Below are 83,807 nucleotides of genomic sequence, written 5' to 3' on the forward strand. Positions count from 1 at the left end.
CCAAGGAAGTCATCAGGAAATACACCATCAGGCCGATGGCGGCATAAGCCACCAATGCGCCGCCCGGGCCTGCCATATGGATGGCGCTGCCGCTGGCCATAAACAGGCCGGTGCCGATGCTGCCGCCAATGGCGATCATCGAAAGATGGCGGGTTTTTAAATTGCGGCGGATTTTGTTTTTGTTGGCCTGCGTGGTAGCAGGGTTGGCCGCGGTTGAAGGGGTTAGATTCGGTGTGCTCATGCTCTATTTCTCCCGACGAGGCTGCCTGGCAGCAACTAAACCGAAACGGAAACCTTGCAAAACTGCAAATTGGCAAAGATTCCCACCTTAACTTTGGGGCATTATAGGAGCAATCACTACTTGGTAAAACCGCTTAAACCTGCAGTTAAATCAAATAAACGGCATATACTGCTATTTTTAATAGAAACATTACTCGAAACAAAGACTTTTGATTTGCCCGAGAGTAGCTTGATATCTAGCTTTGCGTGAATTTTTTACCTGCTGAACCCCGTTTCACAACGTGTCATAAACACCACATCCGCAAACTTGGGGCTACCTGAAAACTGTCTATTTTTGATATCTCGTTTTCAGGTAGCCTTTTGATCTAGCGATGGCGCCAATCCACGCCGCAGGCGGCGGCCATTTCGATGGCGGCTTCGGGGGCGTGGCTGCCGGCAGGGTAGGGCTGGGGTTCGGGTTGGCGTGCCGTCCAGTCGTCGAGCACGGGCTGGAGCCAGCGCCAGGCGGCTTCGAGTTCGTCGCTGCGCATAAAGAGGGCGAGTTTGCCGTTTATCGCGTCGAGCAGCAGGCGCTCATAAGCGTCGGCACGGCGTTCGGGGAAGATTTTGAGCAAGTCCAAATCCAGTGCGGCTTCGTGCACGCACAGGCTAGTGCCGGGGGCTTTCATTTGCAGGAACAGCTTCACGGATTCCTGCGGCTGCAGGCGCACGCTGATGCGGTTGGGCGAGCCGCCGCAGCCGAATACGGGGTGGGCTTCCGGCCAGAAGTGGAGCACGATTTCAGCCAGCCGCCCGGCCATGCGCTTGCCGCTGCGTAACAGGAAGGGCACGCCGCGCCAGCGCGGGTTGTCGATTTCGGCGCGTAGGGCGATGAAGGTTTCGGTGCGGCTTTGCGGGGCTACGTTGGCTTCTTCGCGGTAGCCGCACACGTTTTCGCCCCGGATTTGGCCGGCGGTGTATTGGCCGTGTACCACATCAGCACGCACGCTGTAGGCATTGAAGGGCTTGAGTGCACGCAAGACGTTGAGCTTTGCGTTGCGCACGTCGTTATCGCCGAGCGACAGTGGCGGTTCCATGGCGGTGAAGCACAAAAGCTGCAACAGGTGGTTTTGCAACATATCTCGCAGGGCGCCGGTTTGGTCGTAGAACTCGCCGCGTTTTTCCACACCGAGCTCTTCGGCAATGGTGATTTCCACGGCGCGGATTTGGGCGGCACACCACAGTGGCTCGAACAGGCGGTTGGCAAAGCGCAGGGCGAGCAGGTTTTGTACGGGCTCTTTGCCGAGATAATGGTCGATACGGTAGATCTGCTCTTCGCGGAAGAAGGCGGCCACGGCGGTGTTGATGCTTTGCGCGGAGGCAAGGTCGTGGCCGAGCGGTTTTTCCAGCACGATGCGGGTTGCGGGGCGGTTCAGCCCAGCGTCGGCCAGATTGCGGCAGATGGGCATGAAATAGTGCGGCGCGGTGGAAAGGTAAACCACCAGGGCGCGGCTGTTTTGCCCGGCTTCGGCGCCGAGCAGCGCGGCGAGGCGGTGGAATTGTTCGGCATTTTCGGCGTCTACGGGCAGATAGTTGATGCGTTGGCAGAAGGTATGCCACGTTTCGGCTTCGAGGTTGGGAATATGCGGTCGGGCAGATTCTTCTACTTTTTTCAGATAGCCTGCGCGCCCTAAATCGCGGCGGCCGAGGCCGATGATGCGGCCGCCCGGGTGCAGCGTGCTTGCGGCGTGGGCTTGATAGAGGGCGGGCAGCAGCTTGCGCATCACGAGGTCGCCAGTGCCGCCGAAAAAGACTATATCGAAAGGGGTAGGCATAGTTGGATAGGCCGTGAATAAAAAACAGGCGCATTATAGCCCCGCCGTCAGGCTACCTGAAAATTTAGCATCGGCTCAGGTACAATACGGCGTTTTCATTTGATACGGGTACACCACCATGTTCAACCACAGCGAGCAAACCCTGCGCGATGTTTGCACCCAAGTCCTCGAGCTGGCTAAAGCCGGCGGTGCCACCGCGGCCGAAGCCGACGTGAGCGAGTCCATCGGCCAATCCGTGCAGGTGCGGCTGCAGGAAATCGAGCACATCGAATACCAGCAAGACAAATCGCTCGATCTCACCGTATATGTAGGCCGGCGCAAAGGCCGCGCCAGCACCGCCGATTTCTCCCCCGCCGCCATTGCCGATACCGTGCGCGCCGCGCTCGATATTGCTCGCTACACCGCCGAAGACCCCTGCGCCGGCCTGGCCGAAGCCTCCCTGATGGCCACCGAATTTCCTGATTTGCAAAGCTACCACGAATGGCCGCTGAGCACCGCCGAAGCCGCCGAACTCGCCCGCCGTAGCGAAGCCGCCGCCCGCGCCGCCGATTCCCGCATCACCAATTCCGAAGGCGCCCACATCCAAACCGGCCATTATCAATATGTATACGGCAACAGCCACGGCTTTATGCAACACCAGCGCAGCAGCCGCCACAGCCTGTCTTGCAGCGTGGTGGCCGGCAGCGGCAGCGGCATGCAGCGCGATTATTGGTACGACCTCGCCCGCAGCAGCGCCGATTTGGACACGCCCGAACACATCGGCCAAACCGCCACCCGCCGAGCCGTGCGGCGCCTCGGTGCCAAAAGCCTGCCCACCGGCAGCTACCCTGTGCTATTCGATGCCACCGTTTCAGGTAGCCTCATCGGCCACCTCGCCGGCGCACTCAGCGGCGGCGCACTCTACCGCCAAACCAGCTTCCTGCAAGACAGCATCGGCCGCCAAATCCTCCCCGCCGCACTCAGCCTGCGCGAAGAGCCGCACCTGCCCAAAGCCCTGGCCAGCACCGCCTTCGATGCCGAAGGCGTCGCCACCCGCCCCCGCTTCGTGATTGAAAACGGCATCATCCAAGGCTACTTCCTCAGCAGCTACAGCGCCCGCAAACTCGGCCTGCCCACCACCGCCAACGCCGGCGGCGCCCACAACCTCATCCTCAGCCACACCCACCCAAGCCAGGCCGAGCTCCTGCGCGAAATGGGCAGCGGCCTGCTCGTTACCGAACTCATGGGCCAAGGCGTCAACACCCTCACCGGCGACTACTCGCGCGGCGCCGCCGGCTTTTGGGTGGAAAACGGCCAAATCGCCTACCCCGTGCAGGAGATCACCATCGCCAGCCGCCTGCAAGACATGCTGCCCAACATCGCCGGTGCCGCCAACGACGCCCTCAAACGCAGCGTCCACAAAACCGGCTCCCTGCTGCTCGAACAGATGACTGTGGCCGGGCATTGAGCGGGCGTGTGCCGGATGCAGTGAAAGAGGCTACCTGAAAACGCGGACTGCAACGAATTGAACCTGCCGCATTGCCGTTTTCAGGTAGCCTTTTCTATCCTTGCGGGCAGGCATGCTGGCGCAGTAAACTGCTTGCACAATGATTTTCGGCAGGGCATGCCTGAGGAGGTGCTGTGTTTTACCAAGTTATTGCACTGCTTTTATGGAGCAGTGCTTTCATTGCGGCCAAATATTCCTACACGATGATGGATCCGCTGATGATGCTGCTGTTCCGGCTGGGGATTGCGGCTTTGCTGGTGTTGCCACCTTGCCTGCGCTATTGGCGGACTATTGAACGGCGCTATTGGCCGGGGCTGTTATGGCTGTCGTTTTTAAATTATGTGGTGGTGCTGGCTTTGCAGTTCTGGGGGGCTGAAGTTTACTTCAGCAGCGAGCACGTCCACCATTGCGGGGCTGGAACCGCTGTTAACGGTGTTTATCGGCCATTTCTTTTTTCACGACCGTGCCGAGTGGTACCACTGGTTATGCGGACTGCTGGCCTTTATCGGCGTGGCGCTTTTGATTGCGGGTGGCGGCGAGGGCGGCGACATCAGTTTGCTGGGCTGCTTGATGGTGTTGGGCGGCGGGGTGGTGTTCTGTGCCACATTGCGTCCGACGCAGAAGATGATCGCGGCCATCGGTGCGCCGGCGTTTACGTCGTTATCGATGGGGTTGGCACCTTTGTTGTGTTTGCCGGTGAGCCTGCTGCTCGCGGATGATTTGCACATTGGCTGGAATTTGCCGGGCACGTTGGGGCTGCTGTATTTAGGGGTGTGTTGCAGTTGGTTGTCGTACACTTGTTGGAACAAGGGCATGACCAGTGTGTCGTCGAATGTGTCGGGTATGCTGACGGCCTCGGAGCCGATTTTCGGCACGCTGCTGGCCGTGTTGATTTTGGGTGAGCGTATTTCGGCCATGTCGCTGGCGGGCGTGGTACTGGTGATTTCTGCCACGGTAGGCTCGGTGGTGATGCCGAAATGGCTGGAGCGGCAGCGATCGTAGCTTGCATTGATAGGGGGTGTGTTCTGCACATGGCCTACGCGTTGATTTCAATTTTCAGGTAGCCTCCCGCAAAGCAAGCAGGCCGCCCCGTTTTGGGGCGCGGCCTGTTTGTTTACAGCCTAAGGTTTAGTGATGGCAACCGCAGGCTTTCATGTCGATAACCATACGGCCTTGGATTTTGCCGTCGCGCATTTCTTGGAAAATGGCATTGGCTTCGTCCAGCTGGCGCAGCTGCACCACGGGCACCACGATGCCTTCGGCGCCGAATTGGAAGGCTTCTTCCAAGTCTTTGCGCGTGCCCACCAGTGAGCCCACCACTTCGATGCCGTCCAGCACCAGGCGCGGAATCGACAAATCCATGGTTTCGGGCGGTAGCCCAACGGCCACCACGCGGCCGCAAGCGCGCACGCAATCCACAGCGGAATTGAATGCAGCGCGGGACACGGCAGTTACCACGGCGGAGTGGGCGCCGCCGGTTTTCTCTTGAATGAACTTGGCAGCGTCTTGTTTGGCCGGGTTCACAATCAAATCAGCGCCGGATTCTTTGGCCAGAGCCAGTTTGTCGTCGTTGATGTCCACGGCAATCACGTGTGCACCGAATACTTTCTTGGCGTATTGCACGGCCAGGTTACCCAAGCCACCGGCGCCGTAGATGGTAATCCACTGACCTGGCGCCGCGCCGGCCACTTTGATGGCTTTATAGGTGGTTACGCCGGCACAGGTGATACTGCTGGCCTGGGCAGGATCGAGGCCTTCGGGCACTTTCACCGCATAATCGGCTTTCACCACGCAGTGGGTGGCCATGCCGCCGTCGGCGGTGTAGCCGGCGTTCAGCACGCTGCGGCAGAAGGTTTCACGGCCGGTGATGCAGTATTCGCAGTGGCCGCAGCTGGCAAACAGCCAAGCAATGCTCACGCGGTCGCCTACTTTCAGGGTGGTTACGTCGGGCGCAATCTGCTTCACGATACCGATGCCTTCGTGGCCGAGCACACGGCCGGGTTTTTTACCGTAGTCGCCGGCAGCCACGTGCAAGTCGGTGTGGCAAACGCCGCAGTATTCCACTTCCACCAGCGCTTCGCCCGCGCCCACGGCAGGGATGTCGCGCTCAACGATTTCTACGTTACCGTCGCATTGGGGGGTAACAACTGCTGCTTTCATTTTCATGGCTATGATCCTTGTGCTGATTGGTTGATTAGGGGGACTACTCGATCGGAAGTATGCACTTTTTCCAAGCTGGCAGTCAAGGCTTATTAACAAAATAACTTATTGATTTAAATCATGTTATATTATAACTTTCGCTTGAATTGGGTCGCTTAAATAGAGGCTACCTGAAAGCAGCGCGGGCAGGGCGGCTGGCGCAGTTTGGTGGCGCCGGGTTTAGCTCGTTTTACGGCTGGCGGCTGGAAATTATTGCGATATTATTTTTGCCGAGGCATACGGTTTCTGATGGATGCTGAAGCTTGCGCTTTCAGATAGCCTGCCTGCTGTTTCATTTGCTAGAATGCCTATTCCTCAACCACTTTGCCGCGATGCCCGCCATGTCTGTTTACACCAGCGTTTCCGATCAAGAAATCCGCCAGTTTTTAGAAGACTACGACTTAGGGGGCTTCGTGTCGTTGCAAGGCATTGCCCAAGGCGTGACCAACAGCAACTATTTCCTCGACACCGACTGCGGCCGCTATGTGCTCACCATCTTCGAGGTGCTCACCCGCGAAGAGCTGCCCTTTTTCATGGATCTCAGCCAGCACCTTAGCCGCAACGGCGTAGCCTGCCCCGCGCCCATTCCTCGGCGCGACGGGCGCTTCGACAGCACGCTCGCCGGCAAACCCGCCTGCCTCGCCACTTTTCTCAATGGCCGTGACATCGCCGTACCCGATGCCGCCCAATGCTTCCACACCGGCGCCATGCTCGCCAAAATGCATATCGCCGGTCGAAGCTTCGGCCAAAGCATGCCCAACCCGCGCCACGCCGCCTGGTGGGAAGCCGAAAGCCGCCTGCTGCCCTGCCTGAGCAGTGAAGATGCCGCGCTGCTGCAAGACGAAATCGCCTTTCTCGCCGCCCACCCCGACAGCCACCTGCCCCACGGCATCATCCATGCCGACCTGTTCAAAGACAACGTGCTGCTCGACGGCATTCAGGTAGCCGGCTTCATCGATTTCTACTACGCCTGCAACGGCAGCTTCATGTACGACCTCGCCATCGCCGTAAACGACTGGGCGCGCCTGGCCGACAACCGCATCGACCCGCAGTTACAGAAAGCCTTTATGCGTGGCTATCAAAGCGTGCGCCCCCTCACTCCCGCCGAACAGGCCTACCTGCCCATTGCCCACCGTGCCGGCTGCATCCGTTTCTGGGTATCCCGCCTGCTCGACTACCACTTCCCGCAGGGCGGCGAAATGACCTTCGTGAAAGACCCTGACGTTTTCCGCGACCTGCTGCTCTATTTCCGCCAACGCCCCGCTCCCGCCGCAACCGACCAAGCCCTGTTCAACCTCGAAGGCAAAGTGTTCCAACCCGCCGAAGCAGGCCATGCAGGCGAAACACCCGAACGCTGCCACTTCCACCAAGACGGCGACACCGTGTGGGCGGAATACCAAGGCGGCGGCATCCGCAAAGGCTTCCTGCTCGGCCGCTACACCGAACGCAGCAGCATTGCCTACGCCCGCCAACACCTCACCCTCGCCGGAGCCGCCCACAGCAGCAGCGGCCGCCTGCGCATCGAAACCCTGCCCGACAGCCGCCTGCGACTGCATTTGTTTAGCGAAGACGGCGAAGCGGTGTGGGACGAGTGCGTGCCATAGGACTGTTGGAGTAGGGATGTGAAAAGGCTACCTGAAACTTTCAGGTAGCCTCTTGTTTGATTGCTGCCGATACTACACCGCCACTTGCGCTTTGATATGCGGGTGCGGGTCGTAGTTTTGCAGCTCGAAGTCTTCAAAGCGGAAGTCGAACAGGTTTCGCACTTCGGGGTTGAGCTGCATTTGCGGCAGGGCTCGCGGCTCGCGGGTCAGCTGGAGTTTGGCTTGCTCGAAGTGGTTGCTGTAGAGGTGGGCGTCGCCGAAGGTGTGGATGAACTCGCCGGGTGCGAGGCCGCACACTTGCGCCATCATCATGGTAAGCAGGGAATAGCTGGCGATGTTGAAGGGCACGCCGAGGAAGACGTCGGCGCTGCGTTGGTAGAGCTGGCAGGAGAGGCGGCCTTCGGCTACGTAAAATTGAAACAGGGCGTGGCAGGGGGGCAGCGCCATTTCGTCAACGAGGGCGGGGTTCCAGGCGGATACGATAAGACGGCGGCTGTCGGGGTTGCGTTTGATTTGTTCGACAACGTTGGCGATTTGGTCGATATGCCGGCCGTCGGGGGCGGGCCAGGAGCGCCATTGGTAGCCGTATACGGGGCCGAGGTCGCCGTTTTCGTCGGCCCATTCGTCCCAGATGGAGACGTTGTTTTCTTTCAGGTAGCGGATGTTGGTGTCGCCTTTGAGAAACCAAAGGAGCTCGTGGATGATGGAGCGCAGGTGGAGCTTTTTGGTGGTGAGCAGGGGAAAGCCTTGGGCGAGGTCGAAGCGCATTTGGTGGCCGAATATGGAACGGGTACCGGTGCCGGTGCGGTCGGATTTGTTGGTGCCGTGGCTGAGGATGTGCTGCATGAGGTGGAGATAGGGTTGCATGGTGTGATTGGGTTGGGTGTCGAAATGGGGGTATTGTACACGTTTGAGGGTGTGGGGAGGAAAGGGAAAGGCTACCTGAAAACGTAGCGCAGCAAAGTTTCTGCGTTGCTAAAGTTTCAGGTAGCCTTTTTATGGCGAATGATCAGAATGCTGGTGCGTTGGCTCGCTGCCTTGCTTTATGAGCATTTTAGTCTGCTATAGCGGGCATGGAGGCTATTCCAAATCGAAGCAGCCGACGGTTTCAACGTGGGCGGTTTGGGGGAACATGTTGACGATGCCGGCATTGCGGAAGCGGTAGCCTTTGCCTACGAGTACGGCGGCATCGCGGGCGAAGGTGGCGGGGTTGCAGGAAACGTACACGATGCGATGGGGGAGGTAGGGGGCGTGCAGGGCTTGGACGAGGGCGTAGGCGCCGCTGCGGGGCGGATCGAGCAGGATTTTGTCGAAATAGCCCCAGCCGGCGACGGTGTGTTCGGTGGTTTGGAAGAGGTCGGCGCTGTGGAACTGGGCGCGTTCGGCGAGGTGGTTGAGGCGGGCGTTTTGGCTGGCACGCTCGGTGAGCGCGGGCGAGCCTTCGATGCCGATGACTTGTGCGCCGGCGGCGGCGATGGGGAGGCTGAAGTTGCCGAGACCGCAGAAAAGGTCGGCGATGCGTTCGCCGCTTTGGGGCCGCAACAGCTGCATGGCGCGGGCAACGAGCAGGGCGTTGGCGGCGGGGTTGACTTGGGTGAAGTCGCCGGGGCGGTAGGGGAGGGTGAGGGCGTATTCGGGCAGGCTGTAGCTGAGTTGGGGGCTGTCTGGCAGAAGGGGTTGGGCGGGCTGGTGTGGGGTTTGCAGCCAGATGTGCCAGTTGGCGGGCAGGCTTTGGGCGTGCTGGATGAGGTGGGCGCGGGCGGCTTTGGGGAGGTGTTCGGTGTGTAGGGTGAGGCTGTTGGCGGTGGGGCTGTGGTGTAGTTCGATGGTGTGGACAGGGGCGTGCAGGCGGTTGAGCTGCTGGAGCAGGGCACGGGTGTTGCCCAGTTGGCTGGCAAGCTGGGGGGCGAGGATGGGGCATTGTCGGATATCGACAATGCGGTGGCTGCTGTGGCTTTGGAAGCCGAGGATGGTGCGGCCTTGGCTGTGGTGGGCGCTGAGGCGGGCGCGGTGGCGGTAGCCCCAGGCTTGGCCGTAGACGGGGGGCAGGAGGTATTGGGGGCGGATTTTGCCGAGGCGTTGGAGTTGGTCTTCGAGGATGCGTTGTTTGTAGGCTACCTGAACGTTGCTGTGGACGTGTTGGAGGGTGCAGCCGCCGCATTGGTTGTAGTGGGGGCAGGCGGGGGCGGTGCGGTAGGGGGAGGGGGTGAGGATGCGGGCGGTTTGGGCTTCGTCGTGGTGTTTCTTGCTGCGGGGGATTTGGTAGACAACGGTTTCTTGGGGCAGGGCGCCGGTGATGAAGGTGGTTTTGCCGTGGATGCGGGCTACGCCGCGGCCTTCGTGGTCGATGCTGTGGATGGTGGCGGTGTTCATGGTGTGGATAGATTGAGGCTACCTGAAAGCGGGATTGGGGTTTCAGGTAGCCTCTGTCGACTATTCGTGGTCGCCAATCTGGGGAGGGGCCTCTTCCTGGTTGGGGATGCGGTAGCTTTCGTCTGCCCAGGTGCCTAGATCGATCATTTTGCAGCGTTGGCTGCAGAAGGGGCGGCAGGGACTGCTCTCGCTCCAGAGTACAGGCTTTTGGCAGGTGGGGCAGGATACGGTGCGCTGGGTCATGGTTTGTCGGTGATGGGGTCGAAGCTGCACATTTTGAGCTGGAAGGGGATGTCGGTGTCGATCTGTTTTCCGCGCGGACTGTCTTGGGTGGCTTGGGTGAAGCGGATATGGGTGAAGTATTTGTTGGCAGAAATCTCGGGCAGGGTGTGGTGGGATTGGGCCACATCTACGGTGAGCATGTGGATGTTGCTGCCGAGCTTGGTGTTTTGATAGTTGCCTTGACGGGCGAGGCATTCGAGGCGGATGCTGTTGCGGCGCAGGATGCGCAGCAGCAGGGAGATGGCATCACCGGTGGGGGTGAGGGAGCGAATCCAGCAGCCGAGGTCGGCCACGCGCTGCTCAAAGGGCAGTTGCAGCCAGTAGTGATAAGAGGGAAGGTCGAAGGGGCTGGTGCCGCCGGATACGAGCATACGCTGCTTTACGCCCATGAGCCATTCGTTTTCGCGCAGATGTTGGCCGAATTTTTGTTGGACTTCTTGCAGATTCTGGGTGGCCTGGTAGAGGTCGTCTTGCTCGGGGGTGGAGTCGTATTGCTCGCGTTCGGCTTGGGAAATTTGCTGGCGTTGGCGTTCGAGCTCTTGCAGGATGTCGAGCTTGAGTTCGGCGCGGGAAGCGCAATCCATGATTTCGAACAGGGTACCGAGGGCGGCATGGTGTGCCCAAGGGTCTGGATGGCTGACGGTGGCGTTGAAGCGGGAAAAGAGATGCTCGAGGCGCAGGAAGTTGCGGATGCGTTCGGACAGAGGGTGTTCGAAGGTAATGATGGCGGACATGGTTCAACTACCGAATAATTGTTGGTAAATAAGGTGTTGCCGCTTCACGGCGGCAGCAAACTCGGGCAGGCCGGCTTCATTGCTGATGAGGTCGTCGGCAATGCGGCGGCGCTGTTGACGGCTGACCTGGGCGGTGAGAATGCCGTTAATCATATCACGGGTAAGGCCGCTGCGTTCAATGGTGCGGCGGATTTGTGTTTCTTCGCTGCAATCGATAACGAGAATGCGCTGGAGAATGCTTTGAAAAACAGGCTGCTCGGTAAGCAGGGGGATTTCGATGATGCCGTAGGTGGCTTGGGGATATTGCTGCTGTTGCATCCGGATTTCGGCGAGAATCAGTGGGTGGAGGATGTTTTCGAGCTTGGATTTGGCTTCGGGGGATTGAAAAACGAGTTGGCGCAGGGTGGCGCGGTTGAGGCTACCTGAAAAATCGAATACGGCCTCGCCAAAGGCAGCACGGATGGCGGGCAGGGCAGCTCCGCCATCTGCGGTGAGGGCGCGGGAGACAGCATCGGCATCAATCAGCGGCACGCCGTGTTGGGCAAACAGGCGGGCAGCGGTAGATTTGCCGCTGCCGATGCCGCCGGTGAGGCCGACCCAGGCGGTCATATCAGATGAATCCGGATTTGTGCAGCCACCATTGGATGCCTTGCAGGATATAGCTGTTGGCAGCAAAAACCAGCCAGCCGGCAATGGCGAGCGCGGGGCCAAAGGCAATGGGCTGGCCTTTAGCAGCACGCATCACTAAGGCAGCAACGAGACCAACCAAAGCGGCCACGAAAACAATAACGGGCAGGGTGCTAACGCCGAGCCAGGCGCCAAGTGCGGCGAGCAGTTTGAAGTCACCATAGCCCATGCCCTCTTTACCGGTGATGAGTTTGAATAGGTGGAACAGCAGCCAGAGGCTCAAATAGCCGACCACAGCACCGAGCAGTGCTGAAGGCAGACTAACAAAGCCTACCTGCCAGTTGAACAGCAGGCCGAGCCAAATCAGGGGCAGGGTGAGCTGGTCTGGTAAGAGTTGGGTATCGGCATCGATAAAGGTGAGGGCAACCAGCATGGCGGTGAACACGAGGCCGCCAAGGGTGAGCCAAGTGTAGCCGTAGCGCCAGACGACGATGCCAAATAGGATGCCGGTGAGCAGCTCGACGGCGGGGTAACGCCAGCCGATGGGGGTGTGGCAGCTATGGCAGCGGCCGCGTAGCAGCAGGTAGCTGATGATGGGGATATTTTGCCACGGTTTCACCGGGCTGCCGCATTTGGGGCAGCGCGAGGGCGGGGTGCTGATGTTGAACGGTTTTTGGTCTTCTTCGTCCAGCGGCAGTTCAAGATGCTGTTTGGCAGCGATACGCCATTGTTTCTCTAGCATGACCGGCAGGCGGTAGATAACCACGTTGAGAAAGCTGCCCACCAGCAGGCCAAGCAGGACGGCGAAGGGGATGTAGATTTCGGGATCAAGATTGGTCATGGGCGTGGTGCGGGTATATTTTCAGGTAGCCCGTGGGAGGCTACCTGAAAGGCTAAGATGATTAAGATGGAATGGGTTGACTGAATAGATTAGCCAACTACGCTGCCCAGGTTGAACAGTGGCAGGTACATGGCAACTAGAATCACACCAATAATGCTGCCTAATACCACCATAATAATCGGTTCCATCAGGGACGATAGAGTAGAAACGGCAATATCTACTTCTTCCTCATAAAATTCCGCAGCTTTGTTCAGCATATCGTCCAGCGAGCCAGATTCTTCACCGATAGAGGCCATTTGAAGAACCATATTGGGGAACAGGTCGGTTGATCCCATTGCGGTAGTTAAAGAAGTACCTTGATTTACTTGGTTACGGATACTTCTAGTAGCTTCCTCATAAATAATATTACCTGATGCGCCGCCTACGGATTCTAGTGCCTCCACCAGCGGTACACCAGCGGTAAATAGGGTGGCGGTTGTACGAGCCCAGCGGGCAATCGTACCTTTTTCTACTATGTCGCCGAAAATAGGCATTTTGAGCAATAGGGCATCAATACGTTTTTGCAGTTCAAATGAGCGTTTATGCCATTGAATAAAGGCTACTACAGAGCCAATCATTACAATGATGACGATCCAGCCGTAAGCTACCATGAAATCGGAAATACCCATCATAAATTGAGTAAGTGCCGGCATTTCTGCATTCATACCGTCATATACTTTCTTAAACTCGGGCAATACGAACATCATCATGATGATAACTAAAACGATGGCTACTACCACTACTGCAATCGGGTAAGTCAGTGCGCTCTTGATTTTCTTTTTGATGGCTTGGGTTTTTTCTTTATATACGGCCAGTTTGTCCAGTAGAGTTTCTAGTACACCGCCTGCCTCACCGGCATCCACTAGGTTGCAATAGAAATCATCAAAATATTTAGGATGCCTGCGGAATGCATTGGCCATAGACGTCCCTTGCTCGATGTCGTTGCGTACTTCCATCAAAAGCTTGGTCATAGAGGCATTGGAGTGACCTTTTGCCACAATATCAAATGCTTGCATAACCGGCAGGCCGGCTTTCATCATAGTAGCTAGTTGGCGGGTAAAAACGGTAATGTCGCTCTGGGTAATTTTCTTTTCGCGAACTTTTTTCTTTTTATGTAGGCTGATAACCTTGATGCGGCGGCGAGCGAGTTTGGCACGGGCATCCTGTTCGTCTTTGGCAACTACTTCGCCACGGACAATTTGTTCGGACTCCATGTGTCGGCCTTCAAATTCGTAGCTGGTTCCCGCCACTTTTTTGGGGTGGTTGTTTCGTTTGTTTGTAGCCATGATGATTCCCTTTAAAATGAAACGAACTTTGAATTAATCATTGGTGCTGGCAAGAATTTCTTCTAAGGTGGTAATACCTTGCATTGCTTTTAAAATACCGGCTCGGCGCAAGTCCACCAGTCCGTCGGCATAGGCTTGTTCGGCAATATCCACCTCGGTGCCGTTATTGATGATGATTTTCTGCATGGCATCAGTAACCGGCATGATTTCATATACACCGGCACGGCCTTTGAAGCCTTTGCCTTTGCAACGGTCGCAACCCACTTGACGGTATAGCTGCCAGTCATCCTTGGTCAAATCTTCTTCAGTGAAGCCGACTTTCAGTAAAGCCTCGGCAGGCGGACGTTCGATTGGTTGCTTGCAGGTGCAGAGTCGGCGCACCAAACGCTGTGCCATAATCAGATTAACCGAGCTGGCGATATTGAACGGTGCTACCCCCATGTTCAGCATACGGGATAGAGTGGCCGGGGCGTTGTTGGTGTGCAGGGTGGAGAACACCATGTGGCCGGTTTGTGCCGCTTTAATGGCAATATCGGCGGTTTCCAAATCACGAATCTCACCCACCATGATGATGTCTGGATCCTGGCGCAGGAAAGCCTTCAGTGCTGCGGCAAATGTCAAGCCTTGTTTATCGTTCACATTTACTTGATTGATACCAGGCAGGTTAATCTCGGCCGGATCTTCGGCAGTGGAAATGTTTACACTGTCGGTATTTAAAATGTTCAAGCAGGTATACAGTGACACGGTTTTACCGGAACCGGTCGGGCCAGTAACCAGTACCATTCCATAGGGGCGGTGGATGGCTTCCAGCAGCAATTCTTTTTGGAAAGGTTCGAAACCCAGTTGGTTGATGTTCAGCGTGGCAGCATCCGAATTCAAAATACGCATTACGATTTTTTCGCCGAATAGGGTGGGCAGCGTATTCACACGGAAGTCGATGGGCTTTTGGTTTTTATTGAACTGAATCTGAATACGGCCGTCTTGTGGAACGCGTTTTTCAGAAATATCCATTTTGGACATTACTTTTATACGTGAAGCAATCTGCCCGCGGATATTCAGAGGTGGTTGTACCACTTCACGCAGCTGACCGTCAGTACGGAAGCGGATGCGTGCCATTTCTTCGTAGAACTCAAAGTGAATATCAGATGCGCCAGTGTTGAGGGCATCAGACAGCACTTTGTGGATGAATTTGGCAATCGGGCCGTCTTCTTCTTCGTCATCCACCTTGAGTGCTGGTGCGGCCACGCCTGTGGGATCGGCAGAAATTTCATCCAAAATGGCTGTGGATGTTTGGCTGGCGAATTCCAGCAGACGATCTAGTTGCTCGTCGTTTACCAGAATCAGGTCGACAATTAGGCCGCTAGGGAAAACGAGCTTTTGGTATGTTTGCAACAAAGTGGGATCGGAGACACCCAAAAACAGTTTTTGCCCGCGTTTGAACAAAGGTACACAGCGGTACTCCATCATCTGGCTGTCGTTGAGCACATCCTGCACCATCATGCTGCGGGAGTAGAGGGACAAATCTAAAATCGGATAGTGGAACAACTTGGCCAAAAGTTGTGCCAAATCTGTCTGCTTGATGATGCCGGCTTCGGCCAGAATTGGAATTATATTTTTGTTTTGATTAACCTTTTCTCGGTATTTTTCAACCTGATCCTGTTCAATCAGCTTGGTTTGAAATAGGATGCGCAATAGTCCGACGCTCATAGTATTTGCCTGAGTAAAGTAGAATGGATTTCGAAATTTCGAGCGGATATTTGCTTTTTAGGATACCGCCCCCAATGTCCACATTTAGTAAGAATGCTTTTACAGTATTATAGTTAAGGTGCGATTATAAGTTAAATCATGGTAAGAATGCACCGTTTATGGAAAAAGTGATTATTCCCTGCAGCCAGATATGTTGGTGTACCATGAGGACAATGATAAGAGTTTTGGCTGTGTATTGCACATCAGCCTGCCTCCCAGTGGTCGATATGCAGTTGTAATTCGTATTGATTGCGCCATTGATTGGCGATGGGGCGGTATACGGTGTGAATTTTGGCCGGGAGTTCTTCGGTGCAACGGAAAAACATGGCTTCTACAGTGTGTCCGCCGCAGTTTAGACCAGCTTTTTTATGGCCGTTGCCAACTACCCGCTGCCACAATACTTCAAACTGGTTATAGAAACATGGGGGTTGAAAGCCTTGCCCCCATACTTGGTTGGACAGCGTTTCGGCAGTGTGCAGGGAAATTTCTTCTGGGTTCAGGCTGCCGTCGGTGAGGAAGGTGCTGGTAAGTGAGTCTCGATCTAGTAGTTCGGACAGCACGTTTTCGAAAGCCTGTTGGAATCGGGGAAAATCCTGTTCGCGGATGCTGAGGCCGGCAGCCATGGCGTGGCCACCGAATTTTAGAATTAGCTCGGGATGGCGTTTGGCCACCAAATCGATGGCATCACGCAGATGTAATGAGGGGATAGAACGGCCAGAGCCACGCAGTTCGCCATTGCCTGTGGGGGCGAACACGATTGAGGGGCGATGGAGGCGGTCTTTTAGCCGGCTGGCCACAATACCGACCACGCCTTGGTGCCAATCGGGATGGAAGGCGGTAATGCCCAGGTTGCTGCCAACGATGATTTGATCAGCCAGGGCAAGGGCTTCTTGTAGCATGTTTTGCTCGATTTCTTGCCGTGTACGGTTAAGTTCATTTAGCTGTTCGGCTAGTTCGGCGGCGGTGGCTGGGTCTTCGGTTAGTAAGCAGGCAATGCCGATTTCCATGTTTTCCAAACGGCCGGCAGCATTAATGCGCGGACCGATGGCAAAGCCCAAGTCAAATGGCTTGGCTTGCCGAATATCGCGCTGGGCTACCTGAAAAAGCGCCTGAATGCCGGGGCGGGTTTTGCCAATCTGCATTCGTTTGAGCCCTTGGCTAACCAAGATTCGGTTGTTGTAATCCAATGTCACCACATCGGCCACGGTGCCCAAAGCAACCAAGTCTAAAAGCTCGGCCAAATTAGGTTCAGGTAGCCTTTGTGGGTTGAACCATTGCTGTGTACGCAGCAGGGCGCGTAGGGCAGTTAATACATAGAAGATTACGCCCACTCCGGCCAGATTCTTGCTGGCAAACGTGCATCCCGGTTGATTGGGGTTAACGATGATACATTCAGGTAGCGTGTCGCCCGGCAAGTGGTGGTCGGTGATAATCACATCCATGCCCAATGCTTGGGCGTGTGCTACACCAGCGGTGCTGGAAATACCGTTATCTACGGTTAATAGCAGCTGAGTACCTCGTTTGGCAGCCAGCTCGGCTAATTGCGGGGTGAGGCCGTAGCCATGTTTGAAACGGTCCGGCACTAAAAACTCCACCCATGCCCCCATGCGGCGCAAGCCTAAAATGCCTGCCGCGCAGGCGGTAGCACCGTCGGCATCGTAGTCGGCCACAATTAAAATTCGCTCTTGCTCCCGGATGGCGCGAGCCAACCGTTCGGCGGCAGCATCAATATTTTTCAGTGATTGATAGGGTAGCAGGCTGGTTAAATGGTTATGCAGTTCGGCGGGGGAGCGGACATTGCGGGCTGCAAGCAGGCGTGCCAACAAGGGCGGAGTGCCGGCGGCCAGCAGGGCTTGTTCGGCTTCGGGGTCGGCTTGGCGGGTACGGATAACGGCGTTCATAAAGCCATAGTGCGTGGTATTAATTAAACGGCACATTATAGCGCAAACGGGTGGGCTGAGAGATTATCGACAGGTTGACGGGTGAAATGTTGAAAAAGTTTTTTCACTTTTATAACAGTGTGTTGCTATTTTATAGCAAGTTTTTTGTAAGAAATACTTGCAATGGCGCGGATAGTTTGGTGTAATGCTCCTCTTCTAGTGCTGTGCACGGAAACACGGGTGATTAGCTCAGTTGGTAGAGCGTCTGCCTTACAAGCAGAATGTCGGCGGTTCGACTCCGTCATCACCCACCATTTTGCGCGCGCGGTGGTAGCTCAGTTGGTTAGAGTACCGGCCTGTCACGCCGGTGGTCGCGGGTTCGAGTCCCGTCCACCGCGCCATTTCAATATAAAAACCCCGCTGCTTAAAGGCAGCGGGGTTTTGGCATTTCCAGTTTTAATATTTTCCATATCCCACCGTGAAAAGCCGCTTGGTTTTATGATATATTCCCCTTGGCTAGGAATAAGTTGGATATGTCTTAATATAGTTATTTAGAATCAGTATGATGCAGATAGTGCCCGCTTAGTTGTGCCATAATTGGAAGCCGCTATAATTGAAGCATATTTTTCATGCAAGGCGATAATCCGCAGACAGTATGAGCAATATGGCAAGGTGAGCCAACGCGGTAATTAAGTGTTTTATCTACCCAGTTGGTTTTTGAATTTAGAAATCTAACAAACTTCAGGAGCTGTGTGATGGAATTTCGCATTGAAAAAGATACCATGGGAGAAGTAAGGGTGCCGGCCAACCGGTATTGGGGCGCGCAGACCGAGCGCTCCCGCAACAACTTCAAAATCGACCCGGCCGCTTCTATGCCGCATGAAATCATTGAAGCCTTTGCCTATTTGAAAAAAGCCGCCGCGTTTGCCAATGCCGATTTGGGTGTATTGCCTGCTGAGAAGCGTGACCTGATTGCCACCGCCTGCGATGAAATTTTGGCACACAAGCTGGACGAAGAGTTTCCGCTGGTGATTTGGCAAACCGGCTCCGGTACACAGTCCAATATGAATTTGAACGAAGTGATTTCCAACCGCGCCCATGTGTTGAATGGCGGTAAGCTGGGCGATAAAAGTGTTATCCATCCTAATGATGACGTAAACAAATCCCAGTCTTCCAACGATACCTACCCTACTGCCATGCACATTGCCGCCTACCAAAAGGTAGTGCAGCACACCCTACCCGCCGTTAAGCGCCTGCAAAAAACCTTGGCTGCCAAAGCCGAGGCATTTGCCGACGTGGTGAAAATCGGCCGTACCCATCTGATGGATGCCACTCCGCTCACCCTCGGTCAAGAATTTTCTGCCTATGCCGCCCAGCTTGCCTACGGCATCCGTGCCTTGGAAAACACCCTACCGCACTTGGCCGAACTTGCCTTAGGCGGCACTGCCGTGGGCACCGGCTTGAACACGCCCAAAGGCTATGATGTTCAGGTAGCTTTCTATATCGCCAAATTCACCGGCCTGCCCTTTGTTACCGCGCCGAACAAATTCGAAGCATTGGCCACGCACGACGCTATTGTGGAAACCCACGGTGCATTGAAGCAGCTGGCTGTGTCGCTGTATAAAATTGCCAACGATATCCGTTTGTTGGCTTCCGGCCCGCGTTCCGGTATTGGTGAAATCCTGATTCCCGAGAATGAGCCCGGCTCCTCCATCATGCCCGGCAAAGTGAACCCCACCCAGTGCGAAGCCCTCGCCATGGTGTGCGCCCAAGTGTTGGGCAACGACACCGCCATTTCTTTCTCCGGCACTCAGGGGCAGTTCCAGCTCAACGTGTTCAAACCCGTGATGGCCGCCAACTTCCTGCAATCGGCACAGCTTTTGGCTGATGCTTGCATCTCGTTTGACGAACATTGTGCAGCCGGCATTGAGCCCAACCTGCCTCGTATCAAACAGCAGCTCGATAACTCCCTGATGCTGGTTACCGCGTTGAACACCAAAATCGGCTACGAAAACGCTGCCAAAATCGCCAAAGCCGCTCACAAAAACGGCACCACCCTGCGCGAAGAAGCCGTTAAATCCGGCCTCTTGAGCGCCGAGCAGTTTGACGACTGGGTACGTCCTGCCGATATGGTAGGCAGTTTGAAATAAGTTCAGTTAGGAAGGAAGAAGCGCATATTGGAAGCAGTATGCGCTTTATTTCGTTTATTGTTTGCACGGTAGGAAGGCTACCTGAAAAGTGTTTGTTTGGATTTTCAGGTAGCCTTTCGATGATATTTGTATCGGTATGGCCATAGTTAAAGCACTTATTTCTGCCTACTGTATCGGCAAGCTTTGCCGTACTGCGGCGGCTTGTTGCCCGGTATGAAGACATAAGTGCTTTGGCTATTGTTGCCTGCGTGCAATCTAAAGGCTACCTGAAAGTTTGGCTCCGCAGAAACTTCGCTGCGTTGCGCTTTCAGGTAGCCTTTGCTTGTGATTACTGACGGCTCAGTTTGTTAGCGGTTGCGGCCGTTGTTGTCGTACACCATTTTGGTGCCTTCAAAGATGTGGATGCTGGCGGCGCAGGTGGCGGCGGAGCATGTTTTCATCGGCAGGGTTACGCTGTAGCGGCCGCTGCGGGCGGGGCGGTAGCTGAACAGGGGCACGCTGTCGCCCAATACGTCTTGTTTCACCACGCGGCCATTGAGGCGTACGGTGAGGTCGATGTCGGAGCAGTTGTCGTCGCAGTCGCCGTAGAAGGTGTAGGCTTTGCCGGCGGTGAGGTTAACTTGCTCGGTGTGGCTCTGGCCGGCAGCAAGGCGTTGCTGGCGTAGTAGGAACACACGGGCGGCCGGGTCGTGGTTTTTCACGATGTTCACGTTGCTTTGCTGGGCATGCAGCAGGGAGGGGTCGGTGTCGGTGCTGCTTTCAAACACTTGCACGGAGTAGGCGCAGGAGTCGTTGTCGCAGTCTTCCATGCTGATGTTGAGCTGATGGCGGCCGCCTTGTTCGGCTTTGAAGCTCAATTGGGGTGCATCGTTGCCTTCGGTGTCGGAGGCGATTGTTTTGCCATTGGCGCCGAGGGAGAGGTCGAGGTCTTCGCAGGATTGGTCGCAGCGGCCGAACACGCTGTAATACTTGCCGGCGGTGAGCTCGATTTCCACACTGCGGTTTTGGCTGTCGGTGAGCTGGCCGCTAATCAGGGGCAGTTCGTGGACGTTTTTGTCGAGAGCTTGCTGTGCTTCGCGGGTGGTTTTTTGGGCGGCTTCCAAGGAGGCACCTGCGCTGTCACTGTTGCTTACTTTGCCGCCGCTAAACACGTGCAGCATGGAACGGCAACGGCTACGGGAGCAAGCGACCATTTCGGTGTTGAGTTCCACGCGGCCGTCGCGTTCGGCTTGCCAGGTGAAGCGGGAGCCGTCGCCACGGTTTTTACGGAATAGGGTGGTGCGGCCTTGGGTAACGCTGAATTTGATGTTGGAGCAGTTCACGGAGCAGTCGGCAAACACGGTATATACCTGGCCGGCTTTTACATCCAGTGTGGTGGTGTTGCTTTGGCCTTCTTCCAGGCGGAAGCTGCGCTGGAACAGCTGCTGTGCGGCAGGGTCTTCGCCTTTGATGGTTTCGGTGTGGTTGGATGCTTGGCTGGTGAGGTAATTGTCGGCAGCAAAGGCGGGTAGGGAGAGGGCGGCCAAAATTGGCAGCAGGGCGAGTTTTTTCATGGGTTGTTTCCTTTTGTTGGAGGAGAAATAAATTTTGCCAAGAGGGTTATAGCAAAGGAATGCGTTTTCGATACAAGGCATGCTAACGTCGCAGTGGAAGCGTGTTCATCCGCTATATGCAAAATTTTGCAGCATTATGCATGATTGCGTTAAATTTTCCAACTAATTTGCTCGGGTATGTATGTTTTGGCTGATACGTTGAAGGCTGCCTGAAGTTTTCCCTGCAGAAACTGCGTTGCGTTTTAATTGTGTTGAAGCTTCGCCTCCATGTAACCATTCCCCTGTCTGCCACAAGCTTCGTGCACTTTTGAGCTAAGTCAAATTCTGTGTCTGTCGAAGAGAGATAGGGATTCAGTTTTCCCTGCATGATGGATGGGTACAAACTCTTGTCTGCACAAAAATCTTCCTGCCCTTCAGAGGCTGTTCTCATTTAAAAGCATTCGTAATTAACCCGATTTAACGGCGCAGCCGCTTGCGTTTTTCCTGCGGAAGCAGGACAATTCACCACAACATATAGTGTTTTAAAAAATTTATTGCACTATATGTTGTATTTTTAAGGATAGGGCTATGGAAACGCTGAATTTTACCCGTGAGCAAATCGTTTGGCAGGAAGTGCCGGGCGAAGTGTCGCTGGCATTTCTGTTTTCCGGCTGCCCGCTGCGCTGCAAAGGCTGCCACAGCGCCGACAGTTGGAAGGGCAGTTTGGGCGCCGAACTGACTGCCGAATACCTGCAAAGCCGCCTGGCACGCTATCGCGGGCTGATTACCTGCGTATTGTTTATGGGCGGCGAGTGGCTACCTGAAAAACTGCTGCCGCTCTTGGAAACCGTGCGTGCAGCCGGCCTGCACACCTGCCTCTACACCGGCCTGGAGCAAGACGAGCTGGAACGCACCTCCATCGCCATCATCCCGCAGCTCACCTATCTCAAAACCGGCCGCTGGAAAATGGAACTCGGCGGCCTGGAAAGCCCGCACACCAATCAGCGTTTCATCGATTTGCGCACCGGCGAGGTGCTCAACCATCTGTTTATCGACGAGCAGGCCGCGCCCCGCCGCCCCGTCATCCCCTTGGTGCAACAACCGCCGCTGGCGGCGGCCGGTAGTCTGCATTTTCAATCGGCCTAACGGCTGAATATTCGCCCCTTTCGCCCCCACTAACACTGTCAATGAGGAGAGTAAACCCATGATCCGGCTAGATTCCGAACGGCTAAACGGCAAACTGCAGTTCATGCACGACTACATCAGCGCGCAAAACGCGGCGGACGGCTCGAAAATGGACGCCAACGCCAACGTAACGCAGAAGAACATCGCCACGATGGAAGCCGAGCTGATGAAAGACTTTTTCGTGCAGATTAACCGCGCCCAGGTGTCGCGCAAAATTGCCGAAATTTTCGACCAATCCGTGGCAAACGAATATCTGCGCCAAATAGAAGCACACGAAATCTATGTGCACGACGAAACCAGCCTGAAGCCCTATTGCGTGTCGGCTACGCTGTATCCCTTCCTGCTGGATGGTTTAAGCAAACTCGGTGGCGAATCCAAAGCGCCGCAACATCTGGCATCGTTTTGCGGTTCATTTATCAACCTCGTGTTTGCCATCAGTGCGCAGTTTGCCGGCGCGGTAGCGACAGTGGAATTTTTGACCTATTTCGACCACTTTGCCCGCAAAGACTACGGCGACAATTATTTGGAAACCCACGGCAAAGAAATCGCCAACCACATGCAGCAGGTGGTGTACAGCATCAACCAGCCCGCCGCAGCGCGTGGTTATCAGAGCGTGTTCTGGAATATTTCCGTTTACGACCAATACTATTTCGACGCGATGTTCGGCGATTTCGTCTTCCCCGATTTCAGCAAACCGGTGTGGGCGAGCGTGGCGAAGCTGCAAAACTTCTTCCTCAAATGGTTCAATCAGGAGCGCAGCAAAGCCGTTTTGACCTTCCCCGTCGTAACCGCTGCGATGCTGACCGACGGCGGCAAATGCAAAGACACCGTGTTCGCCGACGAAATGGCAAAAGAATTGGCGGAAGGCAATTCCTTCTTCGTCTATCTTTCCGACAATCCCGACTCCTTGGCTTCCTGCTGCCGCCTGCGCAACGCCATCGAAGACCGCACCTTCAGCTACACACTCGGCGCGGGCGGCGTGGCGACCGGTTCCATCAACGTCATCACCATCAATATGAACCGGCTGGAACAAGACGGGCGCGACCTTGCCGCCGAAGTGGCCAAAATCCACAAATACCAATACGCCTACCGCAAACTGATGGAAGAATACCAAGCCGCCGGAATGTTGCCCGTTTACGATGCAGGCTTCATCACGCTGGACAAACAGTTCCTTACCATCGGCATCAACGGCATGGCGGAGGCCGCCGAATCGCAAGGCATCAAAGTCGGCTACAACGACGACTACATCAACTTCGTCCAAAGCCGTCTGAAAACCATATTCGAAGCCAACCAAGCAGCCAGCAAGCACTACGGCGTGAAGTTCAACACCGAGTTTGTCCCCGCCGAAAACCTTGGCGTGAAAAACGCCAAATGGGACAAGGCTGACGGCTACAAAGTCAACCGCGAATGCTACAACTCCTATTTCTACGTTGTTGAAGACGAAGAAATCAACGCGCTCGATAAATTCCTGCTGCACGGCAAAGAACTGGTGGACTGGCTCGACGGCGGCTCTGCGCTGCACCTGAACCTGGACGAAGCCCTGCCCGCATCCGGCTACCGCTCGTTGCTGGACATTGCTGCGCAAACTGGCTGCAACTACTTCTGCGTGAATGTGCGCATCACCATCTGCAACAAATGCGGCCACATCGACAAACGCACCCTGCACGCCTGTTCCACCTGTGGTTCGCATGATATCGACTACGGTACCCGCGTCATCGGCTACCTGAAACGCGTTTCCGCCTTCTCAAGCGGGCGGCGCAAAGAACACACGCTCAGGCACTACCACCGCGAACAGCAGCAGAAATGGCGGCAAGTGGCCTAGAGGATGCTGTGATTACGCCGATAGCGATTTAATCCGCTAGACAGCATTTTCAGGTAGCTTCTCCTCCACCTCCGGGCTATCTGAAAATTTTAAGCACACCGCTTTTGCGGTGTGCCTTTTTATGGGTAGGAAAAATGGAATAGTGGCGTAGGATAGTGCTGCCCTGCTGCCGCGTGAGGCTATATGAAACTATCTGCAATTAAGATTAACTTTTCAGGTAGCTACAATAAAGGAGCCTCCCTGAAATCCAAACTGCCCGCACAAAAAAATCAGGCAGCCCATATACTAAAGGCTACCTGAAATCTTACTCTCTACTAAGCACTCAATATCTGGTAACAACTATCCTAATCCATTTGCAAATGGTCCAATGGCAGCACGGTGGAATTTTTCACTTCCTGCAGTACAAAGCTGGAACGTGCATCCACCACGCCCGGATGCGCCAGTAGGGTGTCTAGGATGAATTGGGAGAAGCTTGCCATGTCGGCGAAAAAAGCGTGCAGCATATAGTCGGTTTCGCCAGTGAGTGCGAAACAGCGCAGCACCTGCGGCCAATTGCTCACAGAATCGGCAAAGCCATCGCGCAGATGGTTGCTTTTATCCACCGATACGCGGATAAACACCTGCAGGCCGAGAGCCACGGTGGAAGGATGAACCAAGGCAGCATAACCCTGGATAATGCCTGTGGACTCCAATTGCTTGAGTCGGCGCAGGCAGGGGGAAGGGGAAAGAGCAACACGTTCGGACAGTTCAACGTTGCTCAGTCGGCCGTTGTGTTGCAAGGCCTGAATTATTTTCAGGTCGATTTTGTCAAGCGAAACAGATATGGTCATGATTTCGGTATCCAATCATACTACTGAGGCAGAGACTGTATGTGTGCCAGTCCAAGCTGTCAACTAGGAAAGCAACCACTCCGACTTGTAGCTGGTTTACTGGCTATACACAGCAAATATCTGGTCGATTATTATATTGTAAATATGTTGGAATAATCCGCTATAATTTCCAATTATAGAGAAATATCTTACCTAGCTATTCAATATCTGAGCATTTTTAGTTGAATTCGATATGAAGCAATAGGCCCTAAGCTCTACAAATCACTAAAATACCTCACGCTCAGTAAACAAATCTTGCCTCAAAACCCGATTTCAGGTAATAATTTGATGAGTTTGCAGGAGAATTGTTAACAAAAATTAACAATGGCACCAAAGGCACAATTGCCTAGGTAAAATGCTGCAAGCCCATTTCAACAGTTATTTTTATTAATGACTTGGGAGGATCGGTCCTAAATAATGATAGACTTTTGATATTTTTGATAGTACAGATTCCTGAGTTCAGTAAAATTTTAAAAAAACATTTATTTGGAGGGTTTTAAGATGAAATTACAGCATTCAGGCCACCAGCAAACGGTCTCTTCGAAATTGAATAAATTTGACTTGGTTTGGATACTAAACCTATTCGGCACCGCCGTGGGCGCTGGTGTGCTGTTCCTTCCGATCAATGCAGGCATGAGCGGATTTTGGCCGCTTTTTGCCATGGCCATTATTGTCGGCCCGATGACTTATTTCGCCCATCGGGGGTTGGCGCGTTTTGTACTTTCTTCCGCCAAGCCCGGCAGCGATATTACCGAAGTAGTAGAAGAGCACTTCGGCAAAACTGCCGGCAAATTAATTACCCTGCTCTACTTCTTTGCCATTTTCCCCATTTTGCTGATTTACGGTAACGGCATCACCAATACCGTAGATTCCTTTCTTGTCAACCAGCTCGGCATGGCTTCTCCTCCGCGGGCCTTGTTGTCATTCATTTTGATTGCTTCGTTAATCGGTGTGCTGTTGTTGGGTGAGCGTATCGTTTTGAAAGTAACCGAATGGCTGGTATATCCGCTGGTATTTATTCTGTTTATCTTATCGGTATACCTGATTCCTGAATGGAATACTTCTTCGCTTACCAATATTCCGAGCGCGGGCGCGTTTTTAACCACTTTATGGATTACGATACCCGTGTTGGTTTTTTCCTTCAACCATTCGCCGGCCATTTCTTCTTTCGTTTTGTCCCAACAACGAGAATACCAAGATGCCGAATTAACAGACCAGCATGCCAGCAACACCCTGCGCAGCACTGCCACCGTGTTATTGGTTTTCGTGATGCTGTTCGTGTTCAGTTGCGTATTGACTTTAACGCCGTCTGAGCTGTCCCTGGCAAAAGAACAAAATATTTCGATTCTGTCGTTCCTCGCCAATAAATTCGACAATCCTTACATTTCCTATTTAGGTCCGTTTGTTGCATTTCTAGCTATTGCCAGCTCTTTCTTCGGCCACTATATGGGTGCGCGCGAGGGTTTGGAAGGCTTGTTTATCAAGCTTAAACGCGATGCCGGCTCGGATACTGCCATCAATCATAAAAAACTGAACCTCTACTCTGCTCTGTTCTTCCTGATTACTTTGTGGGTTGTTGCCATCATCAATCCGAGCATCTTGGGCTTGATTGAGTCGCTGGGCGGCCCCATTATTGCTATGATCCTGTTCATTATGCCAATGTACGCCGTCAGAAAAGTACCGGCAATGAAACGGTTCCAAGGCAAATTCAGCAATATCTTCGTGGTGGTAATGGGCTTGATTGCAATATCCAATATTATCTATAACCTAATTGCTTAAATAAGCTGTAACCGTATTCAGGCCATCTGAAAACCATCTGTTCAAATGTTTTATGGTCATGTGAAGCAAGAGGTTTCTCAGACGGCCTCTCAGACAAATACCATTCCGGCTTTATAAAGCCGTATCCTAAAGATAAGTGAGCAGTGCCATGATTAGTGTATTCGATATTTTTAAAGTTGGGGTCGGTCCTTCGAGCTCACACACTGTCGGTCCGATGAAAGCAGGCAAACAATTCATTGACGATTTGTGCGCTCAAGGCAAATTGAAGCAGATAGAGCATATCCGCATTGACGTATATGGTTCATTATCCATGACCGGTTTGGGTCATGGGACGGATACTGCCATCATTATGGGGTTGGCTGGTTATTTGCCGCATAACGTCGATATCGATTTGATTCCGATTTTTGTTGAAAACGTTAAAGCAAGCGGCAAACTGGCTGTGGCATTAAACGAACACGAAGTACGCTTCCAATACGCCGAAGACATGTTGTTCCATAACGATTTTTTGCCTCTGCATGAAAACGGCATGACCATCACAGCCTTTGATAAAGACGAAAAAGAAGGCTACCGCCAAACTTATTATTCCATCGGCGGCGGTTTTATTGTTGACGAAGCGCATTTCGGCGCTGAAGAAAAACAAACAATTGAAGTCCCCTTCCCTTATAAAAACGCCAAAGACATTATCAAGTACTGCAACGACAACGGTTTGTCCATTTCCAATCTGATGTATCAAAATGAAGTGGCATTGCATGGCGAAGAAGCAGTTGGAGAATACCTGCAATACATCTGGCAAACCATGTCCGACTGCATGAAGCATGGCTTGGCAACTGAAGGCGTGTTGCCAGGCCCACTAAAAGTCGTCCGTCGCGCCACAGGGCTTCACCGCTGGCTTTCTGCTAATAAAAGCCTCAGCAACGACCCGATGCAGATTATAGACTGGGTAAATATGTATGCTCTAGCGGTAAGCGAAGAAAATGCCGCCGGTGGCCGCGTGGTAACTGCCCCGACCAACGGTGCGTGCGGTGTCGTGCCTGCCGTTTTGATGTATTACGACAAATTTGTCGAACCGCTCACCCCCGAAATCATCGACCGCTATTTGCTCACCGCAGGCATTATTGGATCGCTCTATAAAATGAATGCCTCTATTTCGGGAGCGGAAGTAGGCTGCCAAGGCGAAGTCGGCGTAGCCTGTTCAATGGCAGCGGCAGGGTTGGCGGAAATTTTAGGCGGTACGCCCGAACGCGTTTGCAGCGCAGCAGAAATCGCCATGGAGCATAGTCTTGGTCTCACTTGTGACCCAGTAGGCGGCCAAGTGCAGGTTCCTTGCATCGAACGTAATGCCATCGGTTCAGTAAAAGCCATCAATGCTGCACGTATGGCTCTGCGCCGCGCCAGTACGCCATATGTCGACTTGGACAAAGTGATTGATGCCATGTATGAAACCGGTAAGGATATGGACGCCAAATACCGCGAAACATCACAAGGAGGCTTGGCAATCAAGATTGTCTGCAATTAACATTGCAACCTGCTTTCATTAAAGAAGCTATCCTAGATAACTGGGGGTTATTAAATGGGGTCTATACCCCACGGATGATTCCGCAACATCTTTAAGCAAGAGTTGATACAGGTCTTCTTTGCGATGATTAAAGAGGAATCATCCGTTGGGGGTAAACTTGCTTCCCAAGTCCCTTATGTGTCGGCCTGTCTGCTAGGCTGTCTGAAACAGCTTCATCCAGAGAGCAGCGCACAGTGCCCACTGAAGAATCGGCAAATTCGCTGAAAATCTCAGATACCCGAAACAGATTAGAGAAGCTACTTTTATTACCGCCCAATGGAGACTCTGAAATCATGCCTGCGATCAAAACTACCCCTTTCTACCAAGCCCATCAAGATGCGGGCGCCAAGCTGGTTGATTTTGCTGGCTGGGAGCTACCCATCCATTACGGCTCGCAAATCGCCGAGCACGAAGCTGTACGCACCGATGCTGGCATGTTCGACGTATCCCATATGCTCGTAACCGATGTATCCGGCGAGCAAGCCAAGGCTTTTTTCCGGAAACTGCTGGCCAACGATGTGGCCAAACTCGCCTTTGTTGGCAAAGCCCTCTACTCCGCCATGCTCAACGACCAAGGCGGAGTAATCGACGACCTCATCGTTTATCGCGGCAACGAAGCCGAAACGCAATACCGCATCATATCCAACGGCGCCACCCGCGAAAAAGACTCCGCCCAGTTCCAAAAAATCGGCGCCGAATTCAGCATTAAGCTTACACCCCGTTACGATTTGGCCATGCTCGCCGTACAAGGCCCCAAAGCCGTGGCTAAGCTGCTCACCGTGAAACCTGAATGGGCTGACACCGTAAACAGCCTCAAGCCCTTCCAAAGCGCCGATTTGGGCAATGATTGGTTCGTAGCCCGCACCGGCTACACCGGCGAAGACGGTGTGGAAGTGATTCTGCCCGGCAGCGAAGCCGAGCCTTTCTTTAAAGCATTACAACAGGCCGGCGTGAAGCCTTGCGGCCTCGGCGCGCGTGACACCCTGCGTATGGAAGCCGGCATGAACCTCTACGGCAACGATATGGACGACGATACCAGCCCGCTTGAAGCCGGCATGGCCTGGACGGTGGATTTGAAAGACGAAGCCCGCGATTTCGTCGGTAAAGCCCCACTGGTGGCCCTGAAAGAAAAAGGCGTGAGTGTGAAACAGGTCGGCCTGCTCTTGGCCAGGGGAGGCGTGCTGCGCGAGCACATGGAAGTGATCACCCCGCAGGGCAAAGGGGTAACCACCAGCGGTGTGTTCTCACCCAGCCTCAAGCAATCCATCGCCATCGCCCGCGTGCCCAAAACCTTTGAAGGAAATACTGCCAAAGTGGTGATTCGCGGCAAAGAAGTGGATGTACGCGTGCTGAAACTGCCTTTCGTGCGCAACGGCCAGAAACAGTTTGATTAAACGCGTTTAGGTTTTCAGGTAGCCTGTTGCATCAGTCGGGCACGCAGGCTACCTGAAAACAATGCTTGGACGTAGTTCAAAAGAAGTCTGCATAAGGTGTGGGCGAAGTTTCTACAAAGCTAAAAAACTATTTTGCCCTTTTATCAAAGAATTCAATATGTACAAACTCCAGCTGATTCCCCTTCTGTTGGCAGCTATCGGTTTAAGTGCCTGTTCGCCGCAAGATAACCATCCTACTCCGACAGTCGCCTCTATTCCTGCTGCTTCTGTTGCTGAAGCACCTACCCAAGTGCAAACCGTTTCCGCGCCCGTGGTGCTTGAGGGATCGTGGAGCGATGCCGTTCCCGTGTATTATCAAACTCCAGACCCTGGTTTAAAGCGCGCGCTGGCCATTCTCCATCAAGGTTTGAACGATCCAATGATGACCACGCCAGGAGCTAAGCCCGGTCCATTCAATAACCTATCTGTTTGGGCGGCACAAATCTTGGCAACACATCCGGATCAAACCATGGCTTGGTGCCAAGAATTGCGACAGCAGCATCCGAATAACCAACTTATTCTGATATTCCAACTCTCCGGTACGCCGGATAGCAGAAAGTGTCTTGGTCAGCTTGATCTGCCTCCTGAGTACCAAGAAGTATTGTCCGCCCCCACGCTGACCGCAGAAAGCTTCTTACGCTTGAATCTCGCGCCGGTAACTCTCGATATCCACTGGGCAAGCTTCTACGCTACTGGACAGCCTGAATACGTGTACCGCATCGTCGATTATGTGGCCGATAATGCTGAGCTACTTGATGAAAAGCCGGCCAACCCCACTCAGCAAGATGCTGAAAAAATCCTAACCTATGGTGCCGCCCGCTGGTCGCTCGGCTCGAACATGAAGCAATATCCGCAGATTAAAGCATTGGTAGAGAAATATACCGCCGGCTGGCCGTCCGAAAGGCAGCAGGCATTGCACAGGGCGTTAAACCCACCCAAGCAGTAGTGCAGGCTACCTGAAAATATTCGCTTTACCACACCACATAAGAAAGGAAACCCACTATGCGTCTCATCCTCGCCCTGCTTCTGCCCTGGTTGCAATTTTTCACCATCGGCAAACCCATTTCTGGCGTCATCTGTCTGCTGTTGCAACTCACGCTCATCGGTTGGATTCCCGCCGCCATCTGGTCGGTGTATGCCCTGAGCCAATATAAAACCGACCAGAAAATCCGCCGTGCCCTACAAGATAAATAAGGCTACCTGAAAGCACAGTTTCAACGAAGCTAAGCAAAAGCGTAAGCCCGTTCAACACACACCAAGAATTTGCTCAGTGCAAGATGCTGTTTTTCAGGTAGCCTTGCGTCAGCGCAAACCCAATACAGGCAAATCTGTATAATGTGAATGACCTTACATCAGCCCACCTTCATAACTCCGGAGAAAAACCATGAGCAACAACATTCCCGCCGAACTCAAATACGTTTCCAGCCACGAATGGCTGCGCGCCGAAGCCGACGGTAGCGTAACCGTGGGCGTAACCCACCACGCACAGGAGCTTTTGGGCGACATCGTATTCGTTGAATTGCCCGAAGTGGGCACATCGCTCGCCGCCGAAGACCAAGCCGGCGTAGTGGAATCAGTGAAAGCCGCTTCCGACGTGTACGCCCCTATTGCCGGCGAAGTCGTGGCCGTAAACGAAGCCTTGCCCGATGCGCCCGAAACCGTAAACAGCGACCCCTACGGCGAAGGCTGGTTCTTCCGCATCAAGCCTGTCAACCCTGCCGACTTAGACAGCCTGATGAACGCAGAGCAATACGCTGCCGAAATTGCCTAACTAGGTAAACAACAGCCTGAAAGTTGGCTTTCAGGCTGTTTTCCATTTCCGCCCGCAGCAGGTTTGCCAAAAGGCTACCTGAAACCCACACATCCATGAACAGACGACAATTCCTCATCAGCAGCGCCATCCTCGCCTTGGCCGCCTGCGGCAAGCGCCGCAACCGCACCCAGGCCCTTCCCAAAGACAGTGCCGTACTCGCTCTGGGAGATTCCCTCACTTACGGCTATGGTGCCGCCCCTGCCGCCGCTTACCCTATGCAGTTGGCTGAGCTTACCGGTTGGAAAATCATTAACGGCGGCGTATCCGGTGACACCACAGCCGATGCCCTCGCCCGCCTGCCCGGGCTCATGCAACGGCGGCCCAAACTCGTTATTATCAGCATCGGCGGCAACGATTTCCTGCGCAAACTGCCCGAAAGCACCACCCGCGCCAACATCGGCAGAATTATCCAAACCGTGCAGGTCGCAAACATCCCCGCCGTGCTGGTGGCCATCCCCCATTTCACCGTAGGCGCACTGTTCGGCAAACTCAGCGACCACCCGCTTTACCGTGAAATAGCCGAACAATACCGCCTTCCCCTGATGAGCGGCGCGTGGTCGGAAATCCTCGGTGACCGAGATTTGAAATCCGACCAAATTCACGCCAATGCCGCCGGCTACCGCCTGTTTGCCGAAAAGCTGTATGCCTTTTTAAAAGAACAGGGTTTTGCTTAAACTGCTGTTGAGGCTACCTAAAAAAGTTTCGTCCCAAACTAAGCCGTGCGTTTGCCACATTAAGAGAATTGCCGATGAATCAAGATAAAAACACCATCAGAGTTAGATGAAAGTTTACGCGTATGGTATCCCTCTACAGTCGCTATACTGTCATGCAGGTATTTTTGGGCTTTCCGCTGGTTCTGTTGCTGATGGTTGCCGGTTTCGCATTAACCTGGGGGCTGGAAATGGTCGGCTGAATGCTGTTTGCCGGCGAGCTGCTGTCGGCGTTAATCGACGGCGGTGTTTACTTTGCCGGCATTTCACTGTTTCTTCTTGTCTTCGCTATTCTGCCTAGTGATAACGGTGCAGGCGAGGCCTTGCCCATATTCGGACCGGTATTTGCCTTAGTCGGTGCCATCTCCTCCCTGATTTTATCGGCCGCATTGCCCAAGCCCGGCTAATCCTGCTGCCCATATTTTGAGGCTACCTGAAAACCGCAAAACAGTTTTAACTTCGTTAAAGCCGATGCTTTCAGGTAACCTTTTCTTCGCTCCCTCCCACAAAAGCAGCTGCTTGCGGTACACTTGCGCCCGTTTTATCTATAGGTAGGAAAGCATGAACCTTCTTAGCGCGTTGGCGAAAATCGGCAGCATGACCATGCTGTCGCGGGTGCTCGGTTTTGTGCGCGATGCGGTGCTGGCGAGGATTTTCGGTGCGGGCATTGCCATGGACGCATTCGTGGTGGCCTTCCGCCTGCCCAACTTGCTGCGCCGTATTTTTGCCGAAGGGGCGTTTTCGCAGGCTTTTGTGCCGATTTTGGCGGAATACCGGCAGAAGAAATCGCCGGCAGAAACGCAGGAATTTGTGCAGCATGTGGCGGGGATGCTGATGTTTGCGCTGCTCATCGTTACCGCCATCGGCGTGCTGGCGGCGCCGGCGGTGATTTGGGCCACGGCCAGCGGCTGGGGCGGCAAGCCGGAGAAGTTTGTGCTGGCTTCGCAGCTTTTGCGGATTATTTTCCCGTATATCCTGCTGATTTCACTATCGTCTTTAGTAGGCAGCATTCTCAACACTTATGGCAAGTTTTCCGTGCCTGCCTTCACACCGGTGTTGCTGAATGTGTCGCTCATCGGCTTTGCGCTGTTGGGGACGAAGCATTTCGAGCAGCCGGTGATGGCTTTGGGTTGGGGCGTGTTTTGCGGCGGGGTGCTGCAACTGGGTTTCCAGCTGCCTTGGCTGTTTAAGCTGGGCTTTTTGAAAATGCCGAAGCTGCGTTTCGGCGATCCGGCGGTAAACCGGGTGATTAAACAGATGGCACCGGCAATTTTGGGCACGTCGGTGGCGCAGGTGTCGTTGGTGATCAACACGAATATTGCGTCGTACTTGCAAAGCGGCAGCGTATCGTGGATGTATTTTGCCGACCGGCTGATGGAGCTGCCCACCGGTGTGTTGGGCGTGGCGCTGGGCACGATTCTGCTGCCGGGGCTGTCTAAACACGCTGCTACGGGCGATAAGCGGGAATTTTCCGCACTGTTGGATTGGGGCTTGCGTCTGTGCCTGCTACTTACGGCGCCGGCGGCGGTGGGCATGGCGGTGCTGGCCTTCCCGCTGGTGGCCACGCTGTTTATGTATAACAAAATCGGCGTGCACGACGCACAGATGACGCAACAGGCGCTGATTGCCTATGCGGTGGGCCTGCTGGGGCTGATTCTGATTAAGGTGCTGGCGCCGGGGTTTTATGCACAGAAAAACATCAAAACGCCGGTGAAGGTGGCGATTGTAACGCTGGTGTGCACGCAGCTGATGAACCTGATATTTGTGTGGAAGCTGCAGCATGCCGGACTGGCCTTATCCATCAGCCTGGGCGCGTGTATCAATGCGGCGTTCCTGTTTTTATTGTTGCGGATTAAAGAGATGTATCAGCCCAAGGCGGGCTGGCGCGCGTTTTTGCTGAAGTTGGCGATTGCGCTGGCCGTGATGGCCGGCGGACTTTGGGCAGTACAGCATTATGTGGCGCTGGAGTGGGTGCGCGTGGGCGGCTTGCGGCGCACGGGGCAGTTGTTTGCGCTAATCGGCTTCGGCATGGTGCTGTATTTTTCCACACTGGGGCTGCTGGGCTTTCGGCCGCGCCACTTTAAGCGGCGGGAAATGTAGTTCTGGAGATTTCAGGTAGCCTCTTATCAAAAGGCTACCTGAAAGCGAAGCTTCAACGCAGTTCAAACACCCAATCCAAACAAAACAAATCCACCGGCAAGCCATCGTGTTTGCCGGCAGATTTTATCGTTGCGAAAGGGACGTGCTTATTCGTCGTCTTCCTCTGCCAAGGCAGGATGCGCCGCTTCCTGATTGCGGCCGATCAGCCACAACACGCCACCTACTACAACGAAAGCAATTTTAATGCCCCAGGCCACGCCGTCGCCCCAGTTGTAAATCCAAGCCAATACTTTCGGCACACGGTTGAAGAAATCTAGAAAAATCGCCAGGATGCCCAAAATGGCCAAAGTGCTACCTATGTTTTGCATGATTGTCCCCTTGTTGTATGGTTAAGAAAGAGGCGAAATTCTACACAAAGCATACATTTTTTCAAGCCACAAGCGAAAATGGTATGATACCGCCTTCGCAATTCCAACACACAAAAGGAACCACCATGCCCCTGCTCGACAGCTTCACCGTAGACCACACCCGTATGCACGCCCCCGCCGTGCGCGTGGCCAAAAATATGCGCACCCCAAAAGGTGACGACATCACCGTGTTCGACCTGCGCTTCTGCGTGCCCAACCAAGAAATCCTGCCCGAAAAAGGCATCCACACGCTGGAACACCTGTTTGCCGGCTTCATGCGCGAGCATCTTAACGGCGCTAACGTAGAAATCATCGACATTTCCCCCATGGGCTGCCGCACCGGCTTCTACATGAGCCTCATCGGCACCCCAAGCGAAGAAGCCGTAGCTGCCGCCTGGCAAGCCGCCATGCAGGATATTTTAAACGTGCAAGACCAAAGCCAAATCCCCGAGCTGAACGAATACCAATGCGGCACCTACCGCATGCACTCCCTCGAAGAAGCCCAGCAGATCGCCCGCAACATCCTCTCCCGCCAAATCGGCATCAACAAAAACGCCGACCTCACCCTGAGCGAAGATATCCTAGGCAAACTGTAAACATCATGTGTGGAAAACGGCTACCTGAAAAATATTTTTCAGGTAGCCTTTAGCCCGCCCGATTTTAGTGGATTAACAATGAGAATGGAGCAAGGCGACAAGCCGCAAATAGTACAAGCAGTATGGCAAGGCGAGCCAACGTAGTAGTATTCCTATTTTAATTTATTATATTTGAAACGAAAGCCTGTTATGCAAACCTTCTCCCTCAACGGCCATCAGCACGTTCCCCTGTGCGACTTGCTCAAACTCACCGGCCTTGCCGACAGCGGCGGCCAAGCCAAAACCTGGATCGCCGAAGGCCGCGTGCGCCGCAACGGCGAAACCGAAACTCGCAAAACCGCCAAAATCCTCGCCGGCGAAATCATCGAGCTGGATAACGGCAGCGCGATTGAAGTCCAGGAATAGCGCAGCAATAAAGGCTACCTGAAATTTAGCTTCGTAGAAACTCCGCTGTGCTGCGTTTTAACTCCGTTGAAGCTGCGCTTTCAGGTAGCCTTTTTCTCAACCTAACTTTCCAATTCCTGCAAAATATAATCTCTCAAAGGCCGGTTATCCTTTAACACATCATCCATGATTGCCTTAAATGCCGGATTCATCGCCTTCGTTTGCGAATCCCGCCAATGGTAAACGGAAAGCATAAAGTACGTTAAAATATCCAGCCGTCCGTTTCCTCCCTGCTTATTTTGCGCCGCCGCATCCGCCAGATTCCGATACCTCGCTTGCAGATAGGCAGAACAGCTTGGGTATCTCTGATTCAACTGTTCTTCAGGCATAACGGGCAATAATTTTTGCCTGCCTGTTACCGAAGGCGGAGCCTCGTTTTTCAACAGCAACAAACTGCTTCTGGAAAATTGTTGCAAAGCCGCCTGTTGTTTGGCAACTGATTCCGCTCCATCTACATTGCTGCCGCAAATTGAGATTGGCATATGTTGATTGTGCAAAACAACTTCTGGATATGCTTGCTGCATTATCAGCACGCAAAGTATAGAAAAAACAAATCTCGACATATCCATCCTTTCATATTCACAGTAGAACTCTTAATAGGCTACCTGAAAAATTCAGGTAGCCTTTTTCTCACAGCAAAAACCAACTAAGGAAGCCGCTCATATCTTCTAACATGATCAATAACCGCATCAATATTAAATGCCAGATAATCAGGATTACTTGCATACCGCCGATTTTCTGCTAAAGCACGGCGCAATATATATATACCGCTCTGCCCTAGGCACGCAATCCTCTTTTGTCCTCAGCCGAACCCCCATCTCTCTCCACCTAGTCGCCCCCTTTCGGGTTGTGAAACTCGCATCTTCTTGGGCAATCTGCTCCAGCTGCTCAGAAAGCCATACCAGCACCGGTTTATCCGTGCCGGGATAAGTTTCCTGGGCACATAAAATGCCTATTTTAGGATCATCGAAAAATACACCACCCATGGCTCCTGGATTTCCATCTTCATCAAAAATAATCCACCATGCATTTGCTGTAGTTGAAACAGCTATCGAAAACATCAAACAGCCAATAAGAAATATGCGTTGCATCTTAAATCCTTGAAAGTATACTGTAACAACCTTCTTGCTTCTGCTCGAACCAAACAACCCATTGCACAAATAGAGGCTGGATGTGGAAATCAACAGCGTTGTTTACACTTTCGGATTTTGCTTGAAGACCTGATTGAGCAGCTATCCGGCGTTGTCAAGAATGTCGATAGACACGAGAAACCCGCCTTGTTCTTGATAATGACGGATAGCTGTTTAAGAATCATTCAAACAAAAACAAAAGCTGTCTGACGTAGAAAAAGTGTAAACAACGCGACGATTTCCTACAACTTATCCCCTAATCACGATCCAGGATAAGAGTAAATTGGCTTATTTTTATCACAAAGAATTCGAGCAGAAGGAAAACCTAGATCACCACGCATAGGATCTAAATTTCCTTCCATTGAAACATCAACTCCTACAATCACGTCATTATCCCATTTATTCACAGCCCAAAATACACTATAGCTATAGCGACCATTTATCATATTTTTCTCACCCCATAATCCGGAGCCACCGGTTTTCGTATTATCTAAACTCCTTTCTAAAACATCTTGTTTCGGATTGCTGAAAACCAATTCAGGGGAATTGGGACGGCCAAAACTATAAATATAGTTATCATCTTTTTGATAAATTGCTAATTGTTTTCTATTAACTGTTGTACAGGAAAAAACTGTTATAGCCAATGCTTCTGGCTTTTTTATTTCCGCCTGTATAAAAGAGCTTATTGTGCACATAACAACTATTGGAAATATTTTCATAGACATTCCGCCTATTAGCTTTAGTTTAACCTAAAAGTTAATGCTTATCAGATTACCTACCGTACTATTTTCCGAGGCTACCTGAACCTTTCAGGCAGCCTCAATTGGTTTAAAATAACCCTTCCTGGCAATGAGGATTTGCCTCCGTATCACCCCACCACAATTTATGTACATATCTGCACATCTCTGGATTATCTTTCAAAGATTCATAAACTACTGAATCTACTGATTTCAGTACATAGCCACCTTCTCCTCCAATAACATTTGAACCAACCTCAAAAAACCGCATACTTTTTGGAGATGGAGCCCACTCATGTATCGTTTCTACAAAATAGGTGGCAACATCCCACTTCCTGATACTATTTTGGTTCTGTTTTGTAGCCTGCTCCATTACATGATAGCGATGCCGGAGATAGGTTTCACAATCGGCGGCTATTTGTTCGGCATGGGCTAAAGAGCCAGGAATAATCTGATCTTCGTCTATTTTATGAAACTGACTAGAAGTTTGAGGGTTAGGGGCTTGATTTCGTCTTAATAGTATCAATCCATTTTGGGCAAAATTTATGAATAATCCTCCTTTCTCACCTATATAAGTCCTAGCACCACACTTTATTCCGATTGAACCCCTATCTAGAGGACTAATTCGGTACACCTCTCCATAGGAAAAACTGCTACTAATAAAAACTATAATAAAAAATACATATTTCATACCTATCTCCATTATTGAATAACAGATGGATCTTCGAAAGAATCATTTCTACGTACAGTCTTAGAAAAAGTACCTTTTGATACTGTCATCCTACCATCACGATATAAAATCACAGATTGTTTTACTTGTGGCAATTTTTTCATACCTTCTAATTTTTTAACTAAGCTCCATCCTAATTCAATATCAGTATGCATAGCGCTAATTTCTGGTAAATTTTTAATTTTATTTGGATCATTTTCTCCTCCACCAGCTTGGTCAAACTCTCCAACAATATTATGCTCACTATTATTACCATTATACACGTTTACAACATGGACTTTTGGACATCTATAACCTGGTAAAAAAGATCCTCTCTCTATATGGCAATGAACCTTACCATCATTAAAAACTCCAGAATCTACACTAGCACTATCCATTTCAAAAAAGAACACATTTTCAAAATTAACTTCTTTAGGCAGAAGAGTAATCTTAAGGCCAACTCCCAATTCATAACCTCCTCTCGGAGGATAAATCCTTGGGATAGATTTGCCATTTACTATAACTGTATCCAATTGGTACTCAACACCTATTGGCTAAAGAATTTTAAAAGTTATCCTTTTCTCATCACATTCAGTTTTTGCAATCACAGTGACCGAGCCTACTGTATCTTTAGCAGTTATCACTAAAGAAGTTGATGTTTCTCTGACTTTAGTTACTAAATCACTATTTACCTCCCATTTAACAGCTTGATTGGCTGTTATGCTAACTGTTTCGCCCACACCAATAGTAGTTCGTTTCCAGTTAGAGGGCAGAGTAGCCTTTGTTAATGAGAAAATTTCTAACTTAGCCGTCCCATTATCCTGTTCCATACCCAACACCTTCCCCGTAGCCGGATCAATCAGCGCGCGCTGTTTGTATTTTTCCTGCCATAGCTCGATGCCGCGCTCGGTGCGGCGGATGATTACGCAGTTGCCTTCGGCATCGCACAGGCTCAGGCAGCGGCGTTCGTTTCTCAGACTCTCGGGCAGGTGCGGATCGTGTTGGGCGCAGGCTGGCTTGAAGCGGCCGGAGGCAGCATCGTAGATTAATTCGAAACAGGTTTCTTTCGGCCAGGTTTCCAAAGCGGGTTTCCGGCATATCTCTTTATCGGCGTATGAGGCGGAACAGCTAATTTTGTAAAACCAGCAAACGGCGGTAAAAACGCTGTACTTAAAGCCCGGGTTTTCTGCGGGCTCTCGGAAGGTGTTATTAGTGATTTCGCCGTAATCCTGTGTTCGCATTTTCTCTGCAATGGAAGTGTTGGGGTCTTCTGCATTGCTATGATGGGGATTGCTGTGCCTATTGCTTGCAAAATATTTGCCATAAAAGGCTTCTGCGGCAGCAATCATTTCCTGCCGGGTTCGAAAACTGGTTTTTGGTAGTGTCCGTTTATGTCCGATAGACGGCCAGAACTTGGCTACACTGCCTTCCAAAGTGAAGTAATAATCTGATTTCGGCGGTTGGCAGACGGATTTTCAGCCCTGTGGTGCCACGGCCTTGCCGTCTAATCTCAAATTCAAACAGCGCCCGCTTTCGCAGTCTTCAGGCCGCTCAGGCCGTTTATGGCGTCGCCGGTTTTCAGTTGGGTATTTGCATGGATGGTTGCCATATTCTTTCCCTTTCTGCAGATGTGTTTGAAGGCTACCTGAAAAGAGGTTTCAGGTAGCCTTCAATATAGGCCGCTTGAAGGCGGATGGCAATCAATATACTGTAAATATTGGCATTTATTTGCAGTAAGTCAAACCTGCGGCCAGCTTGTTATCCCTGTGGTGTGCTGCCGGTATCGGTCGTTTCGGCAGCCGCATCTTCCTCCTGCGCAGCTTCTTCGGCTTCAATCAGTGCGGAAGGCGGCGGGGTGGTGGTGGCGGCTGCGGCTTCTTGGGCTTGTTTGTAGGCCAAGGCGGCTTCGCGGTCGCGTTTGTTTACGCGGCGCATCATGAGGTAGTTGCCGGTGATGACGATGGTGCCGATGATGGTAATCAGGAAGGTGGCCAGCACGTTCATCTGCGGGTTCACGCCGCGTTTTACTTTGGCGAAAATCAGCTGCGGCAGGGTGGTGTAGTTGGGGCCGCCGAGGAAGGAGGTAATCACTAGGTCGTCCATGGAAAGGGTCATGGCGAGCAGGAAGCCGGAGGCGATGGCGGGGGCGATCAGTGGCAGAGTGATCACCCAGAAAATCTTCCACGGCTTGGCGCCCAAATCCTGTGCGGCTTCTTCCAGGGATTGGTCGAGCTCGCCCAAGCGGGTGCGGATCACCACGGTAACGTAGGCCATGCATAGGGTGGTGTGGCCAAGCCAAATGGTGAACCAACCGCGCTCAAATTGCAGCCAGCTCAGGCTGGAGCCACGCAGCAAGGCCTGCACCTGCAAAATCAGCATCACCAGCGAAATACCGGTGATGATGTCGGGCATCACCATGGGGGCGGACACCATGCCGGTGAACAAGGTGCTGCCGCGGAAGCGTTTGATGCGCGCCAAGGCATAGGCGGCCATGGTGCCAAGCACCACGGCGGCGGCGGCGGAAATGAGCGCGATGCGGATGGAGAGCCAGGTGGCTTCCAAAATCTCGCTGTTATTCAGCAGCGCGCCATACCATTTGGTGGAGAAGCCGCCCCATACCGTAACCAGCTCGGAGCGGTTGAAGGAATACACCACCAGCACCAGCAGCGGGATATAGAGGAAGACCAGCCCTAAAAACAGGCAGATGCGCAGAAACCAAGTGGACGATGCAGATTTTCTAGCCACGGCGTGCTCCTTCCAGCTGTTTGGCTTCATGACGGTGGAACAGGCCGATTGGCACCACCAAGAGCAGCACCATCACCACGGCCATGGCCGAGGCGAGCGGCCAGTCATTTTGGGTGAAGAAGGCCTGCCACAGGGCTTTACCGATCATCAGGTGTTCGGGCCCGCCCACCAAATCGGGAATCACAAATTCGCCCACCGCCGGAATAAACACCAGCATAGAGCCGGCGATGATGCCGCTTTTGGAGAGCGGCAGGGTAATGGAGAAAAACGATTTCACCGGCCCGGCGCCCAAATCGGCAGAAGCTTCGAGCAGGCGGTTATCCAGCTTTAATAGCTGGGTGTACAGCGGCAGCACCATAAAGGGCAGATAGGTGTACACCATCACGATATTGAGCGAGAAGCTGTTGTAGAACATATCCAGCGGCTGGTTAATCCAGCCCCAGCGCAACAGTAGGTTGTTGATGATGCCGTTTTGCGAAAGCAGGCCCATCCAAGCATACACGCGTAGCAACAGCGAAGTCCAAAACGGCAGCATAATGGCCAAGAGCAGCGGGTTGCGCCATTTTTCGCGGCTGCGCGAGATGGCATAGGCAATGGGGTAGCCGGCCAATAGGCAAATCAGCGTGGTGGTGATGGCGGTTTTGATGGAAAGCAGGTAGATGTGCACATACAGGTTGCTGCCGGATTTATCGGCAAACGGATTGAGCCCAAGCCACAGCGACGACCAGAAATTCTCGAAAATGCCGGTGTAGTTCAGGTAGCTCAGGGAAATGTTCACACGCCCGGCCGCTTCGTCCACCGTGTAGAGCGGGGTGTAGGGCGGAATCGAGGTGGCTTGCTCGGCCAGGCTGATTTTCAACACGAAGAAGAAGGGGATCAGGAAGAGCACCAGCAGCCACAAATAAGGTATGCCGATAACCAGCCCCTGCCCGGGGCTGAGTTTGCGTTTTAAAGCCTGCCATTTCATTTTTCAAGTAGCCTCTCTTGCTTGCCCTGGCCTGAAAGTGCGGTTTCAGGTTTCAGGTAGCCTTTTCATGTTCGGCAGCCTTGCCGAACCGGTATGTTGGTTTTAACTGTGTTGCAACCGCGTTTTGGCTTCGTAGAAACTCGTCTTCCTACGGAAGCCTCGGTCCGCTTCGCAGAAACTTCGCTTCGCTACGTTTTAACTGCGTTGAAGCTTCGCTTTCAGGTAGCCTTTAACGGGTAAGCGGCACGGGCTGGTTGGCCGGCCAGCTCAGATACACGGTTTCGTCCCAAGTGGGCGGCTCCAGGTTGGCCAAATACCAATAAGATGACAACACCTGGCTTTTCACCATGCGCCCGCTGGGCAGCTGCACATGATAAATGGCGAAGCTGCCCAAATAGGCGATTTCCTTCACCGTGCCGATGGTCCAGTTGTGTTCGCCCACATTGGCCGGCTTTTCCTTGTGCATATTGATGTCTTCCGGGCGAATGCTGACCCACATGGTCTGCTCTTCCGGCCCGGCCACGCTGTGGTCGATGAGGATATTCTGTGCCAACTCGGGGCAGTCGATTTCGGCATGGTCGGCCTCATCCACCACCAGATGGCCTTCAAAAATATTGGTTTCGCCGATGAATTCGGCGGTGAAGCGGCTGTTGGGGAAGTCGTACACCTCGCGCGGCGTGCCCACTTGTTGCAGTTGGCCTTCCGACATGATGGCGATGCGCGTGGCCATGGTCATGGCTTCTTCTTGGTCGTGCGTTACCATGATGCAGGTTACGCCCACCTTCTCCAGCGTATCCACCAATTCCAGCTGGGTTTGCTGGCGCAGGTTTTTATCCAGTGCACCCAAAGGCTCGTCCAGCAGCAAAAGTTTGGGTTGTTTGGCTAGCGCGCGGGCCAGCGCGATACGTTGCTGTTGCCCACCGGAAAGCTGGTGCGGCTTGCGTTTGGCGTATTTGCTCATCTGCACCAGGCGCAGCATTTCCTCCACCCGTTCGGCAATCTGGTCTTTGGGCATTTTGTCCTGCTTCAGGCCGAAAGCGATGTTCTGCTCCACCGTCATGTGCGGGAATAGCGCATAGCTTTGGAACATCATGTTAATCGGCCTGTCGTAGGGCGGCAGGCGGGTGATGTCTTGCCCATCCAAGATAATCTTGCCCTGATCCGGCGTTTCCATACCCGCTAGCATACGCAGCAGCGTGGATTTGCCCGAGCCGGAGCTGCCCAACAGGGCGAAGATTTCGTGTCGGTCGATATCCAAATCGATGTGGTCCACCGCATAATTCTCGCCGTAGGTTTTCACCACGTCTTTGATTTGTAGATAGGGCTTTTGGGGAGGAATATGTTTTTCAGACATGGGCACAGGGCTCCGCAGCAGTTGCAAACCGGCTTCCGCACGGGAAGCCGCAGGTGGCAGTTTGTGTATGCTTGTTTAAAATAGGCACGAGGTAAAACGGTGGCATTGGAGCGGCAAGGCGATTCGCCCCCATATCGTTTTTTCTATTTCAAGCGATAAATCACAGACTGCAAAGCATAATTGTAGGATAGAGCACCGGCAGGGGCAATGAAAAAACCGAATGCGCCCGCTTTTAGCCGATTCGGTAGGGAAAGTGTTGCCGACTGAAGGCATACCGGTGCCGCAAAAGGCTACCTGAAAGTTGCCTGGCCAAGTCAGCAAGCCATCATTCCATTTTTCAGGTAGCCTCAACTCATGCCCAAAATTTCAGACAATCCAATACCTTGGTTTAACCATAGAAAAGGCTACCTGAAATTTCAGCTTCGCGGCAATTCCGCTCTGCTGCTTTTCAGGTAGCCTCCATTCCAACCGGCTTAACTACTATTGCGCTGCTGTGCCGGAAATATCCACGGTAACGCGGCGGTCGGGCTGCAGGCAGGCTTTCAGAGCCGCAGTAGCACGGGTGCCGGTACAAGCCGTAGTAACTGGCTGGCTTTCGCCGGCGCTGGCTACGCTGATGGGGGCTTGCACGCCTTTACCCTGCAGATAGTCTTTTACTGTTTGAGCACGCCGCAGGCCGAGGTTGTAGTTGTATTGCTCGCTGCCGAGGCGGTCGGTGTGGCCGGTGAGGGCGATGCTGTCGATATGAGCTTGACGGCTAACGAGGTTTTCGGCCAAGCGGTCGAGGGTGGCTTTGCCTTCGGGCAACATATCGGCAGCATCCGATTGGTTGAAGCGGAACAGGGCATCAGCCGAGAGGTTGATGCGCTCAACTTGCGGCGTTGCCACAACGGGTTGCGCAACAGGCGCTTCTTCGGCACACCAGCGGTGGCGTACGTCGCGGGCGGCGGCTTGGCTGCTCAAACCGGCGGCCAAGGCTGTGAGGAGGAGGGTTTTTGTAATCTGATTCATTGTATTCAATCCTTGTTGGGGCTACCTGAAAACTGTTCGTTCAAACTTTTTCAGGTAGCCTTTGCTGCATCAAACGCTTACTTCCAAGTGTATTTGAAGCCTACGCTGCCACGGTAACCATGGCGGCTGGTGCTGCCAAAGTTGTGTTGGTAGCGGGCATCGCCATACACATAGGCGTTGTTGGATACGGGCAGCTGGGCACCGAGGCCAACTTCGCCCCAAGTGGCGTTGCGTTTCTCGCGCACATTGTCTTCACCGATGTTTACGCCATGCGGCTTGATAAAGTCGTGCCATACGTTGGCCACGGCATAGAAGGTGTTGGTACGCAGATTGCGGCTGGGGCCGTTGTAGGCCAAGCGGGCACCGAGGCGGCCGCGCAAGCTGTGCTGCTTGTCTTGGCTAACTTGGCGGATACTGTCGTTGAAATCTTTGAGACCAACGTATTGGTATACCAGTTGTGCCTGCGGCTCAATCAGCCAGCCACCTTGGTTGTCGGCATGGCTGCCTAAGGCAAACGGACGGCCAACTTCGGCAGAGAGGGCAGCACCCCAGCCGTTTTGTTTCACGCTGGTGCTGTCGCGATCTTGGTATTTATTACGCGACCAGCTCAGCTGGCCAACCAAGTCGAAGTAGCTGCCATTGGCGGCATAGTAGGTGTTGCTCAAGCCGAGGCTAACCGCATCGGTAGTGCCTTTGCCGCTGTAGTGGTCAGGGCTGATGCTGCCGTTTACAGCACGATAACGGTCGAAGAAATCGGTACTGGTTCGGGTATAGGCTAGGTAGCCGCCGGTGAGACGGTGGCCGCCTTTATCGTTGCGGTGAACAGCGAAGTCGTGACCGATCTGGAAACCGCCCATTTTGGTTTCAAAATTGAAGCGTTCTTTGCCATCGCTATCGAGGCGGCTGCCAAGGAGGCGGGTCCAAGTTTGGCCTTTGGCTTGTTCGCCGCAACGCGCGCAATCATCCCAAGCAAGGGTTTGGTTCTCGCCACGGCGCTCGTGCAGGGTGCCGATGGTGTGGTGGCCAATTTCTTGGTTCACTTGCGGCATCAACACATAGCCGGCTACGGCAGGGGCGTAAATGTAAGTCGACGGGCCTGCATTGGGATCAGCAAACAGCGTCCAGGCATACACGTTTTTACCGCCGGCAGTGCTCTTCAACACGAGCTGGGCTTGTCCGGCATTGGTGGTATTGGCCGTACCGGTAAAGATGGCATTGCCGTCAGGCTGGCCTTCTTGCTGACCAGGGGCATTGGCACTCGGGGTTTCTACAGTAACCACGTCAGACGAGAATTGCTGGGCGTTGGTTTTGCTGATGTTACCGATGATGCCGTTCGGCGTGCTAACCACGGTAGTACCGCTAGCGGTGCCTTTGATGATCAGGTGATCAGAATCTTTGTCGGCATCGCTGTTCCACAGGGTGTTCACCACCAATTTGCCGTTATTGCCGGTGTAGTTGCCGTTTACGGTGATGGTTTTGTAATTACCAACAGCAGCTGCAACCGGTGTGGCAAAGGCTACGGTGCCTGAGTTATCCAAGCTGGTTACGGTGGAATTTCCAGTATTGTTCCAGGTGGTGCCGTTACCCAGATTCACAGAGGAAGTACCTGCCGCCAGCGACATAACACCATTCAGCACTGCGCCATTAGTGGCAACGAGTGAGTTGGTGCCGGTAACTGAATTAAATACGTTGGTGGTGCCGGTTACCGTACCACCATTAACGTTGATGGTGTTGTTGCCAGCATTGGCTCGCAAAGCATCACCATTGGCTTTCACCGTTGCGTTGTTCAGGTTGGCTGTACCGTTATTCAGCGTTTGTACGGCAACGCTGTTGGCACCATTTAGATTGAGGCTACCTGAATAGTCCACTGTGCTGCTGTTTTGCGCAGTGTATCCGGTTACACCAGCTGTGCTGGTGGTGGTGTTCAGCTTGGAAACCAGTTTGGTTTTGTTATTAGGTGAACTACCGGCAACTGTTTGGTTGTTTAAGCCGTGGTTTTTACCATCTGCTATACCAATGGTTGCATTGGCGGCAGTATTGGCAATATTGGCCGTACCTTTCAGGGTTGCCGTTGCGCCGCCGGATACCAAGGCCACTTTAGAGCCGCTGCCGGTCAGGTTATAAGTGCCATTATTCACATTGATGGCAGAAGCCTTACCTGCCGCATCAGCGCCATCACTAGCCAGAATCACGGCATCTTTGCCGGATGCAGTAACGGTGAGGTTGGATGCATTTACGGTACCGCCAGCATCTGCACGGAACATAGTGGAGTTCTCGGTAGTGATGTCGGTACTGTTGGCCAAGGCAGCTACGTTGGCAACAGCATTGCCACCATTGATGTGGTAAGCAATTTGGTTTTTCGCATTGGTAGAATTATCGAATACGGCTTTCATGCCCGCATTGACGGTCATTGTTGAATTGCCGCGTGCGTGCGCACCGATTACGTTGTCACCTTTCAAGGTCAACGTACCGTCTGCAACCACATCAGCTTTGCCAGTACCCTGACCGTCAGCATAAATACCGTAGTTACGAGTAACCTGGTTGGCAGAAGCCTCTTCTACCGTAATTTTGCTGCTGGCAGTATTGGTGATTTTTGCTGTATGCCCTGCTTCAGCCACAACATTTTCACCGACAGCATTCGTACCAATTACATTGATTGCACCGGCATTAGTAATTTGAGCTGCACCAGAGTTTTGCGCCTGAATACCAACGTTTTGTTTTGGTTGGGCACCGCCAACACCGCGAGCCTTACCTTCAATATTGATGGTACTGTCTGCACCCAAATTAACTACTGTCGAAGCCGTACTGTCTTTACCTACGCGGATCGCAGTAGCACCTTGGGTCTGTTCACCAATGGTAATCTTACCATCGTGATTAACAACAGCATTGCTACCATTAACCAAGATGCCAACTTGGTCAGTAGCATTACCAATCAGCTTAGTCGGCGCATTTTTGCTGTATTGTGCAGCACGGCCGATGAAGATCTGGCTATCTTTCTCACCGTTAAACGTACCATCTTTTTCTACACGTACACCAGTAATACCGCTATTCGGAGCAATGTTTACGGCTACATTAATAACACCGCCGGCTTTATTGGTTGCCGTGGCATTGTTATTTACGCGGAGTGCATAGTTGTTATGTGAATAACCTTGATAGGTATAACCGGCAAGATTGATGATGCCATTGTTTTCAAATTTACCGCTATTGGTAGCATGAATGGTGGTAGACAAAGAATAGTAGTCGTTTTTGTTGGCTTGGCTAGCTTGAGTTGTGTCGTAATTATCAGACGCAAAGAAACCACCAGAAATCACACCATTGTTGACTGCTGTACTGCCCGCACCGCGCACGGTCAGGCTGTTAAAACGGCCGGACAATTGTGCCCCTTCTTCAATGACTGCTTTGCCGCCGTTTTCGGCCAGCATGCCGCCACCGTTGCCTGATTCCAAACCGGGGCTTACATCAATTTGCCCGCCGTTCTTGATGGTGGCAGTAGAACCTGCACCGGTTGCAGCCAGCACCCAGCGTTCACCAATCGGAAGGGTGGAATCTGGATGGGTGTTAATGGAGTTGTTTTGTCGGAAAACCTTCGTTTCAGTCGCAGCAGCCTCATTGAAATAGCGATCATATGCCGCCTGTTGGGTTTCACCGGCGTTGGCAAAGCCTGGAGTACCAACAGCAGGAATTAATACATTATTATTATAGTTAATCAGATCCTGCACTGTATTCAGTGTGTGACTTACTCCCTTGAAGGTAACGGTTTTTGGTTTAAACAAATCTTGACTAATCGCCAACTCTTGGGAAGCTACACGGGTTTCTTCAAAGTAAATGCGGTTTTTAGAGACCCATTCTGCCGATCCGCCGTTTTCGGCCTGCACCAGACGAGAGTTTTTTAAAGCAATCAGTGTTCTTACAGTGTTTTTAGTAGTAGTCTCATCTGCCATAGTAGCAGCCGGATCACCTAAGCTGGCAATAATTTTGCTGCCGTTGCCATTGGCGGTACCCAAGCGCATATCAACGTATATGTCATTACCCGTTGATACAGTACTTTGAATGTCCGCCGCAGATATAGAGCCAACGTTGTTGTAAACGTTTACTGTTTGATTACTGTTGGTTGCAGGATCAGTTACATTAACTGTGCGGCCTTTTTGATTGGCCAGCAGACGTTGGCGCTGGTTCAGCTCAGCAAGAATTGCGGGGTCGGTAAAGAGTTCGCTCAATTTCCCGCTTCGGATAGAACGATCATTCGCATTACCGGTAATGTTGTTGATATCGGGTGATGTTAAGGTAACAGTATCACCACCGGTTACCAAAGCCTGACCGACTTTATTGTCGTTTGCGGCTGCAGTATAAACACCCATATCACAGCTGCCGCCGCTGGCTACAGCACTGCCATTACCACAGGTAGAAGCCGCTGCGGGCAAAGCAGATACGCCAAGACCAACTACTGCAGCAGAAGCAAGCAGTTTGGCGGCAGAATTACTGGAAGACTTCTTCCGGCTGGCACGCTCCAATTCTGAGCACACCACCCAGGTGCCACGCTCTTCAGAGTACACGATATTATAAATTTTATTCATTAAATTAACTCCTTAAAGTGCAAATACGCTGATACATTCGAACAGGCTCCAAATGCTCGCATACCGTTCCGCAAAATAAAAACTAAGAATTTTAACATATGCAAACAAGAGAACTAACGAAAACTTATCTCCAACAACAGCAATTGATGGATAAAAGATACAAAACAGTAATACAACACATCTCATTGAAATAATTGCTCTAAATAGATACTGTTTCTCTGTTATCAGTGTGCAATAACTGGTTTCAGGTAGCCTTCCCTACCCAAAGGCTACCTGAAACACCCTGCCCATCCCTGTGTTACCATAGCGCCCATCTTTTCACATCACGCCATACACCATGCCCACCAAACACATCCTGCTCGGCATCAGCGGCGGCATTGCTGCCTATAAATCCTGCGAACTCGTGCGCCTGCTCAGAAAACAGGGGCATACCGTGAGCGTGGCCATGAGCCGCGCCGCTGCCGGTTTCATTTCTCCGCAAACCTTCCAAGCCCTGAGCGGGCACACTGTGTGGACGGACGATACTGCCGACTCCGCCGACGGCATGGCACACATTCACCTCAGCCGTGAGGCCGACGTATTCCTCATCGCTCCCGCCAGCGCCAACACCTTGGCTAAAATCGCCCACGGCATGGCCGACAACCTACTCTCCACCCTGGCCGCCGCCCGCGCCTGCCCGCTGGCCGTTGCCCCCGCCATGAACGTGGAAATGTGGTGCAACCCGGCCAACCTGCGTAACATCGCCCAACTGCAGGCCGACGGCATCACCGTGTTCGGCCCCGCCAGCGGCAGCCAGGCCTGTGGCGAAACCGGCGAAGGCCGCATGCTCGAAGCCGCCGAATTGGCCGAACTGCTGCCCGATTTATGGACACCCAAACTGCTCGCCGGCAAACGCGTGCTACTCACGGCCGGCGCCACCTTTGAAGCCATCGACCCCGTGCGCGGCATCACCAACCTGTCCAGCGGCCGCATGGGCGTGGCGCTGGCGCAGGCCTGCCGCGCCGCCGGGGCGGAAGTGGTGCTGGTGGCCGGGCAGCTTCAGGTAGCCCCGCCCGCCGGTGTAACTGTGCATCATGCCCACAGCGCGCGAGAAATGTACGAAGCTGTGATGCGGGAAGTAGGCAGCTGCGATGTATTCATCAGCGTAGCCGCCGTAGCCGACTACCACGTGGCCAACCGCAGCGCCGAAAAGCTGAAAAAAGACGGCAGCGGCACGCCGCCCGTTATCGAATTGGCCGAAAACCCAGACATCCTCGCCGCCGTGGCTCGGCTGCCCAACGCGCCCTTCTGCGTGGGTTTTGCTGCCGAAAGCCACAACGTACTCGAACACGCCCGCGCCAAACGGCTGCGCAAAGGCGTGCCGCTGATCGTGGCTAACCACGCCGTCATCGCCATGGGCAGCGGCAACAACCAAGTAACGCTCATCAGCGATTCAGCCGAAACCGCGCTGCCGGAAATGGGCAAACGCGATACCGCCGATGCCATCGTGGCCGAAATAGCCCACCTGCTGGAAAAGGCTACCTGAAAGCCTGCCCTATGGCTGCAGCACGTTTTTCATACCAAACGGAGCAGCAAGAAGAACCAACGCAGCAGCCCAAAAGCAACGCTTGAACAATACTATTTTCAGGTAGCCTTACACCCAACGGGCTACCTGAAAACGAGGTTTCCGCAGGAGGACGAGTTTCTGCGAAGCGGACCGAGGTTTTGGCAAAGTCAAAGCTGAGTTGCTATCAAGTTAAAGAGCAGCTAAAACAAAAAAACCGTGCCGCCGGAAAGCTCCGGCGGCACGATTTTTATTGGGCAAAGATTACTTACGCAGGTTCAGGCGGGTAATCACATCGCGGTAGGTGTCCACATCAGTATTGCGCAGGTAGGCCAACAGGCGGCGGCGAGCGCTCACCATTTTCAGCAGGCCGCGGCGGCTGTGGAAATCTTTCGGATTGGCTTTGAAGTGCGGAGCCAAATCGTTGATGCGGAAAGTCAAGAGAGCGATTTGCACTTCAGAAGAGCCGGTATCGCCTTCTTTGCGCTGGAAATCTTTGATGATTTGCGCTTTTTGTTCTACGGTTAATGCCATAATAAAACTCCAAAAATATAGCCTTGCGGCCGGACAAGCTGGCTGAGCCGGGAAGACCCACGCCAACTCCTAATGCCTGCTAAAACAGGCAGGCGCGGATTATGGCACAAAACCGCTGTCAAAAACAGCCGCACAGGCAAAATCGCGCCAAAGATGATGCCGCCATGTAACCAAAAGGCTACCTGAAAACGAGGCTTCTAAAGGAAGCTGAGTTTTCAGGTAGCTTTTTGGCCGAAAACCGAACTTCCGCTACAACCGCTGCCGCATCTGCTCAAACAAACAAACGGTGGCTGCCATCGCCACGTTCAGCGATTCGGTTTGCGCCGCCATCGGAATATGCACGAGGCGGCTAGCCGCGACCAGCATGGTTTCGCTCACGCCCGCGCCTTCGTTGCCAAACAACCAGGCGGCGGGGGCGCGCAAATCACAATCGTACAGGCTCACACTGTTGCGGTGCAGAGCGGTGGCCAGCAGCAGCACGCGGCATCTCTCCCGCCACGAGGCCAAATCCGGCTCAACAAACAAGCGCAGCGCGAAATGTGCCCCCATGCCCGCACGCAGCACCTTGGGCGACCACGCATCGGCACAATCAGCAGAAAGCACCACCTGCCCCACGCCCGCCGCTGCCGCGCTGCGCAGAATCGTGCCGATATTGCCCGGGTCTTGAATGCGCTCCAACACCACGCAATCGGCTTCGGCATCAAATGGCGCGGTGGGCGGCAGCGCAATCAGCGCGGTGATTTCTTCGGCATCGGTGAGGCTGGTGATTTTCTGCAAGGCCGCGCCCCCCGTCTGCACCACCCGTTCGGGTGGCAGCTGCGAGAGCAGCCGCGCAGTTTCCGGCTGCTGCATTTTGCTTGCCGGCACATAAACTTGCAGCACCTGCCCGCCGGCCTGCAAATAGGCGGCGAGCAAATGCGCCCCTTCCAGCACAGCCTGCCCGCTCTCGCGGCGCGCACGGGCACTGCGCAGCAGTTTGGCCAGATGTTTGAGCGCGGGGTTTTGGGCGGATTCGATGGTGTTCATGGCGGCGGATTATATAGCAGGGCAAGGTAATTTTGCTTGTTCAGGTAGCCTTTCGGCACACAAACCAAAGGCTACCTGAAAACGAGGGTTCCGTAGGAAGACGAGTTTCTACGAAGCTAAAGCGCAACTTCAATGAAATTAAAACTGCTTGCCCATTTTTCAGGTAGCCTCTTTTCATTACACATCAATCTTGTAATCTTCCGGCGCAATCCATTTAAGCTTATTCACAAACAGCCAATCCACTGCAAACGCCCCGGCCACGGGCACAAGCACAAACACCAGCAGCGATACCGCCAGCTGCCCCGCACCCCAGCCGGCGAGTTTCAAATGGTTCACCGGGCCGATGAGGCCGCTGATACCGAAGCCGGCGCTAAATTCCGTGCCTTGGATTTGGAACAACGAAGCCAGCACCCCGGCCAGCGCGGCATTGAGCATAATCGGCAACAAGAGCTTGGGTTTGGCCACGATATTGGGCATGGACAGCTTGGGCGAACCCACAAAATGCGCCGCGCAAGTGCCCAACGGGTTCACCCGCCGTCCGGCCACGGCCAGCGAAAACGCACAGGCGCAAATGCCCAAATTGGCCGCGCCCGAGCCCACGCCAGCCAAATGAATTGCCGTAGCAATGCCCACGGAAGACACCGGCGACACAATCAGGCAGGCAAACGCGATGGCAATCAACACCGCCATCAGCGTTTGCTCCAGCGTGAGCAGGTGGGCAATCCACGAGCCCAGCAGCTGAGAAAAGGCAATGAAATACGGAAACGCCAGCCGCCCCAGCGCACCCGCCACAAACAGGCTCACCACGGGCACCACCAAAATCGCATAGCCGCGCACCTTGCCGCGCAGCAGCACAATCAGGCCGGCGGCAATGCCGGCAGTGAACACCATGGTGAAAATATCGCCCGTGCCCTTGAGCTGGATAATGCCGTCAGCAAAGCGCACCGCACCGCCGGCGGCCATGGTGGCCAGCCCCACCGAAATCGATTCAATCGGCGTGAATTTAAACATATAGCCGATGGCCACGCCCACGGCGATGCCGACCATGGCGTTGGTGGCGCCGATCATCTGCGTGAGCATGCCCAGCGGCTCGCAATACGGCGTGAGCGCCTTAAACAACTCGCCCAACAGTGCGCCCGGCACCAGGGCAACCACAATGCCTAAGGCCGAGCCATTGAGCAGGTGCATCATGAAGGATTTGGGGGTGAGTTTTTCCATGATTTCACTCCTTTGGAGAAAGATTTATGTATGGAGAAATATAACGCTGCCGATAAAAGAGCGCAAATTTGCGTGGCTTGGGCACGGAAACGGAAAAGCTACCTGAAACCGGCCAACCCCACACCGAATACATCATGACCAAACTCAGCCTCTGGCATACCCCGAGCAAGTCCGCGACATCCTGCTCGCCTTGCCCGTAACCAAGCACAACCGCGTCCTGTATGAACTTGTTTGGCGATTTGACCACAATAACCCGCAAGGCATACCGGAAACTAAAGCTCTGCCTGCGCCCCTGTGCCTGCTCTGGCACAACCCGCGCTTTCAGGGGCTGGAAAACATCAAATGCTGGCTGGAGGAAGTGCCCAACTTATGATGATGACAATGGCTCATGGCTTGCCCGGCAACCCGAAATCGAAGCCCTGCTTGATGTGCTCCACCCTGAAGCCTGCCGCGTGTATGGCGAGCATGGCGGCATGTGGCAAAGCGCGGAAACGTTTGCCTTCTTTGTTGCCCGAATGTTTGCCCGCAATACCGAAGCTTCGCGCGGTATGGCAGGGACTGCCTCTACTGAAGTGAGCCCTCTGCCGCCAACGTCCCAATTGGGCGGAACGGCTCAAAAACGAAATCCGCAAGCTGCAAGAAAAATAAGGCTCAACATAGGCTGCCAAAAAATTTTAGCTCCATAGAAACTCGTGCTGCTCGTTTTAATTTCATTGAAGCTACGCTTTAGCTTCACAGAAACTTTGCTTCGCATCGTTTTTCAGGTAGCCTTTATTATTGGGGGATTGGGGCTGCCTGAAAGCGCAGCTTCAATGAAGTTAAAAACCAATCCTTCCACACACCATTCAAACCAAACCATGCTGCCCATCCGCCAACGCCTTTTCTCCTTCCTGCGCCAAGCCGCCACGATGGCTGCCGCCTTTATCGTTATCAGCCTGCTGCTTGACTGGTATCGCGCCCCTGTCGTGCCGCCCCAGACTGCCGTACTGCCGCTACACACCCTGCAAGGGCGGCAAACCACCTTGTTCGAACTGGGTGGCGGCCGCACTACTGTGCTGTATTTCTGGGGTTCGTGGTGCGGCATCTGCCGGCACACCTCTCCGGCGGTGGATAAACTCGCGCGCAACGGCGTGCCTGTGGTGGGTGTGGCCTTGCAGTCGGGCGGCGATGAAGAAGTGAGGATCTACCTGAAAACGCACGGCTGGCAATTCGATACGGTAAATGATACAGACGGCGGCTGGGCGCGGCAATGGCAGGTGCAGGTAACGCCTACCATCGTGCTGGTGAAAAACGGCCGTGTGCGCCACAGCACCACTGGGTTGTCCAGCTATTGGGGCCTGCGGGCGAGGATTGCTTTATTGGATGCCTTGGATGGGTGAGGCTACCTGAAAAGTTGGATAGTGAGCCAGCTGAATGGCCGATATGGTGTTGGGTTGCTTGGCTGTATTTTTGTATTGCCTGCGGCTCGCCGCTTTGTATTGCCTCACAAAACGCTGCTGCGCGCCGTTTTAACTCCGTTGAAGCTACGCTTTCAGGTAGCCATTGCTTGGCAATCCGTAGAAAAACCTCTATCCTTGCCGCCGCGTAACAGCAATCTTCATCAACATCAAGAAAAGGATAGCAAAATGGCAAACATCACCTTCCGCGGTACGCCCGCCAACACCGTAGGCAACCTGCCCGCCGTTGGCGCCGCCGCTCCCGCCTTCACTCTCACCGCCGCCGATTTGTCCGACAAAACCTTGGCCGACTTCGCCGGCAAACGCAAAGTGATCAACATTTTCCCCAGCATCGACACCGGCGTGTGCGCCCAATCCGTGCGCACTTTCAACCAGCGCGCTGCCGCTCTGCAAAATGCCGTGGTGTTGTGCGTTTCCGCCGACCTGCCCTTCGCCCTTTCCCGCTTCTGCGGCGCGGAAGGCATTGAAAATGTAGTAACGCTCTCCAGCTTCCGCAGCAGCTTCGGCGCCGACTACGGTATCACCCTAGCCGATACTCCGCTGCGCGGCCTCACCGCCCGTGCCGTGGTGGTGCTGGATGAAAACAACAAAGTGCTGCACGCCGAGCTCGTGCCCGAAATCGGCCAAGAGCCCAACTACGAAGCCGCTTTGGCCGTGCTGTAATCCGACGTAGCCACGCCAAAACGAAACCGCCTGCACACAATGAATGCAGGCGGTTTCGTTTTGGCGTGGCAGAGTAGGGCAGGGAAGGGTTACCTGAAAGCTGGAAGATAGGCCACACAAAATCGTTGTGTTGCCTTCAGTTTGTTTCTCCGGCCAAGCCGACTACACATTCTTCCTCGCCCAGCCACATCACCGATTGCGCCATATCCACAAAACGCACTTCGTCTGCTCGCAGTTCTGCCTGCGTGGCGGCGCCTTCTGGCGTGGTGTGGGCGGCGGCGAAGTCTTCTCGGCTGTCATACCATAGTTCGCCCATGGCATCGAAGCGGAACGCTTAGGTGTGCCGTTGTGTGGCCTGCTGGGAGGCGGCATCCAGCGGCAGGGTTTTGGCATAGCGCCGGATGCGGAGGACATTTTGGTATTGCAACACTTTGGCCGAATGCGACGCCCAGTGTGCCAAAAACTCTTGTTGCGATAATTCGGCTTTCTTCTTCACCAGCATGGTGATTTTAAACATGGCTTTCTCCTTGAATGGCCGCTGCTATGTGTTCTACCGCTTGCAATACTTGCGGAAACTCCGTATAGCCGTCGCGGCCCAAAAAGTGGCCGCCGCCAGGGATTTCTTCTAATTTGCCGCCTAACTGCCGTGCCAAACGGCGGGTGTTTTCCGGCGGCACGATGCTGTCGTTATCGGCGGTAAATAAGGTAATCCGGCCTGTTATTTGGCGTATGGCGGCAAAATCCACCGGGCACTGGTCTACATAGTTGTCTACATTAAAACCATTAATCTGCGGCAGCGTGGGAATGCGTGCGCCGAAGGCAGACACCAGCACCAGCCCGCTTACTTTGTGCGGGCGAACCCGGCTCAGATAATGCAGCAGCGAAATTGTGCCCAGGCTGTGCGCCACTAAAATTGTGCGCCCGGACGGCATGCCTACTGCCTGCGAGAGCGCATCTTGCCAGCGGCGGTAATCGGGCTGCATACTGTCGGGCAGTGCAACGGGCAGGGCGGTTATACCTTGTTGCTGCAGTTGCCGTGCCAGCCATGGGAACCAATGATCGGCCACCGTGGCGCCGTAGCCGTGGATGATAAACACGCGCACTGGCTCGACCTGCGGTTTGGTCAAGTTTTTGCAGCCAGCCAGCAATACGCCCGCGCCTGCAGCGGCGCAAAATTGTCTGCGGTTCATGGGGATGAGTGCTCCTATTTGTTTACAATGGACTGGAGCTTACAGAATGACACAGTGTGAGGGTCAAGATGAGAATTGGCGAATTTGCCAAGCAAAGCGGCATCAGTGTGCGGATGCTGCGGTTTTATGAAAGTGCCGGCATCCTTGTGCCTGCGCGCACGCCGGGCGGTTATCGGGAATACCGCGAGCAAGACATCGCCTTTGTCCGCAAGGTGGTGCTGCTCAACCGCGCCGGCCTCGCCCTGAAAGACATCGCCCTGATGCGCGACTGCTTAAATGACGAGCCGCAAAACTTTTGCCCAGCGTTGCGCGGCAAACTGGCCAACACACTCGCACACATCGGCAGCCAAATCAAGAGTCTGCACCAATCGGAACAACTGCTGGCCAGCTTGCTGGCGGCGGAAGGTGAAAAATGGCGGGAATAAGGTTCAGGCTACCTGAAAAATACTCGTTTCAATCATAAAATATGATTAAAGGCTACCTGAAAGTTTCAGGTAGCCTTTAAGGGCAATCAGCTTACAAACAGTCTGACGGTTACAACCCAAATACCGATGTATCGCCCGCGCCTTGGCGGATAAGCTCGGTGCCATTGGTCATATCGATTACCGTGGTCGGCTCGGTGCCGCACCAGCCGCCGTCGATGATTAAATCCACAGCGTGTTCGAGCAGGTTGCGGATTTCGTAGGGGTCGGTTTGCGGCTCGGTTTCTTCGGGCAGCATCAGGGTGCAGGAGAGCATGGGCTCGCCCAGCTCGGCCAAAAGGGCGAGAGCGATTTGGTTGTCGGGCACGCGAAGGCCGATGGTTTTGCGTTTGGGGTGCAGCGTGCGGTTGGGCACTTCTTTGGTGGCGGGCAGGATAAAGGTGTATGCGCCCGGGGTGGCGGCTTTGAGCTGGCGGAATTGGCTGTTGTCCACCTTGGCGTAAGTGCCCAGCTCGCTCAAATCGGCGCACATGAGGGTGAGGTGGTGTTTCAAATCGATTTGGCGGATGGCTAGGATGCGTTCCATGGCTTCCTTATTACCCATCTGGCAGCCGAGCGCGTAGCAGGAGTCGGTGGGATACACGATCACGCCGCCCTGGCGCACGATTTCGGCGGCTTGTTTCACCAGCCGCTCTTGGGGATTTTCGGGGTGGATGGCGAAGAATTGTGCCATGGCTCTCTCCTGCTGGAAAAACGAGTATTTTAAGCCTTTATGCTGCGCCTTGTCCTGAATTAAATTGAATTCACGCTGCTTAAATCCCGTTGTGTTTTTCAGGTAGCCTGTTTACCTGTTTAAACCTAAGCCAGCAGCCTGTGTGCCTGCTGTTTGATATAATGCCGTATTCATTCATAACACAGCAGATTAATTCTCTATATAGGCGTGCCAACGCTATATTGGAGAACTAAGTGCTTAGCTATACACACCAAATCATGCTCGAAGAACTAGCCCACATCGCCCTGCCCGGCTTTTTGCTGCTGGCTTTCAGCATCAGTGCCGCCACCGAAACCCCCACCGCCCGCAGCGAAACCGCTCCAGCCGAAATTTCCTATCTCTGTCAGCTGGCCGACGGGCGCAGTGTGCGCACCTCCTTGCCGCAAGGCTGTTGCCGACCCGTGGCCAAATCTTTGGCTGAGGAAGAGGTTGATTTGCCTAAGCAGGCCGCTGCCGCTCCCGTGGCTGCCGCCTCTGAGCCAGTTAAACAGACTGCCAACAACGCCGATACCGGCAGCGAATTGCCCGATGTGTGGCAGGAAGCCGTGGCTGCCGCCAGCGATGTGGAAATCAGCAAACCCGTGTCCATGCGCGTTACCCTGCGCCACCAGCCCGAGCGTCGCGCCCCCGTGCACCCTGCGCCGGTGATTGCTGCCGCCAAACCGCTTACACCCAAGGAAATCATCGCCCGCGACATCCGTCGTGAAGAACGTGCCTTGGCGCGGGTAGAACGCGAGCTGGCCACTGCCCGCCGCAACAACCAGTCTGATCGTGCCGGCAACCTGCAACTGCAAATTGCCGACCGCCGCTCCGGCTTGCAGTCGCTGCGCCAAGAGCTGCGCCGGCATCAGTAGGCTACTGTTGTAAGCATGATTAAAGGCTACCTGAAAGGTTTCAGGTAGCCTTTTGATATTTTGAGTGCTTGCAGATTTGTTCTTTTGCAAGGAATAGGATGGTATTTCAGGTGGTCTGCGCCGCTGAGGCTACCTGAAACAAGCCCGAATATCCTCGCATCAATAAACTTACACACCTGCCCGGAACATGGCAGGCTACCTGAAAATTCTTCATGAAAGAGAAACCATGTTTCAGGTAGCCTTTTCTTTTGCCGGCCGGAGGTGTGCATGAGCCGGCAAACCATCGTGATTATCGGCGGCAGCGGCTTTATCGGCCGCCATCTGGCTGCGGCGTATCAGGCCGACGGCCATCGGGTGATCATCGTTAGCCGCCATCCGGCCAGCGCGCTGGAGGCGGATAAGCGTTTTGAATACATCGCCGCGCTGCACCACCTCTACGACAGCACCCGCCCCGATTTGCTGATTAACCTGGCGGGGGTGTCGGTGGGCGAAGGCCGCTGGACGGCGCAGCGCAAGCAGGAGCTGTTGCAAAGCCGCTTACAGCTGGTGCAGGCTGTGGCCGACTGGCTGCGCCGCCACCCGCAGCCGCCGTGCCTCATCATTCAGGCTTCCGCCGTGGGCTATTATGGCAATGGCAGCGCGGAGGGCTGGCCGCCGTGTGCGGAAAACGCACCACCGCAAAATGTTTTCCCTTCGCAGCTGTGCCAGCAATGGGAAGCGGCGATACAGCGCGTACAGCAGGAGAGCGGCGTGCCGGTGGCCGTGTGCCGCCTTGGTGTGGTGCTGGGCAGGGATGGCGGCATTTTGCCGCAGCTGCTCAAACCGGTGCGCTACTGCGCGGGCCGGCTCGGCAGCGGCGAGCAGCCCCTGCCGTGGGTGCATATGGATGATATCGTAGCCGCCATCCGTTTTCTGGCCACGCAACCGCACAACAGCTTTCAGGCCTACAACATTACTGCCCCCAAGCGCACCACCCAGCTCGACTTTGCTCGCGCTGCCGCCCAACGGCTGCGCCGCCCGCTGTTGTTTTCCGTTCCCGAGCAGATGTTGCGCCTGATGCTGGGCGAGCAGGCCGATTTGGTGTTAGACGGCCAATTTACCCCGCCGAAAGCCCTGTTGCAGCAAGGATTTGAGTTTGCCTTCCCCACCATTGAGCGTGCGCTCGACAACCTGCTGAATTAGGCCACCCAATTCAATCCTTAGCTGCTGCTTAAAATCAGGTAAAATAGCGTTTTCCTGTTTTAAATTTTTCCCCGAAAGAGTGCCATGACTCAATCCCTCAGCTACCGCGATGCCGGTGTCGATATCGATGCGGGCGACCAACTGGTCGAAAACATCAAATCCTTTGCCAAGCGCACCATGCGCCCCGAAGTGTTGGGAGGCTTGGGCGGCTTCGGCGCGCTGGTGGAAATCAGCAAAAAGTATCAAAACCCCGTGCTGGTAAGCGGCACCGACGGCGTAGGCACCAAGCTGAAACTAGCGTTTGAATGGGATATTCACGACACCGTGGGCATCGACCTGGTGGCCATGAGCGTGAACGACATCCTCGTACAAGGCGCAGAGCCGCTGTTTTTCCTCGACTATTTCGCCTGCGGTAAGCTCGATGTGGCGCGCGCCACCGATGTGATTAAAGGCATCGCCGAGGGCTGCGAACAATCCGGCTGCGCCCTGATTGGCGGCGAAACGGCCGAAATGCCCGGCATGTATCCCGAAGGCGAATACGATTTGGCCGGCTTCGCCGTGGGCGTGGTGGAAAAAAGCAAAGTCATCAACGGCCGCAGCATCCGGCCGGGCGACGTGGTGCTCGGCCTCGCCTCCAACGGCGCACACTCCAACGGCTACTCCCTCATCCGCAAAATCATCGAGCGCAGCAATCCCGATTTAGATGCCGAATTCGACGGAGGTAAAACCCTGCGCCAAGCCGTTATCGCGCCTACCCGCCTGTATGTGAAACCGATTTTGGCGGCGCTGGAAAGATTTGAAATCAAAGGCATGGCGCACATTACCGGTGGCGGCATTACCGAAAATATCCCGCGCGTGCTGCCTGAAAACTGCGTGGCGCAAATCGATGCCCAATCTTGGCCGCTGCCCAAACTGTTCCAATGGCTGCAACAGGCCGGCAACGTGGAGCAGCAGGAAATGTACCGCACCTTCAACTGCGGCATTGGCATGGCTGTTGTCGTGCCTGCCGAGCAGGCTGAGGCAGTGCAGGCCTTCCTCACCGAACAAGGCGAAACCGTGTACCGCCTGGGCACAATCTGCGAACGCGCGGGAAGCGAGCATCAAACACAGGTGGCATAAATAGTTTCAGGTAGCCTAATTATTGGTATGGTGAGGCTACCTGAAAAATCTAAGTGCTTCTTATTTATTAAGATTAATAAGATTAAAAAGGGGAGGTAATGGGCGTCTATCGCTGCAACCATTGTAAACAACTAGGGGAACATTCTGTACAAGAAGGTGCCGTATGCCAAAAATGTGGGCAGCCCGTTATCGTTTACGATACCGTGTATTTCATCAACCAGCTGATTAACCGCTACGCTGCTGTTATGCGTGAACTAAATGCGTTGAAAGAGCAGGAAAGCGAACAGGTTTCTAATTCAGCAAATGAGGCCACACAATCAAGTGATACCAATCCACTATACGGCATTAAATTGTCGAATACTGAAGTTCTAAGTACTACACAGCAGCATTTCGGATTGGCGCAATGGTTTGCTGACAAACAAATTACCCCAAACTTCGACTATTCCGCCGTGGACATGAGCGGCTATTACGATGAAGCTGCCGAACGTATTGGGCAGTATTACAACGTATTTAAAGACATTATCAGTAGAATTGCTTGGTCATACCGCAATAGCCACAGCGGGCTGAATTTGGGTTTGAAAAAATACTCGCAAAAAGACGCCCAACAAATTAACACCCTCTGCCGCGAGTTTTATAGCAACACCCTATTTTCCCGTTATTCTTATCAAAAACAAGATAAACTCATCCACTTGAAACTACAAAGTGCCGCACCTGTCCGCCAATTTTTAGTGGTGAATGGCTGGAGTGGTATGCACTCGGGCAGATATTGAAAGAAGCCAAGCAACGAGGGAAAACTTTCTCTTTCTCTTGTGCCAGAAGCTTGGAAATCCGTTTCGCCAATGAAGACCTGCATGAACTGGATGTTGTCTTTCTGCCTACTGGCAAACAGCCTTTGGTAATCGAATGCAAAACCGGTGAGTACCGTCGCGATTTGGATAAATACCTTACCCTACGCAAACGGCTGAATATTCCCGCCGAAAACTTTATCTTACTGGTTACCGATATAGACGAAGCACAGGCCAAAGCTTTCAGCAGTATGTATGAATTAGCTTCCTTACCCTGCCCATGCTACCTGAACACATCAAGGTTCTAATGTAGGCAGAAGTTATAAAAAACCATTTCTACCAATTAACCAATAAAGGCAACAACATTATGGCAAAAAATATCGTAGTAATCGGCGCACAATGGGGCGACGAAGGCAAAGGCAAAATCGTAGACTGGCTGGCCGAAGAATGCGCCGGTGTGGTGCGTTTCCAAGGCGGCCACAATGCCGGGCACACGCTGGTGGTGAACGGCAAAAAAACCGTGCTGCGCCTGATTCCCAGCGGCATCCTGCATGAAAACCTGCATTGTTATATCGGCTCGGGCGTGGTGGTTTCCCCCGAAGCCCTGCTCGGCGAAATTGACGAGCTCACCGCGGCCGGCGTGAAAAACGTGGCCGGTCGGCTGCACATCGCCCCCACCTGCCCGATGATTCTGCCCTACCACATTGCGCTCGATCATGCCCGCGAAGCCTCCAAAGGCGCCGGCAAAATCGGCACCACCGGCCGCGGCATCGGCCCGGCTTACGAAGACAAAGTAGCCCGCCGCGCCATCCGCTTGGGCGATTTGGCCAATACCGAGCTCTTGTCCGACAAACTGCGCGCCAACCTTGAAGTGTATAACGTGCAGCTGCAACACCTGCATGGCGCAGAACCCGTGCAGTTTGATGACGTGATGGCCAAAATCAACGCCTTCAAAGAGCGTATTCTGCCGATGCTCGCCGACGTGTCGCGCAGCCTGCATGACACCATTCAGTGCGGCGAACGCCTGCTGTTTGAAGGTGCGCAAGGCACGCTGTTGGATATCGACTACGGCACTTATCCCTTTGTTACCTCGTCCAACTGCTTGGCAGGCGCTGCCTCTGCCGGTGCTGGCGTGCCGCCGCAGGCCTTGGATTATGTGCTCGGCATCGTGAAGGCCTACACCACCCGCGTCGGTTCCGGCCCCTTCCCCACCGAACTGTTCGACGACACCGGCAAAGGCCTGGCCGAACGCGGCAACGAATTCGGCTCGGTAACCGGCCGTGCCCGCCGTTGCGGCTGGTTTGATGCCGCCGCCCTCAAGCGCTCCATCCAAATCAACGGCATCAGCGGCCTGTGCATCACCAAGCTCGACGTGATGGACGGCATCCCCGAAATCAAAATCTGCACCGGCTACACTCTGCCCGACGGCAGCACCACCGATATCCTGCCCTTTGGCAGCGATGCCGTGGCCGGTTGCACCCCAATCTACGAAACCTTACCCGGCTGGACAGAATCCACCTTCGGCGTGCAAAGCTTTGATCAGCTGCCAGAAAATGCCAAAGGCTATCTGAAACGCATCGCAGAAGTATGCGGCGCGCCCATCGCCATTGTCTCCACTGGCCCAGATCGCGTGGAGACCATCGTGCTGCAGCATCCGTTTACCAATTAAACCACTGGGCTGGATGAGAAAAGGCTACCTGAAGGGGTTCAGGTAGCCTCCTCCATGTACAAGGTGAGTGCAGAGCAACTTTGTGAGCCATATTACGAGAGAAATATTGCAAGGGAAAGCTCCAGTATACGTGCGGCACACTCCATGCACATAGTTTGCTATACTAAATCGAAGGCTACCTGAGAATACAGATTGCCTGGTTTAGCTTCGTTGAAGCGTTACTTTCAGGTAACCCTATTTTCCTTTGTTCCAAACAATCAAGAAGAGTATAGGCAAAGAAAAGGCTTGCCGAAGCAAGCCTTTTGTTGGGTTACTAGGCTAGGCTAGCCACAAATTAGAATTTATGTACCACGCCAGTGCCTACGCCCCAGTTGTTTACGTTTTTATCGTTAGTGTTGGCTTTTTCACGCAACCAACCTACAGATACCAAGCCAGTGGTGCGGCGAGAGAACGCGTAGTCAGCACCAACAATGGCTTGCAGGTAGCGACCACCATCGGTCCGAACATTATCACTCTTAGCACGGCCGTAAGCTACAGTTGCTTTCGGAGTAATAGCACCGAAAGTGTAAGCAGCAGAGAGTTGAGCCTCTGTGGTTTTGCCGTTGTTTTCGGTGGTAGCAGCAACGTCAGCATCTGCAAAGAAGTCAGTGTTTACGTTTTTAGCGTATTGGAAACCACCAGCAACATACAGGTTGTTAGCATCATAACCTACAGACAGGTTGTGAGCGTGGCTGTCTTTCCGACCGGCAGCAGCACTGGTAGATTTGCGAGCGTATTCAGTTGCGTAACGTGCGAAGAAGCCGCTGTTTTTGTAACCTAAGCCCAAACCAAATACCGGCTTGCCGTCATTAGTGCGGCCGCCGTGTACGTTAGCACCAGGAGCCATCTGGAATGAGAAGTCAAAACCACCAAAGTCAGGAGACTGATAGTTCAAGCTGGTACGGCGAGTACCGAAACGGGTATAGCGATCCAAGCCTAAGAGGTAGCTGCCATATTCCCAGTTGTCTTGGGCAACTACAGCATTTCTCAGCGGAGTGCTTACACGACCAACTTTAACAGTACCGAAACCACCTTCCAAACCAATGAAGCTGTCTCGGTTGTTTACAAAGCTACCACCGGCCAAGCTGGTGTTAGCTTCAACTTGCCAAATAGCTTTCAGGTTGCCACCCAGGTCTTCAGAACCTTTGAAGCCGATGTAGCTACCGTAGTCAACCACACCCCAAGCGTTTCTTACGCTCTTCGGCTGGGCAGAGGTGCCTTCACGAACAAATTCAACACCGGCACGGATGTTACCGTACAGAATCACTTCTGCAGAAGCGGCAACCGGCAAGGAAACCAATGCTAATGCAATCAGGGTTTTTTTCATGCTGCATTCCTTTATCTATGTCTAAACTAAAAATACACACTTAAAAAAGAAACTTCGTCTTCCTTTATTTAAGCTCTTACGCAATCGCCGCATTAGCGATTTCATAACTGCAATATAATTGTTCGGCGGCAAAAAAACAAATCCAATCGCGGGCAAAACAGCAGATGCGGGCGAAGTTGTATGCTTTATGCAACAATGTAGCGCTGTGTTGAGGGGCGGGTTTTGTGTTGTTTCAGGGCTGTGCTTTCTGGCAGAATCTGGTTGCGCGGCGAGGATTGCCTTGGTACGCGATACGGCCTATTATCGTATAAATTATGTTCCGGCTGCCAGAAGGTGGTGCAGCCGGGAGTTTGAAATAAATGTTTGAGAGTTTATGAGCCACACTGTACACCTGAAATTTGAAGAGATAGACAACTCTGTTTTGCAGCGGCTGTGCGGGCCGCTGGAAGAGAATTTGGAAAAACTTGGTAAAGTGTTGGAAGTGGAAATTGGGCGACAGTTTGCCGAATTTGCCTTTATTGGCAATCATGCTCATGCAGCGCGGGCCGCCCTCTTAAAGCTGGCCGAATTGGCTGAGCGGCGGGATTTGGACGATAACGACATCCAGCTCTCAGCAGTAGAGGCCAAAACAGCCGACGAGACTTTTGTGCCAAAGAGCGAAGCTGGATATCAGTATTTCCTGCAAACGCGGCGCGGCAAGCTGGGCGGACGCACGCCGCGCCAAAACGGTTATATCCGCGCACTGCTCAACCACGATATTGTGTTTGGCCTGGGCCCGGCGGGCACGGGCAAAACTTATTTGGCAGTAGCGGCAGCAGTGGACGCAATGAGCAAACATGAGGTGGAACGCATTGTATTAGTTCGCCCTGCGGTGGAAGCGGGGGAGAAACTCGGCTTTCTGCCGGGCGATTTGGTGCAAAAGGTAGACCCTTATCTGCGCCCGCTGTATGACGCGCTGTATGATTTGATGGGCTTCGACCGCGTTACCAAGCTGCTGGAACGCGGGCTGATTGAAATTGCACCGCTGGCCTATATGCGCGGGCGTACGCTGAACGGCTCGTATGTGATTCTAGACGAAGCGCAAAATACCACTCCGGAACAGATGAAAATGTTCCTCACGCGTATCGGCTTCGGCGCTAAGGCAGCAATCACCGGCGACATCAGCCAAATCGACTTGCCACGCAATATTAAGTCCGGTCTGAAAGACGCGCGGGAAAAACTGCAAGGCATCGAGGGCATTTATTTCCACACCTTTACCAGCGAAGATGTGGTACGCCATCCCTTGGTGCAGAAAATTGTGGATGCTTACGATGCTGCGAATGCAGAGCGGGAAGAGTAGCGTTTGCCGCCTTTGCCCCTTTAATTATTCCGGTTTCAGGTAGCCTTTAAATAGATGGTTTGAGGCTACCTGAAATTTATCTCGGGTTCGACCTTAACCTTCAAAGTAAAGAACGATTATGCAAAATATGCGGCTGCAGTTGCGGCTCTATTTCAAAATATTCACGCCATTTGGGCATATGTGAATAAGTCGCATTTCCTTCACCAAATGATACAATCGTACCAAACCTTGCGGGAGAATTAAGAATAATGGGCAAAATGGAATGGATGATTGCGGTTTTGGCGGCAGGGCTGGCGGCTGGGGTGGCGTGGATACGGCATCGCCGGCAAACTGGTCAAGATTCTTACTTACCGTTGTGGCGGCCTTTGGTGTGGCTGGCGGGTTGGCTGGCTATACTCTTGGGTATTATCGGCATTTTTTTGCCGGGTTTGCCGACTGTACCGTTTGTGTTGCTGGCGGCAGGCTGTTGGTCGCGCACATCGCCGCGTTTCCACCGTTGGCTGAGCGAACACCGCCATTTCGGCCCGATGGTGCGTGACTGGGAGCGCAAACGGGTGATTCCGCTTAAGGGCAAGATAATATCGGCGTTGATGATGTCCTGTTCGTGTGCGTGGATGCTGTATCGTTTCCCAGAGCGCTGGTGGGCAGGTGCGGGGATGGTGATAGTGTGTTTGGCGGTAACAGTGTGGATGTGGCAGTTGCCGAGCAAGTAAAGTTGAGGGGGGGGACATGAGGAAGGGGCTACCTGAAATCTTCAGGTAGCCCCTCCTGTATCAAATAATGTGCCGTTCTACAGGCTGTGTACTTTGAAAAACAGTCCTTCAATTGGAGCGAGCTGTTTGTCTGCAGAGTGTGCCGGTGGCTTCTTGCAGGATTTGTTGAGTCATGATTTTTCCCTTTCGGGCGTGGTGGATACGGCTGCAGTAATTGTTTTTCATACCGGGCGAGCCAACGCGGTATGAAGCAATAAGTGCTTTAGCTGTAATGTTTGGCAGTATAAGGGTTTTGTGGCGATGGGTAGTAGCGTATTGCGGCAAGATGGTGTTTCTTCGCGAGAAAGGATAGTTATGTTTTCACTTTGTTGGAGCTCTTGTTTTCAGGCAGCCTGTACTGGATGGTGGCTTCCTTGAATAATAAAGGCTACCTGAAATTCCAGCTGCGCAGAAACTTGTGTAGCCGTTTTAACTTCGTTGAAGCTTACACTTTCAGGTAGCCTTTTACCTACTATGGAATCATAAAATCTGCCACACGAAGAAAATCAAGGTGTGCAGGATAAACAGCGGCACGAGGATGCCGAACGACCAGGCCATGTAGCCGAAGAAGCCGGGCATGGGCACTTTGCGCTGTTCGGCGATGGCTTTCACCATGAAGTTGGGGGCGTTGCCGATGTAGCTGAGTGCGCCCATGAACACGGAACCCATGGACACGGCGAGCAGTGTGTGGAACAGGTGGCCGTTCATCAGGGTGTGTGTGTCGCCGCCGGCCATGTTGAAGAACACGAGGTAGGTGGGGGCGTTATCCAAAAAGGCGGAGAGCATGCCGGTCATCCAGAAATACATGGTATTGATCGGATTGCCGGAAGCATCGTGCACGAGGGAAATCAGCGGGGCAAACGCACCGTGTTCGCCGGCTTGCAGTATGGCCAATACGGGGGCGATGGTGATGAAGATGCCGAGGAAGAGTTTGCCCACTTCGGCGATGGGCCCCCAGTTGAATTCATTGCCGGCACGCACCTGTTTGGGGGTGATGGCGAGGGAAGTAATGGCCAGTGCCACCAACATCAGGTCGCGGGTGAGGTTTTGCAGGGCGTAGTGGGTGCCAAAAATTTCCAGGCCAGGGTGTGCGGGCTTCCAAATGCCGGACATTATCACGGCTGCCACTACGCCGCCCAGGAGCAGGAAGTTCCATTTGCCCATGAGCTTGATTTTTTCGGTCGGGCTGTCTGGGCTCGGGTCTTTGGCAAGGATTTCGTCGGCTTGGGCGAAGTATTTGCTGTCGAGGACGTAGAACACGATGAGCAGCACAGCAGCACTAATCAACACGGGCGGCAGCATGTGTTGCACTGTCCACATGAAATCCACGCCTTTGAGGAAGCCGAGGAAGAGGGGTGGATCGCCCAGCGGGGTGAGGCCGCCGCCGATATTGGCCACGAGGAAAATGAAGAAGACCACCACGTGCACGCGGTGCTTGCGATTGTCGTTGGCTTTGAGGATGGGGCGGATCATCAGCATGGCGGCGCCGGTGGTGCCCATCACGGAGGCTAGGAGCGTGCCGATGGCGAGCAGCGCGGTGTTCATGCGTGGGCTGCCGTGCAGATTGCCCCACACGAGGATACCGCCGGAGATGGTGTAGAGCGCCCACAGCAGTAAAATGAAGGGGATGTATTCGGCCACCAAGGCGTGCACCAGCACGTGCAGGCTGGTGGAGAAGCCGTACACGAGGGTAAAGGGGATGAGGAAGGCCAGGGTCCACGCTGCGGTGATTTTGCCGAAGTGGTGGTGCCAAATGTGGGCGAAAAACAGCGGGCCGGTGGCGATGGAGAGCAGAATCAGCACGAAGGGAATGCCCCAGGGCAGGCTCAGCTCGGCGCCGTTGAGCTCGCCGGCCAGCGCGGGAAGCGGCAGGGCGAGCAGCGGCAGGAAGAGGGCGGTTCGGATACGCATCGGGTTTCCTTATTGGCAGGTGGTCACAAACAAAATATTTCAGCCGGACGGGTTATTCCGGCTGCTTTACTGTGCTGATTGTAAATGAAAGCGGGCGGTGTGTCAGTATATGTTATACGATGACGGCGGCAGGCTACCTGAAAATAAGTAGGCTTTATTTCCTATCCCAGTCACTTAGGCGGCAGAGGAGGCTACCTAAAACCCACCCGCCCGCTGTGCTACAATCCCGCCCTTGAATCGAACTGCCGCAAACCCGCCATGACCAAGAAAAAACCGAAAACCTTTGAAGAAGCCGTGAGCCGGCTGGAAGCCATCAACCAAGCCATGCAGGCCAGCGATATGCCGCTGGAAGACGCGCTGGCCGCCTATCAGGAAGGCAGCGAACTGGTGCGTTTCTGCCAAGCGCGGCTGGCCGAAGTGGAGCAGAAGCTGCAAGTGCTGGATTCCGGCGTGGAACGCGAGCTGGTGTTGGAACAAGATGAATAAACCCAATAATTGGCAACAACGCGCCCGCGCCCAAGCCGAACTTGTGCTGGAGCGCGTGCTGCCCCCAGAAAACAGCCTGCCGCAGCGGCTGCACCAAGCCATGCGCTATGCCGTGCTCGGCGGCGGCAAACGGCTGCGCCCGCTGCTGGTGCTGGCTGCCGCCGAACTAGGCCAATCCGAAGCCGCCGCTGCCGAGGCCGCCCTGGCCGCCGTGGAGCTGGTGCACGTTTATTCCTTGGTACACGACGACATGCCCGCCATGGACAACGACAGCCTGCGCCGCGGCAAACCCACCTGCCACGTCCAATACGACGAAGCCACCGCCCTTCTGGTGGGCGACGCGCTGCAAACCCTCGCTTTCGACGTGCTCAGCCGCCCCAACGACCTGCCCGCGCAGCGGCAGTTGCAAATGGTGCACACCCTCGCCCGCGCTTCCGGCAGCCTTGGCATGGCCGGCGGGCAGGCCATCGATTTGCAATTCGTGGGGCAGCATATTGGCCAGCCAGAATTGGAAACCATGCACCGCCTGAAAACCGGCGCCCTCATCCGCGCCGCCGTGGCCCTGGGCGCGCTAAGCTGCCCCGATTTGGACGCTGCTGCCCTGGCACGGCTCGACGACTACGCCGCCAAACTCGGCCTCGCCTTCCAAGTGATCGACGACGTGCTCGACTGCGAGGCCGATACCGCCACCTTGGGCAAAACCGCCGGTAAAGACCAAGAAGCTGACAAGCCCACTTATGTCAAACTCATGGGGCTGAACACCGCCCGCGAGTATGCCGAACGGCTCGTGGCCGAAGCGCAGCAGGCCTTGTCCGGCTTCGATGCCCGTGCCGACCGTCTGCGCCAACTGGCCGCCTTCGTTACCGAACGGCGAAACTAAGGGGTTACCGGCCGAAAAAGAGAAAGGCTACCTGAAAAATCGGTGTGGCCTTTTTTCGTTTTCAGGTAGCCTGAAACAGCATGGGCTAGCTGGAATGCCGATTGCTCAAGCTCGGTCGTATCGGCCTACATTGTGCGTTGTTAATCTATAGTGGATTAAATTTAAACCAGTACAGCGTTGCCTCGCCTTGCCGTACTATCTGTACTGTCTGCGGCTTCGTCGCCTTGTCCTGATTTAAATTTAATCCACTATACTATAAAGGCTACCTGAAACTTTAGCTTCGCAGAAACTTCGCTGCGCTGAGTTTTCAGGTAGCCTTCCGTTATGCTTCAACGTTACTGGTGTAAAGCTTTGGGTTTACCAGTAATTCATCACTTTCCACCAAACGCCGCCGATAATCACGAAGACGGCGAGGTTGACCACGCTCATGATGAAGCCTGCTTTCCACCATTCGCCCAAGGTGGTGTAGCCGGAGCCGAAAATCACGGGCGAAGTACCGGTGGCGTAGTGGGTAAGGGTCATCATGATGCTGGAAGAGGAAGCCAGCAGCAGGGCGTAGAGCATGGGAGGCGCGCCCAAGGCCAGGCCGGCGGCATAGAAGGCGCTGAGCATGGCGGTGATGTGGGCGGTGGTGCTGGCGAAGATGTAGTGGGCATACATATAGGCCAGAAGCAGCAGGGTTACCGCGCCAACCCAGCCCATGCCTATGCCGCCGATGCCGCTTTCCAAGAGTTTGGAGAGCCAGGCAATCAGGCCGAGCTTGTTGAGGAAGGTGGCCATCATCACCAGGGCAGAGAACCAGGTAACGGTGTCCCACGCGCCTTTTTCAGTCAGGACATCCTGCCAGGTAAGCACGCCGCTGAGCAGCAGCAGGGAGAGGCCGAGGAAGGCGGTGGTAGTCGGGTTGACGGCGTAGGCTTTGCCGAAAATCATGGCTGGAATGCCTGCCCACAGCAGCAGCAGGATGGCAAAAATGCCCAACATAATTTTCTCGCCGCGGTTCATCGGGCCCAGTTCTTGCAGCTTGTCTTTGGCAAACTGAGAAGCGTTCGGGGTTTCTTTGATTTCGGGCGGGAAGAAGAGATACAGCACCAGCGGCATCAGGAACATAGCTGCCAAACCGGGCACAAGCATAGCAACAGCCCAAGTGCCCCAGCTCAGATGGATATCGGAGTTGGTGGCTTTGGCGATCAGATCCACGATCAGCGGGTTGGGCGCGGTGGCAGTGATGAACATAGCAGAGGTAATAGGGTTGCTGTGGTAGTTTACCAAGGCCAGGTATTTGCCGATGCGGTTTTGCGTACCTTTTTCCGGGTCGGAATCGAAGCTGCCCGCAATGGATTTCATAATCGGGTGGATGATGCCGCCGCCGCGCGCAGTATTACTGGGCGTTACCGGGGCGAGAATCAGCTCGGAAATGGCCAGGCTGTAGCCGATGCCCAGCGTTTTCTTGCCGAACAAGGAGATAAAGTAGTAGCCGATACGCGCGCCCAGCCCGGTTTTTAGGATGCCGCGCGAAATCATAATGGAAATACCAATGAGCCAAATCAGCGGGTCGCCGAAGGAGCTCAAAGCATCTTTAATGGCCACGGTGGCCGGGCTTTTGATCGGGTTGCCTTCGGGATCAAGCTCGGGCACGGTTACCTTGGTAATGGCCACCAGCATAATGGCGAGAATCGACAGCGCGCCGATAGGCATGGCTTTACCGATGATGGCGGCAATCACGCCCACAAACAGCGCCAACAGATGCCAGGCATTGGGGGTAACGCCCTGCGGCACGGGAATGACAAACCAAATCAACAGCGTGAGCGCAACGGCCACCGCCATTGGCATGGGTTTAAACCCGAGTTTGTTGTCCATTTCCTACTCCTTAATTCAAGTTGATGAAAGTACTGCAACCAATGAATTGTCTAGCGCATTTTAGCAGTTTTTTACGTAAATAGAAGGAATTTACTTTGCTAAAATTTATCGTGAATACAATGAATTGTTGAAATGATATGAATGCGGAGACATCGAGGCGGCGCAAAATGGCAAAGGCTACCTGAAAACCGGCGGGGATTTTCAGGTAGCCTTGATTCGGGGGTAGCTGTTATAGCTGTTCTTTTTTCACAGCAGCCAGGGCACGGGCGAGGTTGTAGGCCAGTACGTCGTCCACCAGGCGGGGCACTTCATCTAAGAAGGCCTGCTGCATATTCTGCACCATCAGCGCGGTTTGCCGTTGAAGCGCGGTTTTCACCATGCCAGATACGGCATCGGCCAGATGCGGACGCAGTTTTTCGGCTAGGCGTTCGAGCAGGACTTGCTCGCTCAGGCAGAGGATTTTGTGTTGCAAATTGCTGGGCAGGGCATAGGCATTGAGCAGCACCACTTTTTCGGCGGCGGCGGCCAGCGCGGCGGTACCGGGCTCGGCTTGGACATCGTATTCGGGCTGTGCGGCGGCCTCGGTGGCAGCTTCGATTTGTTCAGCCACGTCTTGATCGGGCGTTACCGTGGGCTGTGCGCCGCCCAGCCACACGGTGGCCTGCTCGATTACGGGCTCGTCACGGCCGACGCGCAGGGAATGTTGGGCGGCCAGCCAGTCTTCTTGAAACAGGATTTGCGGGTTGTTTAGCTCGGCTTCGGAGCTGGCGGTTTGCAGGTTGTGCTGTTGCTGCCAATGTTGGAAATAGGCTTGATAGGCCTGTTTTTGTTCATCCAGATTCAGGCGGCGGTGGCGGCTGCCACTGAGCGCGCTGGGGCGCGTGTTGGTGCTGGCGGTTTGTGCGGCAGTTTCGGTCACGGGTGCGGGGGTGTGAAGCGGTACGGTGCGGGGTTCGGCAGTAGGCGTGGCAGACGGCGCAGGTGTTGGGTTGGCCTCGGCCACCAAAGTGTCGTATAGGAGGGCGGCAGAAGGGAGGCGGTTGGATTGGGCAGCGGGCGGTTGTTGTGCCTGTTTGGCCAGATGGCGGCGTTTTTGTTGCAGGCGTTCCAGGCCTTTTTCCCAATCTTCGGTGTCTGATGTGGTGGATTGCGGGGTGGAGGTGTTGTCATTGAGGGTGAAAACCAAATTGTCTTGCGCTTGGGTCATGGTGGTTTTTTCGAGGAGTGGTTAGTTTATGTATTAACCGTTTTAGGTAGCCTTTGATTGCTTGCCATGAGGCTACCTGAAAACGTAACAGACGATATTATTTCATAAAATATGCTTCTGTGGGTGGCGGCTGTCCAATCGCCGGGCTTGAGCTTATAATCCGCCCCGTTGCCCGGCAGCGTGGCCTAAGGCGGAAAGGAAGAATGTTATGGAAGAAATCAATCAGAGAATCAGCTATTTGGAAGAAATATGCGAGGCTTTGCATATGCAAAATCTGGTGTTGGGCAGTGCGCTGAAAAGCCTGCTGCGCAGCCTGCCGCCAGATATGGCGCAAGATGTGCTGGAGGCAGTGCGTGCGGGGTTTGACGATGAATTGGCGCGGCTGGAATATTCCGACAGCGCACAAAGCGAGCTGTTCCATGATGCAACTTATGCCTTTTTTGGTGAGAAGAATTACTGACTAAATCAGGTGTCGTGAATTAGATTTAAATCGAGATAAGGCGGTTGACCGCAGATAGTACAGTCGGGCCAATGCAGTATCGGTTTAAATTTCATTTGCTAAAACACAGGAGAAAACCATGCACACACTTTGCAAATTGCCCTTTTTCGGCGTGGCGGAGGTAAGTGGCGCGGATGCTGCCGAATTTCTGCACAGCCAGCTTTCTAACCACATTTTGGATTTGCAGCCGGGCGAGACTTGTTTCGCCACCTACAATTCGCCGCGCGGGCGGGTGCTGGCCAATATGCTGGTGTTGCGCCGTGCCGACCGTTTCCTGCTGGTGATGGCGGCGGATTTGCTGGAAGCCACGATAAAGCGGCTGCGGATGTTTGTGCTGCGCAGCAAAACAGTGTTCCACACCGACAGTGCTTGGCAGGTGTACGGCCAAAGCGGTGCGGATACGGGCGCGGATGCCGCCGCACTCAAATTTGCCGCCGACGAAGCCGATAACGGGCTGATTACGCTGGCTTTGGCCGGCGGCAATCGCATGGTGCTCAGCCCGGTGCCGCTGCCCGATGCCGACTGCCCTGCCGCTGCCGAAGCCTGGCAGGCCGCCGAAATTTTGCAGGGGCGGCCGTGGATTTCACGGCCCACTGTGGAAAGCTGTGTGGCGCAAATGTTGAATCAGCACCTGCTCGGCGGCGTGCATTTCAAAAAAGGCTGCTATCCGGGGCAGGAAATCATCGCCCGTGCGCAATATCGCGGCCAGGTGCGGCGTGGTATGGCGGTGTGCCGCAGCGCCCAGCCTGTAGCCGTGGGCAGCAAGGTGGAAGCCGATGGTGAGGAAGTGGGCATTGTTATTAACAGTGCGGCACACGACGGGGCTTTTGTGTTGCTGGCGGTTATCAAACACGGCGCGGCAGGCAAGGACTTGCAGGCCGGCGGGCAGGCTTTGCAAACGCTAAAGTTGTTGTTTGAGACGGAAGCGGCGGGATGAGATAGCCGCCTGCCTGGCTGAAGTGCAATTAAGAAACAGGCTACCTGAAAATGCTACACAGTTTCTGTGAAGCTAAAGTTTCAGGTAGCCTGTTGTGTTGCTGCTTTGATTAACTACACAGCAAAAGCGTTTCAGCCAGATCGATTAAGGAGCGATTTTCCGTGTGCCGAAAGCGCCGGTGTACTCACCTTGTTTTTGGTAGGTGCCGCCCATCTCGTCGGCATGGCCGCCATAGAAGTGGCCGCTGAATTTCGCGCCAGAGTTGGCCGTGCCGCTAAAGCTGTTGCCGGAAATGATACCGTTATCCAACACAACGGCTGCGTTGTTGGCGGGAGTAAGTGTGCCGCTGATGGTGTGATTGCCGAAATCAACACTGAAGTTGGCAGGGTCGCTTTCAATCTGGGCATTGGTTTGGTTGGACACTGGGGCGTGAACGGCATAACCGGAATAGTTAAATGTACCGCTGGTAGGCATGTCGTTGGCTGAGGTTACGATGCCTTGTGAAAACATATAGCCCTGGGCATCGGTTCCTTCGCGGACATAGCCATAGCTGGACTGAGTCATCACTTGCCCTACGCGTGCGGTGTTTCGTGCTTGCATATTGAGCAGACCGCCGGCAACTATGTTGAGAGGGATAATGTTCAGCTCTTGACCATCTACCTTCAGCACGCCAAAGTTTTGCTGGGTAAAGGACAGAGCCTGCTCGCTGATGCGCAGATAGCCGTTAGATGATAGGGTGATGGCCTTGCCGGTACGCTGATTAGCGGGAGGGGGAGGAGGATTGCCACCGCCCGGATTGGGATCGTCGGGATTGATCGGATTGTTGGGGTTACCCAATTCAGTTGGCTTGTGTGCTCATCAGGCGCAGGGCTTTCAGGTAGCCTTGCCGGCTGGTGACGAGGCCGATGAATTCGCGGTTGGCGGAGTAGATGCGCAGGGGGGTGTTTTCTGGCAGCTCTGGCGGGGCAACAGGGGTTTGGCCGAAGCGCAGGGCGCGAATGGTTTGTTCGCTGGCGGTGTGCTGCGGCAGATGTTGCACCAATGTATCGCAGGGCAACAGTAAGGCATCGCGCTGCTCCTCCGTGAGCGCGGTAAGGCTTTCGATGCTGTGGCTGTGTTCGATTTGGAAGCCGGCGGTGGCGGTGCGGCGCAGGGCGGTGAGGTGGGCTAGGGTGTGGGCGCTTTTGGCAATGTCTTCGGCGAGGGTACGGATGTAGGTGCCTTTGCTGCATTGCACGCTGATTTGGGTTTCGGGGAATTGGAAGTGGAGGATTTGGATGTCGTGAATATGTATGCTGCGGGGCTGGCGTTGGATATCGATGCCTTGGCGGGCGTATTGGTAGAGGGGTTTGCCTTGGTGCTTGAGGGCGGAATACATGGGAGGCAGCTGCTGCTGTGCGCCGAGGTGCTGCTGGCAGGCTACCTGAAAATCGGTTTGGCTGATTTCGGTGTGGCTGGTGGCGGTGATGCTGCCTTCGGCATCACCGGTATCGGTGGCCTGGCCGAGACGGAGGGTGGCGATGTAGGCTTTGTCGGCATCGAGCAGGTATTGGGCGAATTTGGTGGCTTGGCCGAAGCAAACGGGGAGCAGGCCGGTGGCCAGCGGATCGAGCACGCCAGTGTGGCCGGCTTTTTCGGCATGGTAGAGGCGGCGGGCTTGCTGGAGGGCGCTGTTGCTGGATAGGCCGGTGGCTTTGTCGAGCAGGAGGACGCCGTCGAGGGGGCGTTTTTGAGGTTTCATGGCGTGGATTATTGATTGATCGGTAGTTTATTTTTCAGGTAGCCTTTCTTCGGAAGAAGGCTACCTGAAAATATTGGGGCGGGTTATTCGGCGAGCAGTTGGTCGGCCAGGCGGTACACTTCGGCAAAGTCGGGCTCGCCTACATAGGTTTTGGCGATGTGGCCATTTTTATCCACCAGAAAAGAGGTGGGGGCGGCGATGACTTGGTAGGCCTGCTGGGTATGGCCTTGTGTGTCGTAGAGCACGGTGAAGAGCAGACGGTGGGTTTGGGCATTTTGGTTATGCAGCCGGGGCAGTAGGGAAACCAGAAGTTGATGAGGGTAACTTTGCCTTGCGGGGCGGGTTGATCCACGTTTTGGCCTTGCAGGTTTTGCAGGGCGAAGGCGTTTGGGGGCGAACAGGATGTAGCCGGCGGCGGCAAGCACGGCCAGCAGGAGGAGGGCGCCGAGGTATTTTTTCATGGGGCGGATTCTGCGGGGTTGGACGGGATGTGGGCGGCAATGGCTTGCTGCAGTTCGGCAGGGAAGCGGATGGCGCGGCCGGTGGTTTGGTCGATGAGCATGAAGCTGACGCGGGCTTCGGCAAGGATGCGCGGGCTGCCGGTTTTGCGGATGGTTTGGCTGATCACGGCTTGGCGCGCGTCGGTTTGGGCAAAGGTGGTTTCAATCTCGAGCCGGTCGCCGAGAAGAGCAGCACGGCGGTAGTGGATGTCGATGTGGACGATAGCCATGCCGTAGCGGCTGTTGCGGAAGAATTCGGCTAGCCCGTTGTGGTCGAAATAGTCCCAGCGGGCTTCTTCGAGAAATTCGAGATAGCGGGCGTTGTTTACGTGGCGGTATACGTCGAGGTGGTAGCCGCGTACGGTGAGGTGGGTGTGGTGTGGCATGGCATGGCAGGGATGGAAATGGCCGGCGTGCGGGCTGCCGGCCTTTGGTTTTACAGGGGTTGGAAGGGTTCGCGCTCTACTTCGCGGGCGGACAAATCGCAGAGGATGGGGGAGATCTGGATGTTGAACCATTCGGCAAAGATGTCGGGATGCAAATCTGGCCATTGGCTTTCGTCTTCGCACCAGTCGGCCAGCTCGGCGGCGAAGATGGTGTCGATTTGGGGTTTGACTTCCGCCCACACTTCTTCGCCGTCATCGCAGGGGTTGGTGAGGTAGGCGTTGGCGTTGTTTTGCAGGTCTTCGAGGGTAAGGTCGTCAAGCTCGGCGCCGGGCAGGGCGGTGAGCCAGTTCCAAAACGGCTGTAGCGGCACCAGCCGGAATACGCTGCGGTTGATTTCGTACATGATGCGCTCCTTTGATGAGGCGGTGGGGGAAGGGTTTCAGGTAGCCTTTATTTTTCAGGTAGCCTTTGCTACTTGTGGAAAGGCTACCTGAAAATCTGAAGGGTGGCAATTTAGCGGCTGATGATTTCTTCGTGGATGGTATTGGGAGCCGGGCGGCCGCTGTTTGTGTTGTCTGCCGGAGTATTGGCAGCTGGGGTGGCTGAGTTTGCTGCGGGTTCGGCAGACGGTTGCGCGGCGGTGGCTGGTCCAGCGGCGGGTTGCTCGGCAGTAGCTGTGGCTTCGCTGCCAGTGTTGCCGCTATCTTCTTCAAAGCTGGGCACGTAGTCGTCTTCGCTGCCGGGCAGGATGGTGCCGGTTTGTTTGGCGCGGGCGGCCATGTAGGCGTCGCGGATGAAGGTATAGCGGTCGAGCGCAACTTGGTTTACGCCGTCGGTGAGGTCGAGCAGGTTGGCGCGGGTGTCGAGGGTTTTCACGCCGGTGGCGGCCCAGTAGCCGGCGCCGTTACCGAAGGCGAGTTTTTCGGGGGAATAAACGCTGGTGATGGTGTTGCCCAGTGCATCGCGCACGGTGCTGGGGCCGAGCAGGGGATAGACGAAGTAGTTGCTGTTTTTCCAGCCCCAGCTGGCGAAGGTGTCGCCGAGGGTGTTTTTGTTGTTGGGCATTTGGGCTTCGCTGGCGATGTCGATAAGGCCGCCGAAGCCGAAGGTGGTGTTGATGCCCACGCGAACCAGGTCGCTACCGGCTTTGGAAATGTTGAGCCGCAATAGGTTGCTGCCCACGCTCACGATGTCGCGCAGGTTATTGAAAAAGTTGCCGATGCCGCTGCGCACTGGGCGGGGGGTAACGGCGCGGTAGCCGCGTGCCACGGGAGAAAGGAAGTGGCGGTCGATGCGGTCGTTTACGCCGAACATGAAGCGGTTGTAGCCTTCATAGGGGTCGTAGGCGACGCCTTCGGCCAAGGCATTGCCGGACAGGCCGATGGTGAGCAGGGTGAGGGTGAGCAGTTTTTTCATGATGTTATCCAGCCGCCTACTTCATACAGTTCGGCCAAAGCGGCCACGCCAGTGGGCAGGCCGCGGAACACCCAAGCGGCTTCGGGGCGGCTGCGTTTGGCGGCGGCCATAAGGGAAATGCAGACGGAATCGGCTTGGCTTACGCCGGAGAAATCGATTGCGGGGGCTGGGCTGTTTTTCAGGTAGCCCAGCTGTTGGCAATAGGCGTGAAACAGCGGGGAGGTTACCGTGGCAACGGTCACTTCCCCACTGAGGTACACGGTTTCATCGCGGCATTCGCTGTGCATGGATTCAGCTGCCGTTTTTGTTGCGCAGCTCTTGAATCAGGCCGTCGATGCCTTTTTGCGCGATGGTGTTGTTGAACTGGCTGCGGTACACGGTTACCAGGCTGGCGCCCTCTACGGCCACGTTATAAACGCGGTATTTGCCGCCGCTTTGGTACATGGTGTAATCCATAGTTACCGGTTTGCCGCCGGCGGGAGTGATGTCGGCGGTAACGATAATGCTGTTGCCGCGCTGAACCGCGTTCTCGCGGATAACCACGTTGGCGTTGCGGTATTGCAGCATGGTGCCGGAGTAGGTGCGGATGAGCAGGGTTTTAAACTGTTCGGTAAGCGCGGTTTTCTGCGCCGGGGTGGCGTTGCGCCAGTTGGCGCCCACAGCCAGTTCGGTCATGCGGGTAAAGTCAAAATAGGGGATGGCATAGTTTTCGGCCTGACGGCGAACTTGCACATCGTTGTTGTTTTTGGCGTTTTGCAAGATGTTCAGCACTTGGGTGCTGTTTTGCTTGAGCTGTGCCACGGCCTGCTGCGGCGTAGCGAAGGCCAGGCCGATGCTCATGATGCCAATGCTCAGGGCGGCGGTGAGTGCGGATTTTTTCATTGATGTTTCCTTTCCCAGTGAAAAATGAAAATGTTGTAGTGTGTTTATTGTGTTACGCCGTTTTTTTCTACGGTATTGGTCATAAATTTTCCGATTAGCTGCTCCAGCACCAAAGCAGAGCTGGTGATTTCGATGGTGTCGCCGTTTTTCAACTCGGTTTCCTCCGCGCCCTGCTGCAGGCCGATATATTGCTCGCCCAACAGGCCGGAAGTGAGAATTTCGGCGGAAACGTCGGTGCTGAAACGGTATTGGCTGTCGATGTTCAGGCTCACATTGGCTCGGTAGGTTTTCGGGTCGAGCTGGATGGAGGATACCCTACCCACCACCACGCCGGAAGCCTTCACCGGGGCTTTTACTTTCAAGCCGCCGATGTCGGTAAAGCTGGCGGAAACGGTGTAGGACGACTGGCGGGAAACCGTTTGCCCACCGGCCACGCGCAGTGATAAAAATACCACAGCAGCAATGCTTAAGGCCACAAAAACGCCGACCCAAAGTTCTAAAGTGCTTCTTTTCATAATCTGGTTATCCGATAAACATGATGGCGGTTAAAACAAAATCCAAGGCCAAAACAGTGAGCGCGCTGCTCACCACGGTGCGGGTGCTGGCACGCAGGATGCCTTCCGGCGTGCTGCGGCAGTGGAAGCCTTGATACACGGCAATCAGCGAAATAGCCACGCCGAACACCACCGATTTAATCAACCCGTTCACCACATCGTAGCCCACATCGATATTTGCCTGCATCTGCGACCAGAAAATGCCGCCGTCCAAGCCCAGATAGCGCACGCCGATAAGATAGGCGCCGTAAATACCGGCCACATTGCAGATGGAAGCCAACAGCGGCATGGAAATCACGCCTGCCCAAAAACGCGGCACCACCACGCGGGCAACGGGATCGACCGCCATCACCTTCATCGCCTCCAGCTGCTCGGTGGTTTTCATTAGGCCGATTTCGCTGGTCATCGCGCCACCGGCGCTGCTGGCAAACAGAATGCCGGCCAGTACCGGCCCCAGTTCGCGCAACAGCGATGCGGCCACCATGTAGCCCAAAATATCGGCTGATTTGAATTTAGCCAGCTGCGTGTAGCCCTGCAAACCCAATACCATGCCCACAAACAGCCCTGATACGGCAATGATGATAATGGAGAGCACGCCGGTGAAATACATTTGGCGGATGCCCAGCCTCAGGCGTGGCAGCAGCGTGCCGGAGCGTGCCAGCACGGCAAACAGGAATAGGGTGGTTTTGCCTAGCTCCTGCAGGAAATCCAGCGTTTTCGCGCCTAGGGTTCGGAAAAAATTCATGATTTAGCTATTGAGCAAAACTTGTTGTATGCCGCGTTCGGCCGGATAGCGGAAGGCGACCGGGCCGTTGGGCAGGCCATTGATAAATTGGGTAATCCACGGCGAATCGAGGCTGCGCATTTCTTCTGGGCTACCTGAAAATAGGATTTCGCCGTGGGCAAGGAAAATCACTTGGTCGGCAATTTGCAGCGAGCGCGGCACATCGTGTGTAACCATCATGCTGGTGGAGCGCAGGGCATGGTTGATTTTGCTGATCAAGTCGGCAATTACGCCCAGCGAAATCGGGTCGAGGCCGGTGAATGGCTCGTCATACAGCATCAGTGCGGGGTCGAGGGCGATGGTACGCGCCAAGGCAACGCGGCGGGACATGCCGCCGGATAGCTCGTCCGGCATCAGGTTTTCCGTGCCGTGCAGGCCGACGGCGCTGAGCTTCAGGCGCACTAAATCGCGGATGATTTCTTCGGGCAAGTCGGTTTGCTCACGCAGCGGGAAAGCCACGTTTTCATATACGGATAAATCGGTAAACAGAGCGCCGAATTGGAACAGTACGCCCATATTGCGCCGATGTTGGTGCAACTCTTTAGCGTTGAATACGGCAAGGTCGCGGCCATTAATCAGCACGCGGCCGGAAGTGGGCGCAATTTGGCCGGTAATCAGGCGCAGCAGGGTGGTCTTACCACTGCCGGAACCACCCATCACGGCGGCAAACGTGCCTTGGGCTACCTGAAAACTGACGTTGTTCAGGATGGGGCGTTCGCCATAGGCAAAGGCGACGTTTTGCATTTCGATGAAGGGTGTGGCCATAGGTGGCAGAGGTTAGGTTTACATACAAGGGTGTTGATTATAGGGAAAAAGCACACTGGGTTCAATGATTTTGCCAATGGTGAGGCTGAGTGCTGGCTGGAAGTGTTGTAGATTTTTTCAGGTAGTCTTTGTGTGCAGGGAAGTGTTTTTATATCATGTGGATAGATTGAACTGAAGGCTACCTGAAAGTTTTAAGACTGCTGCATGAGTGGCAGATTTTCAGGTAGCCTTTGTGCCTGATAGTGTGCGGCTATGATGGCGCGCGGTGGTGTTGCCAGCGTTCGGCCATATCGAGGGCGGTTTGGATGGCGGTGAGCAGGCTACCGTGGTCGGCACGGCCGGTACCGGCTAGGTCGAGGGCGGTGCCGTGATCGACTGAGGTGCGGATGAAAGGCAGGCCGAGGGTAATGTTCACGCCTTGGCCGAAGGAGGCGTATTTGAGTACGGGCAGGCCTTGGTCGTGATACATGGCGAGCACGGCATCGGCATCTTTGAGCAAGAAGGGTTGAAACAGGGTGTCGGCGGGGTAGGGGCCGCGTACGTTGAGACCTTGCTTGCGCAGGGATTGTAATTCGGGCTCAATGATTTGAATCTCTTCCCAGCCGAGATGACCTTGTTCGCCGGCGTGTGGATTGAGCCCGGCCACGAGGATGGTGGGTTTGGCGATGCCGAATTTGGTTTTCAGGTCGGTGTGTAAAATGTGCAACACGGAGTGTAACAGTGGGCGGGTAATGGCGGCGGGGATGTCTTTGAGGGGGAGGTGGGTGGTGGCGAGGGCAACGCGTAGGCTGTTGCCGGCCAGCATCATGACGACTTGTTCGGTATGGCTGATGGCAGCGAGGTATTCGGTGTGGCCGCTGAAGAGGATGCCAGCGTCGTTGATGATGCCTTTGTGCAACGGGGCGGTTACCATGCCGGCAAATTCACCTTGGCAGATGCCGCTATAGGCACGATCAAGCAGGGAGAGTACGTAGCGGGCATTGGCGGAGTTGAGTTGGCCGGTGTGGCAGGGGGCGGAGAGGGGAATGTGTAAAACTTCCAGTGTGCCAGGGGCGGGCGGATGGTTGGGATGATAATCGGCAAGGGGGGTGTGGTAGCCGAGTTGCTGGGCACGTTCGGTGAGGAGTTGTTTGTCGGCTAAGACAACGCAGCGACAGGGTAAAGTCTGCTGAGCTAAAGTAAGGCAGATATCGGGGCCTATGCCGGCCGGCTCGCCGGAGGTGATGGCTAGGATAGGGGTGGCGGGCATGGTGAGGCTACCTGAAAAATAGAGATGGCAGAATTATAGCAGTTGGTAGCTAAGCAGATTTTTGATGGCGGATAATGCTTGTGTGCTAAATGAGGGTGTTAGCCAGGATAATTTGATTGAGCAAAATAAAAGGATGCTACCTGAAGTAGCATCCTGAAATTAGGCTAGCCGTTGATTATTCGTCGGCACCAGTGTAGGGGCGAACGTTAACGGTTTTACGGTTGTGTACGCCTTTTACGGTAAATTCTACGTAGCCGTCCACTTTGGCAAACAGGGTATGGTCTTTACCCATGCCTACGTTGTTGCCTGCATGAAACTTGGTGCCGCGCTGGCGAACGATAATGGAACCGGCAGGAATCAGCTCGTTGCCGTAGGCTTTCACGCCCAAGCGTTTGGCTTCTGAATCGCGGCCGTTGCGGGTGCTGCCGCCTGCTTTTTTACTTGCCATGTTTGATACTCCTGAATTAGGTTAAAAACTTAGGCGATGGCCACGATTTCAATTTGGGTGAAATTCTGGCGGTGGCCTTGGCGTTTCTGATAGTGTTTACGGCGGCGCATTTTGAAAATGCGGATTTTTTCGCCTCGGCCATGAGCCACTACCTTAGCTGTTACTTTCGCGCCTTCAATAAAAGGTGCGCCTACTTTTACAGACTCGCCGTCAGCAATCATCAAAACTTCAGTCAGTTCGATTTGGCTGTCGAGTTCGGCAGGTATCTGTTCTACTTTCAATTTTTCGCCAACAGCAACTTTGTATTGTTTGCCGCCGGTTTTTATGACCGCGTACATACTCAACTCCATGTGGGGTTATATCAAAAGGTTAATTTATCTAGTGTTCGATAATGCCTAGAACACAAGAACTACGTATTTTATTGCATCTGTGATCATCTTGTCAAAAGGTTATTTTCCTTTTGTAGTCTGATGGCTGTGTTGTTGTTGGTAAAGAATGAGTCAAAAGATGTTTGACAAAATATTCTGGTAGGCGTATAGTCCGCATCTTCGCTGTTCCTTACGGCACGGTTTTGTTGTCGGTTTTACGGTTCAGCAGCTCTTTAACAATCAGATTACCGATAAGTGTGGGTGTTTTA

General features: G+C 54.1%; 81 protein-coding genes, 2 tRNA genes and 3 pseudogenes. 36 read left to right on the top strand and 50 right to left on the bottom strand.

Annotated features, from left to right (window positions below):
• A pseudogene (locus A7P99_RS10280) lies at positions 1-241 on the bottom strand (gamma-aminobutyrate permease); the annotation flags it as partial.
• Positions 242-605: 364 nt separating this feature from the next.
• Entirely contained in the window at positions 606-2,054 is a 1,449-nt protein-coding gene (gene zwf / locus A7P99_RS08310; protein WP_067449256.1) for a glucose-6-phosphate dehydrogenase, read from the bottom strand.
• Positions 2,055-2,172: 118 nt separating this feature from the next.
• On the opposite strand from zwf, the gene pmbA reads away from it, so the two are divergent.
• Both pmbA and A7P99_RS09825 read left to right on the top strand, forming a co-directional pair.
• Positions 2,173-3,501, top strand: coding sequence for a metalloprotease PmbA (gene pmbA, locus A7P99_RS08315; RefSeq protein ID WP_067449258.1), 1,329 nt, complete (start codon positions 2,173-2,175; stop codon positions 3,499-3,501).
• Positions 3,502-3,674: 173 nt separating this feature from the next.
• Positions 3,675-4,542 (top strand): annotated as a pseudogene (locus tag A7P99_RS09825) (DMT family transporter).
• A gap of 126 nt (positions 4,543-4,668) precedes the next feature.
• Here the strand turns inward: A7P99_RS09825 and adhP are convergent.
• On the bottom strand, positions 4,669-5,706 hold the full coding sequence (gene adhP / locus A7P99_RS08325) for an alcohol dehydrogenase AdhP (RefSeq protein WP_082880740.1): 1,038 nt from the start codon (positions 5,704-5,706) through the stop codon (positions 4,669-4,671).
• A 374-nt stretch (positions 5,707-6,080) separates the two neighbouring features.
• Here adhP and thrB point away from each other — a divergent pair, with 374 nt between their 5' ends.
• Positions 6,081-7,343: a homoserine kinase gene (gene thrB / locus A7P99_RS08330; RefSeq protein WP_067687241.1), complete on the top strand. Its 1,263-nt coding sequence runs from the start codon at positions 6,081-6,083 to the stop codon at positions 7,341-7,343.
• 72 nt (positions 7,344-7,415) lie between these two features.
• Here the strand turns inward: thrB and A7P99_RS08335 are convergent, their stop codons facing one another.
• The 9 genes from A7P99_RS08335 to recJ all read right to left on the bottom strand — a co-directional run bounded on the left by A7P99_RS08335 (position 7,416) and on the right by recJ (position 17,172).
• Positions 7,416-8,210 (bottom strand): thymidylate synthase, encoded by a 795-nt coding sequence (locus A7P99_RS08335; RefSeq protein WP_067449262.1) that lies wholly within the window; start codon positions 8,208-8,210, stop codon positions 7,416-7,418.
• A 213-nt stretch (positions 8,211-8,423) separates the two neighbouring features.
• Entirely contained in the window at positions 8,424-9,716 is a 1,293-nt protein-coding gene (gene rlmD, locus A7P99_RS08340) for a 23S rRNA (uracil(1939)-C(5))-methyltransferase RlmD (RefSeq protein ID WP_067687208.1), read from the bottom strand.
• A 60-nt stretch (positions 9,717-9,776) separates the two neighbouring features.
• Positions 9,777-9,959 carry a DNA gyrase inhibitor YacG gene (gene yacG / locus A7P99_RS08345; RefSeq protein ID WP_067687211.1) on the bottom strand — a complete coding sequence of 61 codons (183 nt, stop codon included), beginning with the start codon at positions 9,957-9,959 and terminating at the stop codon, positions 9,777-9,779.
• Positions 9,956-10,732, bottom strand: coding sequence for a cell division protein ZapD (gene zapD, locus A7P99_RS08350; protein ID WP_193563048.1), 777 nt, complete (start codon positions 10,730-10,732; stop codon positions 9,956-9,958). Before zapD ends, yacG begins: the two co-directional genes overlap by 4 nt.
• A 3-nt stretch (positions 10,733-10,735) precedes the next feature.
• Entirely contained in the window at positions 10,736-11,341 is a 606-nt protein-coding gene (gene coaE / locus A7P99_RS08355) for a dephospho-CoA kinase (RefSeq protein WP_067449266.1), read from the bottom strand.
• A 1-nt stretch (position 11,342) separates the two neighbouring features.
• On the bottom strand, positions 11,343-12,200 hold the full coding sequence (locus A7P99_RS08360) for an A24 family peptidase (RefSeq protein WP_067449268.1): 858 nt from the start codon (positions 12,198-12,200) through the stop codon (positions 11,343-11,345).
• Between the two features lie 89 nt (positions 12,201-12,289).
• Entirely contained in the window at positions 12,290-13,525 is a 1,236-nt protein-coding gene (locus A7P99_RS08365) for a type II secretion system F family protein (RefSeq protein ID WP_067449270.1), read from the bottom strand.
• Between the two features lie 33 nt (positions 13,526-13,558).
• Positions 13,559-15,232 (bottom strand): type IV-A pilus assembly ATPase PilB, encoded by a 1,674-nt coding sequence (gene pilB, locus A7P99_RS08370; protein WP_067449272.1) that lies wholly within the window; start codon positions 15,230-15,232, stop codon positions 13,559-13,561.
• A 242-nt stretch (positions 15,233-15,474) separates the two neighbouring features.
• A complete protein-coding gene (gene recJ, locus A7P99_RS08375) occupies positions 15,475-17,172 on the bottom strand; it encodes a single-stranded-DNA-specific exonuclease RecJ (protein ID WP_067528534.1) in 1,698 nt (565 codons plus the stop codon).
• A 217-nt stretch (positions 17,173-17,389) separates the two neighbouring features.
• Here recJ and A7P99_RS08380 point away from each other — a divergent pair.
• The 3 genes from A7P99_RS08380 (at position 17,390) to fumC (ending at position 19,301) form a co-directional block, all read left to right on the top strand.
• Positions 17,390-17,465: transfer RNA gene (locus tag A7P99_RS08380), tRNA-Val, on the top strand.
• 10 nt (positions 17,466-17,475) lie between these two features.
• A tRNA-Asp gene (locus A7P99_RS08385) sits at positions 17,476-17,552 on the top strand.
• 354 nt (positions 17,553-17,906) lie between these two features.
• A complete protein-coding gene (fumC, locus tag A7P99_RS08390) occupies positions 17,907-19,301 on the top strand; it encodes a class II fumarate hydratase (protein WP_067687214.1) in 1,395 nt (464 codons plus the stop codon).
• A gap of 347 nt (positions 19,302-19,648) precedes the next feature.
• On the opposite strand, the gene A7P99_RS08395 is transcribed toward fumC, so the two are convergent.
• Entirely contained in the window at positions 19,649-20,854 is a 1,206-nt protein-coding gene (locus tag A7P99_RS08395) for a hypothetical protein (protein ID WP_067444249.1), read from the bottom strand.
• A 567-nt stretch (positions 20,855-21,421) separates the two neighbouring features.
• Between A7P99_RS08395 and nrdG the strand changes: the two genes are divergently transcribed.
• The gene (nrdG, locus tag A7P99_RS08400; RefSeq protein WP_067528482.1) at positions 21,422-21,979 is read left to right on the top strand and encodes an anaerobic ribonucleoside-triphosphate reductase activating protein; all 558 of its coding nucleotides are present in this window, start codon (positions 21,422-21,424) and stop codon (positions 21,977-21,979) included.
• 7 nt (positions 21,980-21,986) lie between these two features.
• Complete coding sequence (gene nrdD / locus A7P99_RS08405) at positions 21,987-23,840, top strand: anaerobic ribonucleoside-triphosphate reductase (protein ID WP_255361304.1); 1,854 nt, start codon at positions 21,987-21,989, stop codon at positions 23,838-23,840.
• Between the two features lie 344 nt (positions 23,841-24,184).
• Here nrdD and A7P99_RS08410 read toward each other — a convergent pair whose 3' ends face one another.
• Entirely contained in the window at positions 24,185-24,670 is a 486-nt protein-coding gene (locus A7P99_RS08410; protein WP_067441972.1) for an Lrp/AsnC family transcriptional regulator, read from the bottom strand.
• Positions 24,671-25,210: 540 nt separating this feature from the next.
• On the opposite strand from A7P99_RS08410, the gene A7P99_RS08415 reads away from it, so the two are divergent.
• The 9 genes from A7P99_RS08415 to murJ all read left to right on the top strand — a co-directional run bounded on the left by A7P99_RS08415 (position 25,211) and on the right by murJ (position 34,099).
• Positions 25,211-26,488, top strand: a complete 1,278-nt coding sequence (locus A7P99_RS08415; protein WP_067528483.1) for an HAAAP family serine/threonine permease — start codon at positions 25,211-25,213, stop codon at positions 26,486-26,488.
• A gap of 148 nt (positions 26,489-26,636) precedes the next feature.
• On the top strand, positions 26,637-28,004 hold the full coding sequence (locus A7P99_RS08420; protein ID WP_067524598.1) for an L-serine ammonia-lyase: 1,368 nt from the start codon (positions 26,637-26,639) through the stop codon (positions 28,002-28,004).
• A 332-nt stretch (positions 28,005-28,336) separates the two neighbouring features.
• Positions 28,337-29,437, top strand: a complete 1,101-nt coding sequence (gene gcvT / locus A7P99_RS08425; RefSeq protein ID WP_067449286.1) for a glycine cleavage system aminomethyltransferase GcvT — start codon at positions 28,337-28,339, stop codon at positions 29,435-29,437.
• Positions 29,438-29,594: 157 nt separating this feature from the next.
• Positions 29,595-30,422, top strand: a complete 828-nt coding sequence (locus A7P99_RS08430; protein ID WP_067528490.1) for a hypothetical protein — start codon at positions 29,595-29,597, stop codon at positions 30,420-30,422.
• Positions 30,423-30,478: 56 nt separating this feature from the next.
• Entirely contained in the window at positions 30,479-30,670 is a 192-nt protein-coding gene (locus tag A7P99_RS08435; RefSeq protein WP_067449290.1) for a YqaE/Pmp3 family membrane protein, read from the top strand.
• A 190-nt stretch (positions 30,671-30,860) separates the two neighbouring features.
• The gene (gene gcvH / locus A7P99_RS08440) at positions 30,861-31,247 is read left to right on the top strand and encodes a glycine cleavage system protein GcvH (RefSeq protein WP_067449292.1); all 387 of its coding nucleotides are present in this window, start codon (positions 30,861-30,863) and stop codon (positions 31,245-31,247) included.
• Positions 31,248-31,342: 95 nt separating this feature from the next.
• On the top strand, positions 31,343-31,963 hold the full coding sequence (locus A7P99_RS08445) for a GDSL-type esterase/lipase family protein (RefSeq protein WP_067449294.1): 621 nt from the start codon (positions 31,343-31,345) through the stop codon (positions 31,961-31,963).
• Between the two features lie 239 nt (positions 31,964-32,202).
• Positions 32,203-32,406 (top strand): hypothetical protein, encoded by a 204-nt coding sequence (locus tag A7P99_RS08450; protein ID WP_067687217.1) that lies wholly within the window; start codon positions 32,203-32,205, stop codon positions 32,404-32,406.
• A 154-nt stretch (positions 32,407-32,560) separates the two neighbouring features.
• Complete coding sequence (gene murJ / locus A7P99_RS08455; protein WP_067528491.1) at positions 32,561-34,099, top strand: murein biosynthesis integral membrane protein MurJ; 1,539 nt, start codon at positions 32,561-32,563, stop codon at positions 34,097-34,099.
• A 146-nt stretch (positions 34,100-34,245) separates the two neighbouring features.
• Here murJ and A7P99_RS08460 read toward each other — a convergent pair whose 3' ends face one another.
• A complete protein-coding gene (locus A7P99_RS08460; RefSeq protein WP_067528493.1) occupies positions 34,246-34,467 on the bottom strand; it encodes a hypothetical protein in 222 nt (73 codons plus the stop codon).
• A gap of 125 nt (positions 34,468-34,592) precedes the next feature.
• Between A7P99_RS08460 and luxS the strand changes: the two genes are divergently transcribed.
• A complete protein-coding gene (gene luxS / locus A7P99_RS08465) occupies positions 34,593-35,102 on the top strand; it encodes an S-ribosylhomocysteine lyase (protein ID WP_067528494.1) in 510 nt (169 codons plus the stop codon).
• Between the two features lie 189 nt (positions 35,103-35,291).
• Entirely contained in the window at positions 35,292-35,507 is a 216-nt protein-coding gene (locus tag A7P99_RS08470; protein WP_067528496.1) for an RNA-binding S4 domain-containing protein, read from the top strand.
• Positions 35,508-35,608: 101 nt separating this feature from the next.
• Here the strand turns inward: A7P99_RS08470 and A7P99_RS08475 are convergent, their stop codons facing one another.
• From A7P99_RS08475 to A7P99_RS08510, 11 genes are all read right to left on the bottom strand, one after another.
• Positions 35,609-36,109: a hypothetical protein gene (locus tag A7P99_RS08475; RefSeq protein ID WP_153705649.1), complete on the bottom strand. Its 501-nt coding sequence runs from the start codon at positions 36,107-36,109 to the stop codon at positions 35,609-35,611.
• Between the two features lie 153 nt (positions 36,110-36,262).
• Positions 36,263-36,637 carry a hypothetical protein gene (locus tag A7P99_RS08480; protein ID WP_067687220.1) on the bottom strand — a complete coding sequence of 125 codons (375 nt, stop codon included), beginning with the start codon at positions 36,635-36,637 and terminating at the stop codon, positions 36,263-36,265.
• 299 nt (positions 36,638-36,936) lie between these two features.
• Positions 36,937-37,401, bottom strand: a complete 465-nt coding sequence (locus A7P99_RS10140; RefSeq protein ID WP_197481766.1) for a hypothetical protein — start codon at positions 37,399-37,401, stop codon at positions 36,937-36,939.
• Between the two features lie 103 nt (positions 37,402-37,504).
• The gene (locus A7P99_RS10145) at positions 37,505-38,104 is read right to left on the bottom strand and encodes a hypothetical protein (RefSeq protein ID WP_156496198.1); all 600 of its coding nucleotides are present in this window, start codon (positions 38,102-38,104) and stop codon (positions 37,505-37,507) included.
• An 11-nt stretch (positions 38,105-38,115) separates the two neighbouring features.
• A complete protein-coding gene (locus A7P99_RS10150) occupies positions 38,116-38,655 on the bottom strand; it encodes a hypothetical protein (RefSeq protein ID WP_153705646.1) in 540 nt (179 codons plus the stop codon).
• 21 nt (positions 38,656-38,676) lie between these two features.
• Entirely contained in the window at positions 38,677-39,471 is a 795-nt protein-coding gene (locus tag A7P99_RS08485; RefSeq protein ID WP_067528503.1) for a hypothetical protein, read from the bottom strand.
• 409 nt (positions 39,472-39,880) lie between these two features.
• Entirely contained in the window at positions 39,881-40,897 is a 1,017-nt protein-coding gene (locus tag A7P99_RS08490; RefSeq protein WP_067687224.1) for an ABC transporter permease, read from the bottom strand.
• Positions 40,860-41,834: an ABC transporter permease subunit gene (locus tag A7P99_RS08495; protein ID WP_003823496.1), complete on the bottom strand. Its 975-nt coding sequence runs from the start codon at positions 41,832-41,834 to the stop codon at positions 40,860-40,862. The genes A7P99_RS08490 and A7P99_RS08495 overlap by 38 nt, the downstream gene beginning before the upstream one ends.
• Positions 41,835-42,063: 229 nt before the next feature.
• Entirely contained in the window at positions 42,064-43,188 is a 1,125-nt protein-coding gene (locus tag A7P99_RS08500; protein ID WP_023887782.1) for an ABC transporter ATP-binding protein, read from the bottom strand.
• A gap of 480 nt (positions 43,189-43,668) precedes the next feature.
• On the bottom strand, positions 43,669-44,199 hold the full coding sequence (locus A7P99_RS08505; protein WP_067449308.1) for an OmpA family protein: 531 nt from the start codon (positions 44,197-44,199) through the stop codon (positions 43,669-43,671).
• Positions 44,200-44,276: 77 nt separating this feature from the next.
• Positions 44,277-48,773 carry an autotransporter outer membrane beta-barrel domain-containing protein gene (locus A7P99_RS08510; RefSeq protein ID WP_067449310.1) on the bottom strand — a complete coding sequence of 1,499 codons (4,497 nt, stop codon included), beginning with the start codon at positions 48,771-48,773 and terminating at the stop codon, positions 44,277-44,279.
• Positions 48,774-49,110: 337 nt separating this feature from the next.
• On the opposite strand from A7P99_RS08510, the gene coaBC reads away from it, so the two are divergent.
• Positions 49,111-50,298: a bifunctional phosphopantothenoylcysteine decarboxylase/phosphopantothenate--cysteine ligase CoaBC gene (gene coaBC, locus A7P99_RS08515; protein WP_067449312.1), complete on the top strand. Its 1,188-nt coding sequence runs from the start codon at positions 49,111-49,113 to the stop codon at positions 50,296-50,298.
• 282 nt (positions 50,299-50,580) lie between these two features.
• Here coaBC and rpsO read toward each other — a convergent pair whose 3' ends face one another.
• The 3 genes from rpsO to A7P99_RS08530 all read right to left on the bottom strand — a co-directional run bounded on the left by rpsO (position 50,581) and on the right by A7P99_RS08530 (position 53,094).
• Entirely contained in the window at positions 50,581-50,850 is a 270-nt protein-coding gene (gene rpsO / locus A7P99_RS08520) for a 30S ribosomal protein S15 (RefSeq protein ID WP_003823508.1), read from the bottom strand.
• 249 nt (positions 50,851-51,099) lie between these two features.
• A complete protein-coding gene (locus tag A7P99_RS08525; RefSeq protein WP_067687227.1) occupies positions 51,100-51,876 on the bottom strand; it encodes an RNA methyltransferase in 777 nt (258 codons plus the stop codon).
• Positions 51,877-52,053: 177 nt separating this feature from the next.
• A complete protein-coding gene (locus A7P99_RS08530; protein WP_067449316.1) occupies positions 52,054-53,094 on the bottom strand; it encodes a PTS transporter subunit IIC in 1,041 nt (346 codons plus the stop codon).
• Between the two features lie 221 nt (positions 53,095-53,315).
• On the opposite strand from A7P99_RS08530, the gene A7P99_RS08535 reads away from it, so the two are divergent.
• The 3 genes from A7P99_RS08535 (at position 53,316) to tpx (ending at position 55,214) form a co-directional block, all read left to right on the top strand.
• Positions 53,316-53,780, top strand: coding sequence for a hypothetical protein (locus A7P99_RS08535; RefSeq protein ID WP_231863738.1), 465 nt, complete (start codon positions 53,316-53,318; stop codon positions 53,778-53,780).
• A 180-nt stretch (positions 53,781-53,960) separates the two neighbouring features.
• A complete protein-coding gene (locus tag A7P99_RS08540; RefSeq protein ID WP_067449381.1) occupies positions 53,961-54,473 on the top strand; it encodes a protein disulfide oxidoreductase in 513 nt (170 codons plus the stop codon).
• 246 nt (positions 54,474-54,719) lie between these two features.
• The gene (gene tpx / locus A7P99_RS08545) at positions 54,720-55,214 is read left to right on the top strand and encodes a thiol peroxidase (RefSeq protein WP_067687229.1); all 495 of its coding nucleotides are present in this window, start codon (positions 54,720-54,722) and stop codon (positions 55,212-55,214) included.
• Between the two features lie 136 nt (positions 55,215-55,350).
• Here tpx and A7P99_RS08550 read toward each other — a convergent pair.
• Positions 55,351-55,731, bottom strand: a pseudogene (locus A7P99_RS08550) (EthD domain-containing protein).
• Positions 55,724-56,404: an alpha/beta hydrolase gene (locus A7P99_RS08555; protein WP_067449320.1), complete on the bottom strand. Its 681-nt coding sequence runs from the start codon at positions 56,402-56,404 to the stop codon at positions 55,724-55,726. The pseudogene A7P99_RS08550 and the gene A7P99_RS08555 overlap by 8 nt, the downstream one beginning before the upstream one ends.
• A 68-nt stretch (positions 56,405-56,472) precedes the next feature.
• Between A7P99_RS08555 and A7P99_RS08560 the strand changes: the two genes are divergently transcribed.
• Positions 56,473-56,829, top strand: a complete 357-nt coding sequence (locus tag A7P99_RS08560) for a MerR family DNA-binding transcriptional regulator (protein WP_067449322.1) — start codon at positions 56,473-56,475, stop codon at positions 56,827-56,829.
• 109 nt (positions 56,830-56,938) lie between these two features.
• Here the strand turns inward: A7P99_RS08560 and A7P99_RS08565 are convergent, their stop codons facing one another.
• A complete protein-coding gene (locus tag A7P99_RS08565) occupies positions 56,939-57,559 on the bottom strand; it encodes an L-threonylcarbamoyladenylate synthase (protein ID WP_064087235.1) in 621 nt (206 codons plus the stop codon).
• 233 nt (positions 57,560-57,792) lie between these two features.
• On the opposite strand from A7P99_RS08565, the gene A7P99_RS08570 reads away from it, so the two are divergent.
• The 6 genes from A7P99_RS08570 (at position 57,793) to A7P99_RS08590 (ending at position 63,207) form a co-directional block, all read left to right on the top strand.
• On the top strand, positions 57,793-58,452 hold the full coding sequence (locus A7P99_RS08570) for a hypothetical protein (RefSeq protein WP_153705639.1): 660 nt from the start codon (positions 57,793-57,795) through the stop codon (positions 58,450-58,452).
• 267 nt (positions 58,453-58,719) lie between these two features.
• Positions 58,720-59,634 carry a TIGR01777 family oxidoreductase gene (locus tag A7P99_RS08575; protein ID WP_067687232.1) on the top strand — a complete coding sequence of 305 codons (915 nt, stop codon included), beginning with the start codon at positions 58,720-58,722 and terminating at the stop codon, positions 59,632-59,634.
• A gap of 84 nt (positions 59,635-59,718) precedes the next feature.
• Complete coding sequence (gene purM / locus A7P99_RS08580) at positions 59,719-60,753, top strand: phosphoribosylformylglycinamidine cyclo-ligase (RefSeq protein ID WP_067449328.1); 1,035 nt, start codon at positions 59,719-59,721, stop codon at positions 60,751-60,753.
• A gap of 98 nt (positions 60,754-60,851) precedes the next feature.
• The gene (locus A7P99_RS08585) at positions 60,852-61,523 is read left to right on the top strand and encodes a hypothetical protein (RefSeq protein ID WP_231863739.1); all 672 of its coding nucleotides are present in this window, start codon (positions 60,852-60,854) and stop codon (positions 61,521-61,523) included.
• 50 nt (positions 61,524-61,573) lie between these two features.
• A complete protein-coding gene (locus A7P99_RS10495; protein WP_231863740.1) occupies positions 61,574-61,846 on the top strand; it encodes a hypothetical protein in 273 nt (90 codons plus the stop codon).
• Positions 61,847-61,905: 59 nt separating this feature from the next.
• Positions 61,906-63,207 (top strand): adenylosuccinate synthase, encoded by a 1,302-nt coding sequence (locus A7P99_RS08590; protein ID WP_067528512.1) that lies wholly within the window; start codon positions 61,906-61,908, stop codon positions 63,205-63,207.
• A gap of 334 nt (positions 63,208-63,541) precedes the next feature.
• Here the strand turns inward: A7P99_RS08590 and A7P99_RS08595 are convergent, their stop codons facing one another.
• Entirely contained in the window at positions 63,542-64,573 is a 1,032-nt protein-coding gene (locus A7P99_RS08595; protein WP_067449331.1) for a porin, read from the bottom strand.
• A 373-nt stretch (positions 64,574-64,946) separates the two neighbouring features.
• On the opposite strand from A7P99_RS08595, the gene A7P99_RS08600 reads away from it, so the two are divergent.
• Together A7P99_RS08600 and A7P99_RS09830 are read left to right on the top strand one after the other, a co-directional pair.
• The gene (locus tag A7P99_RS08600; RefSeq protein WP_067449333.1) at positions 64,947-65,912 is read left to right on the top strand and encodes a PhoH family protein; all 966 of its coding nucleotides are present in this window, start codon (positions 64,947-64,949) and stop codon (positions 65,910-65,912) included.
• A 353-nt stretch (positions 65,913-66,265) separates the two neighbouring features.
• Positions 66,266-66,625, top strand: a complete 360-nt coding sequence (locus A7P99_RS09830; RefSeq protein WP_167738619.1) for a YbaN family protein — start codon at positions 66,266-66,268, stop codon at positions 66,623-66,625.
• A gap of 519 nt (positions 66,626-67,144) precedes the next feature.
• Here A7P99_RS09830 and A7P99_RS08610 read toward each other — a convergent pair.
• A complete protein-coding gene (locus A7P99_RS08610) occupies positions 67,145-68,575 on the bottom strand; it encodes a sodium:proton antiporter (RefSeq protein WP_067449337.1) in 1,431 nt (476 codons plus the stop codon).
• 258 nt (positions 68,576-68,833) lie between these two features.
• On the opposite strand from A7P99_RS08610, the gene A7P99_RS08615 reads away from it, so the two are divergent.
• A complete protein-coding gene (locus A7P99_RS08615; RefSeq protein ID WP_003823446.1) occupies positions 68,834-69,061 on the top strand; it encodes an exodeoxyribonuclease VII small subunit in 228 nt (75 codons plus the stop codon).
• On the top strand, positions 69,054-69,941 hold the full coding sequence (locus A7P99_RS08620) for a polyprenyl synthetase family protein (RefSeq protein ID WP_067528514.1): 888 nt from the start codon (positions 69,054-69,056) through the stop codon (positions 69,939-69,941). Before A7P99_RS08615 ends, A7P99_RS08620 begins: the two co-directional genes overlap by 8 nt.
• Positions 69,942-70,298: 357 nt before the next feature.
• Here the strand turns inward: A7P99_RS08620 and A7P99_RS08625 are convergent, their stop codons facing one another.
• Entirely contained in the window at positions 70,299-71,801 is a 1,503-nt protein-coding gene (locus A7P99_RS08625; protein WP_067449341.1) for a DASS family sodium-coupled anion symporter, read from the bottom strand.
• Between the two features lie 229 nt (positions 71,802-72,030).
• The gene (locus A7P99_RS08630) at positions 72,031-73,008 is read right to left on the bottom strand and encodes a hypothetical protein (protein WP_067449343.1); all 978 of its coding nucleotides are present in this window, start codon (positions 73,006-73,008) and stop codon (positions 72,031-72,033) included.
• Positions 73,009-73,216: 208 nt separating this feature from the next.
• On the opposite strand from A7P99_RS08630, the gene A7P99_RS08635 reads away from it, so the two are divergent.
• Positions 73,217-73,468, top strand: a complete 252-nt coding sequence (locus tag A7P99_RS08635; protein WP_067528516.1) for a hypothetical protein — start codon at positions 73,217-73,219, stop codon at positions 73,466-73,468.
• A 118-nt stretch (positions 73,469-73,586) separates the two neighbouring features.
• On the top strand, positions 73,587-74,444 hold the full coding sequence (locus tag A7P99_RS08640) for a folate-binding protein YgfZ (protein ID WP_067528517.1): 858 nt from the start codon (positions 73,587-73,589) through the stop codon (positions 74,442-74,444).
• A gap of 144 nt (positions 74,445-74,588) precedes the next feature.
• Here A7P99_RS08640 and A7P99_RS08645 read toward each other — a convergent pair whose 3' ends face one another.
• The 14 genes from A7P99_RS08645 to rplU form a co-directional block, all read right to left on the bottom strand.
• Complete coding sequence (locus tag A7P99_RS08645; RefSeq protein WP_067528519.1) at positions 74,589-75,281, bottom strand: Slam-dependent surface lipoprotein; 693 nt, start codon at positions 75,279-75,281, stop codon at positions 74,589-74,591.
• A gap of 1 nt (position 75,282) precedes the next feature.
• Positions 75,283-76,185: a tRNA pseudouridine(55) synthase TruB gene (truB, locus tag A7P99_RS08650; protein ID WP_067528523.1), complete on the bottom strand. Its 903-nt coding sequence runs from the start codon at positions 76,183-76,185 to the stop codon at positions 75,283-75,285.
• Between the two features lie 83 nt (positions 76,186-76,268).
• A complete protein-coding gene (locus tag A7P99_RS08655; RefSeq protein WP_067687238.1) occupies positions 76,269-76,646 on the bottom strand; it encodes a peroxiredoxin in 378 nt (125 codons plus the stop codon).
• Entirely contained in the window at positions 76,643-77,071 is a 429-nt protein-coding gene (locus A7P99_RS08660) for a thioesterase family protein (RefSeq protein ID WP_067528525.1), read from the bottom strand. The genes A7P99_RS08655 and A7P99_RS08660 overlap by 4 nt, the downstream gene beginning before the upstream one ends.
• 50 nt (positions 77,072-77,121) lie before the next feature.
• On the bottom strand, positions 77,122-77,475 hold the full coding sequence (locus tag A7P99_RS08665) for a VacJ (RefSeq protein WP_067449359.1): 354 nt from the start codon (positions 77,473-77,475) through the stop codon (positions 77,122-77,124).
• Between the two features lie 110 nt (positions 77,476-77,585).
• Complete coding sequence (locus A7P99_RS08670; protein ID WP_067449361.1) at positions 77,586-78,488, bottom strand: VacJ family lipoprotein; 903 nt, start codon at positions 78,486-78,488, stop codon at positions 77,586-77,588.
• The gene (locus A7P99_RS08675) at positions 78,485-78,775 is read right to left on the bottom strand and encodes a lipid asymmetry maintenance protein MlaB (protein WP_067449363.1); all 291 of its coding nucleotides are present in this window, start codon (positions 78,773-78,775) and stop codon (positions 78,485-78,487) included. Before A7P99_RS08675 ends, A7P99_RS08670 begins: the two co-directional genes overlap by 4 nt.
• Positions 78,776-78,779: 4 nt before the next feature.
• Positions 78,780-79,370 (bottom strand): phospholipid-binding protein MlaC, encoded by a 591-nt coding sequence (locus A7P99_RS08680; protein WP_067449366.1) that lies wholly within the window; start codon positions 79,368-79,370, stop codon positions 78,780-78,782.
• Between the two features lie 44 nt (positions 79,371-79,414).
• Positions 79,415-79,885, bottom strand: coding sequence for an outer membrane lipid asymmetry maintenance protein MlaD (mlaD, locus tag A7P99_RS08685; RefSeq protein ID WP_067449367.1), 471 nt, complete (start codon positions 79,883-79,885; stop codon positions 79,415-79,417).
• A 7-nt stretch (positions 79,886-79,892) separates the two neighbouring features.
• Positions 79,893-80,669, bottom strand: coding sequence for a lipid asymmetry maintenance ABC transporter permease subunit MlaE (mlaE, locus tag A7P99_RS08690; RefSeq protein ID WP_023887833.1), 777 nt, complete (start codon positions 80,667-80,669; stop codon positions 79,893-79,895).
• 3 nt (positions 80,670-80,672) lie between these two features.
• Complete coding sequence (locus tag A7P99_RS08695; RefSeq protein WP_067449369.1) at positions 80,673-81,473, bottom strand: ABC transporter ATP-binding protein; 801 nt, start codon at positions 81,471-81,473, stop codon at positions 80,673-80,675.
• A 250-nt stretch (positions 81,474-81,723) separates the two neighbouring features.
• Entirely contained in the window at positions 81,724-82,722 is a 999-nt protein-coding gene (gene pdxA, locus A7P99_RS08700) for a 4-hydroxythreonine-4-phosphate dehydrogenase PdxA (protein WP_067449371.1), read from the bottom strand.
• A gap of 175 nt (positions 82,723-82,897) precedes the next feature.
• Positions 82,898-83,170, bottom strand: a complete 273-nt coding sequence (gene rpmA, locus A7P99_RS08705) for a 50S ribosomal protein L27 (RefSeq protein WP_023887836.1) — start codon at positions 83,168-83,170, stop codon at positions 82,898-82,900.
• Positions 83,171-83,199: 29 nt separating this feature from the next.
• Positions 83,200-83,508: a 50S ribosomal protein L21 gene (gene rplU / locus A7P99_RS08710; RefSeq protein ID WP_023887837.1), complete on the bottom strand. Its 309-nt coding sequence runs from the start codon at positions 83,506-83,508 to the stop codon at positions 83,200-83,202.
• Between the last annotated feature and the right edge of the window lie 299 nt (positions 83,509-83,807).

The sequence above is a fragment of the Eikenella sp. NML120348 genome (genome assembly GCF_001648435.1).
Taxonomy (GTDB): domain Bacteria; phylum Pseudomonadota; class Gammaproteobacteria; order Burkholderiales; family Neisseriaceae; genus Eikenella; species Eikenella exigua.

Coding starts and splice junctions, on each gene's coding strand:
- A7P99_RS08445 (WP_067449294.1), top strand. CDS start 31,343: ATGAACAGACGACAATTCCTCATCAGCAGCGCCATCCTCGCCTTGGCC.
- recJ (WP_067528534.1), bottom strand. CDS start 17,172: ATGAACGCCGTTATCCGTACCCGCCAAGCCGACCCCGAAGCCGAACAA.
- A7P99_RS08575 (WP_067687232.1), top strand. CDS start 58,720: ATGAGCCGGCAAACCATCGTGATTATCGGCGGCAGCGGCTTTATCGGC.
- rplU (WP_023887837.1), bottom strand. CDS start 83,508: ATGTACGCGGTCATAAAAACCGGCGGCAAACAATACAAAGTTGCTGTT.
- A7P99_RS08470 (WP_067528496.1), top strand. CDS start 35,292: ATGCAAACCTTCTCCCTCAACGGCCATCAGCACGTTCCCCTGTGCGAC.
- tpx (WP_067687229.1), top strand. CDS start 54,720: ATGGCAAACATCACCTTCCGCGGTACGCCCGCCAACACCGTAGGCAAC.
- A7P99_RS08535 (WP_231863738.1), top strand. CDS start 53,316: ATGAACTTGTTTGGCGATTTGACCACAATAACCCGCAAGGCATACCGG.
- nrdG (WP_067528482.1), top strand. CDS start 21,422: ATGGAAACGCTGAATTTTACCCGTGAGCAAATCGTTTGGCAGGAAGTG.
- luxS (WP_067528494.1), top strand. CDS start 34,593: ATGCCCCTGCTCGACAGCTTCACCGTAGACCACACCCGTATGCACGCC.
- A7P99_RS08610 (WP_067449337.1), bottom strand. CDS start 68,575: ATGCGTATCCGAACCGCCCTCTTCCTGCCGCTGCTCGCCCTGCCGCTT.
- A7P99_RS08510 (WP_067449310.1), bottom strand. CDS start 48,773: ATGAATAAAATTTATAATATCGTGTACTCTGAAGAGCGTGGCACCTGG.
- A7P99_RS08620 (WP_067528514.1), top strand. CDS start 69,054: ATGAATAAACCCAATAATTGGCAACAACGCGCCCGCGCCCAAGCCGAA.
- A7P99_RS08615 (WP_003823446.1), top strand. CDS start 68,834: ATGACCAAGAAAAAACCGAAAACCTTTGAAGAAGCCGTGAGCCGGCTG.
- A7P99_RS08505 (WP_067449308.1), bottom strand. CDS start 44,199: ATGAATCAGATTACAAAAACCCTCCTCCTCACAGCCTTGGCCGCCGGT.
- A7P99_RS08420 (WP_067524598.1), top strand. CDS start 26,637: ATGATTAGTGTATTCGATATTTTTAAAGTTGGGGTCGGTCCTTCGAGC.
- A7P99_RS08600 (WP_067449333.1), top strand. CDS start 64,947: ATGAGCCACACTGTACACCTGAAATTTGAAGAGATAGACAACTCTGTT.
- truB (WP_067528523.1), bottom strand. CDS start 76,185: ATGAAACCTCAAAAACGCCCCCTCGACGGCGTCCTCCTGCTCGACAAA.
- A7P99_RS08530 (WP_067449316.1), bottom strand. CDS start 53,094: ATGGAAAAACTCACCCCCAAATCCTTCATGATGCACCTGCTCAATGGC.
- A7P99_RS08655 (WP_067687238.1), bottom strand. CDS start 76,646: ATGAAAAAATACCTCGGCGCCCTCCTCCTGCTGGCCGTGCTTGCCGCC.
- A7P99_RS08660 (WP_067528525.1), bottom strand. CDS start 77,071: ATGCCACACCACACCCACCTCACCGTACGCGGCTACCACCTCGACGTA.
- purM (WP_067449328.1), top strand. CDS start 59,719: ATGACTCAATCCCTCAGCTACCGCGATGCCGGTGTCGATATCGATGCG.
- A7P99_RS10140 (WP_197481766.1), bottom strand. CDS start 37,401: ATGTCTATGAAAATATTTCCAATAGTTGTTATGTGCACAATAAGCTCT.
- A7P99_RS10145 (WP_156496198.1), bottom strand. CDS start 38,104: ATGAAATATGTATTTTTTATTATAGTTTTTATTAGTAGCAGTTTTTCC.
- rpmA (WP_023887836.1), bottom strand. CDS start 83,170: ATGGCAAGTAAAAAAGCAGGCGGCAGCACCCGCAACGGCCGCGATTCA.
- A7P99_RS08490 (WP_067687224.1), bottom strand. CDS start 40,897: ATGAAGCCAAACAGCTGGAAGGAGCACGCCGTGGCTAGAAAATCTGCA.
- adhP (WP_082880740.1), bottom strand. CDS start 5,706: ATGAAAATGAAAGCAGCAGTTGTTACCCCCCAATGCGACGGTAACGTA.
- A7P99_RS08585 (WP_231863739.1), top strand. CDS start 60,852: ATGGGCGTCTATCGCTGCAACCATTGTAAACAACTAGGGGAACATTCT.
- A7P99_RS08590 (WP_067528512.1), top strand. CDS start 61,906: ATGGCAAAAAATATCGTAGTAATCGGCGCACAATGGGGCGACGAAGGC.
- A7P99_RS08500 (WP_023887782.1), bottom strand. CDS start 43,188: ATGTCTGAAAAACATATTCCTCCCCAAAAGCCCTATCTACAAATCAAA.
- A7P99_RS08630 (WP_067449343.1), bottom strand. CDS start 73,008: ATGACCCAAGCGCAAGACAATTTGGTTTTCACCCTCAATGACAACACC.
- A7P99_RS08635 (WP_067528516.1), top strand. CDS start 73,217: ATGGAAGAAATCAATCAGAGAATCAGCTATTTGGAAGAAATATGCGAG.
- A7P99_RS08480 (WP_067687220.1), bottom strand. CDS start 36,637: ATGCAACGCATATTTCTTATTGGCTGTTTGATGTTTTCGATAGCTGTT.
- gcvH (WP_067449292.1), top strand. CDS start 30,861: ATGAGCAACAACATTCCCGCCGAACTCAAATACGTTTCCAGCCACGAA.
- mlaE (WP_023887833.1), bottom strand. CDS start 80,669: ATGAATTTTTTCCGAACCCTAGGCGCGAAAACGCTGGATTTCCTGCAG.
- A7P99_RS08695 (WP_067449369.1), bottom strand. CDS start 81,473: ATGGCCACACCCTTCATCGAAATGCAAAACGTCGCCTTTGCCTATGGC.
- A7P99_RS08640 (WP_067528517.1), top strand. CDS start 73,587: ATGCACACACTTTGCAAATTGCCCTTTTTCGGCGTGGCGGAGGTAAGT.
- A7P99_RS08555 (WP_067449320.1), bottom strand. CDS start 56,404: ATGAACCGCAGACAATTTTGCGCCGCTGCAGGCGCGGGCGTATTGCTG.
- rpsO (WP_003823508.1), bottom strand. CDS start 50,850: ATGGCATTAACCGTAGAACAAAAAGCGCAAATCATCAAAGATTTCCAG.
- A7P99_RS08360 (WP_067449268.1), bottom strand. CDS start 12,200: ATGACCAATCTTGATCCCGAAATCTACATCCCCTTCGCCGTCCTGCTT.
- murJ (WP_067528491.1), top strand. CDS start 32,561: ATGAACCTTCTTAGCGCGTTGGCGAAAATCGGCAGCATGACCATGCTG.
- A7P99_RS08450 (WP_067687217.1), top strand. CDS start 32,203: ATGCTGTTTGCCGGCGAGCTGCTGTCGGCGTTAATCGACGGCGGTGTT.
- A7P99_RS08430 (WP_067528490.1), top strand. CDS start 29,595: ATGTACAAACTCCAGCTGATTCCCCTTCTGTTGGCAGCTATCGGTTTA.
- A7P99_RS08625 (WP_067449341.1), bottom strand. CDS start 71,801: ATGGACAACAAACTCGGGTTTAAACCCATGCCAATGGCGGTGGCCGTT.
- zwf (WP_067449256.1), bottom strand. CDS start 2,054: ATGCCTACCCCTTTCGATATAGTCTTTTTCGGCGGCACTGGCGACCTC.
- yacG (WP_067687211.1), bottom strand. CDS start 9,959: ATGACCCAGCGCACCGTATCCTGCCCCACCTGCCAAAAGCCTGTACTC.
- pdxA (WP_067449371.1), bottom strand. CDS start 82,722: ATGCCCGCCACCCCTATCCTAGCCATCACCTCCGGCGAGCCGGCCGGC.
- A7P99_RS08680 (WP_067449366.1), bottom strand. CDS start 79,370: ATGAAAAAATCCGCACTCACCGCCGCCCTGAGCATTGGCATCATGAGC.
- A7P99_RS08395 (WP_067444249.1), bottom strand. CDS start 20,854: ATGAAAAAACTCGCCCTGCTGCCAATTTTGGCCGCCCTCTCCCTACCC.
- A7P99_RS08565 (WP_064087235.1), bottom strand. CDS start 57,559: ATGGCACAATTCTTCGCCATCCACCCCGAAAATCCCCAAGAGCGGCTG.
- gcvT (WP_067449286.1), top strand. CDS start 28,337: ATGCCTGCGATCAAAACTACCCCTTTCTACCAAGCCCATCAAGATGCG.
- A7P99_RS08435 (WP_067449290.1), top strand. CDS start 30,479: ATGCGTCTCATCCTCGCCCTGCTTCTGCCCTGGTTGCAATTTTTCACC.
- A7P99_RS08495 (WP_003823496.1), bottom strand. CDS start 41,834: ATGAAATGGCAGGCTTTAAAACGCAAACTCAGCCCCGGGCAGGGGCTG.
- rlmD (WP_067687208.1), bottom strand. CDS start 9,716: ATGAACACCGCCACCATCCACAGCATCGACCACGAAGGCCGCGGCGTA.
- coaBC (WP_067449312.1), top strand. CDS start 49,111: ATGCCCACCAAACACATCCTGCTCGGCATCAGCGGCGGCATTGCTGCC.
- A7P99_RS08670 (WP_067449361.1), bottom strand. CDS start 78,488: ATGAAAAAACTGCTCACCCTCACCCTGCTCACCATCGGCCTGTCCGGC.
- A7P99_RS08335 (WP_067449262.1), bottom strand. CDS start 8,210: ATGCAACCCTATCTCCACCTCATGCAGCACATCCTCAGCCACGGCACC.
- A7P99_RS08365 (WP_067449270.1), bottom strand. CDS start 13,525: ATGGCTACAAACAAACGAAACAACCACCCCAAAAAAGTGGCGGGAACC.
- fumC (WP_067687214.1), top strand. CDS start 17,907: ATGGAATTTCGCATTGAAAAAGATACCATGGGAGAAGTAAGGGTGCCG.
- A7P99_RS08415 (WP_067528483.1), top strand. CDS start 25,211: ATGAAATTACAGCATTCAGGCCACCAGCAAACGGTCTCTTCGAAATTG.
- A7P99_RS08675 (WP_067449363.1), bottom strand. CDS start 78,775: ATGCACAGCGAATGCCGCGATGAAACCGTGTACCTCAGTGGGGAAGTG.
- pmbA (WP_067449258.1), top strand. CDS start 2,173: ATGTTCAACCACAGCGAGCAAACCCTGCGCGATGTTTGCACCCAAGTC.
- A7P99_RS08665 (WP_067449359.1), bottom strand. CDS start 77,475: ATGTACGAAATCAACCGCAGCGTATTCCGGCTGGTGCCGCTACAGCCG.
- coaE (WP_067449266.1), bottom strand. CDS start 11,341: ATGACCGCCTGGGTCGGCCTCACCGGCGGCATCGGCAGCGGCAAATCT.
- A7P99_RS08410 (WP_067441972.1), bottom strand. CDS start 24,670: ATGACCATATCTGTTTCGCTTGACAAAATCGACCTGAAAATAATTCAG.
- pilB (WP_067449272.1), bottom strand. CDS start 15,232: ATGAGCGTCGGACTATTGCGCATCCTATTTCAAACCAAGCTGATTGAA.
- zapD (WP_193563048.1), bottom strand. CDS start 10,732: ATGTCCGCCATCATTACCTTCGAACACCCTCTGTCCGAACGCATCCGC.
- A7P99_RS08595 (WP_067449331.1), bottom strand. CDS start 64,573: ATGAAAAAAACCCTGATTGCATTAGCATTGGTTTCCTTGCCGGTTGCC.
- A7P99_RS08560 (WP_067449322.1), top strand. CDS start 56,473: ATGAGAATTGGCGAATTTGCCAAGCAAAGCGGCATCAGTGTGCGGATG.
- A7P99_RS08525 (WP_067687227.1), bottom strand. CDS start 51,876: ATGAACACCATCGAATCCGCCCAAAACCCCGCGCTCAAACATCTGGCC.
- thrB (WP_067687241.1), top strand. CDS start 6,081: ATGTCTGTTTACACCAGCGTTTCCGATCAAGAAATCCGCCAGTTTTTA.
- A7P99_RS08485 (WP_067528503.1), bottom strand. CDS start 39,471: ATGATTGCTGCCGCAGAAGCCTTTTATGGCAAATATTTTGCAAGCAAT.
- mlaD (WP_067449367.1), bottom strand. CDS start 79,885: ATGAAAAGAAGCACTTTAGAACTTTGGGTCGGCGTTTTTGTGGCCTTA.
- A7P99_RS08475 (WP_153705649.1), bottom strand. CDS start 36,109: ATGTCGAGATTTGTTTTTTCTATACTTTGCGTGCTGATAATGCAGCAA.
- A7P99_RS08460 (WP_067528493.1), bottom strand. CDS start 34,467: ATGCAAAACATAGGTAGCACTTTGGCCATTTTGGGCATCCTGGCGATT.